The following is a 112,970-nucleotide window of genomic DNA, read 5'->3' as shown; positions in this document are numbered from 1 at the left end:
CCGGGCCGACGCCTTCAAGGCGTTCGCCGCGGGCGACGTCGGCATGCTCAACGGCCACCCCTCCCTGATGGCGATGGCCGAGAAGAACGGCGTCGAGTACGGCATGGTGCCCACCCCGGGCAAGGACGGCCGCAGCTCCGCCACCCTCGGCGTCGCCGACTGGATGATGGCCTTCAAGAAGCACGGCCACCGCGAGGAGATCGGTGACTTCCTCGACTTCGTCTACGGCGAGGAGCAGGTGCTCGCCTTCTCCCGCGACTACAACCTGCTGCCGGTGACCTCCTCCGCGTCCCGGACGATGGCCGAGGCCGAGCAGGACAAGCACCTCAAGCCGTTCCTGGAGCAGCTGGTGACCTCCGAGCTGTACCCGGTCGGCGACCGCGCCTGGGCGGCGGTCAACGCGGCCGTGAAGAAGCAGATCGGCAAGGCGGTCGCCCCGGACGGCGACCCGCAGTCCGTGCTGAGCAGCCTCCAGGTGACGGCGAGCCGGGCCGGCAGCGGGCAGTAGCCGGCAGGGAGGCCGCCGCCCGTACCTTCGTCCGGTCGCCGCCCGGCCCGGGGCCGTGCGATGTCGGTGGCAGGGGCTACGGTGCGGGCATGGACGAGGAACCGACGGCCGGCGGCCTGGGCAGCCGCGAGCGCAGCATCCTCGCGCTGGAACGCCGCGGCTTCTCCGGCCCCGGCGCCAAGGAACGCGCGATACGCGAGGAGCTGGGTCTGTCCCCCGTGCGCTACTACCAGCTCCTCAACGCCCTCCTCGACGACCCGCGCGCCCTGGCCCACGACCCGGTGACGGTGAACCGCCTGCGCCGGGTGCGGGAACGGCGGCGCGCCGAGCGCTGACCTGGCCCCGAACCGGCGCTGGCAGCGGGGTCGGCCGGAACTCAGGCGACCGGAGTTCAGCCGATCCGCTCAGCCGATCCGCTCAGCCGATCCGCTGTGCGAGCGCCCGCAGCAGCCCCACGACCCCCTCGGGGCCGTCGACCACCAGGTCCGCGCGCTCCCGCAGCTCGGTCACCTCGTCGCTGCCGCTGCACACCAGCAGGCCGGGCACACCGTCCGAGCGCAGCTCGTCCACCGCGGAGAAGGCCGGCAGATCGCCCAGGTCGTCACCGGCGTAGAGGACGCAGCCGGCGCCGATCTCGCGGGCGTACTCCAGCAGGGCGACGCCCTTGTCCATGCCCGGCGGGCGGAGCTCCAGCACCATCCGGCCGGGCTCGACGATCAGCCCGTGCCGCGCGGCCAGCTCGCTCAGCGGCTCCCGCAGCGCCTCGAACGCGGCCTGGGGGTCGGCGGCCCGCCGCGTGTGCACCGCCACCGCGCGCCCCTTCTCCTCGATCCAGGCCCCCTGCGCGGCGCCCGTCCCGTCCAGCAGCCCCGCCAGCTCGGCACGGGCCCCCGCCACCCCGGGGTGCGGCGGGGGAGCGGTGAGCTCGCCGGTGCGGGCGTCCCAGCGTTCGGCACCGTAGTGCCCGAGGACGACCAGGTGCTCCAGGCCGCTCACGCCCGCGAAGCCCCCGAGGCGCACCGCCACCTCGGGCGGCCGCCCGGTGATCACGGCCACGGAGGCCACCTTCGGCGCCAGCGCGGCCAGCGCCGGCACGGCCTCGGAGTGGGCCCGCGCCTGCTCCGGGTCGGCCACGATCGGCGCGAGCGTCCCGTCGAAGTCCAGCCCGATCAGTGCCTTCCCCGGCCGCGCCAGCAGCGCCTGAAGGCCCTCGCGCCCGGCCCGGGTGACGGGCTCCGGGACGGAGCCGTCCGGGGAGCCGGAGCGGCGGCCGGCCGCGTCGTGGTTCACGAGCCCTCCCGCAGCGCGTTCAGCTGGTCCAGGAACCACTTGGCCGGGGGCAGGGCGGTGGCGGCCGCGGCGAGACGCTTGCAGCGTTCCGCGCGGTCCGCCGGGGACAGCGTCAGCGCCTCGTGCAGGGCCTCGGCCGTGGCGGAGATGTCGTAGGGGTTGACCGTGATCGCGTCCTCGCCCATCTCCTCGTGGGCGCCCGCCTCACGGGACAGCACCAGGGCGGCACCCTGGTCGGAGAGGACCGGGATCTCCTTGGCGACCAGGTTCATCCCGTCGCGGATCGGGTTGATCAGCCCCACGTCCGCCAGCCGGTAGGCGGCCAGCGAGCGGGCGAAGTCGTCCTTGACGTGCAGCACGACCGGGCGCCAGCCCTCCGTTCCGAACTCCTCGTTGATCTCCTCGGCGACCCGCTGCACCTGGGCGGTGTAGTCGCGGTAGACGGCGAGATCCTGCCGGGAGGGGTAGGCGAAGGCGACGTGCACCACCCGCTCGTGCCACTCCGGGTGGTCCGCGAGCAGCTGCCGGTAGGCGAGCAGACCGCGCACGATGTTCTTCGACAGCTCGGTGCGGTCCACCCGCACGATGGCGCGGCGGCCCTCGCCGATCTCGCGCCGCAGCTCGGCCATGCGCTCCTCGACGTCCTCCCGGTGGGCGCGCTCCCGCAGGAAGTCGGGGTCGGCGCCCAGGCCGTGCACGCCGATCCGGGTGTCGCCGAGGCCGCCCGTGAAGTGCTCGCAGCAGGCGGTGAAGGCGTCCGCCCAGCGGCGGGTGAGGAAGCCGAGCCGCTCCGCGCCCAGCATGCCGCGCAGCACCTGCTGGGCGACGTCGTCGGGCAGCATCCGGAAGTACTCCGGCGGCGCCCACGGGGTGTGCGAGAAGTGCCCGATCCGCAGGTCGGGGCGGAGCTCGCGCAGCATGCCCGGCACCAGCGTCAGGTGGTAGTCCTGCACCAGCACGGCCGCGCCCTGCGCCGCCTCCTCGGCCAGCGCCTCGGCGAACGCCCGGTTGTAGGTCTCGTAGGAGGCCCACTGCCGGCGGAACTCCGCGTCGAACACCGGCTCAAGCGGCGTCTGGTACAGCATGTGGTGCACGAACCACAGCACCGAGTTGGCGATCCCGTTGTAGGCGTCCGCGTGCACCTCGGCCGGGATGTCCAGCATCCGCACGCCGTCCTCGCCGATCCCGCGGCGCACGGCCTCGCGGTCGCCGTCGGACAGCGCCGAGCACACCCACAGCGCACCCGCGTCCGGTCCGATCGCCGACAGCCCGGAGACCAGCCCGCCGCCGCCCCGTTTGGCGCGCATGGAGCCGTCGTCGTCCTTCACGTAGGAAACCGGCCCCCGATTCGAGGCCACCAGCACCTGAGCTGCACCGAACGTCGAAGCCATAAAGCTCAACCTAGCCCGGCCCTCGGACAATCAAACGTAGAGCCCGGCCGTATACGAATGTCACGCTGATTCTCAGGCGACCCGGCGCTCCTGGTACTCCGCGATCTCCGCCATGGGCGGCCGCTCCTCGGTGTCCACCGAGTAGGTGCGCGGCTCGAAGGTGTTCCCGGACCGCTCGAACTGGGTCAGCGCGGGGCGGATCAGATGCCCGCGGGCCAGCCTCAGCTGGGCGGTGCGGTAGACCGCGGCGGACATCCGGCCGAGCGCCTGCCCGTCCTGGTGGCGGTGCCTGCGCACTCCCACGTCCACCTGCGCCAGGGCGTTGAGGCCCACCAGGTGCAGGGCGTCGATGAGCAGGCCCAGCTCCACGCCGTAGCCGACCGGGAAGGGCAGCCGCTCCAGCAGTGAGCGGCGGGCCGCGTACTCGCCGCCCAGCGGCTGCACGAAGCCGGCCAGCCGCGGCCAGTGCATGTTGAGCAGCGGCCGGGCCATCAGCTCCGTCACCCGCCCGCCCTGCCCGGCGGCGGCGCCCAGCGGCCGGTCGTACATCGCCTTCACGAAGTGCACGTCCGGCTCGGTGAGCAGCGGGCCGACGATGCCGGTGACGAAGTCGGCGGAGAAGTCGCGCAGGTCGGCGTCGACGAAGCAGACGATGTCGCCGCGGGTGACCAGCAGCGAGCGCCACAGCACCTCGCCCTTGCCGGGGACGGCGGGCAGCCGGGGCAGGATCTCGTCCCGGTGCACCACCCGCGCCCCCGCAGCCGCGGCCACCTCCGAGGTGCGGTCGGTGGAACCGGAGTCCACCACCACGATCTCGTCCACCAGGGGTGCCTTCAGCAGCAGCTCGTCCCGGATGACGGACACGATGTCGCCGACCGTCTCCTCCTCGTTCAGCGCGGGCAGCACCACGCTCACCGTCTGCCCGGTGGCCCGCTTGGCGGCCAGGATCCGGTGCAGCGGGCGGTCGGTCACGGACCAGGAGCGGTCGATCAGCCAGCGCTCGACTTCTTCCAGCACGGTCGGCGGCTCCTCACTGGTCGTGATCCATCTCGCGGTTCGGACAGCTGTCTCAAGTGTCCTGGCTGTCGGTTACAGTCTTGAACAACGCGCGTGACCATCGCATGCCGGGGTCGCCGCGCGGACAACTGAACACCGCTCATCCAGAGGGGCAGAGGGACACGGCCCGATGAAGCCCCGGCAACCCTCCAGTCGGTTCTTGTCACACGGACGTGGCGAGGCTCCCGGCTAGGGAAGGTGCCAAATCCGTCTCACGGCGAGATGCGTCGTGAGGAAGATGAGGAGAAAGGGCCTCGCCTCATATGGCTGTGCAGACTGTTGCAAGCTCCACGGACTCCACGGACTCCACGGGTACCACGTCCGCCCGGACTGTGGACCTCGGCCCCGCAGCGGCCCTGAGCTGTCGCGAGTGCGGCCACCGCGTCCCGCTCGGCCCGGTCTTCGCCTGCGAGGAGTGTTTCGGCCCGCTCGAGGTCGCCTACGACTTCTCCTCCTACGACACCGAGCAGCTCCGCAAGCGCATCGAGGCGGGCCCCGCGAACATCTGGCGCTACGCGCCCCTGCTGCCCGTTCCGGCCGACGTGGCGGACAAGCCCAACCTCAACCCCGGCTGGACCAAGCTGGTCAAGGCCGACAACCTGGCGGGCGAGCTGGGCATCACCGGCGGGCTGTACGTCAAGGACGACTCCGGCAACCCGACGCACTCCTTCAAGGACCGGGTGGTCGCCCAGGCCCTGGAGGCGGCCCGCGTCTTCGGCTTCACCACCCTGTCCTGCTCCTCCACCGGCAACCTGGCCGGCGCGGTGGGTGCCGCAGCCGCCCGGGCCGGCTTCCGCTCCTGCGTGTTCATCCCGCACGACCTGGAGCAGGGCAAGGTCGTCATGGCGGCGGTCTACGGCGGCGAGCTGGTCGGCATCGAGGGCAACTACGACGATGTGAACCGCTTCTGCTCCGAGCTGATAGGCGACCCGGCCGGCGAGGGCTGGGGCTTCGTCAACGTCAACCTGCGGCCGTACTACGCCGAGGGCTCCAAGACGCTCGCCTACGAGATCTGCGAGCAGCTGGGCTGGCAGCTGCCGGACCAGATCGTGGTGCCGATCGCCTCCGGCTCCCAGCTCACCAAGATCGACAAGGGTCTGCAGGAACTGATCAAGCTGGGCCTCGTCGAGGACAAGCCCTACAAGATCTTCGGTGCCCAGGCCGAGGGCTGCTCGCCGGTGTCGGCCGCCTTCAAGGCCGGGCACGACGTGGTGCGCCCGCAGAAGCCGGACACCATCGCCAAGTCGCTGGCGATCGGCAACCCGGCGGACGGGCCGTACGTCCTGGACATCGCGCGCCGCACCGGCGGTGCGGTGGAGGACGTGACGGACGAGCAGATCGTCGACGCGATCAAGGTGCTGGCGCGCACCGAGGGCATCTTCGCGGAGACCGCCGGCGGGGTGACCGTGGGCGTCACCCGCAAGCTCGTCGAGAACGGGGTGCTGGACCCGTCGAAGACCACCGTGGTGCTCAACACCGGTGACGGTCTGAAGACGCTGGACGCGGTGGCCGGTACCGGGCTCACCGCGACGATCCGGCCCAGCCTGGAGTCGTTCCGCGAGGCCGGCCTCGCCTGAGCGCCGCCTGCCGTACGTCTGCGGGCCGGTGCGGGCCGGCCACGCAGTTCCCCGCGCCCCTGGGGCGTCAGTCGACCGGAGGTCCACACCATGAGCGTCACCGTCCGCATCCCGACCATCCTGCGCACCTACACGGGTGGCAAGGCCGAGGTCACGGCCGAGGGGTCCACCCTCGCCGAGGTCATCGAGGACCTGGAGAAGAACCACACCGGGATCGCCGCCCGGGTCCTGGACGACCAGGGCAAGCTGCGCCGGTTCGTCAACGTCTACGTCAACGACGACGACGTCCGCTTCGAGCAGGGCCTTGAGACCGCCACCCCGGACGGTGCGGGCGTGTCCATCATCCCGGCCGTCGCCGGCGGCTGATCCCCGCCGGACATTACCCTCGGTAACGTCGATTACCGAGCGTTCACCGTGTTGCCCCCTCCGTGAGAGATGCGGAGGGGGCAATTCCATGGGGTTGAGCGCGGTAGAGTTGGGGAACGCGCTCCCGATCCAGCGATCGAGCACCCTGAATTCCTGCCGTACGCCCGACTGGAAATGGCCAAAGTGCGGGCGCTTTTCGCGGCTTTTGCGGCATTTGTACGGCCCGACTTGCCCTGAATTCGGGTGAATTCTCGCCACATTCCGGACCGGTGTCGTCCAGATTTCTCGTCCGATTGACCTGTTGCAGACGGCAGTTGGACAGATACATTCAGCCGCGGTCGACGCGTTCCGGCGCACGCCCCCAACCGTTGGGGGGTGAGGTCTGACCCGGATCCGCGAAGTGTGGATCTGTGCAAGGGCCAGTAATAGGGGAGTTAGGCATGGCTCAGGGCACCGTCAAGTGGTTCAACGCGGAGAAGGGGTACGGCTTCATCGCGGTCGACGGTGGTGCGGATGTTTTCGTCCACTACAGCGCGATCCAGATGGACGGCTACCGCACCCTGGAAGAGGGCCAGCGGGTCGAGTTCGAGATCTCGCAGGGCCAGAAGGGCCCGCAGGCCGACATGGTTCGCGTCACCGCCTGAACGCTTACCAGCCGCAGGCATCGTTCACTGACGAAGGGCTCGCACCCCGCCGGGTGCGGGCCCTTCGCCGTGCCGGGACCACGTCCTCCGGACATGCCGGGACCAGGGGATACGGGGCGCGCGACACCCCTGCGAGCGCCGCCGGGAGCCTGTCCGAACCCTGGAGGGCGCTTGCACTCGCATGGGTCGAGTGCTAATCATTGGGCGTTAGCACTCTGAAGGTGAGAGTGACAGCGGAAGGACCGGGTCGGTGAGGCCCGCAGGCCGGGTGGGGCAAGGAACCACAAGGCGTGCGAGCCGTCCGTCGCGGGCGCGGGCGCGGTCCGAAGGAATCACCCCCAGTCCTGGAGGGACCACTTCACATGGCCAAGATCATCGCGTTCGACGAGGAGGCGCGGCGCGGCCTCGAGCGCGGCATGAACCAGCTCGCGGACGCCGTCAAGGTGACCCTCGGCCCCAAGGGCCGCAACGTCGTCCTCGAGAAGAAGTGGGGCGCCCCCACGATCACCAACGACGGTGTCTCCATCGCCAAGGAGATCGAGCTCGAGGACCCGTACGAGAAGATCGGCGCCGAGCTGGTCAAGGAAGTCGCCAAGAAGACGGACGACGTCGCCGGTGACGGTACGACCACCGCGACCGTGCTCGCCCAGGCCCTGGTCAAGGAAGGCCTGCGCAACGTTGCCGCCGGTGCCAACCCGATGGCCCTGAAGCGCGGCATCGAGAAGGCCGTCGAGGCCGTCTCCGCCGCCCTGCTGGAGCAGGCGAAGGACGTCGAGACCAAGGAGCAGATCGCCTCCACCGCGTCCATCTCCGCCGCCGACACCCAGATCGGTGAGCTGATCGCCGAGGCGATGGACAAGGTCGGCAAGGAAGGCGTCATCACCGTCGAGGAGTCGCAGACCTTCGGTCTGGAGCTGGAGCTCACCGAGGGCATGCGCTTCGACAAGGGCTACATCTCGGCGTACTTCGCCACCGACATGGAGCGTATGGAGGCCGTCCTCGACGACCCCTACATCCTGATCGCCAACTCCAAGATCTCCAATGTCAAGGACCTGCTCCCGCTCCTGGAGAAGGTCATGCAGTCGGGCAAGCCGCTGCTGATCATCGCCGAGGACGTCGAGGGCGAGGCCCTGTCGACCCTGGTCGTCAACAAGATCCGCGGCACCTTCAAGTCCGTCGCCGTCAAGGCCCCGGGCTTCGGCGACCGCCGCAAGGCCATGCTCGGCGACATCGCCATCCTCACGGGCGGCGAGGTCATCTCCGAGGAGGTCGGCCTCAAGCTGGAGAACGCCACCCTCGACCTGCTGGGCAAGGCCCGCAAGGTGGTCATCACCAAGGACGAGACCACCATCGTCGACGGTGCCGGCTCCGCCGAGCAGGTCCAGGGCCGCGTCAACCAGATCCGCGCCGAGATCGAGAACAGCGACTCCGACTACGACCGCGAGAAGCTGCAGGAGCGCCTGGCCAAGCTGGCCGGCGGTGTGGCCGTCATCAAGGCCGGTGCCGCCACCGAGGTGGAGCTCAAGGAGCGCAAGCACCGCATCGAGGACGCCGTCCGCAACGCCAAGGCGGCCGTCGAGGAGGGCATCGTCGCCGGTGGTGGCGTGGCCCTGCTGCAGGCCTCCCAGGTCTTCGAGAAGCTGGAGCTCGAGGGCGACGAGGCGACCGGTGCCAACGCCGTGCGCGTGGCCCTGGAGGCCCCGCTGAAGCAGATCGCCGTCAACGCCGGCCTCGAGGGCGGCGTCGTGGTGGAGAAGGTCCGCAACCTCACCCCGGGCCACGGCCTGAACGCCGCGACCGGCGAGTACGTCGACCTGATCGCCGAGGGCATCATCGACCCGGCGAAGGTGACGCGCTCCGCGCTGCAGAACGCCGCGTCCATCGCCGCGCTGTTCCTCACCACCGAGGCCGTCATCGCCGACAAGCCGGAGAAGGCCGCTGCGCCGGCCGGCGGCGGCATGCCGGGCGGTGACATGGACTTCTGATCGGCCTCAGCGTCGATCGAACGTCCCGCGTTCACAGCCGAGGGCGGCACTCCCCGCGAGGGGGGTGCCGCCCTCGGGCGTTTCACGGCCGCTGAGCGGAGGGCTGGGACGGGAGCGTCGCGGGGACGAGGCTGTGGTTCGGATCACAAGCAGGGACCGGAATGGCCGCATCCCCGCGGTGGTTCTCCTTGACGTGCGTTGAATGCATACGCACATACCAAGCGGTACCTTCCCCGTCAAGGAGCCCTCGTGACCGTCACCATCGCCGACTCCGCCTCCCGGGCCGCCGACGTCCTGTCCCGTCCGGTGACCATCAACGGTCTCACCGTGCCGAACCGCATCGCCATGGCGCCGATGACCCGCATGTTCTCCCCGAACGGCATTCCCGGGGAGGACGTCGCCTCGTACTACGCCCGCCGCGCCGCCGCCGGTGTCGGGCTGATCATCACCGAGGGCACGTACGTCGGACACCCCTCCGCCGGGGGCAGCAGCCGGGTGCCCCGCTTCCACGGCGAGGAGCAGCTGGCGGGCTGGGCCAAGGTGGCCGAGGCCGTGCACGAGGCCGGCGGCCGGATCGTGCCGCAGCTGTGGCACATCGGCATGGTGCGCCAGGAGGGCCAGGGCCCGTTCCCCGAGGCGCCGGCCGTCGGACCCTCCGGGCTGCGGATCGACGGCACCGAGGGCGGCCGCACCATGACCAAGACGGACATCGACGACGTCATCGCCGCCTTCGCCGAGGCCGCCGCCGCTGCCGAGCGCATCGGCTTCGACGGAGTCGAGCTGCACGGCGCCCACGGCTATCTGATCGACCAGTTCCTGTGGTCCGGCACCAACCGCCGCACCGACGCCTACGGCGGCGACCCGGTCGCCCGCGCCACCTTCGCCGCCGAGATCGTCGCGGCCGTCCGGGAGGCGGTCTCGCCCGGGTTCCCGGTCATCTTCCGCTACTCGCAGTGGAAGCAGGAGGCCTACGACGCCCGGCTCGCCGAGACGCCGGAGGAGCTGGAGGCGATCCTCGCCCCGATCTCCGCGGCCGGTGTCGACGCCTTCCACGCCTCGCAGCGCCGCTACTGGGTGCCCGAGTTCGAGGGCGCCGACCTCAACCTCGCCGGCTGGACCAAGAAGCTGACCGGCAAGCCGGCCATCACCGTCGGATCGGTGGGCCTGGACGGGGAGTTCATCGAGGCGTTCCAGGGCGCGGGCGCGGCACTCGGCAGCATCGACAACCTGCTCGACCGCCTGGAGCGCGACGAGTTCGACGTGGTGGCCGTCGGCCGCGCACTGCTCCAGGACCCCAACTGGGCGGCCAAGGTGCTGTCCGGCCGGTTCGACGAGCTGACGCCGTACGACGCGGCCTCCCTGAAGACGCTGAGCTGACGCGTTCCGCCCGCGCGGACGGAGCGGGGCGGGCGTAGGGTCGTGCATGCAAGACCGACCGGTACGTATGAACGCCCCTGCCGCGAGGGGCACTTGCTCCCTCGCGCCGCCCCCGCACGCGTGAGGAGAGCCGATGACGACGTCCCAGTCCCGTCCGCCGTCCGGTGACGCCGCCCGCCCCGAGCCCGTCGTACGGACCGCCGCCGGTGCCGTGCGCGGGCGGTACGAGGGCGATCTGGCGGTGTTCCGCGGCATACCGTTCGCCGAACCGCCCGTCGGCGAGGCCCGGTTCGCCGCGCCCCGGCCGGTGCGCGGCTGGGACGGCGTGCGGGAGGCGTACGCCTTCGGGCCGCCGCCCCCGCAGGACGCGGCTCTGCAGGGGCGGGCCGTCGTGGACAGCCTGCCCACCGGCGACGACTGGCTGACCGTCAACGTCTGGACGCCCGAGCCCGGTCCGGCCGCCCGCCGGCCGGTCATGGTGTGGATCTACGGCGGCTCCTTCCGGCTGGGCCACTCCGGCAGCCCCGGCTACGACGCCCGGCGGATCGCACGGGACGGCGACGTCGTCGTGGTCACCCTCAACTACCGCCTGGGGATGGAGGGTTTCGCGCACATCGAGGGGGCGCCCGCCAACCGGGGACTGCTGGACCAGGTGGCCGCGCTGGAGTGGGTGCGGGACAACATCGCGGCGTTCGGCGGCGACCCCGGGCAGGTCACCGTGTTCGGGGAGTCGGCGGGCGCCGGGTCGATCGCGGCGCTGCTGGCGATGCCCCGCGCGGCGGGGCTGTTCCGGCGGGCGATCGCGCAGAGCGTGCCCGGCACGTACTTCTCCGACGCCCTCGCCCGTGACCTCGGGGCCGCGCTCGCCGCCGAGGTCGGTCTGCGGCCGACGGTGGCGGACCTGTCGACGGTGGACCCGCGCAAGCTGACGGCCGCCGGGGAGACGCTGGGCCCGAAGATGCCCCGCTCCGTGGACCGCTGGGGGCAGGCCGCGCCCACCCTGACCCCGTACGCGCCCGTCGTCGACGGCGAGGTGCTGCCGCGCACGCCCTGGCAGGCGCTCGCCGAGGGCTCCGCCCGGGATGTGGAGCTGGTCACCGGGCACAACCGCGAGGAGTTCCGCCTCTTCATCGCCCTGGGCGGCCGGCTCGGGCAGATCACCGCCGAGCAGGCGGACCGCGCCCTGCGCATGTACGCCCCCGGCCCCGGCGGAGCCCACGCCTACCGCGCCGCCTTCCCGGACGCCTCGCCGGGCGAGCTGTACGAGCGGGTGCAGACCGACTGGGTGTTCGCCATGCCCACCCTGAAGCTGGCCGAGGCGCATCTGGCCGGCGGCGGACGGGCGCACCTCTACGAACTCACCTGGCCGGCACCCGGCCTGGACGGCGCGCTCGGCGCCTGCCACGGCCTGGACATCCCGCTGCTCTTCGGCACCTTCGAGGCCGACCTGGGGATGCTGATGTTCGCCGGGGCGCAGCCCGGCGAGGACGTCAAGGCGCTGTCGTCCCGGTTCCGGGCCGCCTGGACGGCGTTCGCCCGCACCGGCGACCCGGGCTGGCCCGCCTACGACACCGAGCGGCGGCTGGTCCAGGTACTGGACACCGAGCCGCGCGTCGAGCCCTACCCGGAGGAGGCCTCCCGCCGCCTGTGGGCGGACTACGAGTTCAAGCCCCTGCCGCTGCTCTGACCCCGGCCCCCGTGCCCTCCTTGGGGCCTACAGCCCGCCCATCGGCTCGATGTCGGTCCGCACGGGGGTCCCCCACACGCGCAGCACCTCGTAGTCGGTGAACTCGTGGACCAGCCGGTAGGCCGTGGCGGGCCGGGGGCCGCGGCGCTGGGCCGCGAGGTACAGCTCAGCCTCGCGGCGGTCCCGGCGCGGCGTGCCGCACAGCTGCCAGGCCTGGCCGTTCCACGCCTCCGGCAGCCACCGCTGCTGCGGCTGCGGGCGGTCGCCGCGCACGCCGTAGCGGGACGGGGCCGGGTCGGGCGACCGGTACTGCGGGGCGGGGCCGGCGTACTCGGCGCGGCGGGCGGCGCGGCGCCGGGTCTCGCACAGCAGGCACAGGTCCGGGGCGCTCTCGTCGACCGGACCGGTGGGGTGCTCGGGGCAGCGGGTGCGGGGCACCTCGGTGGTGACGGTCTCGTCCAGCAGCTCCAGGGCGCGCCTGAGGTCGGCCCTCACCTCGTGCAGCCGGGCGTCCGGGGTGTCGGCGGAGAGCGCCTCACCGTGCTCGCCGAGCACCCGCAGGGCCCGGCCCAGTGCGGTGAGCTGCGCGTGATTCATGGCGGTGTCTCCGTGGTCGGGTTCGCTTCAGTATCCGGGCCGGCCGGAGGGCCGCGTACGATGCCTCGTTCGGAAAAGGGGCCGTAGGAAAGGGTAGGGGCCGATGAGCGGGGCGGGGACGGCGCCGGCAACGGTAGCCGAGGAGGGCGGGGTGCCGGGGCCGCGCGGGGCCGCCGGGTCGGTGCTAGGTCAGCTCCCCGCGGCCTCCAGGGCCGCCCGCAGGTGGCCCTGCGCGTCCTTCAGGAGATGGGCGGCGGTCGCGGCGTCGACGCCGGTGAGGAGGGTGAGGATCGCGGGCTTGACCTCGCCGTCGGTGGCGGCCAGGGCGCTCTCGATCGCGGCGTCCTCCGCCCCGGTGGCGAGGGCGACGATGCGATGGGAGCGGGCGCGCAGCTTGGCGTTGGAGGCGCGGACGTCGACCATCAGGTTCCCGTAGGTCTTGCCCAGGCGGATCATGGTGATCGTCGACAGCATGTTGAGCACCAGCTTCTGGGCGGTGCCGGCCTTCAGACGGGTGGAGCCGGTGAGGAGCTCCGGGCCCACCACGACCTCGATGCCGTGCTCGGCCGCCGCCGCCAGCGCGCTGCCCGCGTTGCAGGACAGGCCCACCGTGAGCGCGCCCCGGGCGCGGGCCCAGGTGACGGCGCCGACGGCGTACGGGGTGCGGCCGGAGGCGGAGATGCCGACCACCGTGTCGTCGGCGGTGAGATCCAGCGCGGCCAGGTCCGCCTCGGCCAGCTCCCGCGAGTCCTCGGCGCCCTCGACGGAGGTGACCATGGCGTCGGGGCCGCCGGCGATGAGCCCGACGACCTGACCGGGGGCGGTGCTGAAGGTGGGCGGGCACTCGGAGGCGTCCAGCACGCCCAGCCGGCCGGCCGTGCCGGCGCCCGCGTAGATCAGGCGTCCGCCGCGCGCCATCCGGTCGGCGACGGCGTCGATCGCGGCGGCGATCTCGGGCAGCCGCTCGGCCACGGCGGCCGGCACGGTGGCGTCCTCGCCGTTCATCAGGCGGGCGATCTCGAGGGTGGGCAGCCGGTCGATGCCGGCCAGCTCCGGCCGGTAGGCCTCGGTGGTGAGGGATGCCAGCTCCGTGCGGACATCACGCGGGTCGGATGCAGAGGTCATGGGCGGGGCGGCTCTTTCGGGTCTCTTCTCGGCGGGGGCGGTGCGACATCCCAGGGGGCGCGGGGACCTGCGCGGCCGGCCCGCACCCGTACGCGGCTCACCACGGCGTCCCGGACACCCCCTAGGGACCCTTGCGGCCGGCCCGGTGCCGGTGCGCCAGTGCCTCGTACGAGGCGGACAGCGCCGGCGCAGCCGACTCGTACGTCCGCTGCGCCACCCCGACGAACAGGCAGTCCACCACCAGCAGCTGGCCCGTGCGCGAGGACATCGCCGCCGGGCGCAGTTCGCTCTCCCGCGCCGTGGAGGTGGTCAGCACATGATCGGCGTACTGGGTGACCGGGCTGTCCGGCCGCCCGGTGATCGCCACCGTGGTCGCCCCGCGCTCGAAGGCGACCCGGAGCGGTTCGATGACGTCGCCGGTGGAACCGGAGTGGGTGATCGCGATGGCCACGTCGCCCGAGCGCAGCTGCACCGCGTTGGTCACGGCGAGGTGCGGGTCGCTGTGGGCGTGGGCTATGAGCCCTATGCGCAGCAGCTTCTGGGTGAGGTCCTGGGCGACCAGCCCGGAGGCGCCGACGCCGTAGACGTCGGTCCGGCCCGCCGAGGCGAGCGCGGTGACGGCGGCGCCCAGCTGCACGGTGTCCAGCCCGGCCGCGGTGTCGGCCAGGGTCTGCTGCTCGTCGTAGGCGAGCTTGGCGACCACGTCGGCGATCGGGTCGTCCACCGCGATGTCGGTGGTGATGGCGGGCGCCCGGCCCGACTGCTGCTGGGCGGCGAGCCCGGCCAGGGCCAGGCGCAGATCGCGGTAGCCGGGGTAGCCCAGCAGGCGGGCGGTGCGCACGACGGTGGCCTCGCTGGTGCCGGTGAGCTCGGCGAGGCCGGTGACCGTGAGCGCCGCGCAGCCCGCCGGGTCGTTCGCGACGGCCTCCGCGACCCGCTGCATGGAGCGGGTCATCGACGGGGCCAGCGTGCGTACCTTGGCCGCGAGGGCGGCGGGCGCGGGCGGTGCGGAGGCGGAACCGCCGGGGCCGCGCTCCCTCGCGAAAATTTCCTTCACTTCACTGGTCACAGATGAAAGATATTTTCGGCTCCGTGGTGCGGTCAAGAGTGCGCACAATAGGGACATGACCCCCTCCGACCCGCACGGTACTTCGGGCGACGCCTCTCCCGCTGCCCGCGTCAGCCCCTTGGAACAGGCGCTGCACGCGGCGCGCGCCCTGGTGCTCGCCGATCTGATGGCGCGCGAGGTGGCCGAGGCGGACGTGGTCTCCCTGGTCGAGGAGTCCGTGGCCCGGCGCCGCTGGTGGGTCGAGCAGTGGCCGGAGGGCTCCGCCTACCTCGCCGGGCTGGTCGCCCAGGACGTGCAGGACGCCCTGCTGGAGCGGTACGGCCGCTGGCCGCTGTGCCCGGTGTGCGGCTCCGGTGACCCGCACGCGCTGGAGGTGGAACCGGAGCTCGGACCCGACCCGCACTGGGTGTGCGCCAAGGCCGGCGTGAAGGTCGCGGCGGTCGGCGCGCTGGGCGCGGCGACGGGCGGCGGGGCGGCCGAGTCGTGACGCTCTACATCGACCCGCCCACCTGGCCGGGCCATGGCCGCCTCTGGTCCCACCTGGTCAGCGACCACTCCTACGAGGAACTCCACGCCTTCGCCGAGCGGCTCGGCGTCCCGCGCCGCGCCTTCGAGCGCGACCACTACGACATCCCCCGCCAGCGGTACGCGGACGCGGTGCGCGCCGGGGCGCGGGAGGTGAGCAGCCGCGAGGTGGTGCGGCTGCTGCACGCGGCGGGGCTGCGCAGGCGCAAGGGGGCCGTCTGGCCGGGCGGTTCACGTGACGTCCAGCCGGGCAGCTTGGGGAACTCGCAGCCGGGCGATGCGCTGAACCTTCAGCCGGGCGGCTCGCGGAACTCGCAGCCGGCGGGTTCGCTGCGCTGAACCTCAGCTGACCTGTTCGCGGAACTCGTAGGTGAGGCGGGCGGAGTCGACCGACCGGACGAAGGCTACGAGGACGGCGGCACCGGCTGCGACAGCATTTCCAGCTCCCCGCGCATGTTGTGGCGGGCGGTGGCCTCCCAGTGCTCCCGGCCGTAGGGCGTGCGGAACAGGCGCGGCAGATCGAGGAGTTGACGCAGAACCGCGGCCCGGCCCTCGCGGAAGGCGTCCGCGGGCACGAAGTGGTACTCCTCGCGGACGGCCGCCGTGTAGTGGGCGTACGCCGAAGGCGGCGAGCCCAGGATCGCCAGGTCGGCGTCGCAGAGCACCTGCCCGTCGCGGTCGCCGTCGGCGGGATCGTGCGTGACGGTGAGCCGGACCAGCCGGGCCACCTCGGCGACCTTGTCCCCCGGCACCCCGGCCTCGGGCAGCGCCCGCTCGGCCAGCCGCGCCGACCGCTCCTCGTTCTCCGACCGCTCCGGCAGATACACCGCGTCGTGGAACCAGGCCGCCAGCCGCACCACGTCGGGGTCGTCGGCGTACGCCTGCAGCTCGTCGACGTGGTCCAGCACCGCGGTGAGATGCGCGACCGTGTGATAGTGCCGCCGCGGCTCCTGCCAGCGCCTGAGCAGATGGTCGGCGTAGGGCCCGGGGTCGGGACCCCCGGCGCCGCCGCGGGCACTTTCGAGGGCGCGGGCGAATCGGGCACGCAGGGCGTCGAGATCGGCCATGCCGCCCATTGTTCCTGCTGCGCCGGTCTCCGTCGTTCCCGCAGTGCCGATCGCCGTCGGCATCCGGGCGGCGGCCGGTGCACCGACCGGATGGGCCGGTCCTCGTACGCGACGCCGCACCTGCTCCGGCATCGGTACGGTGTGGCGAAGATCTGTCCCCTGCCGAATCCGTGCGTCACATCGAGAAGTTGCTGCAAGGAGACCTATGAACACCGAGCAGTCCCAGGCACAGCAGCTCCACTGGTTCAAGTCCAGCTACAGCGGTGGCGAGGGCGGCGAGTGCATCGAGGTCGCCGCTCTCCCCCACTCCGTCCGCGTCCGCGACTCCAAGGACACCGGACGGGGCTCCTTCGCCGTGTCTCCTGCTTCCTGGTCCGCCTTCGTCGACCACACCGGTCGCCGTCACTGACCGGAAACAGGCGGCGATCTTGGCGTGACGGCCGCCCGTCGGCTGCACCAGGTCCTCGGGCCGCTCCTTCGGGGCGGCCCGAGTGCCGTGTCGCGAGGTGTCCCTGCCAGGGGAATCGAGCCGCACTAGCGTGGGGGCATGACGACTCCTGCGGATGTGCAGAACGTACGTGACCCCGAGCTGCCCGGGCGGCTGCTGGCCGTGGAACGGGACGCGCTGATCCCCCTGCTGCGCAGCAGGGCGGAGGAGGACTTCGCGCTGCCGGTGGCGGCGTGCCCCGCGTGGACGGTGCGGGATGTGCTGGCGCACTGTTCGGCCGCGCTGACCCGGGTGGTGGAGAACCGCTTCGAGAAGGGGGCCTTCTCGCCCGAGTCCAACGACCGGGACATCGCCGAGCGGGCCGGGTGGAGCAACGCCCAGGTCGTGGACGAGCTGGAGCGCGGGATGACCGAGGCGGGCCCGGCGATCGCCAAGGCGGGCGGTGCGCTGGATCTGATCGCGCTGGGCGAGTGGGTGCACGCCGGTGATGTGCGCGTGGCCTTCGGCGAGCCCGGCGCGTACGCGGGCGCGGGACTGCCGTACGCGCTGGCGCTGCTGGCGCAGGCGACCACGGAGCGGGGCCATGTGCCGCTCCACGCCGACCTCGACGATCTCGACGAGCCGCTGCGGCTCGGGGACGCGACGGGGCAGCGGCCGCCGGCCCGGTTCATCGGGGACGGCTCGACGCTGGTGCGCCTGTACGCGGGGCGGCCGGTGGACCGGCCCTACGAGCTGGCCGGGGTGGAGGCGGCGGAGCTGAACATCCTCGGTGACTGATCGGGTGAGCGGCGTAGTCTAGATTGGACTAGACCTCTCGGGCCCTGTGGCCCGGAGCCGCCCGTAGCCGCCCGACGCCGAGGAATGGGGTCCCATGAGCAAGCGTGCAGTCCTGGAGGTGATCGCCCTCGACGTCGAGGACGCGGTCGCCGCCCAGGCCGGAGGTGCGGACCGCCTCGAGCTGGTCACCGACATGTCGGCGGACGGGCTCACGCCCTCGCCCCGGACGGTGGCCGCGATCCGCGGGGCGGTCGACCTCTCCCTGCGGGTGATGCTGCGGCTGTCCGACGGCTTCGCCGCGGGGGACGTGGGCCGGCTGGTCGGGGTCGCGGGGGAGATGCGGGCGGCCGGTGCCGAGGAGTTCGTGCTGGGCTTTCTGCATGCCGACGGGGCCGTGGACCTGGACGCGGTGGAGCGGGTCGTCGGGGCGCTGGACGGGTGCAGGTGGACGTTCCACCGGGCCATCGACCGCGCCGCGGACCGGGACGCACTCCGCAAGCAGCTGGACGGGCTGCCGGGGCTCGACACGTACCTGACCGCCGGGGCGGCGGACGGGGTGGACGCGGGCCTGCCGACGTTGGTGCGGGAAGCGGGGCTGCGGGGAGAGCCCGGGTACGAGCAGCAGCTCCTGGTGGGCGGCGGCCTGCGCCTCGATCACGTGCCGGCGCTGCGGGAGGCCGGGATCGATGCGTTCCATATCGGCGGAGCCGCCCGGCCGGAGGGGTGGGGCGGTCCGGTTTCCGCGGAGGCGGTCGCGCGGTGGAGGCAGGTTCTGGACGGCTGAGAGGGGGGCGGTTTCTGCGCGGTGCCGGGTGCGGGTCGGTGGTGGCTGGTCGCGCCCGCGCGGCGGAGCCGCATATTGATACGGCCCCGCGCCCCTCAGGGAGTTGCTGTTCCGCTCGTACGGCTTCGCGCCCCTGGGGGAGTCGCTGTTCCGCTCGTAAGGCCCGTGGTCCTGGGGGAGTTGATCAGTCCGTCAGCTGTTCCGGCAGGGGTGCGGTGTGAGTGATGATCAGGCCGGAGACCGCACGGGTGAGGGCCACGTAGAGGCGGCGCAGGCCGGTGGGTTCGTCGGGCTCGGCGTCGATCACGGCCGCCGGTTCGTCGAGGACGACGTAGTCGTACTCCAGGCCCTTCGCCAGGGAGGCGGGGACCAGGGTCAGGCGGGTGCCCTCCGTGGTCTCCTCGCCCGGTGCCAGGTGCGGCAGGCCCGCCGCCGCGAGGGCCTCGGCCCGCTGCCGGACCCCGCGACCGGCGGCAAGATCCGAAAGACAGGCCCTACTAGGGGGCGTGTCCGTCCGGCGGCGGGAGGCGGTCGCTTCCCGTCGGCCGGGAGACGTACGCGCGGGGCCCGGGAATGGGGCCTTTGGACCGATGCCCGAAGGGTGGGGGCGGAGTCACCATGGAGACATGAGTGCAGCAGCCATCCACCCAGTCACACCACCGGGTCGGCCACCGGCCGGCGCGACCCCGCTACGAGGCGAACACCACCACCCGCTCGGCGACGCCCTGCGTGCCGTCAAGGTCTTCCTGCGCGCCGCCTTCGACGTCATCGTCCTCGGCGAGTACGCCGAGGAGGCCGGCGTCCGCCGCAAGGACCACACCCGCTCCTGAGCACACCGTCACGTGAGTACTCCCGCCCCTCCGATTGAGTACGCCGACTGGTGCGTGGGCACCGACTGTGCGCCTTCACTGGCGGTATGAGCCAGTCGAGCCCTCACCCGATCACTCCGAAGCCCGCATTCCAGCTCCCGGCGGCCGACCACGATCGCCGAGCCTGGGTGGCGCCGGCCGTCGCGACCGCGCTGTTGTTCTTCCTCGGCCCAGCCGCGCTGTTCTTCGGAGGGCTCTCTCCCATGGCGACCGACGCCTGCGGCCCCGACAACTGCTCGCAGGCGCTCATGACCCGGCTGACCCTGATCGAAGGCACGATGTTCTACGGCGGTCTGCTGACCTCCGGGGCCTGGGTCACCTCGTGGGTGCTGCCCTGGACGCATCGCTGGTCGATGTGGCGGGCGCTGGCAGCGGCCCTGTCGCTGATGCCGTCTCTGTTCGTGCTGATGCTGGTGATGAGCCTGCCGCAGGGGTAGGGCGCCGGAGCGCTGACGCTCAGCTCTCCGCGAGGAGTTCGTCCGCGTCCATGATCCGGTAGGCGTAGCCCTGTTCGGCGAGGAAGCGCTGGCGGTGGGCGGCGAAATCCTGGTCGATGGTGTCGCGGGCGACCACCGAGTAGAAGTGCGCCTGATGGCCGTCCGCCTTGGGGCGCAGCACGCGGCCGAGCCGCTGGGCCTCCTCCTGGCGGGAGCCGAAGGTGCCCGACACCTGGATGGCGACCGTCGCCTCGGGCAGGTCGATGGAGAAGTTCGCCACCTTCGACACGACCAGGACGTTGATCTCGCCCTCCCGGAACGCGTCGAACAGCTTCTCCCGCTGCGCGTTGGACGTCTCACCCTTGATCACCGGCGCGCCCAGGTGCTCCCCGAGCTCGTCGAGCTGGTCGATGTACTGGCCGATCACGAGGATCTGCTGGCCCTCGAACCGCCGGACGATCGCCTCGGCGACCTTCCGCTTGGTGTCCGTGGTGGCGCAGAAGCGGTACTTCTCCTCCGTCTCGGCGGTGGCGTAGGCGAGCCGCTCGGAGTCGGTGAGGTTGACGCGGACCTCCACGCAGTCGGCGGGCGCGATGTAGCCCTGCGCCTCGATCTCCTTCCACGGCGCGTCGAACCGCTTGGGGCCGATGAGCGAGAACACGTCCGACTCGCGGCCGTCCTCACGCACCAGCGTGGCGGTCAGGCCCAGCCGGCGCCGGGCCTGGAGGTCGGCGGTGAACTTGAAGACGGGCGCGGGCAGCAGATGCACCTCGTCGTAGACGATCAGACCCCAGTCCCGGGAGTCGAACAGCTCCAGGTGCGGGTAGACACCCTTCCGCTTGGTGGTCAGCACCTGGTACGTGGCGATGGTGACGGGACGGATCTCCTTCTTCGTCCCGCTGTACTCGCCGATCTCGTCCTCGGTGAGCGAGGTGCGCCGCACCAGCTCGTGCTTCCACTGGCGGGCCGAGACGGTGTTGGTGACCAGGATCAGCGTGGTCGACTTCGCCTGCGCCATCGCACCGGCCCCGACCAGGGTCTTGCCCGCGCCGCAGGGCAGCACGACGACACCGCTGCCGCCGTGCCAGAAGTTCTCCACCGCCTGCTTCTGGTAGGGCCGGAGCTTCCAGCCCTCCTCGCGCAGCTCGATCGGGTGCGCCTCGCCGTCGACGTACCCGGCGAGGTCCTCGGCGGGCCAGCCCAGCTTCAGCAGCACCTGCTTGATCTGCCCGCGCTCCGAGGGGTGCACGGCGACCGTGTCGGGGTCGATCCGGGCGCCGACCAGCGGGGCGATCCGCTTGGAGCGCAGCACCTCCTCCAGGACCGGCCGGTCGGTGGTGGTGAGGACCAGCCCGTGCGCCGGGTGCTTGACCAGGCTGAGCCGGCCGTAGCGGTCCATGGTCTCGGCGATGTCGACCAGCAGCGCGTGCGGCACCGGGTAGCGGCTGTACTGCACCAGCGCGTCGACGACCTGCTCGGCGTCGTGGCCCGCCGCCCGCGCGTTCCACAGGCCCAGCGGGGTCACCCGGTAGGTGTGGATGTGCTCCGGGGCCCGCTCGAGTTCGGCGAACGGCGCGATGGCGCGACGGCAGTCGTCGGCCTGCTCGTGGTCGACCTCGAGGAGCAGGGTCTTGTCGGACTGGACGATCAGCGGACCATTCACGCGCGGCTGCCTTTCTGAGACGGGCTCGGCACGGGCACACACGGCCAAACGTCCAGTTTGCCTGATCGTCCGCCCGCCGGGGCCGGAGCGGGCGAGCTACTTCAGCGCGGGCAGCGTGAGGTTGTTCACCAGCGGTCCCTCGACCTGGACGCCCTCGGTGACCAGCGGTTCCCCGCCGGTGACGGGCAGGGGCAGCGGCAGCGCGGCGGCGGCCGGGGCGAGCCCGGCGAGCAGGACACAGGCGGTGGCGGTGCAGAGGGCGAGAGCGAGAGCGAGCGGGAGACGCACGGGCGGCCTTTCACTTGTTGCGGATTGCGGATTGCGGATTGCGGATTGCGGGTTGCGGGTTGCGGATCGCGGCTTGCGGATGGCTGCGGATCACTTCTTGCGGGTCTCCTGGTGCGGATCACCTCTTGGGAATCACTGCTTGCACGGGGACGGGCCGGTCCCGGGGACAGGGACCGGCCCGCGAGAACGAGAACGGAGTAGGTGTCGGAGCGCGTCAGAGAGTCACGCCACCGCCGAGGTCGATGCCGACCGCCGCCGCGTCCGCGGCGAAGGCGCCGAGCAGCGCCACGGTGGAGGTCAGGACGGCAGCGACCCGACGAACGGCACGTCGCATGGGGACTTCCTTTCTGTTGCACACGAACGGGCCCGGCTGATCCCCGGTCGGCTGATCCCGGCCCGTTCAGGGACACCCGGTGGCTGCCCCGCGCCCGGCGCCGGAATGCGGACACGCCCCCAAGCTCGCCCGGTCGTTGGAAGTCTCCGGCGTGGCGTGCATGAATTCCGCCGTACACCCGTAGGTGTGAGGCCCGCCTGGGTGTCAGGCGGGCTCCCGGCGGCCCGGTCAGTCGTCCTCGGCGAGCTCCGCCACGCCCGTGATCCGGTGCAGCGGGTAGGTGCGCACCTCGTCGGCGGTGTGGTCGTACGCCGTGACGAAGCCGCCCTCGACGCGGATCGGGGCGATGACGCGCTGGCTGGCCGCGCCTTCGGCGTTGACGTAGCCGATCCACAGCGCCTCGCCGGTGAGGACGGCCGCCTGCATGGCGGCGAGGGTCTCGGCGGCGGTGGTACGCGGCAGCCCGCCGCTGCCGCCGCTCCCGGAGCCGTCCGGGGCGATCTGCTTGCGCGGCGTCGTGGAGGCGCGGTCACCGGCGCGGATGGCGCGGATCGCGGCCGTCAGCAGCGTGTCGTCGGGGACGGGAGGCCCCTCCGGCACCGGCTCGGGGGCCGAGCGCGGCGGGGTGCGGTAGGCGTGGGCGCGGCTGATCAGCACATCGCCCTCCGCCGACTCGGCGGCCGGCGCGAACCCCATCGCGCGCAGCCCCTCCAGCAGCGCGGCCGGGTCCGTCTGCGCGGCGAGCACGGTCGGCGCCAGCCGGCGCAGGCCCAGGCCGGCGGCGCGCCGGTCGGCGAGGATCTCGTTCAGCATCGCGTCGTCGTCGCACCGGACGTACGCCGAGGCGGCGCCGACCCGCAGCTGCCCGTGCCGCCGGGCCACGTCGTCGATCAGGTACGTCAGCGGCTGCGGCACCGGGGTGCGGGAGTGCGCGGCGAGGAAGGCGTGCAGATCGGCGGCGGTCTGCCCGGCGTCCAGCGCGCGCCGCACCGAGCCCGGCGTGAACCGGTAGACGGTCGCACCGCCCTTGGACTCCACGTCCGCCAGCACGCCCAGCATGTCGGCCAGCGGCCGCTGCAGCGGCCCCGGCGCGACCGCCGTCAGGTCGGCCTGGAGCAGCACATGGTCCAGCGGCTCGGGCAGCTGGGGCGCCAGCAGCCGGGCGGCGGCAGCGGAGGCGGCGGCCTGCTCGGCCGGCGGCAGGGGCGTGAGCGGCGGGGCAGGCCGGTGATGCACCGGCAGCTTGTCGCCGGGGCCCTCCGGCTCGGCCTCCGGCTCCGGTGGCGCGGGCGCGCCGATCAGCGCCCGTCCGTGCGCGGAGAGCGCGCCGCGCCCGGTGATCCCCAGCAGTTCCGTCTCGGAGAGGGTCCAGCGGGCGATGCGGGTGCGCAGGTCGTCGCCCGTGTCGCCCCCGGTGTTCTGCCCGCCGCGGCCGTTCTGCCCGCCGCGGCTGTTCTGCCCGCCGCGCAGCGGGCGCTCCCAGTGCAGGCGCGCCAGGACCGACTCCGGGACCGGCGCGGCACCCGCCGGGAGCCCGGCCAGCAGGGCCAGCACCCGGTGGCGCACCTCCGGGGCGGCCGAGCGGTCGAGGCCCGGGCCGAGCGCGGACAGCGCGCGGTCCTTCGCGTCCCGGCCGCCGACCAGCCCGGAGACGCGGGTCGCCGTCAGCCAGGCGGTCGCCAGGCGGGCCCAGCGCTCGGCGGCGGGCCGCTCGCGCCACTCGTCGTAGGCCGGGGTCGCCGCGTACCGCTCGTCCGCCTCGCCGTCGGAGGCGATCAGTCCCGCCGCGTACGCCAGCTCCACCCAGAACGCGGCGACCGGCTCCGGCACGTCCAGGGCGACGGCGGTGCGCTTGAGGTCCCGCACGCTCAGGCCCCCGGCCCGCAGCACCGAGGGGCCGCCCTCGTCCCAGTCCTTCAGCAGCTCCTCGACGGTGGCCAGCGCGGTGTACGCCTGGGCGGCCGCCGCCGCGTCCACAACTTGTGGACGGTGCGCCGCCGCGGTCTCCACCGGCGGCGGCACCGGCTCCGGCGTCCGGTGCGCCCGGCCGCCGCGCAGGTGCAGCGCCACCTCACGGGGCAGGACGACCGTGCCGGGCGCGGTCGGCAGCAGCAGGCCCCGGTCCAGCAGCCAGCGCAGCCTGGGCGCCGGGTCGGCGGTGACCTGCCCGTACGGCGGGCCCCACACCAGCCGTTCCAGCACCTGGAGCGACTCGGCCGGCGCCCCGGCGAGCAGCGCCGCCATCCGCCGGCGGTCGGTGAACAGCTCGGTCAGCGCGGCCACCGCGGACACCGAGTCGTGGGTGGACGGCAGCCCCGCGGCCGCGAGGATCTCCTGGATGCGCCCCGGCGACATCCCGGTGGTGGCCTCCTGCACGGTCGGCCCCAGACCGGTCGGGGACGGATGCTGCGGCGACGGGGACAGCAGCTCACGGGCGGTGCGCACCAGCCGCAGCCGGTCGTCGCCGCCCCACACCAGCGCCTGCTCGCGCAGCGTGCCCAGCGCGTGCGGCAGCGCGGCGGCGACCGCCGGGTCGCCCTCGTCGCCCGCCATCAGGCCGAGCAGTTCCTCGTACGTCGCCGGGTCCGAGGCCACGGCGAGCGCCTCCGCGGTCTGCAGCGCGAACCGGTCCAGCCGCTCCAGCGCGCGCACCACCGAGGCGCGGGTCCCGGCGCGGGTGGCCAGCTGGGTCAGGTCGGTCGGCACGGGCGTGATGAGGTCCGGCCTGCTGCGCAGCAGCGCGGCCAGGGAGGCGTCGTCCCGCCCCCTGAGCGCCTCCGCCAGGGAACGGGGGGCCGCGGCCGACGAGGCCGGCACGGGCTTGTCCTCGGTGCTCATCCGACTCACGGTAGCGGGTGGCCACGCCGCGGGGGGCCCGGGAGTTGGGTCGGCCGGTGCGACTCGCGATACGGTCGTGCGACCGGGTGTCCCAACACTTCAGCCCCGGAGGGGACTTCGTGGGTATCGAGAGTGACCAGGTCGTCTACGAGTATCTGAGCCGGGTCGGCGACGTGGCGCAGCAGCGGCAGTTGCCGTCGGCGGACCGCATGCGGCTGGTCGCCCGGCTGCGGGACGAGATCGACCGGCGGCGCGCCAGGGCGGTCGTCGACTCGCCGGCCGCCGTCCGCCGGATCATCTCCCGCCTGGGGACGCCGGACGAGGTGGTGACGGCGGCGTCCGAGGGGGCGCAGGGTTCTCCGGAGCCGGCCGCTCCGGCGCCGCGTGCGGCGGTGCCGCTGCAGCGGGACGGTGAGCGAGGTGAGCGGGGCGATCGGGGCAGGGCCGGCAAGGGCGTACTCCGGAAGGTCATCCCACGCACCCGCCCCGCGGACCAGCCGGACGGCGGTACGGAGGCGGCCTCTTCCACCGCGGCCGCGGCCCCGGCCGCTCGGGAGCGAACGGACGGACCGTCCCCGCCCCACCGGGCCGGCATGGACGAGATGGGGGACACCTCGCGGCCCGACTGGTGGCAGGTGGACCGCGGTCCGCTCGGGGTGGGCGACGAGGTGCCCGGATTCACCGGCGGAATCGAGATCCCCGAACTCCTCAGGCCGCCGCAGCCGAGGGAGACGGAGGAGAAGCAGGCGGAGCCGGAGACCGAGGCCGAGCTCGAGGCCGAGGCCGAGGTCGAGACTGAGCCGACCCGGCGCCGTAGCGTGCGCCTACTCTCCCGTAAACGCAACTGGCAGAACCCCATGCTCCTGCTCGCCGCCGGGCTGCTGGTCGCAGGAACGGTGCTGGGGAATCTCTTCGTCCTGCTCTTCGGCTGGCTGATCGCGTACGCCTCGCGGCGGCTGACCCCGGCGGAGGTCAAGTGGGCGGTCGTCATCCTGCCGGGCCTGGCGCTCACGTCGGGCGTGGTGTGGCTGTGGGGCCGGACCAACCGCGGCTGGGGCGATCCGATCGCCGAGGGCGCGATGAACGAGGCGATCGCCGAGACCTGGCCCTGGGTCGTCCGAGGCGCAGCTCTCGCCTCCGCGGCCTTCCTCGTCTGGCGCTCCCAGCGCCGCAGGTGACCCGGGGTTTTTCCGGCCGGGGGTAGATCGCGCACCCCAGCGCTGACGGGATGCGCGATCTACCCCCGGCCCGCACGCACGCCGGGTGTCACTGAGCCGGCCTCCGCTGGAGGCGCAGCCGGCGCTGCCCTGGACAATGGCACCCATGGCTTCCACCGACGTGAACGTCCCCCCGCCCGGTCCCACCGTGGGATTCGATCTCGACATGACCCTGATCGACTCCCGCCCAGGGATCCACGCCTGCTACGTCGCGCTGGCGGAACGCACCGGCACCCGTATCGACGCCGACCTCGCCGTCACCCGCCTGGGCCCGCCCCTGACGGAGGAGATGGCGAACTGGTTCCCCGCCGAGCAGGTGGAGGAGATGGCGGCGATGTACCGGGCCATGTACCCGGCGCACGCGATCGAGCCCACGCTCGCCCTGACCGGCGCCCGTGAGGCGATCACCGCCGTGCAGGAGGCAGGCGGCCGCGCCCTCGTCGTCACGGCCAAGCACGAGCCGAACGCCAAGCTGCACCTGGAGCACCTCGGCCTCGAGCCGGACGCCGTGATAGGCGACCTGTGGGCCGAGCAGAAGGCCGTCGCCCTGCGCGAGCACGGCGCGAGCGTCTATGTGGGCGATCACGTGGGAGACGTGCGCGGCGCCCGGGCCGCCGGCGCGGTCTCCGTGGCCGTCGCCACCGGGCCCTGCGACCCCGACGAGCTCCGCGCGGCCGGCGCGGACGTCGTACTGCCGGATCTGAAGGAATTTCCCCGGTGGTTTTCGGACTACTGCTCCGACTACCGTCCCGCCCGAGCCTGACGCCGCCCCGCCGCGACCGAGCGCAGAACGCCCGCGCCCGCCATCAGGAATCCGACCGCCATGAGCATGCTCAATCCGAACATGTACGTCGGAAAGGGCTCCGTTCCGAGGAACAGCGGGGCCACCGTGACCAGTGTGGCCACAGCACCGATGAAGAAGACGATGGCACCGGCACGGACCAGACCGTCACCGGGCGCGGCGGAATTCGCTTGGGTTTTGTCACGCACCCGACCAGGGTAGTTCCCAGCGCGTAGGGAACAACCGGGTGACGTCTTGTCACCGGCCTGAAGACCATTAGCCTTGGTACCGGCGGGTCACCAGGCCCGCCCGAGTGCTATCAAGAGCAGTTTCAGAAGCAGTTTTCCGACGAGTACGAGGACGAGGACAGACGTGCCTACCGGCAAGGTCAAGTGGTTCAACAGCGAGAAGGGCTTCGGCTTTCTCTCCCGTGACGACGGCGGCGACGTCTTCGTGCATTCCTCGGTCCTCCCCGCCGGAGTCGAGACACTCAAGCCGGGGCAGCGCGTGGAGTTCGGCGTGGTCGCCGGGCAGCGCGGCGACCAGGCCCTGTCCCTGACGCTCCTGGAGACCCCGTCGGTCGCGGCGGCCCAGCGCAAGAAGCCCGACGAGCTGGCCTCCATCGTCCAGGACCTGACGACGCTCCTGGAGAACATCACCCCGATGCTGGAGCGGGGCCGCTACCCCGACAAGGCGGCCGGCAAGAAGATCGCCGGCCTGCTGCGCGCGGTCGCCGACCAGCTGGACGTCTGAGGTTCGGGTCGGTCTACGGGAAGCGCAGGGCGTCCGGGCCGAGGGGCGGGACCAGTCCCTCGGCCGCCGCACGGGTGAGCAGCCCCCGCACGGCCGCGTAGCCGTCCTCGCCGAGCGCCGCGGTGAACTCGTTCACATACAGCCCGATGTGCTGGTCGGCGACGGCCGGGTCCATCTCCTGGGCGTGCTCCATCACGTACGGGCGGGAGGCGGCCGGGTCGTCCCAGGCCATCCGGACCGAGGTGCGGATGGCGTCGGCGAGCCGCGTCAGCACCTCCGCGCCCAGCGACCGCCTGGCGATGATCGCGCCGAGCGGGATCGGCAGCCCGGTGGTGTGCTCCCAGTGCTCGCCCATGTCGGCGAGCTTGTGCAGGCCGTAGTTCTGGTAGGTGAAGCGCGCCTCGTGGATGACGAGCCCCGCGTCGACCTTGCCGTCCCGGACGGCCGGCATGATCTCGTGGAACGGCATCACCACGATCCGGCCCACCCCGTCCGGCAGCACGTCCGCCGCCCACAGCCGGAACAGCAGATACGCCGTGGACTTCTCGCTAGGCACGGCGACGGTGCCGCTCGCGAGGTCCGCCCCCGGCTCCCGGGTCAGCACCAGCGGCCCGCAGCCGCGGCCCAGCGCGCCCCCGCAGGGCAGCAGCGCGTAGTCGTCCAGGACGTACGGCAGCACCGCGTACGACACCTTCAGCACGTCGGACTCGCCGCGCTCGGCCATGCCGTTGGTGATGTCGATGTCGGCGAAGGTGACGTCCAGCTCGGGCGCGCCGGGGACGCGGCCGTGGGCGAGGGCGTCGAAGACGAAGGTGTCGTTGGGGCAGGGCGAGTACGCGATCCGCAGCCGCTGCCGCTCGTGCTGCTCACCGCTCATGCGGGGCCGCTCGTGCTGCTCACCGCTCATGCGCTGCCGCTGGTGCTGTTCACTGCTCATGCGGGTTCCAACTCTGCAGGACGGGCGCAAGCTTCCCGAAGCCCTCGGTGAGGGCGCTCAGGGCGTCGCCGATGCGCCAGGCGGCGCGGTCGCGCGGGCCGACGGGGTTCGACACCGCCCGCAGCTCCAGCACCGGCACGCCGTGCGCGGCGGCGGCCTCCGCGACCCCGAAGCCCTCCATCGCCTCGGCCAGCGCCCGCGGGTGGCGGGAGCGCAGCTCGTCGGCGCGGGCGGCGGTGCCGGTCACCGTGGAGACGGTCAGGACGGTGCCGGTGAGCGCGCCAATCGCGGCGGCGGCGACCCGCACCAGGGCGGCCGGCGGGCGGTGGGTGACGGTGCCGAAGCCGAGGCCGGTCACCGGCACGAAGCCCTCGGCGGTCTCGGCGCCCAGGTCGGCGGCGGTGATCTCGTCGGCGAGGACGAGGGAGCCGAGCGGTGCCCGCGGGGCGAAGCCGCCGGCGATCCCGGCGGAGATCACCAGGGCGTAGGGGCGGCCGTCCAGCGCTGCGGCGGTGAGCGCCGCGGCGGTGGAGGCGGCGGCGAGCGCGGGGCCGACCCCGGCGGCGAGGAGGTCGGGGCCGCCGCCGACCCGGTGCAGGGCCGCACCGGGCAGCGCGCTCTCGCGCACCTGCCCCGGGAACGCCCGGGCCACCGCGTCCCGTTCGGCGGGGACCGCGGTGGCCACGAGGATGCGTGCGGACGACGTGATCAGGCGTCCTTCTTCAGGCGGAAGGACCACAGGCCGGTGGCGTCGGTCTCGCCCTCCTTGACCGACACGAGGGTCGAGTCGCCCTGGGCGCCGTACTGCTCGTTGAAGAACACGCTGCCGGGGATGGTCCGGTACGTCTTCGTGCTGGAGTCGGTCAGCGGGCGGCCGTTCATCAGGATCGTCCAGCCCTCGTCGGCGATGTCCGGGTCCACACCGAAGCGCACGGTGGCGTCCGGGTCGACCTTGATCTCCTCGACGCCCTTGTCCTTCAGGCACTTGTTGATGTCGTCGGGCCTGAGCGTCGCACCCTCGCCGCCGCAGGTGGCCTCGGAGCTCACCGAGGAGTCGCCCACGGTGATCGTGGCCAGCGGCGTGGGCTTGTCACAGGCCGACAGGACGAGCAGTCCGGCGGATACGGCGCCGGCGGCGGCGACAGCGCGGCGGCGTCGCACAGCGGATTGCAACCTGGTCATGGCACGAAGGCTATAGGGCGCATCCGGTCCGCTTCCCACGCGGGGGTGCGGCGTGGCCGGAGCGTTACGCCACTCGCGCCCGCCGGGCACCCCCGTGCCGGGCCGAACCGATCAGCGCCCGGACGGTGAGCAGCCAGCCGGTGCCGACGATCCCCGCGCCGACCGCCAGGCCCAGCGGCCCGATCAGCGGCATGACGATGCCGATGGCGCCGCCCAGCACCCACGACATCTGCAGCAGCGTCTCGGAGCGGGCGAACGCCGAGGTGCGCACCAGCTCCGGCACGTCCCGCTGGATCAGCGCGTCCAGCGACAGCTTGGCCAGCGCCTGCGCGAACCCGGCGATCGCGGCGAGACAGGCGACCAGGAACGCGCCGAAGAACGCCGCGGCGATGACGGCGGCGCCCGCCACACAGGCCACCACCGTCACGATGATGATCTCCGGGGCGCGGGATCTCAGCCAGGCGCCGACCGCCGTGCCCAGCGCGTTGCCGGTGCCGGCCGCCACGCCCACTATCCCCAGCGACACGGCGGCGCTCTGACCGGTCATCGGATGCTCGCGCAGCAGGAACGCCAGGAAGAAGATCAGGAAGCCGGTGAGGCAGCGGATGGAGGCGTTGGCGCCGAGCGCGTTGATGACGGCCGGGCCGACCGTGCGCAGCCCCGGCCGCTTGACCGGCTTCAGGTGCGGCCCGTGCAGATGCTGGGCGTCCGCGGCGAGCAGGGCGGTGTCCTCGCCCTTCGCGGAGTCCACCTTCGGCGGCAGGGTGAAGGACAGCACCGTCCCCACGACGAAGATCACAAACGCGCCGTACAGCGGCCAGCGGGGCCCGATCTGCTGCAGCCCGGCGCCGATCGGCGCGGCGATCCCGGTGGCCAGCAGCCCGCCGAGGGTGACCCGCGAGTTCGCCTTGACCAGGGAGAACGTGGGCGGCAGCAGCCTCGGCACCACCGCGCTCCTGACCACCCCGTACGCCTTGGAGGCGACCAGCACGCCGAGCGCCGCCGGATACAGCTGCAGACTGCCGCTGACGACCGCACCGGACAGCACCAGCGCGAGCAGCGCCCGGGCGAGCATCGCGCCGGCCATCGCCGCGCGGCGGCCGTGCGGCAGCCGGTCCAGCAGCGGGCCGACGACGGGGGCGAGCAGGGTGAAGGGCAGCATGGTGATGGCGAGGTAGAGGGCGACCCGCCCGCGGGCCTCGTCCGTCGGCACGGAGAAGAAGACGGTCGACGCGAGCGCCACGGTGATCATCACGTCGCCGGCGCCGTTCACGCCGTGCAGCTCGATCAGCTTGCCGAGGCCGGACTCCCCGGCGCCGTGCGCATGGGTGGCCTTGCGGATCCCGCGTGCGGCTCCGGTGAACGGGAGATGCAGCGCGCGGCCGACCGCACGGAGACGGCCCGCCCGCCTTCCCTTGACCCCTTTCGGCCCACCGCTCCCGGTGGCGCCCCGGGGTGTCCTCGCGGTAGCCACGACGCCATAGTGCCCCGAGAAGCGGCTCCCTGGTGCCCCATCGGCCAGGACGCGGCGGCGGTGCGGCTGTCCGGCGCAACGGCGACGGCGGCTTACGGCGGCCGGCGGCGTGCCGGGCGGCGCGCGGACGCCGAGATCAACCGTCGGTGTAGGCCCAGCGGACGCGAGAAGGTAGCGTGCGTATCTCAGCCATCCCGCAGAATGGATGGAGGCGCGCCCGAGCACGATTCGGCGCGGACGTCGACGCGGTCCACCGGTCCGCTCCGTCCGCCCCCCCGCGCTTGAGCGGCGCACTCGTGAGACGGCGTAGGAGAGAAGCGATACCTGTGAGCGCAGCAACGCGAAGCCGGACCCCCGACCGTCTGTGCGCCGAGGCGGTCGACCTCGCGCGCGCCGCAGCCGAGGAAGCCGCCGCGCCCGGGGTCGTGGGCGAGCACGAGGGTTTCGTCTCCGAGGGCGACCGGGTCGTCACGCACTTCTTCGAGTGCAAGGAACTCGGCTATCGCGGCTGGCGCTGGGCCGTCACCGTCGCCCGCGCCTCCCGCGCCAGGATCGTCACGGTGGACGAGGCGGTGCTGCTGCCCGGCCCCGACGCGCTGCTCGCACCCGAGTGGGTGCCGTGGAGCGAGCGGCTGCGCCCCGGGGACCTCGGCCCCGGCGACCTGCTCCCCACCGACGCGGAGGACCTGCGGCTCGAGCCCGGCTACACGGGCGCGGACGAGGTCCCGCCGAACTCGGTGCTCTCCGAGGAGATCGCCGACCTGGCCGAGGCGGAGGACGCGGAGGTCACCCCGGGCACGCCCGCGCACCAGCCCGCCCCGGCGCGCGGCTCGATCGCCGCGGTCGCCGAGGAACTGGGCCTGGGCCGCGCCCGCGTCCTGTCCCGCTACGGCCTGCACAGCGCGGCGGACCGCTGGGAGGAGGCGTTCGGCCCCAAGACCCCGATGGCCCAGGCGGCCCCCGCCTCCTGCGTCAGCTGCGGCTTCCTCGTCCCCATCGGCGGCTCCCTCGGCCAGGCCTTCGGCATCTGCGCCAACGAGTACTCCCCGGCCGACGGCCGCGTGGTCTCCCTCGCCTACGGCTGCGGCGGCCACTCCGAGGCGGCGGTCATGCCGAAGCCCCCGCGCCCGGCCCCGCCGGTCATCGACGAGACGCGAGTCGACCCCTTCCCCCTCCGCCCGTCCCCCGACTCCGGCTCCGTCCCCCCCACGGAGGACGAGGACTCGGCGGAACTGGGGCACTCGTAGAGCGGGCGGTCACTCAGGGGCGGGGGGTCACTCGTCTCCGAAGATCTGCTCTGCCTCGGTCGCGATCACTGCTCGGGCGAGCCATTGGCGCAGGATCTCGGGGTCGTGGCATTCCAGGACACGGCTGCGTACGGCGTCGGGGATGTCGAGGCCGCGCTGCTCGAGGACAAGCAGAACGTCTTGGGCGCCTCTGTGGATCTCGCCCTCAGTGCGGATCTCCTCGGCGATGTACGACTTGTAGAAGGAGAGGTCCACGGCCACCAGGTTCCTCCAGAGATCCTTGGCCGGGCTTCTTGCCAGGCCTTGAGCGGTGAATTCGATGATGGGATCCGCGACGGCTTCCGGCGCGTCCTGCAACGCGGCGGACAGGGCCTTCAGTATCCCATTGACGGCCGGTTCGGCGGCGTGAGTGATGGCCGCCAGGCTGGCCAGGACGAGATCGGCGCGGGCTTCCTCCGGGTCGGTGATGACCGGCATGTTGTGCGGGCCGGCGACCAGGGGCCGCAGCGTGAGCGTGGGCACCTGGGCGGGCCCGCTGCTGACCTGCTGCCCGGCCCACTTGGCGGTGGAGTGGTCCTGGCAGACCACCAGGAGAGCGGTGGGCAGCCGGTACTTCGTCCACAGGTATGAGAAGTAGTAGGCCCAGCTCGCCTGCTTCTCCGGGTGTTTCTTCCCCTGGGCCTCGACGGCCAGGAGGAAGGCTCCTTGCTCGGCGGTCTCCAGGCGCAGCAGCGTGTCCACCCGCCGTTCGACGGGGCCGGCCTCGGTGAGGTCGGTCGGGAGGATCGCGGCGCCCACCGGGGGTGGCATGTCGACACCCAGGAAGCGCGAGACACGGCTGGAGAGGCCGGGGTCGTGCTGGAAGATGCGGTGCATCGCCTCGTGCGGCGGACTGACCATGCGCTTCCTTGCTCCTTGCATATGCCAGGGGGAACTCGCGGCGAGCGTAGGGGAGTTGTCAGGCCCGGCGTGCGGGTGATCGCCGGAGGTTCACCCGTGCGAGTGAGCGGTGATCACCGGGCCCGGCGGCGACCAGGGCCGACCCGGCACGGGTGCTCGCCCGCCGGCCTGCGCTGCGGATCTTGGTGGGTGTGGTCGTCGGGGCGGTACCTTCGACCACACGCGCCGATGTGGGCCCCGGAGGAGAGATCAACGTGAGCATGTTCGTGCGGCCCGCCGCAGAGGGGACCGATCCGTTCGGGACGGCCCGGTTGCGGCGAGGGGTGCTGGACGCCTGGGCCACCAGCCCCGCGCGGTTCCGGGAGGACGCCAACGCCGAGGAGGACCTGGTCCTCGGCGGCTACCGGGACCGGCTCGTCGTCGAGCTCGCGCAGAACGCCGCCGACGCCGCCGCCCGCGCCGGGGTGCCGGGCCGGCTCCGGCTGACCCTGCGGGACGGGGTGCTGGTCGCCGCCAACACCGGCGCCCCGCTGGACGCCGCCGGAGTCGAGTCGCTGTCCACCCTGCGCGCCTCCGCCAAGCGGGACGAGCCGGAGCGGGCCGTGGGACGGTTCGGCGTCGGCTTCGCCGCCGTACTCGCCGTCTCCGACGAGCCCGCCGTCGTCGGCCGGCACGGCGGTGTGCGCTGGTCCCTCGCCGAGGCGCGGGAACTGGCCCAGGAGACCGCCCGGCACAGCCCCGGCCTCGGCGACGAGATCCGGCGCCGCGACGGACATGTGCCCCTGCTGCGGCTGCCCTTCGCCGCCGAGGGCACCCCGCCCGCCCCGTACGACACCGCCGTCATCCTGCCGCTGCGCGACGCCGCGGCCGCCGACCTCGCCGAGCGGCTGCTGCACGCCGTCGACGACGCGCTGCTGCTCACCCTGCCCGGCCTCGAGGAGGTCGTCGTCGAGACCGGCGACGACCAGCCCCGCACGCTGCGGCGGCGCGCCGAGGCCGGCCTCACCGTCGTGGAGGACTCGCGGGACGGGACCACCCGGTGGCGCACCGCCACCGCGCACGGCCCGATCGCCCCCGAACTGCTCGCCGACCGGCCCGTCGAGGAGCGGCTGCGCCCTCACTGGTCGGTGACCTGGGCCGTCCCCGCCGACCGCGACGGCAGCCCCGGCCGCCCCCGCACCAGCCCCGTCCTGCACGCCCCCACGCCCAGCGACGAGCCGCTCGGCGTCCCGGCCCTGCTCATCGCCTCCTTCCCGCTCGACTCCACCCGGCGGCACGCCGCCCCCGGCCCGCTCACCGACTTCCTCGTCGAGCGCGCCGCCGACGCCTACGCCGAACTCCTCGCCGAGTGGCGGCCCGTGACCACCGGGATCATCGACCTGGTGCCCGGCCCGCTCGGCAAGGGAGAGCTGGACGGGGCGCTGCGCCGGGCGATCCTGGAGCGGCTGCCGCGCACCGCGTTCCTGCCGCCGGCCGTCCCGCCCGGCGAGGGGGGCGACGACGGCGAGCTGCCGGAGGCGCTGCGGCCGCGGGACGCCGAGATCGTCGAGGGCGCGGGCTCCGAGACCGTACGGGTGCTGGCTCAGGTGCTGCCGACGCTGCTGCCCGCCGGTCTGGAGCGGCGGGTCGAGCTGCGCACGCTCGGCGTCGCCCGCATCCCGCTCACCGACGCGATCGACCGGCTCGCCGGCCTGGAGAAGGCCCCCGACTGGTGGCGGCGTCTCTACGAGAGCCTCGCCGGCCTCGACCCCGACCGGCTGTCCGGGCTGCCGGTGCCACTGGCCGACGGACGCACCACCATCGGGCCGCGGCAGGTGTTGCTGCCGGGCCCGGACGCCGCGCGGATCGACCCGGAGGTGCTGGGCCGGCTCGGCCTCAAGGTCGCCCACCCGGACGCCGCGCACCCCCTGCTGGAGAAGCTCGGCGCGCTCCCGGCGACCCCGCGCGCCGTGCTCACCACCCCGCAGGTGCGGGCCGCCGTCGCCGCCTCGCTGGACGACGAGGGGCCGCTGAACTGGGAGGAGGACGGCCTCGACGCCGAGGAACTCGCCGACACCGTGCTCGGCCTGGTGCGCGACGCCGGCCTGGAACCCGGCGACGAGCCCTGGCTGGGCGCCCTGGCGCTGCCCGACGAGGACGGCGAGCTGTCCCCCGCCTGCGAACTGGTCTTCCCCGGCGGCCCCTTCGCCTCCGTGATGCGCGAGGGCGAACTCGCCGCCGTCGACGCCGAGCTGGCCGAACGGTGGGGCGAGCAGCCGCTGGCCGCCTGCGGCGTCCTGGTCAACTTCACCCTGATCCGCGCCACCGACGTCGTCCTCGACCCCGACGAACTCGAACCGCGCGAGGGCGACTACCCCGAACCGGACGACGCGGGACTGCTGGACGCGGTGGACGTGTGGTGCGAGGACATCCTCGACCGCTTCCCCGACACACCCGTGCCGCCGGTCGCCACCGAGATCGTCGCCGTCCGCGACCTGGACCTGGTCGACGACGACCAGTGGCCCCGCGCCCTCGCCCTGCTGTCCCGCCCGCCGCTGCGGGACGCGATCACCCAGCCGGTGCGGATCCTGCTGCCGGACGGCACCCACGAGGTCGTACGGCCCTACACCGCCTGGTGGCTGCGCGGCCACCCCGTGCTCGACGGACGCCGCCCGGCCGGCCTGCGCGCCGCCGGCGGCGACCCGCTGCTGCGCGGGCTCTACGACGAGGCCGACGCGACCGGCTTCGACGACGCGCAGGTGCTGCGCGCGCTGGGCGTGCGCACCTCCGTGTCGGCCCTGCTCGACGAGCCGGGCGGCGCGGCCGAACTGCTGGACCGCCTCGCCGACCCCGACCGCCAGGTCACCGCACCCCAACTGCACGCCCTGTACACCGCGCTGGCCGAACTGGACCCCGAGCAGGTGACCCTGCCGGACGAGCTGCGCGCGGTCGTCGACGGGGACGTGCGGGTCGTGGACGCGGCCGACGCGGTGGTCGTCGACTCGCCCGACCTGCTCCCCTTCACCGAGGGCGTCCCCCTCCTCCCGGTCCGCCCCACCCGCGCCGCCGGACTCGCCGAACTCTTCCAGGTGCGCCGCCTGAGCGAGTCCGTCACCGGCGAGGTGCACAGCAAGGGCACGGAACACGAGGTCCCGGATTCCGTACGCGTCCTGCTCGGCCCGCGCACCCCCTCCTCCTACGTCGAGCACGAGGAACTCGTCGTCGACGGCATCGAGATCGACTGGCGCCTCACCGACGACGGCGTCGTCCACGCCGCCACCCTCGAGGGCGTCGCCGCAGGCCTCGCCTGGGCAGCCGGCCAGTGGCCCCGCCGCTTCGAGGTGGCAGCCCTCCTGGAGGACCCGTCCCGCACGGAGGAACTGGCCCGGGACCGCTGGTTCGACTGAGCCCACGATGATCGTGCCGAGCGGCGTCGCAGGGGGCTGCCCGAGCCCGGAACACGTCAGGCAGGGAAGCGGCGGTCCACCCACTTCCACACGAACTCCAGGGTGACCGCCGCCACGACCGCCACGCCCACCGCGATCCACGGCAGCGTCATGCCGACCAGCTTCAGGGCGAAGAACTCCTGCAGCCACGGCACCGCCAGCACCAGCAGGAAGGCTCCCGCCATCGCCGCGACCAGGGCGATGCGCCACCAGGTGTAGGGGCGGGCGATGACCGCCAGGACCCAGATGGAGATCAGGAAGAGGGTCAGGGTCGCCGCGCTGGTCTCCGCCTCCAGGGCGCCATCGGCGGAGTAGTGGGCGCGGGCCAGCAGGTACGTCGCGAAGGTGGCGAGCGCGGCCAGCGCTCCGCCGGGGATGGCATACCGCATGACCCGGCGGACGAAGTGGGGGCGGGCCCGCTCACGGTTGGGGGCGAGGGCCAGGAAGAACGCCGGGACGCCGATGGTCAGCGTGGACAGCAGGGTCAGATGGCGGGGCAGGAACGGGTACTCCACCTGCGAGCAGACCACCAGGATGGCCAGCAGCACCGAGTACACCGTCTTCACCAGGAACAGCGTCGCCACCCGCGTGATGTTGCCGATGACCCGGCGGCCCTCCGCCACCACCGACGGCAGCGTGGCGAAGCTGTTGTTCAGCAGCACGATCTGCGCGACGGCCCGGGTCGCCTCCGAGCCCGAGCCCATCGCCACGCCGATGTCCGCGTCCTTCAGCGCCAGCACGTCGTTCACGCCGTCGCCGGTCATCGCCACGGTGTGCCCGTGCGACTGGAGCGCGCCCACCATGTTCCGCTTCTGCTGCGGGGTGACCCGGCCGAAGACGGTCGCCTCGTCCAGCGCCTCGGCCATCTCGTCCCGGTCGGCGGGCAGCCGGCGCGCGTCGACCGTCGTGCCCTCCAGGCCGAGCTTCGAGGCGACCGCCCCGACCGACACCGCGTTGTCGCCGGAGACGACCTTGGCGCGGACGTTCTGCTCCTCGAAGTAGCGCAGGGTGTCGGCGGCGTCCGGGCGCAGCCGCTGCTCCAGCACCACCAGCGCGGCCGGCCGGGCGCCCTCGGCGACGTCCTCGGCGGACAGGGCCCGGTCGGTGCGGGCCAGCAGCAGCACCCGCAGCCCCTGCCGGTTGAGGCGGTCGGTGTCCTTCAGCGCGGGGTGGCCGGCGGCCAGCAGGACGTCGGGCGCCCCGAGCAGCCAGGTCACGGTCCCGCCGCGGCCGCCGTCCTCCTCGAGCACGGCCCCGCTGTACTTGCGGGCGGAGGAGAAGGGCAGCGCCTCGGTGCAGCGCCGGCCGCCGGCCGCCGGGTACCGGTCGATAATCGCCTGGAGGGAGGCGTTGGGGCGGGGGTCGGCGGCGCCGAGCGCCCCGAGCACCCGGTGGACGTACGGCTCCTCGTACCCGTCGAAGACCCGCAGCTCGGTGACGTCCATGCCGCCCTCGGTCAGGGTGCCGGTCTTGTCCAGGCACACCATGTCGACCCGGGCCAGCCCCTCGATGGCGGGCAGCTCCTGCACCAGGCACTGCTTGCGGCCGAGCCGGATCACACCGATCGCGAAGGCGATGGAGGTGAGCAGCACCAGCCCTTCCGGGACCATCGGCACGATGCCGCCGACGGTGCGGGCGATGGAGTCCTTCAGCTCGTTGTCCTTCACCACCAGCTGGCTGATGATCAGGCCGATCGCGGTCGGGATCATCATCCACGTCACGTACTTGAGGATCGTGGAGATGCCCGAGCGCAGCTCGGAGTGGACCAGGGTGAAGCGGGAGGCCTCCTCGGCGAGCTGCGCCGCGTACGCCGCGCGGCCCACCTCGGTCGCCTGGAAGGCGCCGCCGCCCGCGACCACGAAGCTTCCGGACAGCACCTGGTCGCCGGGCCGCTTGACCACCGGGTCGGCCTCGCCGGTGAGCAGCGACTCGTCGATCTCCAGCACGTCCGTCTCGACGCACACCCCGTCGACGACGATCTTGTCGCCCGGCCCGATCTCTATGAGGTCGTCGAGCACGATCTCGGACGTGCTGACCTCGGTGGCCGTCCCGTCCCTGCGCACCGTGGGCCGCACCTCGCCGATCAGCGCGAGCGAGTCGAGGGTCTTCTTCGCCCGCCACTCCTGCACGATGCCGATGCCGGTGTTGGCGAGGATCACGAAGCCGAACAGGCTGTCCTGGATGGGCGCGACCGCCAGCATGATCACCCAGAGCACGCCGATGATCGCGTTGAAGCGGGTGAAGACGTTGGCGCGGACGATGTCGGTCAGCGACCGGCTGCTGCGCACCGGTACGTCGTTGACCTGGCCGCGGGCCACCCGCTCGGCGACCTCGGCGGAGGTCAGTCCGGTCGCCGGGGTGGTGCGGACGCCGGGTCGCGCGACGTCGGCCTGGGTGCCCGCGTCGAGATGCGTCATGCATTCGACGGTACGTGCGGATGGGGGCATTCACCCGCCGGAGGCGCGGAGTTCAGACCACGGTAGGACGGGCCTCGGGGCCTTGTCGTGCCGTGGTCGTACGACGGGGGCGGGCGGTGGTCCGACGGGCAGTCACGAGGAGGCGGACTGCTGCTCCTCCTGCGCGCGCTTGATCGCGGCATCCCGCTTGCGCACGTACCAGATGCCGATCAGCCCGAGTCCGCCGCCGGCCAGGCAGGTCCACAGCCACCAGGTGTGGCCGTGCTCTTCGAACCACCCGTAGAAGGGCAGCTGCACCAGGAAGAGGACGAACCAGACGATCGTGCCGCCGACGACGGTGCCGACGACCGGCCCCTCCAGGGGCTCCGGCGCCTCGTGCCTGATCGGGGGTCCCGAGAAAAGCCCTGCCATGAGCGACAGCTTACGGGGCCTGGTCCTCTACGCGAGTAGATGGATTTGCGGCCGCCATATGTTCATACTGAATCCGTTTGTCTCTGACCGCTTCTGTTCGTAGGAAACACCAAAGGGTCTTGGGGGAGGCCCGCTGGTGATGAGGTCCCGCATGTCCACCTCGGCCCCCGCCAAGGCCCCCAGCCCCGACCAGCCGGGGTCCGGCCCGGCGTCCGGAGCGCTCGACCGCTTCTTCAAGATCTCCGAACGCGGCAGCACCCTCGCCCGCGAGGTCCGCGGCGGTTTCGCCACCTTCTTCGCGATGGCCTACATCATCGTGCTGAACCCGATCATCCTGGGCAGCGCGAAGGACATGTACGGCCACCAGCTGGACAACGGCCAGCTGGTCACCGCGACCGCGCTGACCGCGGCGTTCACCACGCTGCTGATGGGCGTCATCGGCAACGTCCCGATCGCGCTGGCCGCGGGGCTCGGCGTGAACTCGGTCGTCGCGCTCCAGCTCGCCCCGCGGATGTCCTGGCCGGACGCCATGGGCATGGTGGTGCTGGCCGGTTTCGTGGTGATGCTGCTGGTCGCCACCGGTCTGCGCGAGCGCGTGATGAACGCCGTGCCCTACGGGCTGCGCAAGGCCATCGCGATCGGTATCGGCCTGTTCATCATGCTGATCGGCCTGGTGGACGCCGGCTTCGTCTCCCGCATCCCCGACGCCGCCCAGACCACCGTCCCGCTGCAGCTCGGCGCGGACGGTCACCTCAACGGCTGGCCGGTGCTGGTCTTCGTGCTCGGCGCGCTGCTCACGCTGGCGCTGATCGTGCGCCGGGTGCCGGGCGCGATCCTGCTGTCGATCGTGGCGATGACGGTCGTCGCCATGATCATCAACGCCGTCGCCGACATCCCCTCCTGGGGTCTGACCAGCCCGGTCTGGCCCGGCAACCCGGTGGCCACCCCCGACTTCGGCCTGATCGGCGAGGTCAGCCTGTTCGGCGGGTTCGGCAAGGTCGGGGTGCTGACCGGCGTGCTGTTCGTCTTCACCGTGCTGCTGTCGTGCTTCTTCGACGCGATGGGCACGATCATGGGCGTCTCCGACGAGGCCAGGCTGACCGACGGCGAGGGCCAGATGCCCGGCATCAACAAGGTGCTCTTCGTCGACGGCATCGCGGTCGCCGCGGGCGGCGCCAGCTCGGCCTCGGCCACCACCTGCTTCGTGGAGTCCACCGCCGGTGTCGGCGAGGGCGCGCGCACCGGCTTCGCCAATGTGATCACCGGTGCGCTGTTCGCCGTGGCGCTGTTCCTCACGCCGGTCGCCACCATGGTCCCGTCGCAGGCGGCCACGCCCGCGCTGGTCGCGGTGGGCTTCCTGATCCTGGCGGGGTCGGTCAAGGAGATCGACTGGGCGGACTACACGATCGCCGTCCCGGCCTTCGTGACGATGCTGATGATGCCGTTCACCTACTCGATCACCAACGGCATCGGGATGGGCTTCATCACCTTCGTGGTGCTGCGCCTGGCGGTCGGGCGCGGCCGGGAGGTCCCGCCGGCGATGTACGTGGTGGCGGCGGTGTTCGCCTTCTACTACCTGATGCCGGCACTGGGCCTGACCTGACCGGCGGGGTCCCCGCCCGCGCCCTCGGAGGGGCTCAGGTGACCCCGTAGAACTTCTCCGTCTCCTCGACGGCGGCCTGGAACCGCTGGTCGAAGTCATCGCGCATGAGCGTCCGGACGACATAGTCCTGGACGCTCATGCCGCGTTTGGCGGCATGCTCCTTGAGTCGTTCGAGCAGTTCGTGGTCTATGCGGAGGCTGAGCACTTCGGTCCCCATGGCTCATGAGCGTTGCCGCACCCTTCGGTGCGATGTGTCAGGTTCCGTTGAAGGATCACCCGTATGAGTGATCCGGTGTATGAGTGGCGGTCGTCACGGGCATCCATGGACTTCTCCGGTGGTCCTTAGCCAGGGTAATGACATAACCTAAACAACATGCCGGACCTCAGCCATGGCGACGACGCGGCCGCCGTGAACGCACTCCGATCCGCCGTGATGCGGCTGTCCCGTCGGCTCAAGCACCAGCGGGTCGACGAGTCGCTCAGCCCCACCGAGATGTCGGTGCTCGGCACCCTGGCCCGCTGCGGCAGCGCCACCCCGGGCGAGCTCGCCCGCAAGGAACACGTCCAGCCGCCGTCGATGACCCGCATCGTGGCGCTGCTGGAGTCCAAGGGGCTGGTCCGGCTGGAGCCACATCCGGACGACCGGCGCCAGAAGGTCGTGACGCAGACCGAGCGGGCAGAGGCGATGCTCGAGGAGAGCCGCCGCAAGCGCAACGCCTTCCTGGCCTCCCTGGTGGAGGAGCTCGACGAGGAGGAGTGGGCCAAGCTGCGCGTCGCGGCCCCGGTGCTGGAGAAGCTGGCGCACCTGTAGGACGTCGATTCGCGAGGAGGCGAACCTTTTGAGTACGGGACCCGGAGCACCTTCCGCCCCCGCACCGGACACCCACGAACCCGCCCGCGAGACCACCCCCCGCAAGACGTCGATGTTCTCCTCGCTGAGGATCAGGAACTACCGCCTGTTCTTCCTGGGCCAGGTCGTCTCCAACATCGGCACCTGGATGCAGCGCATCGCCCAGGACTGGCTGGTGCTCAGCCTCACCGGCTCCTCCGCCGCCGTCGGCATCACCACCGCCCTGCAGTTCCTGCCGATGCTGCTGTTCGGCCTGTACGGCGGCGTGCTCGTCGACCGCCTGCGCAAGCGCCCCACGCTTCTCGTCACCCAGTCCGCGATGGCGCTCACCGCGATCGCGCTCGCCGTCCTCACCCTGACCGGGCAGGTGCAGGTCTGGCACGTCTACGTCGCCGCCTGCGCCGTCGGCCTGGCCACCGTGGTCGACAACCCGGCCCGCCAGTCCTTCGTCTCCGAGCTGGTCGGCCCCCGCCGGCTGCAGAACGCGGTCAGCCTGAACTCCGCGAACTTCCAGTCCGCCCGTCTGGTCGGCCCCGCCGTCGCCGGCCTGCTGATCACCGGGGTCGGCACGGGCTGGGCGTTCCTCCTCAACGGCCTGTCCTTCGTGGCGCCGCTCACCGGTCTGCTGCTGATGCGCTCCCGCGAGCTGCACGCCGTGGAGCGCGCGCCGCGCGGCAAGGGCCAGCTGCGCGAGGGCCTGCGCTATGTGGCCGGCCGGCCCGAGCTGATCTGGCCCATCGTGCTGATCGGCTTCATCGGCACCTTCGCCTTCAACTTCCCCGTCTACCTCTCCGCCTTCGCCGACGACGTCTTCCACGGGGACGCGGGCGTCTACAGCATGTTCAACACGCTGATGGCGGTCGGCTCGCTGGCCGGCGCCCTGCTCGCCGCCCGCCGCGGCACGGCCCGGCTGCGCCTGCTGATCCTGGCCGCGCTGGCCTTCGGCACGCTGGAGATCCTCGCCGCGGCCGCCCCCGAGCTGTGGATGTTCGCCCTGCTGATGATCCCGATCGGCCTGTTCGCGATGACGGTCAACGTCACCACGAACACCTCCATCCAGACGTCCACCGACCCGGCCGTCCGGGGCCGCGTCATGGCCCTCTACATGATGGTCTTCCTCGGCGGCTCCCCGGTCGGCGCGCCCGTCGTCGGCTGGCTCACCGACACCTACGGCGCCCGCATCGGCTTCGCCGCGGGCGGCGCCGTCGCCATCACCGCCGCCGCCGTCATCGGCCTGATCCTGGCCCGCGTAGGCAACCTCCGCCTCACCATCGGCTGGCACGACGGCCACCCCCACATCCGCTTCGTCCCGAGGGAGCAGCGCGAGGAGGAGCTGGCCCGGGCGGTGTAGCGGACGGGTGGCCGACCGGGCGCGCCGGTCAGTCGCGGGGGAAGTCGTCGGTCTTGAGGACGAGGCCGACGGGGGTGTCGGTGAGGTCGATGCCGACGCCGAAGCCGAAGCTGACGCTGCTGTGGTACTTGCCGTCCTGCGGCAGGGTGTGCAGGTGCCATTCACCGGCGTACGGGTCGACGATCAGATACACGGGGACGCCGGCCGCCGCGTAGGTGTCCTTCTTGGGCCCGTAGTCGTTGGACGCGGTGTCCTTGGAGATGACTTCGGCGACGAACTCGACGTCCTCATGGCGCCAGAGGCCCTTGGCGTCCTTCTGAGCGCCTTCCGCCAGCGCCACGATGTCGGAGGCGAAACCGTTGAGGCGGCCCGGGTAGTCCATGCGGACATCGGACTTGACGCGTTTGCGCGGATACTTGGTCCGCAGCTGGTCGTAGATGTCCGCGATGATGTCCCAGTGGGTGTCCCGCTGCGGCGTCATGAAAATGTGCCCCCCGACGATCTCGGCCTTGTAACCCTCGGGGACGGGCATCCTCTCCAGCCACTCGAACATCATGTCGAGCGTGAGTTCGTCGCCGCTCTCGGCCATCTCGATCCTGTCATCAAGGACGGTCATCGTGGCGCTCCTCCCCGGCTGGCCGCTCGATGCGTACAGCCGCGCAGTACAACGATACGCACGGTGACCGGGTCATCCGGGGCAGACTGGCCCCCATGAGACTGTTCGCTGCCGTGTTGCCGCCCGAGGACGTCGTCGCGGAGCTTGCGGCGGAGGTGGCGGCGCTGAAGACGCTGCCGGGAGCCGACGGGCTGCGGTGGACCGGGCAGCCGGGGTGGCACTTCACGCTGGCCTTCTACGGGGAGGTCGACGACGAGCTGGTGCCCGCGCTGACCGAGCGGCTCGGGCGGGCCGCGTCCCGTACGGAGCCGTTCGCGCTGGCGCTCGGCGGCGGGGGTCAGTTCGGGCGCGGGAGGGCCCTGTGGGCCGGGGCGGACGGCGATGTGCGGGCCCTCGGGGTGCTCGCCGGGCGGGCCGAGGCGGCGGCGCGCAAGGCGGGCATCGACATGGGGGAGCACCGCCGGTACAAGCCGCATCTGACGGTGGCCCGCAGCCGGGACGGCATCGACGCCCGGCCCTTCGTCGCGCGGCTGCGCGCGTTCCGCAGCCGTACCTGGACCGTGGCGGAGCTGGCGCTGGTGCGCAGCAACCTGCCGGTGAGCGGGGTGCCGGGCGAGCAGCCCCGCTACGAGGCGGTCGCGCGCCGGGCGCTCGGGGCCGCCGGATAGGCTCGAAGGCGTGGACCCGAAGACCCGTAACCGGATCATGGCCGGTGCGCTCGTGCTGATGTTCGTCGTGGTGGCGCTGGCGGCGGTGCTCGGAAAGTAGCACCGCCGCCGGCTGCCGTGTGCGGGAAACTCCCGGTCCCGGCCGCTACCAGGCGAAGGCCTCCGGGGACGGGCCCGGGCCGGGGAAGATCTCGTCCAGGCCGGCCAGCAGTTCCTCGCTCAGCTCCAGCTCCGCCGCCCGCAGCGCGGATGTCAGCTGCTCCGCGGTGCGCGGGCCGACGATCGGGCCGGTGACGCCGGGGCGGGTGAGCAGCCAGGCCAGGGCCAGCTCGCCGGGCTCCAGGCCGTGCTTGTCGGCCAGGTCCTCGTACGCCTGGATCTTCGCGCGGGCGGCCGGGTCCTGCAGCGTCTCCGCGGCGCGCCCGGAGGCCCGCCGGCCGCCCTCGGCCTGCTTCTTCAGCACCCCGCCCAGCAGTCCGCCGTGCAGCGGCGACCAGGGGATCACCCCGAGCCCGTAGTCCTGCGCGGCCGGGATGACCTCCATCTCGGCGCGCCGCTCGTAGAGGTTGTACAGGCACTGCTCGCTGACCAGGCCGATGGTGCCGCCGCGGCGGGCGGCGAGCTCGTTGGCCTGGGCGATCTTGTAGCCGGGGAAGTTGGAGGAGCCGACGTAGATGATCTTGCCCTGCTGGATCAGGACGTCGATGGCCTGCCAGATCTCCTCGAACGGGGTGGCCCGGTCGATGTGGTGGAACTGGTAGAGGTCGATGTGATCCGTCTGGAGCCGCTTGAGGCTGGCGTCCACGGCCCGGCGGATGTTGACCGCGGAGAGCTTGTCGTGGTTGGGCCAGACCTCGCCGTCGGTGCCCATGTTCCCGTACACCTTGGTGGCGATGACGACCTTGTCGCGCCGGCCGCCGCCCTTGGCGAACCAGTTGCCGATGATGCTCTCGGTGCGGCCCTTGTTCTCGCCCCAGCCGTAGACGTTGGCGGTGTCGAAGAAGTTGATCCCGGCGTCCAGCGCCGCGTCCATGATGGCGTGACTTTCGGCCTCGTCGGTCTGCGGACCGAAGTTCATCGTGCCGAGGACGAGTCGGCTGACCTTGAGTCCGGTGCGTCCGAGCTGCGTGTACTTCATGACCGTCCAGCCAACGTCGTGGAGTGCGCTCTAGGCAAGAGGACGCCCCGCGGCCCTCCGCCCGCCCGACTGCTCGACCCCCGTTCCGCACACCGGCGTGCTGCGCGCCATGACGGGATGCCGGTCAGCGGCCCCGGCCGCCGATGCGGTCCCGCACCTCGTAGGGGCCGCCCAGGTCCCAGCTCTGCCACATCGCGTCCGCGAAGGACGCCGCCAGCTTGTGCTCGCCGCTGGCGTTGGGATGCGTGCCGTCGTAGGTGTCGGTGTGGATGTCGTACGACGGGGCCGGGGTGGCCAGCAGGACGGGGGAGGCGGGGGTGTCCAGGTCGGCCGCGGTCTTGGCCAGGCGTTCGTTGAACTCGGTGACCTGGGCGGCGAAGGGGGCGTCCTGCTGGGCGCGGATGTTGGGGATCACCGGCAGCAGGACCATCCGGATGCCCGGGCGGGCGGCCCGCGCCTCGTCGACGAAGGTGCGGACGTTGGCCGCCGTCTGCTCGGCGTTGGTGTAGAAGCCCAGGTCGATCAGGCCGAGGGAGACCAGCAGCACGTCGGCGCGGCAGGTGCGGACCGCCTCGCCGATCAGCGGGGCCATGTGGCACCAGCCCTCGCCCCAGCCGGCCAGATGTGCCCGCGGGAAGTCGGGGTCGGCGTAGGCGTACGAGGTGGGCTCGTCCGTAGCCGGGTCGCGCAGCGTCTCGCGCGGTCCGACGAAGGTGAAGGGTCTGCCGTACGCTCCGCACAGGTGCTGCCACAGCCGGTAACGCCAGGTGTGTTCACCCGCGCTCCCGATGGTCATCGAGTCGCCTACGGGCATCAACCTGAGCACACGATCATCATGGACGAAACCGCCGGTCGCCGCGATGTGAGTCCGGCCACCAGCCCTCGCCTGGCCGCGCGGGGTGGCACTCTTGGGACATGCGCCGATCTTTCGCCCTGCTCGCCGCGGGACTTCTGGCAGGTGCCCTCTCCGTCACCGCCGTCCCCACCGCCTCCGCCGCCGGCAGCGACGACGGTGACGGCGGGTTCCAGATCAAGGATCCGCGCATCACCGAGTCCAGCGGGCTGGCCGCCTCCCGCCGCCACAAGGGCATCTACTGGACGCACAACGACCAGGACCGGGGCGCCTTCCTCTACGCCGTGGACAGCCGCACCGGCGAGACCGTCGCGACGATCACCCTGACCGGGGTGGGCACCCCGCGTGACGTCGAGGCGATCTCGATGGGCCCGGACAACCAGCTCTACGTCGGCGACATCGGCGACAACGACGGTGTGCAGTGGCCGTATGTGTGGATCTACCGGCTGCCCGAGCCGGAGGTGCTCAAGGACCAGTCGGTCCGGGCCACCCAGTACGTGGTGAAGTACTCGGACGGCAGCCGCGACGCCGAGTCGATGGTCGTGCACCCGAGGACCGGGCGCGTCTACATCATCGACAAGCAGGAGGAGGGCGGGCATCTCTACGAAGGGCCCGCCGAGTTGAGCCCCTCGGGCACCAATGTCTTCCGGCCGGTCGCCGACGTCGAGATGTGGGCGACCGACGCCGCGCTCTCGCCGGACGGTCAACAGCTCGCCGTGCGCGGGTACTTCGGCGGCGTCCTCTACGACTGGAACGGCGGGAAGCTGCGGCGCAAGGGGCGGCTGAGCGTGCCGATCCAGGGGCAGGGGGAGTCCGTCACCTACTCCGCCGACGGGTCGCGGCTGCTGTTCGGCAGCGAGGGAGAGGGCAGCGGGGTCGTGGCGCGGGAGGCCCCGGGCGGCGGTGGTGACGGCGAGGGGTCGTCCTCCGGGAAGGGGGACGCCGATGCCTCCGGTGACGGCAAGTCCGGTGGCCCGACGCTGACTTCGGGGGCGATCGCGGTGATCGCCGCGATCGCTGTACTGCTCGGGCTACGACGGCTGTTCCGCCGCCGGGGCTGAGGAGGAGTCACCGGGCGTCTGGGCTGAGGAGGAGTCGCCGGGCCCCGGCGCCGGGGAGCCGTCGGCCGCGGCCGAGCGGCGGGCGGTCACGCACATCTCCAGGCGGGGACGTAGCGGTAGAGGGACATCGTGCCGGTGCCTGCCGGACTGGCTCGGCTGGGTGGCCGCCTGGAACCCGCTCTCCTCCACGGCCGCGGCGACGCGCGAGCTGTTCGGGACGCCGGTCGGCGGCGGGAACTCCTGGGTCGAGCGGCATGCGCTGCTGATGGCGGGGGTGTGGCCGGTCGTGCTGACGGTCCGCTTCCTGCCGCTGGCGGTGCGGCGCTTCCAGCGGCTGAGCCGGTAGCCGGCAATTCGCAGCCAGGGGGCTGGTCGAGGCACGGACAGGCGAAGGGGCGCCCGGCGATGGCCGGGCGCCCCTTCACTTGCGCGTTCCGTCAGCGCACGGCGCTGGTGGACACGTCCGTCAGAGCCGCTCGATCACGTAGTCGACGCACTTCGTCAGCGCCTCGATGTCCGCCGGGTCGATCGCCGGGAACATCGCGATACGGAGCTGGTTGCGGCCGAGCTTGCGGTACGGCTCGGTGTCGACGATGCCGTTGGCCCGCAGGGTCTTGGCGACGGCGGCGGCGTCGACCTCGTCCGTGAAGTCGATCGTGCCGATGACCGCCGAGCGCTTGGCCGGGTCGGTGACGAACGGGTTGGCGTACTTGATGTCCTCGGCCCAGCCGTACAGCGTGCGGGCGGAGGTGGCCGTGCGGCGGACCGCCCAGTCCAGGCCGCCCTGCCCGTTGAGCCACTCCAGCTGCTGGTTCAGCAGGAACAGGGTGGCGAGGGCCGGGGTGTTGTACGTCTGGTTCTTGCGGGAGTTGTCGATCGCCGTCGGGAGGCTGAAGAACTCCGGGACGTGGCGGCCGGAGGCGTGGATGCGCTCGGCGCGCTCGATGGCCGCCGGGGAGAAGATGCCGATCCACAGGCCGCCGTCGGAGGCGAAGGACTTCTGCGGGGCGAAGTAGTAGACGTCCGTCTCCGCGATGTCGACGGGCAGGCCGCCGGCGCCGGAGGTGGCGTCCACCAGGACCAGCGCGCCCTCGTCGGCGCCGGCCACGCGCTTGATCGGCATGGCCACACCGGTGGAGGTCTCGTTGTGGGTGAAGGCGTAGACGTCCACGCCGGCCGCGGCGACCGGCTCCGGGTGGGTGCCCGGGTCGGTGGAGATGATGTCCGGCTCGGCGAGCCAGGGGGCGAGCTTGGCCGCCTTGGCGAACTTGGAGCTGAACTCGCCGAAGCTGAGGTGCTGCGACTTGTTCTCGATCAGGCCGTGGGTCGCGATGTCCCAGAACGCGGTGGAGCCGCCGTTGCCGAGGATCACCTCGTAGCCGTCCGGGAGCTGGAACAGCTCGCGGATGCCCTCGCGTACCTGGCCGACCAGGTTCTTGACGGGGGCCTGGCGGTGGGAGGTGCCCATGAGGGACGCACCGGTCGCGGCCAGCGCGTCCAGCGCTTCCGTCCGCACCTTGGAGGGACCCGCGCCGAAACGTCCGTCGGCGGGCTTGATGTCAGCGGGAATCTGGATCTCAGCCACGGTCGGAGCCTAGCGGCTCCGGGAAAGCCGGGCGAAACGTCGTCCGTCCGGTGAGACGGGCGCGGGGCGTGCGGGACACGCGAACGGGAGGTGTGGACGGTCCTGCGGGCATGCTGGGGGAATGACCACCGGAATGACGGAGCACCGACAGCTGCGGGACGAGCTGGCCAGGGCCGTGCGCGGGTCCGTGGACTTCGGCGTCACCGCGCGGGCGCTGAACACCATGGACGCCTCCAACTACCGGCGGGTCCCGCTCGGTGTCGTCGCGCCGCGGGACGCCGACGACGTGGCGGCCGCGCTCGCGGTGTGCCGGACGCACGGCGTGCCGGTGGTGGCGCGCGGCGGGGGGACGTCGATCGCGGGGCAGGCCACCGGCACCGGGGTGGTGCTGGACTTCACCCGGCACATGAACCGCATCCTCCGCCTCGACCCCGAGGCGCGCACCGCCGTGGTCCAGCCGGGACTCGTGCTCGACCGCCTCCAGGAGGCCGCCGCCCCGCACGGACTGCGCTTCGGCCCCGATCCGTCCACCCACTCCCGCTGCACCATCGGCGGAATGATCGGCAACAACTCCTGCGGCTCCCATTCCGTCGCCTGGGGGACCACGGCGGACAGCGTGCGCTCGCTGTCGGTCGTCACCTCAGGAGGAGAGCGGCTGGAGCTCGGGCAGCGGTGGGCGGGGGCGCCGACCGGGCTGCGGGAGCTGGTGGAGGGGGAGCTGGCCCGGCTGCGCACCGGCTTCCCGGAGCTGCCCCGGCGCATCTCCGGGTACGCGCTGGACGCGCTGCTGCCGGAGCGGGGCGCCGATGTGGCCCGCTTCTTCTGCGGGTCCGAGGGCACCCTGGGCGTGCTGACGGAAGCGGTGGTGGAGCTGGTGCCGGTGCCGCGGGCGCGGGCGCTCGCGGTGCTCGCGTACGGGGACGAGAGCGGGGCCGCGGAGGCGGCGGCGGGGCTGCTGCCGTACGGGCCGCTGACCGTGGAGGGCATGGCGGCCGACCTGGTGCCGTCGCCGGCCGGCCTGCCGCGCGGCGGGGCCTGGCTGTTCGTGGAGACCGGCGGCGACACCGAGGACGAGGCGCGGGCACGGGCGGAGACGATCGTCCGCGCGGCCGACGTCGTGGACCACCTGGTGGTGACCGACCCCGCGCGGCAGCGGGCGCTGTGGCGGATCCGGGAGGACGCGAGCGGCACGGCCACCCGCATGCCGGACGGCACCGAGGCCTGGCCCGGCTGGGAGGACTGCGCGGTGCCGCCCGCCCGCCTCGGCGCGTATCTGCGGGACTTCCGGGGACTGCTGGCCGCCCACGGCCTGCGCGGCACCCCCTACGGGCACTTCGGGGACGGCTGCATCCACGTCCGTATCGACTTCGACCTCCTCACCGAGCCGGGCATCGCCCGCTTCCGCCGCTTCTCCGAGGAGCTGGCCGGCCTGGTCGTGGCGCACGGCGGCTCGCTGTCCGGGGAGCACGGGGACGGGCAGGCCCGGGCCGAGCTGCTGCCGCGGATGTACGGCGAGGAGATGGTGGCCCTCTTCGAGCGGACCAAGGCCGTCTGGGACCCCGGCGACCTGCTGAACCCGGGCATGCTGGTCCGCCCCGCCCCGCTGGACACCCACCTCCGCTTCTCCGTGCTGCCCCGCGAGCCGGTCGGCGTCGCCTTCGGCTACCCGGCCGACGACGGGGACTTCTCGGCCGCGGTGCGCCGCTGCGTGGGCGTCGCCAAGTGCCGTACCACCTCGGTGTCCGGCCCGGCGGTGATGTGCCCCTCCTTCCGGGCGACCGGCGCCGAGGAGCACTCCACGCGCGGGCGCGCCCGGCTGCTGCACGAGATGCTCGCCGGTGAACTGGTGACGGACGGCTGGCGCTCCACCGAGGTGCGGGACGCGCTGGACCTGTGCCTGTCCTGCAAGGGCTGCCGCTCGGACTGCCCCGTCGGGGTCGACATGGCCACCTACAAGGCGGAGTTCCTGCACCACCACTACGCCGGCCGCCGCCGCCCGGCCGCCCACTACACCATGGGCCGGCTGCCGGTCTGGCTGCGCTGGGTGGCCCGGACCCGGATGGCGGCCCTGGTCAACGCGCTGGCGTCGGTGAGGCCGCTGGCCCGGCTCGGGAAACGCCTGGGCGGCATCGCACAGCAGCGGGAGCTCCCACGCATCGCGGGCCGGACATTCACGCACTGGTGGCGAAGCCGCGGCGCCGCTGCCCTTCCGGACGCCCCCCTGGTCGTTCTCTGGCCCGACACCTTCACCGAGCATCTGTCGCCCTCGGTGGGGCGGGCGGCCGTGCGGGTGCTGGAGGCGGCGGGCCTGCGGGTGGCCCTGCCCCCGTCGCTGCGGCTGCGCGGCCGGCCGGTGGGGGACGCGCGCTCACGGTCGGCGGCACGGCTGCTGACCGCCCGGCGCGGCCGGGTCTGCTGTGGGCTGACCTACATCTCCACCGGCCAGCTCGACCGGGCACGGTCGGTGCTGCGCCGCACCCTCGACCTGATGGAACCGGTGCTGGAGACGGACGCCCCGGTGGTCGTCCTGGAACCGAGCTGCGCCGCGGCCCTGCGCTCGGACGCACCGGAGCTGCTGCACGACGATCCGAGGGCCGCGCACCTCGCCTCCCGCATCCGCACCTTCGCCGAGACCCTGGAGGAGTACGCCCCGCACTGGAGCCCGCCGAGGCTGGACCGCCCCGTCACCGGCCAGACCCACTGCCACCAGCACGCGGTGCTCGGCGACGCCGCCGACCGCCGGCTGCGCACCGCCGCCGGCCTCACCGGCGACCTGACCGGCGGCTGCTGCGGCCTCGCAGGCAACTTCGGCTTCGAGAACGGCCACTACGACATCTCGGCCGCCTGCGCCGAGGAACAGCTCCTCCCCGCGGTCCGCGAGGCCGGAGAAACGGCCGTGGTCCTGGCGGACGGCTTCTCCTGCCGCACCCAACTGGAACAACTGGCCGGCGTCCGGGGACGCCACCTGGCGGAGGTACTGGCGGAGGCGCTGGAGTCGTGAGCACCCCGTCAGCCGCGGCCAGGTGGGTACGGCTGCGGTCGGCTCCAGATGAGCTGATGCCGACCACAGCCGTGCCAGATGTCTATGCGCCGAGCTCGTCGATCCGCCAACCGGCGATGCCGGACGAACCGGGGAGGCCGTCGACATCGATCTTCATCTCGGCCGGGGCATCGGTGATGCGCTGACGAACCGGGACGCCGTCACACGTCACGGTCCGTTCCACGGAGCGTTCTGCCGTCACCGTGACCTGGACTGTTCCCCTCCCCGAGCAGACGACCGACAGAGAGTACGACTCGCCCTTCGACAGGGCTGATCGAGTGTGGATCCCGTCGTTGACCCGCTCGAATCCGGATTCCACGAACAGATCGCTGTCCGCGCCGTCCTCTTCGATTCCCAGGGCACGTTCCGCCTTCTTCTGCAGAGTCTTCATCTGGTCACTCGGAGCAGAATCCGGTGTGCGTGACTTGTTCTCCGGCGGTTTCCCCTTGTCCTGGGAACCGCTGCAACCCACGACAAGTGCGGCAGAGAGGAGCGAGGCGAGCAGGACGCCGCCACGGCGTGTGAGCCGTGGGCCGTGGGTCATGAGCGCGTCTCCCAGTAACGCCAACCCACCTCTTTGGTGGGCATCTTCGCCGTGCCGAATCCGAGCTTCTTCTTGCCGCAGCGGTCGGCACTTGTTTCCCACTTGGTCCAATTGACCTTGTAACCCCACGAACCGTACTGCATGTGTCCGTAGCGTCCGTTCTTGATGACGCGGGAGTACCTGTGTCCGACCGTGACACCGACCTCGGCGACCACCTTGATGCCGAACTCGGCCTTGGCCTTGGAGAGGATGACGCCGGCCTCGGCCGAAGCGTTCCCGCTCAACTCGACACTGATCTTGCCCGCCTTGAGAACCTCGACGGTCATCGTCCCGCCCGGTCCGTCCTTGTACGACGTGCCGTTCCACCAGGACGGGACGTGATAATTGGTCTTGCCTGAGACCGTGTACCACTTCTTGTAGGGATTGTCGCAGCGCTTGATGCCGATGTCGTCGGCGCCGGCCACTTCCGGCAAAGCGTCGAGCTTCTTGTCGGAGGCCAGATCCTGCGCCGATATTGTTGGCCCTTCGGTGACGTTGCTGCTCGCGTCCTGGGTGCCGACCTGGTCCTGCGAGAGCGTCTCGGGTGGTGTGTCGGCGGGGTCCTCGACTGCGTGAGAAGGAGCGGTGGTAGCTGCTCCGAGCGTCAGGATCGTGGCCGTTAATAGCAGACGGCGCATTGGTCTGATGCGCAACTTGTTCTCCCCTCGTTTGCCGCCTTGATCGGCGGGACGAGTGCAACATACGGCGGCATCGCTGCGCAGGTCGGTCAGCGAGTGATCTGCTGAGCGAAACTTGAGGTCGGATCCGTCCGGGGCTCACGTGTGGAAGGCGGGCGTCCGTATGCCGGACCGGCTTGACCGGGGGTGGGCGCGGGTCGCATGGTCAGGTATGTAAGCGGTTCACGGTCCTGACCTGATTTAATTTGGTGGACTGGACAGTGCATTGTATTGCACTATCGACAGAGTGAATCCCTTGTCTCGCGGTACCGACGCTCAGGAAGGCCCCGTGACCACGCCCAGCACCAGCACCCCGTCCACCGTCACCCCGGCGGGCCAGGGCCCGGCCTCCGTGCCGGGTGGTGCGCCCCGCGGCTGGGGGTCCCTCGGGCCGGTCGGGCTGGTGCTCGCCGGCGGGATATCCGTGCAGTTCGGCGGCGCGCTCGCGGTGATGCTGATGCCCCGGGCCGGTGCGCTCGGGGTGGTCACCCTGCGGCTGCTGGTGGCCGCCGTGGTGCTGATGACGGTCTGCCGGCCGCGGCTGCGCGGGCACTCGCGGACCGACTGGGGGACGGTCGTCGTCTTCGGCCTCACCATGGCGGGGATGAACGGGCTGTTCTATCAGTCCGTCGACCGCATTCCGCTCGGCCCAGCGGTCACGCTGGAGGTCCTCGGGCCCCTCATCCTCTCCGTCGTCGCCTCCCGCCGCGCGATCAATCTGGTGTGGGCCGCGCTGGCCCTCGTCGGTGTGTTCCTGCTCGGCGGGGGAGGGTTCAGCAGCCTCGATCCGCTGGGTGTCCTGTTCGCGCTGGGCGCGGGTGGCATGTGGGCCGCGTACATCGTCTTCAGCGCCCGCACCGGCCGCCGCTTCCCGCAGGCCGACGGGCTCGCGCTCGCCATGGCCGTGGCTGCGGTGCTCTTCCTGCCGCTGGGCGTCGCCGAGGCGGGCACCAAGCTGCTCGACCCGACGACCGTGGCCCTCGGCGGAGCGGTCGCCCTGCTCTCCTCCGTGCTCCCCTACACCCTGGAGCTGCTCGCCCTGCGCCGCCTGCCCGCCTCCACCTTCGCCATCCTGATGAGCCTGGAGCCTGCCATCGCCGCGACCGCGGGCTTCCTGCTCCTGAACCAGACCCTCACCGCCCCCGAGGCCGCCGCCATCGCCCTGGTCATCGTGGCGAGCATGGGCGCGGTGCGGACCCAGGCGGGGCCGCGGCCGGGCAAGCGCAAGGTGTCGTCCGGGATGTAGGAGGCGACTTCGGCGGCGGGCGGACGCCGCCGACCTGTTTCGCGTTGTCTTGCCCTCCGGGGTCGGCGGGTGCCTCCGGAGGGCGGCGAGAAATTCATGCAAGCGTGCTTGATTGTTTAGCGGGTCACTGCCATGCTCCCCCTCATGGCCGACCCGACGCCCGTCATCGACGACCTGTGTGCCGAGAGCGACGAACTCGACCGGCTGGTGGCCGGGTTGAGGGAGGACGGATGGAGGCTGCCGACTCCCGCGCCCGGCTGGACCGTCGCTCATCAGATCGCGCACCTCGCCTGGACCGACCGGTCCGCCCTGCTCGCCGTCACCGATGCCGACGGCTTCCAGAAGCTCGTCGAGGCGGCCCTCGCCGCTCCCTACTCATTCGTGGACGAGGGGGCCGAGGAGGGGGCCCGGGCCGAGCCCGCCGAGCTGCTGGCGCGGTGGCGCGAGGACCGTGCCGCGCTCGCCGACGCCCTGCGGGCCGCCCCCGCCGGGGCCCGCTTCCCCTGGTACGGCCCGCCCATGTCCGCCGCCTCCATGGCCACCGCCCGGCTCATGGAGACCTGGGCGCACGGCCTGGACATCGCCGACGCGCTCGGTGTGGTGCGGCCGCCTACGGACCGGCTCCGGCATGTGGCCTGGCTGGGGGTCCGCACCCGGGACTTCGCCTACGCGGTGCACCAGCTCACCCCGCCCGCCGAACCCTTCAGGGTCGAGCTCACCGCACCGGGCGGTGAGGACCGGTGGGTGTACGGGCCCGAGGACGCGGCCCAGTCCGTCACCGGCCCAGCGCTCGACTTCTGTCTGCTGGTCACCCAGCGCGCCCACCGCAGCGACCTCGCCCTCACCGCCCACGGTCCCGACGCCGACCGCTGGCTGGACATCGCCCAGGCCTTCGCCGGGCCTCCGGGCGGCGGACGTGAGCCCGAGAGCGGACGTGAGCCCGAGAGCGGACGTGAGTCCAAGGCCGGTCGTGAGTCCAAGGCCGGTCGTGAGCCCGGGACCGGTCGTGAGCCCGAGGCCGGTAGTGAGCTCCAGGGGGAGGCGGCCCCGTGACGGGCACGGCATCCGGGACGGCGAAGGCCGGGTCGCCCCTGCGCATAGGCAACGCCTCCGGCTTCTACGGCGACCGCTTCGACGCGATGCGCGAGATGCTCACCGGCGGCGACCTGGACGTCCTCACCGGCGACTATCTCGCCGAACTGACCATGCTCATCCTGGCCCGCGACCGGCTGAGGAACCCGGACGCCGGATACGCCCGCACCTTCCTGCGGCAGCTCGAGGAATGCCTGGGCCTGGCCCACGAGCGGGGCGTCAAAATCGTCAGCAATGCCGGCGGGCTCAACCCGGCCGGTCTCGCGGACGCCGTGCGCAAGCTGGCCGCCGGGCTCGGTCTGCCGGTGCGCGTCGCCCATGTCGAGGGCGACGACCTCACCGCCGCCCACCCGGGCGCCCTGGCCGCCCACGCCTACCTCGGCGGCTTCGGGATCGCCGCCTGTCTGCGCGAGGGCGCCGACGTCGTGGTCACCGGACGGGTCACCGACGCGGCCCTGGTCACCGGTCCCGCCGCCGCCCGCTTCGGCTGGACCCCGGACAACATTGATGAACTCGCGGGGGCCGTGGTCGCCGGGCATGTGCTGGAGTGCGGCACCCAGGCGACCGGCGGCAACTACTCCTTCTTCCGGGACGGCGACGTCCGGCACCCCGGCTTCCCGCTCGCCGAGATCCACGCCGACGGCAGCAGCGTCATCACCAAGCACCCCGGCACCGGCGGCTTCGTCGACACCGGCACCGTCACCGCGCAGCTGCTCTACGAGACCGGGGGAGCCCGGTACGCGGGGCCCGATGTCACCGCCCGCCTCGACACCGTGCGGCTCACCCGGGACGGGACCGACCGGGTGCGCATCGACGGGGTGCGGGGCGAGGCACCGCCGCCCGTCCTCAAGGTGGGGCTCAACCGGCTCGGCGGATTCCGCAACGAGGTCGTCTTCGTGCTCACCGGGCTCGACATCGAGGCCAAGGCCGAGCTGGTCAGGGCCCAGATGGGCGAGGCGCTCGCCAAGTCGCCGCCCGCCGAGGTGCGCTGGGACCTGGTGCGCACCGACCGCCCCGACGCCGGCACCGAGGAGACCGCCAGCGCGCTGCTGCGGCTCGTCGTACGGGACGCCGACGAGGCGAAGGTGGGGCGGGCGCTGAGCGGGGCCGCCATCGAGCTCGCACTGGCCAGCTACCCCGGGTTCCATGTGCTCGCGCCGCCCGGAAAGGGCTCGCCCTACGGGGTGTTCGAGGCGGCGTACGTCCCTCAGGATGCCGTCGGCCACACAGCCGTCCTCCACGACGGGCGCCGCGTCCCGGTGCCGCCGCCGTCGGACACAGCCCCCCTCACCGACGTACCCGAACCCCCGCTGCCCGAGCCGCTGCCCGCCGGGCCCACCCGGAGGGCGCCGCTCGGTGTCGTCGCCGGGGCCCGCAGCGGGGACAAGGGCGGGAACGCCAACGTCGGTGTATGGGCGGTCGGTGACCCCGCCTGGCGGTGGCTCGCGCATCACCTGACCGTGGAGCGGTTCCGGGAGCTGATCCCGGAGGCCGCCGACCTTCCCGTGACCCGCCACATCCTGCCCAACCTGCGCGCTCTGAACTTCGTCGTCGAGGGCATCCTCGGCGCGGGCGTCGCCGCCCAGCACCGCTTCGACCCGCAGGCCAAGGCGCTCGGCGAATGGCTGCGCTCCCGCCACCTGGACATACCGGAGGTCCTGCTGTGACGGTTCTCGACACCGCCGTGGACACCGACAGCCCCGAGTACCGGGCGCACCGCGAGGCGATGCTGGCCAAGCTCGCCGAGCTCGACGCCGAGCACGCCAAGGCCCTCGCGGGCGGCGGCGAGAAGTACATCGAACGGCACCGTGAACGCGGCAAGTTGCTGGCCCGGGAGCGGATCGAGCTGCTGCTGGACCCGGACACCCCGTTCCTGGAGCTGTCCCCGCTGGCCGGCTGGGGGAGCGACTACACCGTCGGCGCCTCCCTGGTCACCGGCATCGGGGTCGTGGAGGGCGTGGAGTGCCTGATCACCGCCAACGACCCGACCGTGCGCGGCGGTGCCAGCAATCCGTGGAGCCTGAAGAAGGCGCTGCGCGCCCATGAGATCGCGTTCGCCAACCGGCTGCCCTGCATCAGCCTGGTCGAGTCCGGCGGTGCGGATCTGCCGTCCCAGAAGGAGATCTTCATCCCGGGCGGGGCCATCTTCCGCGACCTCACCCGGCTGTCCGCCGCCGGGATCCCCACCGTCGCCGTCGTCTTCGGCAACTCCACCGCCGGCGGCGCCTACGTCCCCGGCATGTCCGACCACGTGATCATGGTCAAGGAGCGGGCGAAGGTGTTCCTCGGCGGGCCGCCGCTGGTGAAGATGGCGACCGGCGAGGAGAGCGACGACGAGTCCCTGGGCGGCGCCGAGATGCACGCGCGGGTGTCGGGCCTCGCCGACTACTTCGCCCTCGACGAGGTGGACGCGCTGCGCCAGGCCCGCCGGGTCGTCGCCCGCCTCGACCACCGCAAGGCGTACCCCGATCCGGGACCGGCCGAGCCCCCCAAGTACGACCCGGAGGAGCTGCTCGGCATCGTCCCGGACGACCTCAAGATCCCCTTCGATCCGCGCGAGGTCATCGCCCGTATCGTCGACGCCTCCGACTTCGACGAGTTCAAGCCGCTGTACGGCAGGAGCCTGACCACCGGCTGGGCCACCCTGCACGGCTATCCGGTGGGCATCCTCGCCAACGCCCAGGGGGTGCTGTTCTCCGAGGAGTCGCAGAAGGCCGCCCAGTTCATCCAGCTCGCCAACCAGCGCGACATCCCGCTGCTGTTCCTGCACAACACCACCGGCTACATGGTCGGCAAGGAGTACGAGCAGGGCGGCATCATCAAGCACGGCGCCATGATGATCAACGCGGTCAGCAACTCGAAGGTGCCCCATCTGTCGGTGCTCATGGGCGCGTCGTACGGCGCCGGCCACTACGGCATGTGCGGGCGGGCCTACGATCCCCGCTTCCTGTTCGCCTGGCCCAGCGCCAAGTCCGCGGTGATGGGCCCGCAGCAGCTCGCCGGGGTGCTGTCCATCGTCGCCCGCCAGTCCGCCGCGGCGAAGGGCAAGCCGTACGACGAGGAGGCGGACGCGGCGCTGCGCGCCATGGTGGAGCAGCAGATCGAGTCCGAGTCGCTGCCGGTGTTCCTCTCCGGCCGGCTCTACGACGACGGAGTCATCGACCCGCGCGACACCCGCACCGTCCTCGGCCTGTGCCTGTCCGCCATCCACACCGCGCCCTACGAGGGCGCACGCGGTGGCTTCGGCGTCTTCCGGATGTGAGGCGACAGTGATTGATTCCGTGCTTGTCGCGAACCGGGGCGAGATCGCCTGCCGGATCGTCCGTACCTGCCGCGAGCTGGGCATCCGCACCGTCGCCGTGCACTCGGACGCCGACGCGGGCGCCCTGCACGTCCGCATGGCCGACAGCGCCGCACGGCTGCCGGGGTCGGCGCCCGCCGGCACCTATCTGCGCGGCGACCTGATCGTGAAGGCGGCGCTCACCGCCGGGGCGGACGCGGTGCACCCCGGATACGGCTTCCTCTCCGAGAACGCGGGCTTCGCCCGTGCCGTGCGGGACGCGGGGCTGGTGTGGATCGGGCCGCCGCCGGAGGCGATCGAGGCGATGGCCTCCAAGACCCGCGCCAAGCAGCTCATGGGCATCGAGCCGCTGCGCGAGGTCACCGAGGCCGATCTGCCGGTGCTGGTGAAGGCCGCGGCGGGCGGCGGCGGACGCGGCATGCGCGTGGTGCGCGAACTCGCCGACCTGGACGTGGAGTTGGCCGCCGCCCGCGCGGAGGCGGCGAGCGCCTTCGGTGACGGCGAGGTGTTCGTCGAGCCCTATGTGGAGGGCGGACGCCATGTCGAGGTGCAGATCCTCGCCGACACCCACGGCACCGTCTGGGCGCTGGGCACCCGCGACTGCTCCCTGCAGCGCCGCCACCAGAAGGTCGTCGAGGAGGCCCCGGCACCCGGGCTGTCCGAGTCCCTCAGCGCGGAACTCCACCGTCTCGCCGTGCGCGCCGCCCGCGCGGTGGACTACGTGGGCGCCGGGACCGTGGAGTTCCTCGTCGCGGGCGACCGGGCGCACTTCCTGGAGATGAACACCCGACTGCAGGTGGAACACCCGGTCACCGAGGCGGTGTTCGGCGTCGATCTGGTCGCCGAGCAGATCCGCGTCGCCGAGGGGCATGCACTGGCGACCGCGCCGCCGGCCGCGCAGGGCCACGCCGTGGAGGCCCGGCTGTACGCCGAGGACCCGGCCCACGAGTGGGCCCCGCAGACCGGCCGGCTCCATCGCCTCTCCGTCCCCGGCGGCGTACGCCTGGACACCGGCTACACCGATGGCGACGACATCGGCGTCCACTACGACCCGATGCTCGCCAAGGTCGTCGCCCACGCGCCCACCCGCGCCGAGGCGATCCGCAAGCTCGCCAGTGCCCTGGAACGCGCGGCGATCCACGGCCCGGTGACCAACCGGGACCTCCTGGTCCGTTCCCTGCGGCACCCGGAGTTCACCGAGGGCCGGATGGACACCGGCTTCTACGACCGCCACCTGCCCGACCTCACCCGGAGCGCCCCCGACCCGCTCGCCCCGCTGGCCGCCGCCCTCGCCGACGCCCACGGCCGCTCCCGCTTCGGCGGCTGGCGCAATCTGCCGTCCGCCCCGCAGATCAAGCGGTACGCGGTCGACGGCGAGGAGTACGAGGTCCGCTACCGGCACACCCGGGACGGACTGGAGGCCGACGGGGTGCGGGTCGTGCACGCGGACGCCGCGCTCGTCGTCCTCGAAGCCGACGGAGTGCAGCGCCGGTTCGAGGTGGCCCGGTACGGCGACACCGTCTTCGTGGGCGCCACCCGCCTCACCGCACTGCCCCGCTTCCCCGACCCGGCCGACCAGCACGCACCGGGGTCCTTGCTGGCCCCCATGCCCGGCGTGGTCGTCCGCGTCGCCGAAGGGCTCACCGAGGGCGCCCCGGTCGAGGCGGGGCAGCCCCTGCTGTGGCTGGAGGCCATGAAGATGCAGCACCAGATCACCGCCCCCGCCACCGGCACCCTCACCACCCTCAACGCCAAGCCGGGCCAGCAGGTCGAGCCCGGCACGGTGCTGGCCGTGGTGCAACCCGCCTAGGAAAGCCGGCCCAGGGAAGCCCGCCCAGGGAAGCCCGCCCAGGGAAGCCCGCCCAGGGATCAAGGGCCCAGGCGCCCCATGCGCCTGCGGCCCGGTCACAGACAACCCACACCCCGGAGGACCGCGTGACCACCCACATCGAATCCGACGAGCACAAGGCACTCCGAGAAGCCGTCGCCGCCTTCGGCAAGCGTTACGGCCGCGACTACTTCACCCGCACCGTCGCCGAGGGCCGCCACCCCGCCGAGCTGTGGCAGGACGCGGCCAAGCTCGGCTACCTGGGCGTCAACCTCCCCGAGGAGTACGGCGGCGGAGGCGGCGGCATCGCCGAACTCTCCCTCATCCTCGAGGAACTCGGCGCCGCAGGCTCACCGCTGCTGATGCTGATCGTCTCGCCCGCCATCTGCGGCACGGTCATCGCCCGCTTCGGCACCGAGCGGCAGAAGCGCGACTGGCTGCCCGGCCTGGCCGACGGCACCCGCATCATGGCCTTCGGCATCACCGAACCCGACGCCGGCTCCAACAGCCACCGCATCACCACCACCGCCCGCCGCGACCCCGGCTCCGGCGACTGGATCCTCACCGGCCGCAAGGTCTTCGTCTCCGGCGTCGACTTCGCCGACGCCACCCTCATCGTCGGCCGCACCGAGGACGCCCGCACCGGACGCCTCAAGCCCTGCCTGTTCATCGTCCCGCGCGAGACGCCCGGCTTCCAGCGGCGCCCCATCGACATGGAACTCAACGCCGCCGAGAAGCAGTTCGAGCTGGTCCTGGACGACGTCCGGCTGCCCGCCGACGCGCTCGTCGGCGACGAGGACGCGGGCCTGCTCCAGCTGTTCGCCGGCCTCAACCCCGAACGCATCATGACCGCCGCCTTCGCCATCGGCATGGGCCGCTACGCGCTCGGCCGCGCCGTCGAGTACGCCCGCGAACGCACCGTCTGGAAGACCCCCATCGGCGCCCACCAGGCCATCGCCCACCCCCTCGCCCAGGCGCGCATCGAGCTCGAACTGGCCCGCCTGATGATGCAGAAGGCCGCCCACCTCTACGACGCAGGCGACGACGTGGGCGCCGGGGAGGCCGCCAACATGGCCAAGTACGCGGCCGCGGAGGCCTGCGTCCACGCCGTCGACCAGGCCGTGCACACCCTCGGCGGCAACGGCCTCACCCGGGAGTTCGGGCTCGCCTCCATGGTGACGGCGGCGCGCGTGTCTCGTATCGCACCGGTCAGCCGGGAGATGATTCTCAACTACGTGTCCCACCAGACCCTGGGCCTGCCCAAGTCGTACTAGGCCGCCGTCGCCGCCTTGGAGGAACGATGTTCCGCAGCGAGTACGCAGACGTCCCGCCCGTCGAACTCCCCATCCACGAAGCCGTCCTGGGCCGCGCCGCCGAGTTCGGCGACGCCCCCGCCCTGATCGACGGCACCGACGGCACCACCCTCTCGTACGAGCAGGTGGACCGGTTCCACCGGCGGATCGCCGCCGCGCTCGCCGAGGCCGGAGTGCGCAAGGGCGATGTGCTCGCCCTGCACAGCCCCAACACGATCGCCTTCCCCACCGCCTTCTACGCCGCCACCCGGGCGGGCGCCTCGGTGACCACCGTGCACCCGCTCGCCACCGCCGAGGAGTTCGGCAAACAGCTCAAGGACTGCGCGGCCCGCTGGATCGTCACCGTCTCCCCGCTGCTGGACACCGCCCGCCGCGCCGCCGGCATCGCCGGCGGAGTGAAGGAGATATTCGTCTGCGACAGCGCGCCCGGACACCGCTCGCTGATCGACATGCTCGGCAGCACCGCGCCCGAGCCCGAGGTGGCCATCGACCCGGCCGAGGACGTCGCCGCCCTGCCGTACTCCTCCGGCACCACCGGCACCCCCAAAGGCGTGATGCTCACCCACCGGCAGATCGCCACCAACCTCGCCCAGCTCAACGCGGCGATCAGCGCCGGCCCCGGCGACCGCATCCTCGCCGTGCTGCCGTTCTTCCACATCTACGGGCTGACCGCCCTGATGAACGCCCCCCTGCGGCACGGCGCCACCGTGGTCGTGCTGCCCCGCTTCGAGCTGGAGACCTTCCTCGCCGCCATCCAGAACCACCGCATCACCGGCCTGTACGTGGCCCCGCCCATAGTGCTGGCCCTCGCCAAACATCCGCTGGTCACCCAGTACGACCTCAGCTCGCTGAAGTACATCATCAGCGCCGCCGCACCCCTCGACGCCCGGCTCGCCGTCGCCTGCGCCGAACGGCTCGGCCTGCCGCCCGTCGGCCAGGCCTACGGCATGACCGAACTCTCGCCCGGCACCCACGTCGTGCCCCTGGACGCCATGCGCGACGCCCCGCCCGGCACCGTCGGCAAGCTCATCGCCGGCACCGAGATGCGCATCGTCTCCCTCGACGACCCCGGCAAGGACCTCGGCCCCGGCGAGTCCGGGGAGATCCTCATCCGCGGCCCCCAGGTGATGAAGGGCTACCTCGGCCGCCCCGACGCCACCGCCGCCATGATCGACGGTGGGGGAGGCTGGCTGCACACCGGCGACGTCGGACACGTCGACGAGAACGGCTGGCTCTTCGTCGTCGACCGCGTCAAGGAACTGATCAAGTACAAGGGCTTCCAGGTCGCCCCCGCCGAACTCGAGGCCCTGCTGCTCACCCACCCCGGCATCGCCGACGCCGCCGTCATCGGCGCCTACGACGACGACGGCAACGAGGTCCCGCACGCCCACGTCGTCCGCCAGCCCTCCGCACCCGAACTCTCCGAGGGCGAGGTGATGATGTACGTCGCCGAACGCGTCGCCCCCTACAAGCGCGTCCGGCGCGTCACCTTCATCGACGCCGTGCCCCGCGCCGCCAGCGGCAAGATCCTCCGCCGCGAACTGAGGGAACGCACATGACCCTGATCGCCCGCACGCGGACGCGGGGAGTCGAGACCCTCACCCTCGACTCCCCGCACAACCGCAACGCCCTCTCCGCCGCCCTGGTCGGCGACCTCGCCGCCGCGCTCACCGACGCCGGCAAGGACACCGGCGTCCGCGCGGTGCTGCTCACCCACACCGGCAACACCTTCAGCGCCGGCGCCGACCTGCGCGACCCGCCCGACCCGGACGCCCTGGTCGGCCTGCTGCGGCAGATCGTCGAACTGCCCAGACCGGTCATCGCCCGGGTCACCGGCCACGTCCGCGCCGGCGGCCTCGGCCTGCTCGCCGCCTGCGACATCGCCGCCGCCTCGGCGCAGGCGACCTTCGCCTTCACCGAGGTCCGCATCGGCGTCGCCCCCGCCGTCATCTCCCTCACCCTGCTGCCCCGCACCGACCCCCGCGCCCTCGCCCGCTACTACCTCACCGGCGAGCGGTTCGACGCCGCCGAGGCCGCCCGCATCGGCCTGGTCACGGCCGCGGGCGACGACGCGGACGCCGTGCTCGAACCCGTCCTGGACGGGGTGCGCCGAGCCTCACCCCAGGCCCTGGCCGAGACGAAACGGCTGCTCACAGCTAGGGTGCTGGAGACATTCGAACGGGACGCGGCCGACCTCACCGCGCTCTCGGCCCGCCTCTTCGCCTCCGCCGAGGCGCGCGAGGGGATGACGGCCTTCCTCGAACGACGGGATGCGGAATGGGTGGTGTGAGCACGGCAGACCGTGCCGAACGAGTCCCCAAGCAGGACCGCAGCCGGGCCACCCGGCAGCGGCTCCTGGAGGCCGCCGTGGCCTGCCTGGCCGAACACGGCTGGGCGGGCTCCACGGTCTCCGTCGTCGCCGAACGCGCCGGCGTCTCCCGGGGCGCCGCCCAGCACCACTTCCCGACCCGTGAGGACCTCTTCACCGCGGCCGTCGAGTACGTCGCCGAGGAACGCTCCACCGCCCTGCGCGCCCTCTTCCCCGAGGGCGCCGGGGCCGCCGACCGCCACGCGGTGGTCGCCGCCCTCGTCGACCTCTACACCGGCCCCCTGTTCCGTGCCGCTCTGCACCTGTGGGTCGCCGCCACCAACGAGGAGCAGCTGCGCGCCCGCGTCACCGAGCTGGAGACCCGCGTCGGCCGCGAGAGCCACCGCATCGCCGTGGACCTCCTCGGCGCCGACGAGACCCGCCCCGGCGTCCGCGAGACCGTCCAGGGCCTGCTCGACATGGCCCGCGGCCTCGGCCTCGCCAACCTCCTCACCGACGACTCCGCCCGCCGTGAACGCGTGGTCGAGCAGTGGGCCCGCCTCCTGGACGACGTCCTCGACGACTAGGGCCTGTCGTTTGGATCAGCCCGCGGACGCGGGGTCTTGCACGCACATCTGCGGCGTTGTCGTCGGTTGCCGATGCGCCGCATCGGCGCCCTCCTCCGCCTTGCAGCTGCACGCACCAGACCCCGCTCACCGGTGCTGACAAGGCGCCGGCGATTCCCGCAGGCTGATCCAAACGAAAGGCCATAGGCATCCAGGTCCGGGCCGGGGGCTCAGGGAGCCGGCCGCTCACGCTCAGGGAGCCAGCCGCTCCACCCGCCAGCCGCCGCCCGGCTCCGCCACGTACCGCAGCCGGTCGTGCAGCCGGTTCTCCCGGCCCTGCCAGAACTCCACCGTCTCCGGCCTGACCCGGAAACCGCCCCAGTGCGGCGGCACCGGCACCTGCTCGCCCTCCGGATAGCGGGACGCCAGCTCGGCATAGGCGGCGTCCAGCTCGTCGCGGGAGGCCACCACCCGCGACTGGGCGCTCGCCCACGCACCCAGCTGGGAGCCGTGCGGGCGGGTGCGGAAGTACGCGGCCGTCTCGTCCCGGCCGGTCCGCCGCGCCACACCGTTCACGATCACCTGCCGGGCCACCCCGTGCCAGGGGAACAGCAGCGAGACATACGGGTTCTCCGCCAGGTCACGGCCCTTGCGGGAGTCGTAGTTCGTGTAGAACACGAACCCCTCGTCGTCGAAGTGCTTCAGCAGCACCGTCCGCGAGCTGGGCCGGCCCCGGGCGTCCGCCGTCGACACGATCATCGCGTTCGGCTCGAACAGCCCGCCCTCCGTCGCGGCCTGCTTGAACCAGCGCGCGAACTGCTCGACGGGCGTGGCGGCCAGGTCCGCCTCCAGAAGACCCTCGCTCCGGTACTGCTTGCGCATCGCGGCGAGATCGAAGGGTGCGGCATCTCGATCGGTCACGCCGTCATCCTGCCGCATCCACGCAAACCGGTGGGTGCCGCGGTGGCCTTCGTCACTGAGTGGCACTGAGTGCCGCGAACTCTCCCCAAGCGTGGCACTCGGGGATATCGTGCTGCCACTGATCCGGTTGGGTGACCAGCAACCGGGCATCACAGGGGTACGTCCGAACCGTGCGTCACCTCGACGAGTCCGCGGATCCACCGGACGCACAACCGCCTGCCGCAGCGCATCGCATTCTGTCCACATCACGAGGAGCCGCCTGATGTCCGACTTCGTACCCGGGCTCGAGGGAGTCATCGCGTTCGAGACGGAGATCGCCGAACCGGACAAGGAGGGCGGCGCGCTCCGCTACCGCGGCGTCGACATCGAGGACCTCGTCGGCCACGTGTCCTTCGGCAACGTATGGGGCTTGCTCGTCGACGGTGCCTTCAACCCCGGCCTGCCGCCGGCCGAGCCCTTCCCCATCCCCGTCCACTCCGGCGACATCCGCGTCGACGTGCAGTCCGCCCTCGCCATGCTCGCCCCCGTCTGGGGCCTCAAACCGCTCCTCGACATCGACGAGAAGCAGGCCCGCGACGACCTCGCCCGCGCCGCCGTCATGGCCCTGTCCTACGTCGCCCAGTCCGCCCGCGGCCAGGGCCTGCCCATGGTGCCGCAGCGCGAGATAGACAAGGCCCAGTCCGTCGTCGAGCGCTTCATGATCCGCTGGCGCGGCGAGCCCGACCCCAAGCACGTCGCCGCCGTCGACGCCTACTGGACCTCCGCCGCCGAGCACGGCATGAACGCCTCCACCTTCACCGCCCGCGTCATCGCCTCCACCGGCGCCGACGTGGCGGCCGCCCTGTCCGGAGCCGTCGGCGCCATGTCCGGCCCGCTGCACGGCGGCGCCCCCTCCCGCGTGCTCGGCATGATCGAGGAGATCGAGCGCACCGGCGACGCCGAGGGCTACGTCAAGAAGGCCCTCGACAGGGGCGAGCGCATCATGGGCTTCGGCCACCGCGTCTACCGCGCCGAGGACCCCCGCGCCCGCGTGCTGCGCCGCACCGCCCGCGAACTGGGCGCCCCCCGCTACGAGGTCGCCGAGGCGCTGGAGAAGGCCGCCCTGGCCGAGCTGCAGGCCCGCCGCCCCGACCGGGTGCTGGCCACCAACGTGGAGTTCTGGGCGGCGATCGTCCTCGACTTCGCCGAGGTCCCGGCCCACATGTTCACGTCCATGTTCACCTGCGCCCGCACGGCCGGCTGGTCCGCCCACATCCTGGAGCAGAAGCGCACCGGCCGCCTGGTCCGCCCCTCCGCCCGCTACGTGGGCCCGGGTCCGCGCGACCCCCGCGAGATCGAGGGCTACGCCGAGATCGCCCACTGACCGGCCCCCAGAACGCAGACGACCCGCGAGCCAGGGTCCTCCGCAGCGGGAGGAGCCGGCCGGACGTACCGGCGACTCGCGGGTCGGGTGACTGCTTGGGATTGGGCCGGCTGCCCGCTTCGTTCACGAGCTGGTCCGGCACCGCACTGAGTGTGGTGGCGGACCGCTAGCCCGCAGCCACCTCACGCGTCCGGTAGTCATACATCTGCCGAACCACCTCCCTTCCGTGTACCTGGAACCCTAAGAAGCGCCGCGCCCGCGCAGCAACCGCTTTTTGCGATCCCTTTTTCGAGATTTCTCCCAGACAGCCGGTGGAGATCACCTAGCGTGCCGCCATGGGTGATGCACGGGCCGAGCAGACGGAGCAGGCAGGGCAGGTGTCGGAGCGGTGGGCCGTGTTGAGCGGGTCCGTGTTCGAGGAGCGGATCGGGTATGCGCGGGCCGTGGTGGACGGGGACCGGGTGTATGTGTCCGGGACGACCGGGTTCGACTACGCGACGATGACGATCTCCGAGGACGTGGTCGAGCAGGCCGGGCAGTGCCTGCGGAACATCGGGGCGGCGCTCGAGGAGGCGGGGTGCGGCTTCGCCGATGTGGTGCGGGTGCGGTATCTGCTGCCCCGGCGGGAGGACTTCGAGCCGTGCTGGCCGGTGCTCAGGCGGTACTTCGGCGAGGTGCGGCCGGCCGCGACGATGATGGTGTGCGAGCTGGCCGATCCCCGGATGCGGATCGAGATCGAGGTGGACGCGCGGCGGGGAAGCGGCCGTGTACAACGATTGACCCAAGCTTCCGGGAATTCGATGTGCGCTGGATCACGTTCAAGTTGAATGATGGCGAGTGAGCGAACCGTCGCGCCGTAGTGCGAACGCAGCCTGCAGGGGGTCCAGGTGAGTGCTTCCCGGCGTACTGGAACCAAGGACGAGCTGGGGCCCGACGAGCCCGAGCGGGAGAGCAGGGACGGCTCGGACGGGTCCGATCTGCTTGCCGCTCTGCTGGACGGCATGGATGCCGCCCTGTGCGCCTTCGACGCGGACGGGGTGGTGACCCACTGGAACCGCGAGGCGGAGCGGATTCTGGGGTGGAGTGCCGAGGAGGCGGTGGGACGGCAGGGGTTCGCGGGGTGGGCGGTGCGGCCCGCGGACGCCGAGGAGGTCCAGGCGCGGCTGATGTCGGCGATGGACGCGCCCGGCCGTCAGGTGCACGAGTTCGCGCTGCTGACCAAGGACGGCCGCCGGGTGCTGGTGCGCACCCAGTCGGCGGCGGTGCGCGGTCCGGACGGCAAGCCGGCCGGGGTGTACTGCGCGTTCAGCGAGGTGCATGCGCAGATCGATCTGGAGCGGTCGATCGCGCTGAGCGAGGCGCTGCTGGAGGACGCCTCCTGGGGTGTCGTGCTGGTGGACGCCGATCTGCGTCCGGCGGTGGTGAACGCGGCGGCGGCCAAGGCGCTGGGCACGGGGCGTACGTCGGTGCTGGGCCGGCCGCTGGGGGAGCTGCTGGCGCAGGGTGTGGAGGAGCTGGAGAGCGCGCTGACGCATGTGCTGGCGGAGGGCGCGCCGCCGGCGCCCGCCGAGATCTGGGTGAGCGTGCGCACGCCGGAGGGCGAGCGGCGGCGCTGCTGGCGCAGCGGCTTCCTGCGGTTGTCCTCGCCGCTGGCGGAGGAGCCGGTTCCGCTGGGGGTGGGCTGGCTGTTCCAGGACGTGACCGAGTCCAAGCAGGCGGAGCAGGAGGCCTCGCTGCTGAGGTTCCGCACCCAGCAGCTGCACCGGGCGGCGCGGGCGGCGGCAGAGTGCGAGGACCCGGCGGAGGCGGCGACGGTCCATCTGGACTTCGCGCTGGCCGGGTTCGCCGATCATGCGCTGATCGACCGGGTCGTGGAGCGTGCGGCGCGGGACGGCGAGGAGGAGGGTCCGGTCCGGCTGGTGCGGATCGCGGCCACGCCCTCGGGGGCGCCGGGGCCGAGCAGTCTCGCGGGCGGTGCGGGGCTGCCGGTGCGCTACGAGCGGGGGCACCCGGCGCTGCAGTGCGTGGAGCGGGCCGGTTCGGTGCGGGCGAACGCCGGGAAGGTGGGCCCGGAGGAGCGGCGGGCGTGGGCGGAGTCGCGCCAGTGGCCGCCGGACACGGTGCACGCCCTGTGCACGGCGTTGCGCAGCCGCGGGCGCACCCTGGGTGCCGTGACGTTTCTGCGGGGCGCCGGGCGTACGCCCTTCGAGCGCTCCGACACCCTGTACGCGGAGGACGTGGCGGTGCGGATCGCCTCGGCGCTGGATCTGGCGGGGCTGGCGGGGCTGCTGGGGAAGGAGGACCGGTAGTCCCGGTCCCGGCTCGGTGCGTGTAGGACCTGGTGGTCCCGGCTCGGTTCCGGTGGAGCCCGGTGGTCCCGGCTCAGTGCCCGTAGAAGATCAGTGCCGGTAGAAGATGCGGTCCCCGTACTGCTCGAAGATGCGGGTGTTCCACTCGTGGCCGCCGTCCACGTTGCCGGAGCGCAGCAGCGGGGGCTCGATGCCGCGTTCGGCGAGGGTGGCGGCGGCGGTGGCCACGACGGCCTGGAGGAGGGCCGAGGTCACGACCGTGGACGCGGGGGCGAAGGGCGCGGGGACGTTGTCGAGGGTGAGCTCCGCGTCGCCGACCGCGATCTTGGAGTCGAGCACGACGTCGCAGTGGTCCTTCAGGAAGGTCCCCGAGGAGTGCCGTGGGGTGGTCTCCGACGCGTAGGCGACCGAGGTCACGCCGATCACCCGGACGCCCAGGGCGCGGGCGCGCATGGCCATCTCCACGGGCAGCGCGTTGCGTCCGGACAGGGAGATGATCACCAGCGCGTCGCCCGCGCGCAGCGGTGAGGAGCCGAGCACGGCGGTGGCGAGGCCGTCGACGCGCTCCAGGGCGGAGCCGAGCGTCGCGGGCGTGACGTCGACGCCGACGGCGCCGGGCACGGCGAGCAGGTTCATCAGGGCGAGGCCGCCCGCGCGGTAGACGACGTCCTGCGCGGCGAGCGAGGAGTGGCCGGCGCCGAAGGCGAAGAGACGTCCGCCGTCCGCGACCGTGTCGGCGAGCAGCGTGCCGGCGGCCGCGATGGAGCCGGCCTCCTCGTCGCGGACCCGGTGCAGCAGGTCGATCGCGGCGTCGAGGAACCGGTCGGCCGGCGTGCGGTCGCTCATGCGGCATCCCTTCGGGTGGCTGTGTTGCGGATCACGGTGCGGTCTGGACCACTGCCGTGTCAATACGGTGGTGCCGTGCTCGGCCACGACGGCGCGGGCGTGCTCGGCGGCGGACGCGGGCTTGGCCAGAACCTGACGCATCGGTCGTGCAAAGCCGTCCGAAGCACCCCGTTTCCACGGTGCCGCACGCTTGTCAGTGACATGCGTCAGAATTGAGTCCTGGGCCAGCACACGTGCCGGTGAGCCGTCCAGCCTCCGGCAGAGCCAAACGCAGATCACATCAAGGGGCACGTATGTCCGGACTGATCGACACCACGGAGATGTATCTCCGCACCATCCTCGAGCTGGAGGAGGAAGGTGTGGTCCCCATGCGCGCCCGGATCGCCGAACGGCTCGATCAGAGCGGTCCGACCGTCAGCCAGACGGTGGCGCGGATGGAGCGGGACGGTCTGGTCTCCGTGGCGAGCGACCGCCATCTGGAGCTGACCGACGAGGGCCGCCGCCTCGCCACCCGGGTGATGCGCAAGCACCGCCTGGCCGAGTGTCTGCTGGTCGATGTGATCGGCCTGGAGTGGGAGCAGGTGCACGCGGAGGCCTGCCGCTGGGAGCACGTGATGAGCGAGGCGGTCGAGCGCCGCGTGCTGGAGCTGCTGCGGCACCCGACGGAGTCCCCGTACGGCAACCCGATCCCGGGCCTGGAGGAGCTGGGCGAGACGGACGGCGCCGACCCGTTCCTGGACGAGGGCATGGTGTCGCTGGCCGATCTCGACCCCGGCAGCGAGGGCAAGACGGTCGTGGTGCGCCGGATCGGCGAGCCGATCCAGACGGACGCGCAGCTGATGTACACGCTGCGCCGTGCGGGGGTGCAGCCGGGCTCGGTGGTGAGCGTGACCGAGTCGGCGGGCGGCGGTGTGCTGGTCGGCAGCGGCGGCGAGGCGGCCGAGCTGCAGCCGGACGTCGCCTCCCATGTGTTCGTCGCCAAGCCCTGAGACCGCCTGGGCTCGCCGGTATCGCCTGGGCCCGTCGCCGGGCCCTGACACCGCCCTGACATCGCGCGCGTACCGTCCACGCAGGGATCTGGACCGGCCCCGCACGGATCCGTACCGGCCACCGATGTGATCGCGTCGTTTCGAAGATCCAGTGCGGAGAATCGCAGCGCACGCCCGGATCGCGTGCGAGGCTGTCGCGTGAGGCATGACCCGGGGGTTCGCGGTCGGGTGCGGCGTCGGTCCTGACAGCGATGTCACCCGGCCGGGGAGGGGCGGGAGGATGGGCCGTGATCATGTGAGGAGCCCCGGCGCCGCAGGGCGCCGGGGCCTGTCCTCCCCTGTACTGACCCGGAGCCCCGAGCTCTCAGGGTCATTCCCCTCGGACCGGTTTCCCCGAGCGGTCCGCCTCCCGCTGAAGATCTCCCCTGGGGCGCGGCGATCAATCCTGGCGGGGTGTCACTCGATTGAGGGGTGTTGCCCGCCGGAACACCGCTTTCGAAAGCGTATTCGATAATCTGGCGCGGTGCGGCAGACAGGTTCGGCACGGCAGACAGCGAGCTTGGGGGGTGCCAGGAGAATGGCGCGACGCATCGGCGTGACCGGGGCGGACGGCGTGCAGCTCGCCGCCTGGGAGTTCGGCGACCCGCCCAAGACGGGCACCGAGGCCAAGGCCGCCCCCGGCGTGCTCTTACTGCACGGACTGATGGGGCGCGCCTCGCACTGGGCGTCCACCGCCCGCTGGCTCTCCGAGCGGTACCGCGCGGTCGCCCTCGACCAGCGCGGCCACGGCCGCAGCGACAAGCCCCCGCACGCCTCCTACAGCCGTGAGGCCTACGTCGACGACGCCGAGGCCGCCCTGGAGCAGCTGGATCTCGCCCCCGCCGTCCTCATCGGCCACGCCATGGGCGCCCTGACCGCCTGGCAGCTGGCCGCCAAGCGCCCCGACCTGGTCCGCGGCGTGGTCATCTGCGACATGCGGGCCTCCGCGCTCGGCGCAGCCTCGCAGCGCGTGTGGGAGGAGTGGTTCCGGGCGTGGCCGGTTCCGTTCGCCACGCTCGCCGACGTCCGCAAGTGGTTCGGCGAGGACGACCCCTGGGTGGAGCGGCCCAACCCGGCCCGCGGCGAGTTCTACGCCGAGGTGATGGCCGAGTCCCCGGACGGCTGGCGCCCGGTCTTCGACCAGGAGGTGATGCTCCGCTCCCGCGAGACCTGGGTGTACGACGCGCACTGGGAGGAGCTGGCCCAGGTCCGGTGCCCCGCCCTGGTGGTGCGGGGCCTCGACGGGGAGCTGGGCCGCGCGGAGGCCCAGGAGATGGTCCGCGTCCTGCCGCTCGGGCAGTACGCGGAGGTCGCCGACGCCGGCCATCTGGTCCACTACGACCAGCCCGAGGGATGGCGCGCGGCGATCGAACCGTTCCTGGACTCCCTGCGCGAGGGCTGATCCGGCGGGGCGTACCGGACGCCCGGCGGGCGCGTCCCGGGCGCGCGTAAAGACGTCTGCGGGCGCGCCCTGCTCAGCCCTTGCTGACCGCCGTGAGGATCTCCGGCAGCCGCCGTGCCGTCTGCGGTGCGGCGAGCCGCAGCCCGAGCAGGGTCAGCAGCGCCCCGTAGGCCGTGCCGACCGGCAGCAGCAGCCACAGCAGGTCGTCGCCGTCGGCGCTGATGTTCCACCAGATGGTCAGGGCGATGACCGGGGCGCACAGCACCGCCGCCGCGATCATGCCGCCGAAGATGGAGATCCAGGCCAGCCCCACCTGCCCCGGCGCGACGTTCTTGTGGCCCTCCTGCGGGATGGAGTACGGGAAACGCGCCGAGGTCCAGGCGCCGGTCGCGAGCATCGCGCCCAGCAGGGCGAACGACAGCCCCAGCGCCTCCGGCAGCCGCCGCCAGTCGCCCAGCATCGCCGTGGTCAGCACGGTGACCAGCGTGGCGTACGGCAGCGTGATCAGCAGCAGGGCCAGGGCGCGGGCGCGCAGCTCGGCGTAGGCGTCACGGGTGGTGGAGATGGTCATGGCGACCATCCAGAACGCCGAGGTGTCCTGTCCGAACTGGTTGTACATCTGGATGCCGAGCATGCCCGCCGCGAAGCAGGCGAAGTACACCGAGCCGGTGCCCTGCCAGGCGTTGAACACCGGCACGATCAGCCCGATGGCCAGCGAGGTCACCCAGGCCGCCTTGGTCTTCGGGTCACGCCACACATAGCGCAGGCTGCGCTCCACCACCGTGCCGGTGCGGCCGGCGGGCAGCAGCCGGGCCAGTCCGCTCGCGGAGCGTTCCCGCACGGCCTTATCCCCGGTCTGCAGGGTGGAGCCGTCCGGAGCCGTCATCAGCCGGGTCAGCGACCGCGACCACAGCGCCAGCAGCACCACCAGGGCCGCCGCGCTCAGCGCCAGCTGCGCCAGTGCCGTCCCGTAGGCGCCCTCGCCCACCGAGTGCACGGCGCCGAGCGCGGAGGCGGGCGGGATCCACTGCAGCACCCCGGCCACCGGGTCGAGCTCCCCGAGCCCGGCGGAGCCGAGCCGCTGCGCGCCGAAGTTGACCACCTGGGCGCCGATGGCGATCACCAGGCCGCTGAGCACGGCGAGGTCCCGCCCCTTGCGGCTGGTCAGCAGCCGTACGTTGGCGGCGGCGACCGCACGCGCCAGCGCCACGCACACCAGCAGCGCCAGCGGGACGGCGAGCACCCCGACGGCGAAGGCGGCCCCGCCGCGGGCGACCGCGATCACCGAACCGGTGAACATGCACAGCGTGAACAGCGGCCCGATGCCCACCAGCGAGGCCACCAGCAGAGCCCGCACCAGCGGGCGGGGCCGCAGCGGCAGCATCACCAGGCGGGTCGGGTCCAGGGTCTCGTCACCGCCCGGGAAGAACAGCGGCATCACCGCCCAGCCAAGACCCAGCACCGCGACGAGCAGCACCACCAGCGACTCGGCGTGCCCGACCCCGCGCAGCGCGATCAGCCCGAGCAGCTGCAGCGCGGCGAACAGCAGCACCACGACGGCGGAGGCGATGTAGGCGGCCCGGCGGCCACCGGACTGGCGCAGCCCGTTGCGCAGCAGCGACAGCTTCAGCCGGACGACGACGGGGGTGATCGCGGGCGCGCTCACCGGGAACCGCCGCCCAGCCAGTCGAGGTCAAAGGAGGCGTCCCGTCCGTCGGCGCCGATGAGTTCCAGGAACGCCCGCTGCAGGGAGGGCGCGTCACCGCGCACCTCGGCGAGCGGGCCGTGCGCCCGGATCCGCCCGGCGGCCATCACCGCCACCCAGTCGCACAGCGACTCCACCAGCTCCATCACATGCGAGGAGAACACCACCGTGGCGCCGGAGGCGGTGTAGCGCTCCAGCACGCCCCGGATGGTCTGCGCGGACACCGGGTCGACGCCCTCGAACGGCTCGTCCAGGAAGAGGACTTCGGGATTGTGCAGCAGCGCGGCGGCCAGCCCGATCTTCTTGCGCATGCCGGTGGAGTAGTCGACGACCAGCTTGTGCTGGGCGCCGGCCAGGTCGAGGACGTCGAGCAGCTGGGTGGCCCGCTTGTCGACCTCGGCGCCGGGCAGCCCGCGCAACCGGCCGCTGTAGGCGAGGAGTTCACGCCCCGACAGCCGCTCGAACAGCCGCAGCCCCTCGGGCAGCACCCCGATCCGGGCCTTCACCGCCACCGGTTCCCGCCACACGTCGTGCCCGGCGATCTCCACGGTCCCCTGATCCGGCCGCAGCAGCCCGGTCACCATGGACAGGGTCGTCGTCTTGCCGGCCCCGTTCGGTCCGACGAGCCCGATGAACTTCCCCGCCGGCAGGTCGAGATCGATCCCCCCGACGGCCACCTGCTCGCCGAACCGCTTCCACAGCCCCCGTACGCGGACCGCTGCCCCGTCCGCCCCAGTTCCCTCCGTCATGGCAGCAGCCTACGGGCACCGGTGCGCCCCCGAGCAGGCGCCGCCGGACCGGCCGGTGGCCTCGGCGCACCCGCAGCCGGACGGCCTGACCAGGCGGAACGGCAAGCCGACCAGGCCCCGTCCTTCACAGGGCCCGTCTTTCAGATCTGGCCGCGGGTCAAGCCCTAGCGGTCGCGCCCGCAGGCGTAGGCCAGTGCCGGGATCAGCTCCTCCGCGTCCGGCAGCCAGCGGTTGGCGGGCGTCGGACGGCAGGCCCACTGCACGGCACCCCGGGACCCCACCCGCGTGGGCGGCGCGGCCACGTACATCCCCTCGCCGAGCACGGCCAGATCCAGCGAGGCGAGCGACCAGCCGAGACCGCGCACCAGCTCCGGGACCTTCACCGCCGCCCCCGGCAGCACGAAGAACTCCATCCGCCGTGACGGCGTCAGCGTCACCGGACCCAGCGTCAGTTCCATCCGCTCGAGCCGCGCGAGGGCGAGGAACCCCGCCGTCTCCGGGACGGAGATCGCGTCGAAGGTGCGGCCCGTCGGCAGCAGGATCGAGGCGGTCGGCTGCTTCTGCCACATCCGGCGGGCGACGGTGGCGCTGCCCGTCGCCTGCGTCGCCCAGTCCGGCCGGGACGGGTGCGCGCCGGGCGCGGGGCAGGCCGCGTCGCCGCACGAGCAGCGCTGCACCCCGTCGGCGGCCTCCAGCCAGGTGCCCGGGAACACGTCCCAGTGACGCTCCTCGGCATAGCGGACTGCGGTGTCCAGCAGCGATTGCCCGCGCTGCTTCGGGATCTGTGCGGCTTCGGTGCCCGGGATCGTCTCTTCCACGATGAACACAACTTCACCCGCCACCAGTGGTTACGCCCGCGCGCGTGCGCGGGGCCGGAGCACCGGCCCCGCGTCCGGGGCGCATGGGTGCACGGGTGGGGGCGCGCGGGAGGAACGGCGCCCGCGGGTGGGTAGCCAGGAGGGGGGCCGGCGGACGACCTCGTATGCCGTCACTCCGGCAATTCTCACAAGTCCCGCATTTTCGGTACATCCGCGGGGCATTGATCTTCACGGCCGGAACTTCTCGCCGGGACGCGAAAAGTACGGCCACGGACAAGCACGTCAACTCGGTGTGTGGGCAGGCACCGTAGCCACAGGGGGTTACGCCATGGCCGCAAGGCCTCTCGTCGCGCGGCAGCCGAACGAGCGGTTGCAGGCGCTCATCCAGGAAGCCGGATGCTCCAACGCCGGGCTGGCCCGCAGGGTCAACATGTGCGGCGCCGAGCACGGCCTCGACCTGCGCTACGACAAGACGTCGGTGGCCCGCTGGCTGCGCGGACAGCAGCCACGGGGCCGCGCCCCGGCGATCATCGCGGAGGCGCTGGGCCGCAAACTGGGCCGTACGGTCACGATCGACGAGATCGGCATGGCCAACGGCAAGAACCTCGCCTCCGGGGTCGGTCTCCAGTTCTCGCCGACGGTACTGGGGGCCATCGAGCAGGTCTGCGAGCTGTGGCGCAGCGACGTGGGGCGGCGGGACTTCCTGTCCGGCTCGGCCGTCGCCGCCTCGGCGCTGGTGGAGCCCAGCCGGGACTGGCTGATCTCCGCGCCGGACGCCCAGGTGGCCCGCTCGGCCGGACCGCGCGTGGGCAGGTCCGACGTGGCCGCGGTACGGGACATGACCCGGGCGCTGGTGGATCTCGACCACCAGTACGGCAGCGGGCATGTGCGGCCCGTCGTCGTGCACTACCTCAACAGCGTGGTGTCGGGGCTGCTGGCCGGCTCCTACCGGGAGTCGGTAGGCCGTGAACTGTTCGCGGCGGTCGCCCGGTTGACCGAGCTCGCCGGGTACATGGCCGTGGACACCGGGCAGCCGGGGCTCGCCCAGCGCTACTACATCCAGGCGCTGAGGCTGTCGCAGGCGGCGGGCGACCGCGGATACGGCGGCTATGTGCTCGCCGCCTCCATGAGCCACCTGGCCGCGCAGCTCGGGAACCCCCGGGAGATCGCCCAGCTGGCGCGGGCGGCGCAGGAGGGCGCGCGGGGGCGCGTCACGCCCCGCGCGGAGGCCATGTTCCACGCGGCGGAGGCGCGCGGGCACGCCCTGATGGGCGACGTGCGCGCCGCGCAGGCGGCGGCCGGACGGGCGATGAGCGCCATGGAGGCGGCCGACGCGGCGTCCGGGGACGACCCGGCGTGGATCGCCCACTTCGACGAGGCGTATCTGGCGGACGAGCTGGCGCACTGCCATCGCGATCTCGGGCAGGCGGAGGCCGCCGCACGCTGTGCGCGCGAGTCGCTCGCCGGGCACCCCGAGTCGCGGGCGCGGCGTCGGGCCATCGGCTATGTGCTGTTGGCCACGGCCCAGGTCCAGCAGCGGGAGATCGAACAGGCCTGCGCCACGGGCCTGAAGGCGGTGGAGATCCTCGACGGGCTCCGCTCCAACCGGGGCGCCGAGTATCTGGAGGACTTCCAGCAGCGCCTCGAACCGTACGGAGAGGAGCCGGTGGTACGGGAGTTCGGGGCGCGGACCAGGCTGCAGACGGCGGCGTGAGCGGGCGTGCCCGCGGCGCGGGACGTGAACGGGCCGGCACCGGGGGTGAACGTTCGCGTCCCGAGCGGCCGATGTGAAGGAGGTGACATAAACAGCGTGCGGTGACGCGGTTTTGTTACCGCGCTCACAGGCAGGAGATCACGTCCTGCACTGCGTGGAAACGGGCTCCGGGGACCCGGTAGCGTGACCCGACGATTCACAAGGTACCCCATTGGTAGGAGTCCCGGTGACGCAGAGTGGACAGGGCGAGGAGCCCTCGTCGCGCCCCGCGCGCGAAGGCATCGTGCTGCCCTCCGACGGCGGTGAGCCCCTGCTGCCGGGCGCGACGCCCTCGACCGGCCCCGCGCCCTCCCGGCCGTCCGCACAGCCCCCCGCCTCGGCACCCCCCGGCGGCCAGGGCTGGGGCCAGCCGTGGGGCCCCGGCGAGGGGCCGCACCAGCAGGCCCCGGCCGGCGGCCAGGGCTGGCAGCAGCCGCAGCCGCAGGCTCAGCCCCAGGCCCCGTCCGCCGCGGCCGGCTCCGGCCAGTGGGACTCCGGGACGCCGTCCCCCTGGGGCACGCCGGGCGCGCACCAGCCGTCGGCCGGACAGCAGCCCCCGGCCGGGCAGCTGCCTCCTGCCGGGCCGCAGAGCGGGCCCGGCCCGCTGCCTCCCGAGGGCGCGCCGGCACCCTCCGCCTCGTACCAGCACGGCGGCACCCCGACCGCGCAGCAGCACCAGCAACCGGGCTCGCTGCCGCCCGCCTCCGGCCGGCACGCCGGACCTGGCCCGCTGCCGCCCGCCGACGCCGGCCAGGGCTCCTCCGCCGCGCAGGCCGGCCACGGCCCTTCCGCCCAGCACTCCGGCTACGGCACGCACGGCGGCGGTCAGGCCTACGGCGCCGCCCCGCAGCAGCAGCCCGCCGCCGCTCCCGAGGGCGCGACGCAGTACATACCCCCCGTTGCGCACGGGGCCTCTCCCGAGGGCGCCACGCAGTACATACCGCCCGTGACCGGCAACGGGGCCGACGAGGGCGCGACGCAGTACATACCCCCGGTCGCTCCGGGCGGGCTGCCGCCGGAGCGGCCCGCCGGGGAGGACTCCGAGGAGACCCGCTCGCTGCGCCGGCCGCAGCCGCCCGCCGGCCACCCCGACGCCGAGGCGACCCAGTACATCCCGCCCGTCCCCGGCCAGGGCTTCGGCGCACAGCCCGGTGACGGCAACCGGCAGCCGCCGGCCGAGGTCGACAACCTCTTCCGCAGCGACAGCGGCGGCGGCCCCGCCGGGGCGACCCAGCAGCTCCCGCGCATCGACGAAACCCTGCCGCCCCGGTCCGCCGGCGCGGGCGGGCGCGGCGGACGCGGGGGCGGCCCCCGCTCGCGGGTGCCGGTGCTCGCCGCGGTCGGCGTGGTGATCGCCGCCGTCGGCATCGGCGCGGGCGCCCTGCTCGCCGAGGACGGCGGGGACGACGACGGCGACGACAAGAGACAGACGGTGTCCGCCACCGCCCCCGCGAGCGAGTCGGCCTCCCCCTCGCCGTCCGCCGATCCGGCCCGTGAGCAGGCCGTGGCGCTGGACAAGCTGCTCGCCTCCAGCGGGGACAGCCGCTCCACCGTGATCAAGTCGGTGGCCGATGTGAAGGCGTGCCGCAATCTGCCGGAGGCGTCCAAGAATCTGCGGGACGCGGCCAGGCAGCGCAGCCAGCTGGTCACGGATCTCCGTGAGCTGTCCGTGGACAAGCTGCCCCGGCACACCGAGCTGACCGCCGCGCTCACCAAGGCGTGGCAGGCCTCGGCGTCCGCCGACAACCACTACGCCGCGTGGGCCGACCAGGTCGCCAAGAACCAGCGCAAGATGTGCAAGAAGGGCCAGGCGCGCTCCACTCCCCAGACCCAGGCCGGGAACCGGGCCAGCGGGGTGGCGACCGCGCAGAAGGGCAAGGCCTCCCAGCTGTGGAACGCGGTGGCGCGCGAGTACGGCCTGACCGAGCGCCAGCCGACCCAGCTGTGACGTTTCCCTCCCTCCCTTCCCTCCCAGGATCCGTCTGAGCGGCCGGCCTCGCCCTCACACCAGGTCGGCCGCCTGAAGGGTCCCGGTGGTGTCGGTGAAGCCCTTGCCGGCCGCGACCAGCCGCCCGTCCCTGACCACCTGCTGGGTCACCTCGGCGTTGACCATGCGCGGGAAGCCCACGGCGGCCAGTTCCTGCCGCGCCTTCCACCGCAGGGTGGGGGTGAGCCCGCCGGTGCTCACCTTCAGCCCGCCGTCCAGCGCGTCGGTGACGGCGTCGGCGCTGACCTCCCCGCCGCCGAGCGTCTCGACGACCCGGTGCATGACGGTATAGGCGATCCAGGTGGTCTGCACCCCGGCGTCCGCCGGGTCGATGCGGGTGTCGCCGAACGCCTCCTGCTCGATCACCTCCTTCATCGCGTCCCAGCGCTCGTCGCTCGCCTGCGGGTACCAGCCGGTGACGTACGCGCCCTCGTAGGGGCCCGACGCCCCGCCGGAGGCGTTGATCGTGGTCTGGTCGACGCTGCCCAGCACGGTCGCGGTGCGCACCTCGGGGAAGTCCGCGCGGGCCCGGCGGAAGGAGTCCATGAAGGTGGGCGTGCGATCGCCCAGCGCCGGGACCACACAGCCGGGCCGGTCCGGGTCGGCGGTGGCCCGCCGAAGGGCCTGCCGGACGTGGTCGTCGTAGGCGGTGGCGTCCTCCGCGGCCCGCTGGTCGCCGGCCCGCCCGTGACCGCCTGCGGCCAGGCCCGAGTCGAGCAGCGGCGGCAGCTGGTCGCCCGCGATGGTGTCCGGCCGGACCAGGGCGACCGGCCCGCAGCGGTCCGCCAGCGCCCGCCCGAGGCCGGCCAGCAGCGCCGGCTGCCCGCCGTTGACCGGGTAGGACAGAGGGCTGGTGAACTCGTCGTTGGTGATGCCGTAGCCGCCGATGTAGGGGATGCCGGCGCTCTCCAGGGTGTTCAGGAAGGAGTCGGTGTGCTGGCTGTAGGAGCCGACGACGGCGACGGCGCCCTCCTCGACCGCGCGCCGGGCGCAGCGGGCGACGGTCACGCTGTCGTTCCGCTCGTTGCAGGTGAGCACCCGCAGTTCGCGGCCGCCGATGCCGCCCCGGGCGTTGACCCAGCGGCCGTAGGCGCGGGCCAGGGCGGGCATCCCGGGCTTGTCGTTCGCGCCGGTGTTCTCCGGCGCCCAGGTCATCACCGTGATCGGGCCGTCCCCGGCGCCCTGTGTGGCACCGGGGACGATCCCGCAGCCGGTGATCAGCGGCACGCACGCCGCCAGGGCGCCCGCGGCCAGGGCGCGGCCACGGCCGGGCCGGGGGAGGAGACGGGAGAGGAACCTGCTGCCGTTGCGTCGCCTGCCGGTCATGGGCACGCACGATTCCGTCACACGGCCAACCCGGAGGTGACCCACGGTCGACGGACGGTTACCGAAAGGTGAATTGCGGGGTCCCCGCGAGGTGCTTGTGGGGCGAAACGTACGATCGACGACCGTGCAAGGTACGGAGAACTCTTCCCGTCGCGGCCGTCGCTCCTCCACCATGGGCGGCATGCCACTCAACGACATGCCGTGGTGGCGCTGGCGCAGCCATGTGCGCTCCGCGCTGCACATGCTCTCCGACCCGGTGTTCCATCGGGACGTCTGGCTGGCCGGCGTGGACGGCTACGGTGACGTCACCGACGCCGTGTACCGGCTGGTCGAGGACACCTGGCTGGACAACTGGTCCGCCGAGAAGTACGTCGGCACGATCTTCCGCGACTCCCAGGAGGCGGCGCTGGTCGACACCGCCGTGCTGCGGGTGCTGCGGATCATGCACCAGGTCGGCCCGGACGCACCGGTCACCGCCTACCTGGAGCACCCCGGCTGGCCCGAGGCGGTGCGGGCCGCGCGGGACGCCCATGTGCGGATGGCCACCAGCGACGGGGAGGACCCGGACGCGCCGCCGCGCACCCTCGAGGTGCTGCGGATCATGACCCGTTCCGCGTGACGGGACGGTTCGCCGGGCGCCTGTGCGGGTGTGGGAACCTTTTCCCATGAGCGAGCAGCCCACCCGAGCAGCGGCCCAGACCGGTCAGGCCGACCAGTACGTCCTCACCCTGTCCTGCCCCGACAAGCAGGGCATCGTGCACGCCGTGTCGAGCTACCTGTTCATGACCGGCTGCAACATCGAGGACAGCCAGCAGTTCGGCGACCACGACACCGGGCTGTTCTTCATGCGGGTCCACTTCTCGGCGGAGTCGCCGGTGACGGTGGACAAGCTGCGGGCGAGCTTCGCGGCGATCGGTGACTCCTTCCAGATGGACTGGCAGATCAACCGTGCCGACGAGAAGATGCGCATTCTGATCATGGTCAGCAAGTTCGGGCACTGCCTGAACGACCTGCTGTTCCGGGCGCGGATCGGTGCGCTGCCGGTGGAGATCGCCGGAGTGGTGTCCAATCACCCGGACTTCGCGGAGCTGGTGGCCTCGTACAACATCCCGTTCCACCACATTCCGGTGACGAAGGAGACCAAGCCGGAGGCGGAGGCGCGGCTGCTGGAGATCGTGCGGGAGGAGCGGGTCGAGCTGGTCGTCCTCGCTCGCTACATGCAGGTGCTCTCCGACGATCTGTGCAAGCAGCTGTCGGGGCGCATCATCAACATCCACCACTCGTTCCTGCCGAGCTTCAAGGGCGCGAAGCCGTATCACCAGGCGCATGCGCGGGGTGTGAAGCTGATCGGGGCGACGGCGCACTATGTGACCGCGGATCTCGACGAGGGGCCGATCATCGAGCAGGAGGTCGAGCGGGTCGGGCACGAGCTCACGCCGGAGCAGTTGGTGGCGGTGGGGCGTGATGTGGAGTGCCAGGCGCTGGCGCGGGCCGTGAAGTGGCATGCGGAGCGGAGGATTCTGCTCAACGGTCGGCGGACGGTCGTTTTCGCGTAGCGCCTACACCTAGCAGCTCGGGGCTTGTTGTGACCGGGCGGCCGCGGGTCGTTTGTGGCTGGTCGCGCAGTTCCCCGCGCCCCTGAAGGGAACGGCTACATCCGGCTCAAACTCGCCGCAGCCAGCAACACGTCCTTGATGGCCTCACGGTCACCCACCTGACCCGCCGCCGCTTCCAGCGGAGGGACGTGGCCGGCGGCCAGGCGGCAGAACTCCGCCCCGTCCAGCGCGACATGCGCCACCTCGTGCTCGGCGGAGCCCTTCGCCGCGGGGGAGTCCAGCGGGATCAGCCACTCGCCGCCGCCCGAGCCCTCGATCTCCAGCCGCAGGCTGCGCCCGGGTTCCCCGGCGGCCACCAGCCGGCGCTCCGCGGGCGCCGCGAGACCGGACCGCCGCCGCGCCTGCAGCACCGACGGCAGCAGCCGTGCCGCCAGATCGACCATGTGGTGCAGATGCCGGCCGGAGGGCGGGTCGTACGGGTAGTCCACCGCGTCGGCGATGTCCTCCGCGTGCACCCAGCACTCGAAGGCGCGGTCCAGCATCGCGTCGTGCAGCGGCAGCTCGAAGTCGCCGTACTGCACGGGCATGCCGCCGCGTGCGTCCTGGCCGCCGGTGAAGGACACCGTGCGCACCAGGTTGTGGGTCTGCGCACGCCAGGGCGCCCGTACGGAGCGGGTGGGCGGGAAGTGGGCGGCCCGCCAGTACGCCTCGGTGCGCGCCGACGGGGTGGGCCGCTCGGCGGTGACCTCGCCGAGCGGGTCGTCCAGGCCGAGGGCGACGGCGACCAGGCCGTCCACCGTCATCAGATGGGCGATGACCCCGGCGACGGTGGTCCGGCGGCTGGCCGCCTCGTCGGCCTCGTACCAGCGCAGCCGCACCGGGGCGTGCCACTCCGCGTCGCCGAAGTCCTGCAGCAGCGCGTCCAGGCGCGCGGTCTCGGCGTCGTAGGCGGCGGCCCAGTCGGGGACGGGGATGCGCGGCGGGCGGCGTTCCAGGCAGGACTCCAGGACGCGGGTGCGCAGCGCGGGGTCGAGGTCGAGGCTCTCGGGGCGCTGCAGCAGGCCGACCGCCTCCCGCAGCCGCAGCGCCTCGTCGGCGCAGGCGCCGCACTCGCCGAGATGCTCCTCGACGGCGGCGGCCTCCTCCGGGGCGCAGGCGGCCAGCGCCCAGGCGCCCAGCAGCGACTTCAGCACCGGATGCTCGAGGGCCAGGGGCTGCACGGCGCCCTGGCCCGCGGTGGCCGGTGCGGGCAGCGGGGCGCCGGTGTCCTCCACGGAGTCGCGGGGGAGCGGCACCCGGGCCGAGTGGCCGGGGTCGCTGTACGCCTCGAAGGGGTCCTCCGTCACGCCGCACCTCCGATCTCGGGCGGGGCTCCCCGGGAGCCGGGTGCGGCGGCGTCCTGGGCGGTGGCCAGCAGCTGGAGGCCGAGCCGGAGGCGGCGGCGCGCCTCGTCCTCGGTGACGCCCAGGTCGGCGGCGGTCTGGCGGTAGTCGCGGCGCTTGAAGTAGGCCGATTCCAGTGCGGCGCGCAGCGGGGCCGGCATGGACTGGACGATGTAGTCGGCGCGGGCGGCCACCGAGGCGCGGCGTACCTTGCGCTCCAGGTCCTCGGTGCTGCCGGGGCCGCCGCGGGCGAGTGCCGCGGTCTCGGTGGCGCGCAGGCGCTGGACGGCCAGCCGGCGGGTGAGCGCCGCCACCCAGCTGCGCAGCGGGCCCTGCCTGGGGTCGTAGGTGTCGGGGTGTTCCCAGACGTGGGCGAAGACGTCGCGGGTGAGGGTGTCGGCGGCCCGTTCGTCGCCGAGGACGCGGTGGGCGAGGCCGTGCACCAGGGAGGCGTACCGGTCGTAGAGCTCGCCCAGGGCGGCCGCCTCCCCGCGGGCCAGCCGCTGCTGCATCTTGCGGTCCCAGCGAGGCGGTACGGGTGATACGTCCCTGGTCGCCATGTGGCTCCTCACCCCCAGTTCCTCCCGCGGCACCGTGCCTTCCGGTGCCGCGCCGCCCGGATTCAGCCTGTGCCCGCAGTCTGAACGAATGTAGTCGGCATGTGCGACAGTTCACGCCCCTTTGTGGCAATGTGCGCCCCCTGGCGGACCGGGGATGGTAAGGGGCTCCGTCGCGCAGGCCGGCGGTCGTCCGTGCGGCGCCTACCCGGGCAAGCGCCGATCGGAACCGATCGAATCGGTTCGAAGTCGACTGAAACAAGCCTTTTCTATTCGGTTACCGTTTCCTCGCCCGGGTTTCAGGGAACGGCCGGTGGGCAGCCGCGCAGCAAGGAAGCGTAGGTACTGCTTCCGGTTTCGACAGTGAGGGGCGTGGTGGTGAGTTTCAAAGTGACCGACATGGAGCAGGGCGAGTGGGCCGTGCTCCGGGTGTCGGGCGAGCTGGACCTGGTGACGTCCCCTGTGCTGCGCCAGCGGGTGCACGACGCCGTGGCCGACGGCAGACACCGCCTCGTCCTCGATCTGTCCGAGGTGTGGTTCTGCGACTCCAGCGGGGTCGGCGTGCTGATCGCCGCCCGCCGGCTGCTGCGCTCCTGCCAGGGCAGCCTGCGGCTGATCCTGCCCGCCCGGGGCGCGGCCGACGGCAGCCATGTCAACAAGGTGCTCGGCGCGCTCGGGGTCCGCCGCCTGTTCGACATACATCCCGATGTGCCGTCCGCGGTGTCGGACGACTCCCGCCCGCTGTCGGCCTGACCCGGCCCGGCACCGTTGCGGAGCGCGGCCCGGCACCGTTCACCTCGGGTACCCAGAAGTCTCACGAGACCGCAGGAGTCTCCCGGGACCCGACCGGAAACCGACCTCAGGACACGAACCGCACCGCCTCCGTGCCCGTCCGTGCACGGATGTCGCGGAATGCTCCCGTTCCTGGCACAACCCTGATGCCGGCGCCCCCGGCCCCCCGCCGCTCACGTACGCTCCGAGCGAGACGTTCCCCGACCTAAGGCGGCCTGAAGAAGACATGGTCACCAGCGAGTACGAGCGCAGGATCGCAGCCCGGTTCGCCACCTTCGACCAGGACGGCAACGGCTATATCGACCGCGAGGACTTCAGCCAAGCGGCCAAGGCATTGCTCGCGGAGTTCGGCACCGCCGCCCGGTCCGACAAGGGCCAGGCCCTGTACATCGGGGCCGAGGCGTTCTGGCAGGGCATGGCGGGCATCGCGGACCGCGACGGTGACCAGCGCATCACCCGCGAGGAGTTCGTCAACGGCGCGGTCAAGCGGCTGCGTGACAACCCGGACCGGTTCGCCGAGATCGCCCGCCCCTTCCTGAGCGCGGCCCTCGCCGTCGCCGACACCGACGGTGACGGGGCGGCCACCGTCGAGGAGGCGGCCCGGGTCCTGAAGGTCCTCGGTGTCGCCGAGGAGACCGCCCGCACGGCCGCCGCCACCCTGGACGCCGAGGGCGACGGCAAGGTCTCCGAGTACGAGGTCGTCCCGGCCTTCGCCCGCTACTTCACCGTCCCCGAGTAGCCGTACCGCGCTCCCGAGTAGCCGTACCGCCCCGAGCAGCAGCAGCCGTACCGCCGTAACGCTCGCGCAGCTCGTACTTGAGCACCTTGCGCAGCGTCCGGCCGCGCGGAAGGGCGTCCACCACCTCCAGCCGCTCCGGCAGCTTGTGCACGGACAGCCCTTCCGCGCGCAGGAAGGACACCAGCCCTTCCAGCGACGGCGGCTCGATGCCCGGCGCGCGCTCCACCACCGCGCACACCAGCTCGCCCCGCTCGGCGTCGGGCAGCCCGATCACCGCCACGTCCCCGACCGCCGGATGCCGGTGCAGCAGGTCCTCGATCTCCCGGGCCGAGATGTTCTCGCCCTTGCGGATGATCACGTCCTTCAGCCGCCCGGTCAGGACGAGATGCCCGCTGCCGGTGAGGTGTCCGAGGTCGCCGGTGCGCAGGAAGCCCTCCTCGTCGAAGGCCTCCGCCGTCTGCGCGGGGTCCAGACAGCCCCGGCACACCGCCTCGCCGCGCAGCCGTATCTCCCCGCCGACGACCCGTATCTCCATGCCCGCGGGCGGCCTGCCCTCCGTCGTCGCCAGCTGCTCGTCGGTATCGTCCGGCGAGCCCATGGTGATCATCGGGACCTCGGTCATGCCGTAGCCGTGCAGCAGCCGCACCCCCATCTCCCGGGTCACCGCGTGATACAGCTCCGGCGGCTTGGGCGCCCCGCCGCCCGCGAGCAGCCGCAGCGTCGGCACCACCGGGGTGCCGGGCCGCTTGCGCTGCTCGGCCAGGAACATCGAGTAGAACGCGGTCGATCCGCCCGCGACGGTGACCCCGTGCGCCCGGTGGTGAGGCGGGCGCGCCGGTCGAGCAGCTCCCACAGCGTGCGCGCGGAACTCAAGGACTCCGGGGTGTCGTTCATGGCTGCCCCCTGCTTGGCTGACGGCCCGTCAGGTGGGATGCTATCTGACGATCCATCAGATACACACCGTCCGGCGGAGGGGACCCATGACCACGGAACTGCCCCGCATCATCAGCGTCGACGACCATGTGATCGAGCCCGCCCACCTCTTCGAGCGGTGGCTGCCCGCCAAGTACCGCGACCGCGGGCCCAGGCCGCTGACCGCCGGCATCGGGGAACTCGCCTACGTCGGCGGCAAGTACCGGATCACCATGGACCCGGACGGCCCGCCCACCGACTGGTGGATCTACGAGGACCTGCAGTTCCCGTACAAGCGCAACATCGCCGCCGTCGGCTTCGACCGCGACGAGATGACCCTGGAGGGCATCACCCGCGACCAGATGCGCCCCGGCTGCTGGGACCCGGCCGAACGCCTGAAGGACATGGACCTCAACCATGTCGAGGCGTCCCTGTGCTTCCCCACCTTCCCCCGCTTCTGCGGGCAGACCTTCGCCGAGGCGCACGACAAGGAGGTCGCCCTGGCCTGCGTGCGCGCCTACAACGACTGGATGGTCGAGGAGTGGTGCGGGGACAGCGGCGGCCGGCTCATCCCGCTGTGCCTGATACCGCTGTGGGACGTCGGGTTGGCGGTCGCCGAGATCGAGCGCAACGCCGCCCGCGGGGTGCGGGCGGTGACCTTCTCCGAGATCCCCACCCACCTCGGCCTGCCCTCGATCCACTCCGGCTACTGGGACCCGTTCTTCGCCGCCTGCCAGGACACCGGCACGGTCGTCAACATGCACATCGGGTCCAGCTCCCAGATGCCCGCCGCCTCCCCGGACGCCCCGCCCGCCGTGCAGGCCTCGCTGTCCTTCAACAACGCGATGGCCTCGATGACGGACTTCCTCTTCAGCGGCGTCCTGGTGCGCTTCCCCCGGCTCACCCTCGCCTACAGCGAGGGCCAGATGGGCTGGATCCCCTACGCCCTGGAGCGCGCCGACGACGTCTGGGAGGAGCACCGCGCCTGGGGCGGCGACGGCGACCACTACGTGGTGCACGGCTCCAAGATCTGGACCTCGCACGCCGAGGTCGCCGACTGGTGCGAACTGCTGGTCCGCACGGACCCCGAGGCGCCCCGGCACCGGGGCATCACCTGGCTGGCGATGCCCATGGACACTCCCGGCGTGACCGTGCGGCCCCTGACGACCCTCGCCGGGTCGGCCGAGTTCGCCGAGGTGTTCCTCGACGAGGTGCGCGTACCGGTGTCCTGCCGGGTCGGCGCCGAGAACGACGGCTGGCGCGTCACCCAGGTCACCCTGTCCTTCGAGCGCGGCACCGCATTCGCCGGCGAGGTGGTGGCCTGCCGCCGGGCGCTGACCGAACTGGCCGCCCGGGCACGGAAGAACGGCCGCTGGGACGATCCCGCGCTGCGGCGCCGGCTGGGCGGGCTGGAGGCGGAGTTCCGGGCGCTGTGGCGGCTGGTCCAGTGGAACGTGAGCGCGGCCGAGGGGCCGGACGCGGTGCCCGGGGCCGGCGGCTCGGTGTTCAAGCTGGCCTACTCGCACGCCCGCCAGGAGCTGTTCGACACCGCGGCGGACGTCCTCGGCCCGGACGCGCTGGACGCCGCACAGCCGTGGACCCGGGAGCGGCTGAACTCCCTGTCGTACACCATCGCGGCCGGCACCTCGCAGATCCAGCGGAGCATCGTCGCCGAGCGGATCCTCGGCCTGCCGAAGGGACGGTGAACCGGTGCGCTTCCGCCTCACCGACGACCAGAAGGCGCTCAAGAACGGCGTACGGACCCTGCTGGAGCGGCGGTTCGACCGCGCGGCACTGCGGGCGGCCGTGGACCGGCCGGGGCGGCTCGACCGGGACCTGTGGCGGACGCTGGGCGAGGCCGGGTTCTTCGCGCTGCGGCTGCCGGAGCAGGACGGCGGCGTCGGACTGGGGCTGCCCGAGGCGGTGCTGGCCTTCGAGGAGGCGGGCCGCGCCCTGCTGCCCGGACCGCTGGTGGCCACCCACCTGGCGGCCGGCTCCGTGCCCGGCGCGGCCACCGGCGAGAGGGTCGTCACCGCCGTCGACGGACCGCTGGTGGAGTGGCTGGCGGAGGCGGACGTGGTCCTCGGTGACCCCGCCGGGGCCGTGCCGCTCGACTCCGTGGACCCCCTCACCCCCCTGCACCGGGCCGGTGTCACCCGGCCGGGGCCCGCCGATCCCGTGGCGGTGCTGCTCACCGCCGCCGAACAGCTCGGCACCGCCACGCGGGTGTGCGAACTGGCCGCGCAACACGCCCGGACCCGTCAGCAGTTCGGACGGCCCATCGGCGCCTTCCAGGCGGTCGCCCATCTGTGCGCGGACATCCATGTGCGGGCCGGGACGGCGCGCGCCGCCGTCTACGCCGCCGCCGTCACCGCCGACCCCGCCGACATCGCCGCCGCCCGGCTGCTCGCCGACGAGGCCGCCGTGCGCGGCGCCCGCGACTGCCTCCAGGTGCACGGCGGCATGGGCTTCACCTGGGAGTCGGACGTGCATCTGCACCTCAAGCGGGCCTGGGTGCGCACCCGTCGTGCGGGCGGAGTGACGGAGAGTGAGGAACGGCTGGCCGCTGATCTGCTCGCCCGGAACGGCTGAAACGGGCGCCGCCTGCGGTGCTTGCCCGGGAGCGCCCGGCGGATGTCACGGATCGTGGCATTGCTTGATCACGGAGAGTTGAGACCGGGTTGTGTCCTCGGGGCGTCTCGTCACGGCCCGGAGTCGGCCCTCCGCTCCGGTACCTTGTGTGAGATGCGAGTGGATGTGAGCGCCGATCGTGCGTTCCGGCCGACGGTTGCCGCCTGTTCGACTCCTCGCGGCGAGCGTCGCACAGTATGCCGTACGGGTACTCCTTCGCGCTGGAATATGCCCGAAGCGCTTGTTGGGGTGACTGTACGTCAACCATGCTGTCCCAACAGGGATTCACGTTCCGTGACCCCTGACCCGGCCGTTGTTCTGGCCATGCAGAAAATGGCTACGATCGTGGCCCTCGTGAGGCGCGAGTCCAAGTGTCCGCCGGTTCGGATGGTGTGAGCGGTGCAGGTGCTTCAAGTGCAGCTGGAGATCCGGCCCGACCCCGCTGAGGTGGGACGGGCCCGGCGGTGGGCCCGCTCACGTCTGGCCGGGTCCGGGATAGGGGCCGACGAGTCCCTCGCCGAGACCCTGATCCTGCTGGTCTCGGAACTCGTCACCAACGCCGTGGTGCACACCGGCTGTCCGGCCGTGCTGCGCCTGTCCCTGCCGGGCACCGCGGCCGAAACCGCCACCGTCCGCCTGGAGGTGGCCGACCGCAGCGCCCAGGCGCCGGTCCCGCGCTGGGCGGACGGCGAGGCGACCGGCGGACGCGGACTCGCCCTCGTCGACGGCCTCGCCGACCGCTGGGGCTGGAGCTGCGAGGGCACCGGCAAGCGCATCTGGTGCGAACTCGACCGCTGCCCCGAAGCGGGACCCGCCACCCCGGCCTGCACCGGCCGGACACCGACCTACGACGGGCTGGCGTACGAGGCGGTCTGAGCCCTGCGGAAGCCGGCTTCCGTACGGGGCCGTTGAACAGCGGGCGCACGTGGGGGTGACCCGTGCGGCCGGGCGTGCCGGCCGGTGCACGGTGGCACGGGCAGCCGGGCGGCCCGGGATTCGTCATGAGGGGTGCGCCGGGCATGCTTCCGTGCGCGGTGCGGTCTGAGCTGGGCATATGCCCCTCCCCGGCGATCATCCGGTTCGCGTCATTGACGCGGCGTGTCCGACTGATCACGCTGGTCGACAGCGATTCGCCGCGAGGGGACGGCGAGGGCTTCGACGGGAGTCCTCGGCGAGTGTGGGTCGTTGTCCGGCGCGGGTCCCTCAGGGCCGACGGGGACCGGGGGCGGGAGCGCCGGCATCAGGGAGCGGGCGGCGCTGCCGTGCTCGGGGCGGACAGCGCCGCGCCGCACAAGGCCTTTCGCAACGAAAGGCACCAGGGGGGGGCAGAGGACGGCGACGGGCGGGACGGGGGCGCCCGTCCCGCCGGTGAAGGGTTCCGGCGTCGCCGACAGCAGGAACGCATAGCGGCCGGTTTCTCCACAGGTTGTGGACAACTTTTCGAGATCCCAGTTCTGCCCCTGCGGCATGCCCATCTCCACCAGGTGCAGGGCATGCACCGGCAGCCACAGTCCGGGTATCTCCGGCGGGAAGATCTCGAAGGTGACGGTGTCGCCGGCCACCGCCGCGACGTCCCGCGCATGGAACCACTCCGGGGTGCGGATCGACAGCCCCGGCGAGGGATGGGCGTAGCCCTGCCGGTCCCCGTCCAGGCACAGCCGGATCTGCCCGGTCCGCACCAGCACGATGTCACCGGCCCGCACCCGCGTCCCCGCCAGCTCCTCGGCCGCCTCCAGGTCCTCCGGCGTGACCGCGTGCCCGCCCTCCAGCCGGTGGTGCGCTGGATCTGGTCGGAGCCGCCGTAGATGGCCACGATGGCGGGCGGGCCGCGGGTCGTCGATACGGCACTCGCCCGGCCTGCACCGGTACGGGGTCACCGCCAACGCGGTGGCGCCCGTGGCGCGCACCCGCATGTCGGTGCGGGTCCCCGCCGAGCTCGGGTACGCAGATCTAACGGTCCGTCAGAAACCGTGCCTCGCGACGCATCTGAAGGGCACGTTCACGGTGTTCCGCGCCGCCTCGGCGGTGATGCGGCAGCAGCGGTCCGGCACCCTCATCGGCTTCACCTCCGGCGCCCACCGCGGCGGGCGGCCCGGTCGGCGGCGAGCAGGTGCGGGTACGGGGTGCCGCGGCGGCGGCCGGTCACCGGCGCGCGGCGGGGCATCGGCCGTGCCGTCACGGCCACGGACTCCGGCCGGAACAGCCGGTCCAGATCGGGGACCTCGGCGCACAGCGGGCGCCCGCTGACGTCCGTGTCGCCCGCCTCGGCCGGCCTGCCGTGCACGACGGGACCGGTCCGCTCGCCGCAGGCGATGGCCCGGGTCCGGCGGTAGTCGGTGGTGAGGGTGCCGTGGGTCGATCCAAGCATGGCTTCGCCCGCTCCTGTGAGACAGCCGCTACCAACTGACGTACTGTCAGATTACTGAACGGGCGGAATGTCAGGAACGGCCCGGACAAGGTCAGTTGAGGCGAGGGTGGTGCTCGGAGGAGCGTCGTCCGGCGGATGCGTGGAGGGCTGTTGGTCCTTGCGCTCACCCCGGAAGGCGGGACACCCCCGGTGCGCCGCCCCGGCTCACCGCCCTGGCGATCCGCTGGGCGTCGATGGCCAGCTCACGGAGGTTGCCGCTGATGGGGTTGGTGTAGCCGGTGAAGTACAGGCCCGGGGCGCCCTCGGGGCTGCGGGGCCCGTGGCTCACGGGTCTGCCCCGCTCGTCCAGGACGCCGAGGTGCCCGACGAGCGGCTCCAGGCCTCGCTCGTACCCCGTGGCCGCGATCACCGCGTCCGGGCCGATGCGGGTGCCGTCGGCGAGGAGGACCTTGTCGTCCTCGAAGCCCTCCACGGCGGCCACGACCTCCACCCGGCCGCTGCGCACGGCGTCGATCAGCCCGACGTCCTGCACCGGGATGGCGCCCTGCAGGACCCTGCTGTACAGGCCGGTCTCGGGGCGGGGCAGGCCGTGCTCGGAGAGGTCCGGCACCGCCACCTTCGCCTGCAGCCGGCTGATCCGGTCGACCAGCTTCACCGGCAGATGCCGCACCAGGATGCCCGAGTACTGGGCGGGCCAGCCCGCCGTGGAGCGGCGCACGATGTGCGGGGCGGTGCGCACCGCGAGCCGCACCCGGGAGGCGCCGCCCTCCACCAGGTCGACGGCGATCTCGGCGCCCGTGTTGCCGACGCCCACCACCAGCACGTCCCGGCCGGTGAAGGGAGCCGGGTTGCGGTAGGCGGAGGCGTGCAGGAACTCGCCGGTGAAGTTGTCGCGGCCGGGCCAGTCGGGCACCCGCGGGGTGTGGTTGTAGCCGGTGGCGACGACGACCGCGGCGCCGGTCAGCTCGCGGCCGCCGGTGGCGCGCAGCAGCCAGCCGGTGCCGTCCGGGGTGCGCTCCACGCGGGAGACCTCCACCCCGGTGACGATCTCGAGACGGTGGTGCTCGGCGTACTTCTCCAGGTACCGGACCACGTCGTCGCGGGCCACCCACCGCCCGAACCGGCGTGGCATCGGCAGACCCGGCAGGGCCGACTGGCGCCGGGTGGTGTGCAGCCGCAGCCGGTCGTAGTGGCGCCGCCAGGAGGCCCCCACCTGCTCGGACCGCTCCAGCACCACGGCCCTGAGCCCCCGCGAGCGGAGCGCGTGGGCGACGGCGAGCCCCCCGGGTCCGCCGCCGACGACATAGACGGGGCGGTCGGGCGGGGCAGGGTCCGTGGGCTGCGCGGATCTGCTGGTGGGGTCGGTGGTGTCGGCCATGAGCGCGAGCGTAATCACGCACCTGCTTGATGGGTATCGGTCAAGACCACAATCGGTTGCGGATCGATCACAACTGTGCGGACCCGTCCGTGGCCTGCGGGGCGGTCTTGCGGGCGGTGTGCGGAAACGGTGAAACTGGCACACCGTCAGGCGTGTGTTCGCCCCCGACCCCGGCAGGCGCAGATGGAGAACGCATCCCGATCCGGGAACGCCGCCGCTCCCGAGGCCGACGCCTTCACCAGGACCTACTGGGAAGCCGCCGCGCAGGGACGGCTGCTCGTCCGCCGGTGCGGCGACTGCGGCCGCGCCCACCACTACCCGCGCGAGTTCTGCCCCCACTGCTGGAGCGAGAACGTCACCTGGGAGACCGCGAGCGGCCGGGCCACGCTCTACACCTGGTCCGTCGTACACCGCAACGACCTGCCGCCCTTCGCCGCCCGCACCCCCTACACCGCCGCCGTCGTCGACCTCGCGGAGGGGCCGAGGATGATGACGGAGCTCGTGGACGCGGAGGCGGCGGGCGGCCCCCGCCCCGGGATGGAGCTGGAGGTGACCTTCCGCGCGGATATTCCCGTGTTCCGGCCGGTGCGGCGGGTTTGAATGGGGCCATGGCCCACCCACCCGAGCGCGCCTCGGCCCGCACCGTCGCGGAGCTCCACGGTCACGGACTGCACCTGGGTCCCTGGGACCCGGCGTCCCGCAGCGACGTGGAGGCCTGGCTGCGCGGCACCACCGACCCCGAGTTCCGGCGCTGGAACACCCCCTTCCGCCCGGTCACGGACCTCGCCGGCGCCCGTCAGGTGCTGCGCGGGCGGGTGGCGCAGGCCGAGGACGGGACCACGGCGTCGTTCCGCGTCTCCGACGCCGGCAGCGGCGCCCTCCTCGGCCACATCGCCGTCAGCGACATCCGGCCGCTGCTGCGGGTGGCCCGCGTCGGCTACTGGGTGCTCCCCGAGGCGCGCGGCCGGGGCGTCGCCACCCGGGCGCTGCTGCTCACCGCGCGCTGGGCGCTGACCGACCTCGGCCTGCACCGCCTGGAGCTGGACCACGCCGTGGGCCACGAGGTGTCCTGCCACATCGCCGAACGCTGCGGCTTCCGGTACGAGGGGACCATGCGGGACGCCATCTTCGCCGCCGGCCGCCACGACGCCTTCCGCGACGCCCATCTGCACGCCCGCCTCGCGACGGACCCGGAACCACCGGCGCCGGAGCCGGTGACGGAGCCCTGGCCGTAGACACCCTCGCCGCACCGGTGGCCGAGCCCCGGTTCGAGCCCCTCGGGGGCCCGTCGAGCCAAGGGTGCACCGGGCGCAAAGGGCAGGGGTGCACCGGCCGCGAAGCCATGGACGCACCGGCCGCAAAATTTCGGAGGCGTCCCGCCCGCTCCCCGCGCCACCATGAGGCATGGCTTCCCACGACTGGTATCTCACCCGGGACATCGACGACTTCCTCGCCCGCGCCGGTGACTTCCTGCGGGCCGACCCCGCCGTGCACACCGTGCAGTTGACGGTCACCGAGACCCTGCGCATGCAGGGAGCGCGGTCGTACGGCGACGGGGCCCCCGAGTTCGGGGTGCTGGAGCAGGACGGGAAGGTACGGGCCGCCTTCTTCCGCACTCCGCCGCACCGGCTGTGCCCCACCCCGCTGTCGCCGGCCGGGGCCGACGCCCTCGCCGGTCTGCTCCACGACCTCGGCCAGTCGCTCCCCGGCGTCCAGGGCGACCAGGACACCGCCGCCGCCTTCGCCGACGCCTGGCGGCGCCGCACGGGCGCCGAGGTCACGCTCTACGAGCGGCAACGGCTGTACCGGCTGGGTGAGTTGACCGTGCCGCAGCCCGTCCCGCCCGGCCGGGCGAGGACCGCGGGGCCCGAGGACCGGGCCCATCTGAGCCGCTGGTACCGCGACTTCTGCGCGGCGGTCGGCGACCCCGTGTACCAGGAACCCGAGGCGTGGGCGGACTCCCGGATCGAGCAGCGTGCCGTGACCTACTGGGAGGATCCCGAGGGCGAGCCCGTCGCCATGGCGTGCCTGGGCCCGCAGGTCGCCGGGCAGGTCAGGGTCTCCTGCGTGTACACCCCGCCCGCGCTGCGCCGCCGCGGATACGCCGGGGCGGCCACGGCCGAGGCCAGCCGGACCGCCCGCGAACGCGGGGCGGAGGAGGTGCTGCTCTTCACGGACCTGGCCGATCCCACGAGCAACGCGCTGTACCAGCGCATCGGTTACCGGCCGGTCTCCGACTTCACCGTGTACTCGTTCTCCCAGGGCTCCCAGGGCTCCCAGGGCTCCCAGGGCTCCCAGGGCTCCTAGGGCAGCGGTCTCGCGCACGGTCTACGGCCAGAGCAGCTCCCGGGACCAGCCCTCGCCGGTCCGCCGGTAGCGCAGCCGTACGTGCCGGCGCCGTTCGTCGCCCTGGAAGAACTCCACCTCGTCCGGCCGCAGCCGGTACAGCGTCCAGGACTCCACCGGCGCGTCCGGTTCCCGCTCGGCGCGCTCCCAGGCCGCCTCCGACGCCCGGACCAGCTCCTCGAGCGAGCCCAGCACCCCGCTCTGCCGGCCGGTCAGCGCCGCGGCCAGGGCGGCGGTGGAGCGGGCGTGCAGATCGGCCTGCGACTCCTCGGCGGGCGCCTGCTCCACGGGCCCGCGCAGCCGCACCTGACGGCCGAGCACCGGCCAGTAGAAGGCCAGGGCCGCATAAGGGCGGGCGTCGAGCTGGGTGCCCTTGCGGCTGTGCGCGTGGGTCGCGAAGGCCCAGCCGCCGGCGTCGGCGCCGTGCAGCGTCACGATGCGCACGTCCGGCAGACCGTCCGCGTCCGCCGTGGCCAGCGACATGGTGTGCGGCTCGGTCTGCCCGGCCGCCACCGCCTCGGCGAACCAGCGGGTGAACAGCTCCAGCGGTGCACCGGGAGCTTCGGACGGGTCGAAGGCCGGCAGCTCGGTCACCTCCGGGGCCCACACCCGCAGTGACCGCAGCAGCTCATGAAGATCGGTTCCCATGCCCCGATTCTCACTCCCGGGCCAGCACCACGGTCCCCGACGAGCAGAACCAGCCGCCCGTCCCGGAGGCCACCGCCAGCCGGGGCAGTGAACCGTCGGCCCGGCGCACCTGCCGTCCCCCGCACTCGCCCCGCAGCTGCCGCACCGCCTCCACCAGCAGGAACAGCCCCCGCATCCCGGGATGCTGGGCGGACAGACCGCCCCCGTCGGTGTTCACCGGCAGCCCGCCGCCCCCGACCCGCAGCCGTCCCTTCTCCACGAAGGCCCCGCCCTCGCCCTTGGCGCAGAAGCCCAGGTCCTCCAGCGTCACCAGCGTCATGTAGGTGAAGGCGTCGTACAGCTCGGCGAGGTCCATCTCCTCGGGCCGCACCCCCGCCCGCCGGAACGCCAGCGGCCCGCTGACGGCGGCCGGGGACACCGTGAAGTCCGGCCACTCGGACATCGCCGAGTGCGAGACGTACTCGCCCGTGCCGAGCACCCACACCGGCGCGGTACGGCAGTCCCGTACGACATCCTCGGCTGCCAGCAGCACCGCCGCGCCGCCGTCGGAGCGCAGACAGCAGTGCAGCTTGGTGAAGGGGTCGGCGATCAGCGGCCCGGACTGCACGTCGTCCACCGTGATCGGCGTGCGGTGCAGCGCCTCGGGGTTCAACGCCGCGTTGGCCCGCGCCTGGACGGCCACCTCGGCGAGCTGCTCGACGGTCGTGCCGTACTCGATCAGGTGACGGCGGGCGGCCATCGCGTACTTGGCGATGAGCGTGTGCCCGTACGGGGCCTCGAACTGGAGCGGGCCGCGGGTGCCGAAGGAGAGGGTGCCGGTGCGGCGGCCGGCGCGGATGTCGGCGCGGGCGGTGGAGCCGTACACGAGCAGCACCGCGCGGGCGTGCCCCGCGGTGATCGCGTCCGCCGCATGGGCGGCCATGACCTCCCAGGTGGCGCCGCCCACGGAGGTCGAGTCCACCCAGGTGGGGCGCAGGCCCAGATACTCCGCCACCTCGACGGGGGCCAGGGTGCCGAGCCCGGCGGAGGCGAAGCCGTCCACCTGCGACCGGTCGAGACCGGCGTCGGCGAGGGCACGGCGGGCGGCCTGGGCGTGCAGGGCGTAGGCGGTCGTGCCGTCGTCCAGCCGCCCGCAGTCGGAGAGGGCCACGCCCACCACGGCGGCCTTCCTCGAAGAAGCCATGAATCTGACGGTACGTCAGCTCAGCCGCCCGCGTAAGTCTGGGCATCCCTGCCCTCCCGGACCTAATATGACGGTTCGTCAGATCGGAGGCCTCAGCATGGACGCCCGTTTCACCGCCGAGCAGGACGAGATCCGCCGGACCCTGCGCGAACTGCTCACGAAGCGCTGCACACCGGCCGATGTGCGCGCCGCCGTCGACACCCCGGCCGGACACGACCCCGCCCTGTGGACCGCCCTCGCCGACGGGCTCGGCCTGCCCGCCCTCGCGCTCCCGCAGCGCTACGGCGGCGTCGGCTGCTCGGTCACCGACCTGGCCCTCGCCTGCGAAGAGACGGGGAGCGTGCCCTCGCGCCCTCGCCCCTGCTCGCGACCACCGTGCTGAGCGCGCCCCTGCTGCTCGCGCTCGGCACCGACGCACAGCGAGCGCGACTGCTGCCCCGGCTGGCCTCCGGTGCGCTCACCGCCGCCCTCGCCGCCCCGGGCCCGGCACTCGCCACCGCCCTCGCGCTCACCGGCGGCAACGGCGGCGGCTGGGCGGGCGGTGGACGGGCGGGCGGGGTGCAGGCCCGGCGGGCGGACGGCGGCTGGCGGCTGTACGGGCAGGCCGACCAGGTGCTCGACGGGCACAGCGCCGGGCTGCTGATCGTCCCCGCCCACACCGGCGGCTTCGCCCGCTCCCGCACCCTGCTCTTCCTGGTCCCGGGCGACGCCACCGGCCCCTGGGAGCACGACGCGCATCTGTATCTCAAGCGCGCCAAGGGCGACGAGCTGCTGTTCGGGCCGGTCCACCGGCTCCGGGCGCACGCCGCCGACCGGGCACGTCTCTTCGAGACCACCGAGATCTTCGAGGCCATCGGGAGCGAGGAGGCCGGCTGATGCGGCAGAACGGGCACCGGTCCCGCGCCGGCCGGCTGCTGCGCGGGGTGCAGCGGGTGTCGGCGACCCGCGCCTTCGCCCGCCTCGCGCCCCCGGTGCTGCCCGCCGCGGACTACCAGGCGCGGGTGGCCCGCGAGATCCGGCTGTTCCGGCTCCACCGCAGATGACACCTGCGCAGATGACACCCGCAGCGAGTGAGGCCCTGGTTCTAGAGCATGGCCAGCCGCTGCACCAGCAGGAACGCGCCGATCCCGAGCATCGCGGCGCCCGAGGTGCGCACCACCGCACGCGCCGCCGTGGGCCGCGCGCCGAGGACCGCGCGGGCGGCGAGGCCCACCGAGAGGTAGACGGCGGCACAGCACGCCATGTGCAGGGCGCCCAGCGCCAGCGTCTGCACCGGCACCGGCAGCCGGGCGCCGTCGCCGGTGTCCAGGAACTGGGGCAGCACGGAGAGGTAGAGCAGCAGTCCCTTGGGGTTCAGGCCGCTGATCACCGCACCGCGCCGGAAGGCCCGGGGGCCGCTCTCCTCGGCGGCGGTGCCGTCCGTGCCGGGGGTGCCGGGGCGGCGCAGCACACTCCAGCCGAGCCACACCAGATACGCCGACCCCGCCGCCGTCAGCGCCGTGAGCAGGGCCGGAGAGCCCGCGACCAGGACCGCCAGCCCCGCCGCGGCCGGGGAGCCCGACTATCTGCTGCGGGTGGTCGCCGCCGACCTCGCCGCCTATCAGCGGCTCTACGACGAGCGCCTGGCCACCCTGCCGGGGGTGCAGCGGCTGACGTCGACGCTGGTGATGAAGCACGTGGTGAAGGACCGGCCGCTGCCCGCGCGTCAGCACAAGGTCCCGCACAACGCGACAGGCGGTGGCCCACCGGGGTGAACCACCGCCTGCCAGACAGGACTTGTGAAAGAGAGTAGGGGAGCTGTGCCTGGCGTCGCCTACTTCGTCGGCTTCTTGCCGGTGATTCCCAGGTGGACCAACAGGGCGAGGTTGGGCCTGAGTTCGGCCTGCTTCACGCCCCAGGAGGTGAAGCCCTTCTGGTGCGAGGCCACCGCCGCGAGCATCGCGACCAGCGAACCGGCGATCGCGGCCGGGTTCACGTCCTTGTCGACCCGGCCCCTGGCCTGGAGGTCGGCGACGGCGTCGGCGAGCGAGTTGTTCACCGAGTTGAGAATCTTCATCCGGATCTTGTAGAAGCGCTTGTCGCCCTCGGCCGCCCCGAGATCCACCACGCGCAGAATGGCGTCGTTCTTCCGCCAGAAGTCCAGGAAGCCGTCGACGAGGTCCTGCGCGGTCTGCCAGCCGGCCTTGCCGACCCAGGAGCGGCCCTCGACGAGCTCGGTCAACCCGGAGCCCTCGGCCGCCGTTTGCTCCGCGATCTCCAGAACGGCGCCCTCGACGTCGGGGAAGTACTGATAGAACGTCGCGGGCGAAGTGCCCGCCCTGCGGGCGACGTCGATGACCTTGACGTCCCGGTAGGGGGAGGAGCTGAGCATCTCGCTGAGGCAGTCGAGCAGCTTCTGCCGGGTCGCCTGCCCACGCCGGCCGGCCACGCGGCCGTCGACGGTTCGCACTTGTCCTGTCATGTCGTCAGCTTACCGAGGGGTGATCGGAGCGCGATTCGGCCGACTGCAAATGGGGTGTGCCCCTTCGCGGAGCGTGGTGTGCCTGGTCTGCGGGGTGCGGGTGGCACGGTTAGTTTGGCGGCATGGCCGAAAACAGGGCATCGGAGTACAGGGAGGGCACCCCGTGCTGGGTGGACGCGCAGCTGCCCGACGTGGCGGCAGGCAAGCGCTTCTACGGGGAGCTCTTCGGGTGGACCTTCCAGGAGCAGCCGGAGCTGCCGAGGGAAGGGGTGCGGGCGCTGAAGGACGGTGAGCCCGTCGCCTCCCTGCGGCGCAAGGCCGACGGCCGGCTGCCCACCGTGTGGACGGTGTTCTTCGCGACCCCGGACGCCGAGGACCTGTGCCGGCGCATCCGTCTGACCGGCGGGCGGATCATCGCCGCGCCCCTGCCGCTCGGCGAGCTGGGCGTGCACGCGCTGGTCACCGATGGTCAGGGGGCCGTCTTCGCCCTGTGGCAGCCCGGCACCCACCCCGGCTTCGGCCGCCGCCACGAGCCGGGCACCTTCGCCTGGGTGCAGCTCTACACCAGCGACACCGAGGCGGCCAACACCTTCTACGGCGACCTCTTCCACGACGCCCTGTTCGGGCCCGGCGCCCGGCCCGACTTCGGCCGCGCCCCCGTCTCCGACGTCTTCCCCGCCGAGATGCCGCCCCACTTCCTCGTCCACTTCGCCGTCGAGGACGTGGCGGCCGCCGCGGAGCAGGTGGTGCGGCTCGGCGGCCGGGTGCAGGTGCCGCCCTTCGAGACGTCCTACGGCACGGCCGTGGTCGTCTCCGACAATCAAGGGGCGTCCTTCGCGCTGCTGCGCCGCTGAGCGGGGCACCGGGACCCCGCCCAGCCGGGCAGAATGTCTTGTTTACCACCTGACACCCCGATTGTCGGCGGGTTCGCAACAAGGGCTCCGGCCAGGAAGAATCGGGGTGCGTGCCGCCACGGCGGTGCGGTGGTGAGACGCTGCACTTCGGTCGCGGGCACATGTGGTGGCGCGACTCGTACGGGGAGGTGGCAGGCAAGTGGTGGATCAGCTGACGCAGCACGATCCGCGGCGTATCGGGCCGTTCGAGGTGCTGGGACGGCTGGGAGCCGGCGGTATGGGGCTGGTCTATCTCGCGCGCTCGGCGTCCGGCCGGCGTGTGGCGATCAAGACGGTCCGTACCGAACTGGCCGAGGACCAGCTGTTCCGGGTGCGCTTCACGCGCGAGGTCGAGGCGGCCCGCGCCGTGTCCGGCTTCTACACCGCGGCCGTGGTGGACGCCGATCCGCGCGCCGCCGTGCCGTGGCTGGCCACCGCCTACGTCCCCGCTCCCTCGCTCGAGGAGATAGTGAACGAGTGCGGGCCGCTGCCGGCCAAGGCGGTGCGCTGGCTGGCAGCCGGGGTCGCGGAGGCGTTGCAGTCCATCCACGGCGCCGGACTGGTCCACCGCGACCTCAAGCCCTCCAACGTCCTGGTGGTCGAGGACGGCCCCCGGGTGATCGACTTCGGCATCGCCTCGGGTGTGTCGAACACGCGTTTGACGATGACGAACGTCGCCGTCGGCACGCCCGCCTACATGTCCCCGGAGCAGGCCAAGGACTCCCGCAGCGTCACCGGCGCCAGTGACGTCTTCTCCCTCGGCTCCACCCTCGTCTTCGCCGCCACCGGCCACGCCCCCTTCCACGGCGCCAACCCGGTCGAGACGGTGTTCATGCTGCTGCGCGAGGGCCCGGACCTGGAGGGGCTGCCGGAGGAGCTGCGCCCGCTGATCGAGTCCTGCATGCAGATGGAGCCCTCGGCCCGGCCCACCCCGGCCGACCTCCAGGCGCAGCTCGCCCCGCACCTGTTCGGCTCCGGCTCCGACGACAGCGGAACCGCCTCGGCCTGGCTGCCCGAAGCCGCGGTCAGCCTCATCGAGGCCCGGCGCAACGGCCGCCCCGCCACCAGGCCCCGCCCCGACCAGGGGCAGGGCTCCGGCCAGGGCCGCGGCGCCCGCCCGCAGGTGCCGCCCCCACCGCCGCACGACCCGGTGATCCCGCCGTCCCCGCCGGCACCCGCCCCGGTGGGCGCCCAGGCCGGTGCCCCCGACAACGGCCCGGTCCGGCTGGCCGGCGCCGCGGTCCCCATCGGGCCCGGCCCGCGCGTCGCCGACGTACGTGCCGCCGCCGTCAAACCGCCCCCGCCCGAGGCCGCCCTCGCCGCCTCCTGGACCAAGCCGCGCCCCGGCGTCAACGGCGCCGACCCGGCGGTCGCCGGCGGTGCCGCGCCCGCGGCGGCCACCGCGCCGCCCGATCAGCCCAGCGGCTGGCGGCCGTGGCGGTTCCGCATGTCCAACGACCTGTGGGGCACCCCCGCCGTCGACGGCGACCTGGTCTACGTCACCTCCTTCGAGGTGCACGCGCTCGACGTGGCCACCGGCCGGCGCCGCTTCAAGACCCGCGACGTCGCCTGGTCCATGACCGTCGCCGACGGCCGCATCCACGCCTCCGACGGGCCCACCCTGTTCGCCCTCGACGCCCGCGAGGGCAGCGACCTGTGGCGGCTGTCCACCGACGCCTGGGTGTACTCGCTCAGGGCCGAGCGCGGCACCGTCGTCACCGGCACCCGCGGCGGCGGCGCCCAGGGCTGGGAGGCGTCCAACGGGCAGAAGCTGTGGGAGATCACCGGCTGCCAGACCGACTTCGAGTCCCCCGAGGCCGGACCGGCCCTGCACGACGGCACCGTCTACCTCTGGCAGGACGCCCGGCTGCGCGCCATCGACGCCCGCACCGGCGACGAGCGCTGGTCCTACCCCATCGGGGACGCGGCCTCCTGCGGCGGCGTGCCCGTGCGCCTGACCCAGGCACCGGACGGCTACGTCTACGTCTCCGCCGGCACCCGGGTCATCGCGCTGGACGTCGCCGGGGGCCATGTCCGCTGGCACTTCGAGGCGCCCGCGGTCTTCCTGTGCCCGCCGACGTTCGTCCCCGGCCCCGCGGTGACCGGCGGCGGCGTCTACCTCGCCGACTACCTCGGCACGGTCTACGCCCTCGACGCCACCGACGGCCGCGACCGCTGGCGCATCGCCACCGAGGCGCGCTCCTCCATCGAGCCCGTCCTGGTCGCCGCGGGCCATGTGCACGTCGGCAGCGGCAAGGCCGTGTACACCCTGGACGCGGTCACCGGCACGCCCAAGTGGCGCTTCCAGGCGGGCGGCGAGATCGTCGGCGCCCCCGCGGTCGCCGAGGGCCGCATCCACTTCGGCTCGACGGACCACCTGCTCTACACCCTCAAGGCGGACGACGGCCGCCTGCGCTGGAAGCTCGCCACCGGCGGCGAGATCACCGGCTCCCCGGTCGTCCGCGACGGCGTCGTCTACGCCTGCAGCAAGGACCGGTGCGTCTACGCGCTGGACGCGGAGAAGGGCACGGGGACGGCGCGGACCACCTGAGTCCGCGTCCCGCCGCGGCAATTCGCGACGGCCGCCGCGCCGGTGCCCCGAAGGGCGCCGGACGGCGGCCGCCGGCCATGCGGCCCTGGCCCCGGGGGGAGCGGCCTCAGCCTCTGCCCCTGGCCGCCGTTGCTCCGCGTACCCGACGGTGGCGGGACGGTGACATGCTCGTGACACGTCCCTCGCTAGGCTCATGGTCATGAAGCCTCGGGGGAACACACTCAAGCTCACCGCCGTGTCCGCACTCGTCGTCCTCACCCTCACCGGGTTCTCCACCGGCCGCACCGGCGGCACCACCGGTGGCAGCCACGGCGACGGCGGCGGGGGCGGCGGCTGCAGCAGCTCCTCGCAGAACCACGACTCCTCCACTTCGGGAGGCGGTTCGCACCGGGACGACGACTACGACGACGACTACGACGACGACTACGACTACGACGGCGGCACCGGCTACGACGACAGCGACACCTCCGGCGGCTCCGGAGCGGACTCGGGCAGCTCGTCCGGGCTCGAGGAGGGCACGGTCAAGCTGGTGCGCTGCGCCACCAGGACCTCCCCGCACGCCACCGTCGTGGTCACCAACCCCAACGCCGCCAACGCCACCTTCTCGGTCACCATCGACTTCCGGGACGGCAAGGGCGGTCTGGTCTCGTCCAGTACCCGGACCGTGGAGGTGCCCGGCGCCGACTCCGCCACCGTGAACGTGGCCGTGAGCGGGAGCACCGCCAAGATCGCCCGCTGCGACGTCACGCCGACGGCACCGGCCCTGCGCTGACCCGCACCGCATCCCGGCGCCCCCGCTGGGGGGTGTCCGCAAAGTCCCGCCTGCTCTAGCTGTGCTGTTCGGAGAGGTTGGTGACGCGGCTGGCTGGTGGGCGGCCGCCCCCTGCGCACCATTCCGGAGACCGTCCGCGCGGCCGCGTCGCGCTACCCGGACACGGAGGCGGTCGTGGACGGCCGCACCCGGGTCACCTTCGCGGAGCTGGCCGCCCGGGTGGACCGCTCGGCCGCGGCCTGCCTGGCGAACGGCGTCCGGGCCGGCGACCGGGTGGCCATCTGGGCGCCCAACACCCTGGGCTGGATCCTCGCGGCCCTCGGCGCGGTCTCGGCGGGCGCGGTCCTCGTCCCGCTGAACACCCGCTTCAAGGGCGCGGAGGCGGCGGACGTGCTGCGCCGGAGCGGAGCACGGCTGCTGTTCGTGACGGGCACGTTCCTCGGCACGTCCTACGTGGCCGCCCTGCGGCGGGCGCTCGCGGAGCCGGACGGCGGCGGCCTGCCGTCCCTGACCCGGGTGGTGGTCCTGGCGGACGACGCCCCCGCCGACTTCCTCACCTGGAAGGACTTCCTGGCGAGCGGCGAGGCCGTGGCAGAACCCGAACTCAGAGCACGGGCCGCTCTGCTGGACCGCCGCTCACCCTCCGACCTGATGTACACCTCCGGCACCACCGGCCGCCCCAAGGGCGCCGTGAGCACCCACGGCCAGAGCCTGCGGGCCTTCGCCGTCTGGGCCGGCCTGGCCGGCCTGCGGCACGGCGACCGCTACCTGATCGTGAACCCCTTCTTCCACACCTTCGGCTACAAGGCGGGCGTGCTGGCCTGCCTGATGCGGGGCGCCACGATGATCCCCCAGCCGGTCTTCGACCCGACCGCCACCCTGGCGCACCTGGCGGCGGAACGGGTGACCGTCCTCCCCGGCCCGCCCGCCCTCCTGGAGTCCCTCCTCGACCACCCCGAGCGGACGTCCTACGACCTGACCGCCCTCCGCCTGACCGTGACCGGCGCGGCGGTGATCCCGGACGGCCTGGTGCAGCGCCTGCGCCGGGACCTGGGCGTGGAGACGGTCCTGACCGCCTACGGCCTCTCCGAGGCGACCGGCATCGTCACCATGTGCCGCCGCGACGACCCCGACGAGGTGATCGCCGGCACCTCCGGCCGCGCGATCCCCGGCACCCACGTCCGCATCGTCTCCCCCGACGGCGACCCCGTCGGCCCCGGAGTGAAGGGCGAGATCCAGGTTCGCGGCTTCAACGTCATGCGCGGCTACTACGCCGACGAACAGGCCACGCAGGAGGCCTTCACCCCCGACGGCTGGCTCCGCACCGGCGACGTGGGCGCCCTCGACCCGTCCGGCAACCTGCGCATCACCGACCGCCTGAAGGACATGTACATCGTCGGCGGCTTCAACGCGTACCCAGCCGAGATAGAGCGCCTGCTGTGTCACCACCCGGACGTCACCGAAGCAGCCGTCGTCGGCGTCCCCGCCCCCCGCCTCGGCGAGGTCGGCCACGCCTACGTGGTCCGCCGTCCGGGCGCAACCCTGACAGCCGACGCCCTCATCACCTGGTCCCGCCGGGAAATGGCCAACTACAAGGTCCCGAGAAGGGTGGAGTTCGTCGCGGAACTACCGAGAAACGCCAGCGGCAAAGTACTGAAGGGCGAGTTGCGCAAGCGCTGACCCCGGACACACACCGACCGCGGCGGCTCCCCCTCCGTGCCGCCGCGGTCGGTCCCCCCGTTGCAGTAGGCCTACTTGCCGTCGCGGTCCAGGGCGGGCGGGACCGGGGCGTGGTTGTCGAGGGTGACGATGTCACCGTCCGCCGGCGGGGTGGGAGCGTGGTTGTCCTGCGTGGTCGCTTCGCCGTTCGCCGGCGGGACCGGGGCGTGGTTGTCCTGTGTCGTCAGCTCTTCGTCCCGGATCTTCTTGCTGTCGCTCATGGTGCGGCCTTCTCCCCGTGTCGTCGTGAGGTGCTGCATGCCCTTGCCCGGCAACTCCCCTGCGGTTGCCGGACAAGGGAGGTTCGGGCGCCCACACCCTATGCGGTGCGCCCTGCCGACCCGCCTGCCCCCCGACGCGGCGGATCGGTGGAGTAAGCCTCGCAGTGAGCCATAAACGTTCGATGAACGCCCTTCGGCCGGCGTTCAGGCGGCGGACGTCGGGCTCAGCCGTGCCCTGACCTGTTCGGCCTCTGCCGCCCCGGTCGCCTCGTACAAGGACAGGGCCTCTTTCCAGCACGCGCGTGCGCGGTCGACCTGGCCCAACGCATCGAGCGACTCGCCCAGTGTGGAGAGAACGTTCGCCCGCATTCGGTCGCCACCGATGAAGCCGACAGCGAGCGCTTGTTCTGCGTGCTGCGCGGCGTTGGCGAACCGGCTCACCGTCACATACGCCTGGGCGATGCGGAAGTGGGTGGTGCCTTCCCACAGCCGCTGCCGGTCCGCATGGAAGATATTGAGCGCCTCGGTCAGCTCCCCGAGCGCCTCGGAGGCGCGATCGGCCGCGATGTAGGCAAGACCCAGCGCGTATCGGGCATTCGCCAGGCGCAGCGTCAGGCCGAGGCGGTCGTAGATGCGGATGCCTTCCTCGGCGAGCTTGATGGCGTGGGCGGTGTGCCCCATCGCGAGGCGGACCCGGGACAGGTTGCACAGCGCGCTCGCCTCGAGGGGAGCGTTGCCGTCCTTCTTCGATCCCTCGATGGCGGTGAGGAGATGGTCCTCGGCGTCGCCGTTGCGTCCCTGTATCAGGGCGATGATCCCGCGGTCGTTGCTGGCCCAGTAGAGAGGGATGAAGTCCCCCACCGCCCGGGCGAGCTCCACGGCCCGGCTCGCCTCCTGCTCGGCTTCGTCGTAGCGCCCCGCGACCAGGTGTACGTTGATCAGCGCGGTGCGTGCCCTGGCTTCGGCGCGGGAGTCCTGAGCAGACTGCGCCGCCTCCTTGGCGGCGACTGCGGTCGACTCGTACTGCTTCGAGTTCGCCCCCGACTCGCCCAGGTCCTTGGCGGCCCACAACAAGTCGACGCCCCGGCGCAGTCCGTCGCCCTGCAACGCCTGCCTGGCGCAGGACAACAGGTTGTTGGCTTCGGAGTACAGCCAGTCGAGCGCGTCCTGTCGGTCACGGAAGCGCAATCCGTCGTACTGCGTCGGCTCCAAACCGTCCACCAGCCGGTCCCCCGGCCGTTCGATCGCATAGACCCGCGCCGCCGTCGCCAAGTAGAAGTCCAGCAGGCGGGACATGGCCGCGTCCCGTTCGCTCGGGGGGTGTTCGTCGCGTTCCGCGCATGCACGCGCGTAGAGGCGGACCAGGTCGTGGAAGCGGTAGCGGCCGGGGGCCGCCGACTCCAGCAGCGACGTGTCGACCAGGGACTCCAGCAGGTCCTCGGTCTCCTCCGGCGGCAGGTCGAGGACGGCGGCCGCGGCGGCCAGGGAGATGTCGGGACCGTCGGCCAGGCCCAGCAGGCGGAAGGCCCGCGCCTGGGCGGGCTCCAGCTGGCCGTAGCCCAGCTCGAAGGTGGCCTTCACCGCCAGGTCGCCCGCCTGGAGTTCGTCCAGGCGCCGGCGTTCGTCGGCCAGCTTCGCCGCCAGCACCGACACCGTCCAGGTGCGGCGGGCCGCCAGCCGGGACGCCGCGATGCGGATGGCCAGCGGCAGGAAGCCGCAGGCGGCGACCACGTCCAGCGCGGCCTTCCGCTCGGAGGCCACCCGCTCCTCGCCCACGATCTTGGTGAAGAGCGCGAGCGCCTCGTCGGGGGACATCACGTCCAGGTCGACCAGGTGCGCGCCGGCCAGGTCAACCATGCGCATGCGGGAGGTGACAAGCGCCGCGCAGCCCTCCGTGCCGGGCAGCAGCGGGCGCACCTGCGCCGCGTCCCGCGCGTTGTCCAGCAGGACCAGCACCCGGCGGCCGTCCAGCACCGAGCGGTACAGCGCCGCCCGCTCCTCCAGCGTGTCCGGGATCGCCGAGTCCGGCGTGCCGAGGGCCCGCAGGAAGGAACCCAGGACCGTCTCCGGCTCCGCGGCGCGCGGGCCCGCGCCCTGGAGGTCGACGTAGAGCTGGCCGTCGGGGAAGGCCGGGCGGGCCTGGTGGGCGACGTGCACCGCCAGGGTCGTCTTGCCGACGCCGCCGATGCCCGCCAGCGCCGATACGGCCATCACCCGGCCCTCCGCCGAGGAGAGCAGGTCGCCCAGCTCACGGACGAAGGAGGCCCGGCCGGTGAAGTCGGGGACGGAAGCAGGGAGTTGCGCGGGGCGGACACGAGCGGTGGACGGCTCGGCCTCGGGGGCGGAGGGCTCGGCCAGCGCGGGGTCCGCGCGCAGCACCCGCTGCTGCAGCTCGCGCAGCTCCGGGCGCGGATCCACGCCCAGCTCCTCCGCCAGCAGCCGCCGGGTGTCCGCGTACACCGCCAGCGCCTCCGCCTGCCGCCCGCTGCGGTACAGCGCCAGCATCAGCAGCTCGCGCAGCCGCTCCCGCAGCGGATGCGCCGCGGTCAGCGCGGTCAGCTCCGAGACCGCCTCCGCGTGGCAGCCCTGCTCCAGGTCCATGTCCAGCCGCGTCTCGAGCAGTTGCAGCCGCCACTCCTCGAGCCTGACCCGCTGCGCCTGCGCGTACGGGCCCGGCACCCCGGCCAGCGTCTCCCCGTCCCACAGGGCCAGCGCCTGGCGCAGCACCTCCCGCGCACGGCACAGGTCCCCGGTGTTGCGGGCCTTCTCCGCCTGAGCGGCCAGCTCCTGCGCCACCGCCAGGTCCAGCGCGCCCTCGCCGAGCCCGCGCACCGCGTAGCCGCCGGACTCGCTGACCAGCACGCCCGGATCCAGCACCTTGCGCAGCCGGGAGGCGTAGGTGCGCACCGCCGCCAGCGCCTGCGACGGCGGCTCCTCGCCCCACAGGGCGTCGATCAGCTCGGCCGCCGTGGCGGTACGGCCCTCACGCAGCAACAGGGCCGCGAGCAGGGCGCGTTGCTGGGGACTGCCGGTGGCGAGCGGCTCGCCGTCGCGCCAGGCGCGCACCGGACCGAGCACACCGAAGCGCAGCCCTTCGGTCCCGGAACCGGACCCGGACCCGGAACGGGACCCGGAACCGGACCCGGACCCGGAACCGGAACCGGACCCGGAGTCCGGACCGGATGCGGACCTCCGCTGCTCCGGCACTCGCGGTACACCGTCCATGCAGTGAGTCCCCCTATGCGTCCTGCTGCGCACTCCGAGCAACCAGGCCAGTTTGCCTTGTTCACGGCAGATGCGTCAGCCGTGCGAGACACCCGTCACATGCCGTGGGACCAGGTCCACACAGGGTTCTCACACCGTCCGCGTACTCGTTCGCACAGATCACGCCTTTGCCGGCCCCCGAACGCATAGCTGACGACCCGTCAGATCGGCGCTACGGTGACCGGCATGGAGACCACCGAGACCACCACCGGCACCACGTTCCCGCTGATCATCTCCGTCGATGACCACACCGTCGAACCGCCTGGCGTGTGGCAGAACCGGCTCCCGAAGAAGTACCTGGACACCGGCCCCCGGGTGGTCCGTGCCCCGCTGAAGGAGATGTCCTTCCTCGGCGGGCGCTTCAAGCCCGTGATGGGCGAACCGGGCAGCGACCCCGGCGCCCCGGTCGGCGACTGGTGGGTCTACGAGGACCTGCACCGCCCCCTCACCCGCCTCGACACCGCCGTCGGCTGCGACCGGGACGAGATCAGGCTCGAGGTGGCGGCAGCTGATGGAGCTGGGCGGCAAGGGCGCGGCGCTGGTCTTCGACGACGCGGACCTCGAGGCCGCGGTCGCCGGCATCGGCACCACCTTCTCCTTCTGCAGCGGCCAGATCTGCACCGCGCCGACCCGGGTGCTGGCCCAGCGCGGCGTCCACGAGCGGCTGGTGGACGGGCTCGCCGCGTACGCGGCCCGGCTGCCGGTGGGCGATCCGCGGGATCCGGGCACGGTGGTCGGGCCGGTGATCTCGGCGGAGCACCGGGAGCGGGTGGAGGCGTATGTGGCGCTGGGCCGCAAGGAGGGAGCCACGGTCGTCGCCGGCGGTGAACGGCCGCCGCTGGAGCGGGGCTTCTACGTCGCTCCGACCCTCCTCGCCGACTGCACCAACGACATGCGGGTGGCCCGGGAGGAGATCTTCGGGCCGGTGGTCGTGGTCGTCCCCTTCGACGACGAGGAGGAGGCCGTGGCGCTGGCCGACGACAGCGAGTACGGCCTGATCGACTACGTGTGGTCCCGGGACGTGGCCCGCGCCTTCCGGGTGGCCCGGCGGCTGCGCACCGGCGGCGTCGGCGTCAACACCGTGGGCCGGAACATGGAGGCGCCGTTCGGCGGGTTCCGCGGCAGCGGCGTCGGCCGGGACGTCGGCCCCTACGCCCTGCACGCCTACAGCGAGGTGCAGTCGATCGTCTGGCCGGGGTGAGCGGGCGCCCCGCCCCGGCCGGACGACCGGCCTCCTCAGACGTCCAGGTCGATCCGCACCGTGAGCAGCCCGGCCCCCATGGCCCGCACCACCGCGCTGTTGTAGCGGGGCAGGGTGCGCAGCCGCGCCACCGGGTCGTCGCCGGGCAGCGGATGGGCGGTGCCGGAGTACCAGCGCCCCCGGATGCGGACGCGCACCCGGGGGTTCGCCTTGATGTTGCGGACGTACTGGGAGCGCTCGCCGAACTCGGACACCAGCCAGAAGGAGTCACCGACCCGCCGGCCGCCCACGGGGGTGAGCCGGGGCAGTCCCGAGACGCGGCCGGTGGTCTCCAGCACGGTCTGGAACGGCAGCCGGCGCAGGAGGGGGTTGATACGGCGCTGGAAGGCGGTTGCTCTCCGGTACTTGCGTTCGGCGTTCGCAGTCATGTGGTACGAGCCTACCGATGCCGCCGGCCCAGGAAGATCGGATTGGTGAAGGCGGCCAGCGCACCCGGCAGCGGGCCGACGGCCGCCTCGTGCCGCAACTCGGCGCGCACATAGGCCGCGTACGAGGGTGTGGTGCGCCATTCGACGACCCCGGACCCGGACACCGGCAGCGGGGCGCTGGTGTGCAGCACGCCCTGGTCGGTGACCAGGCGGACCGTGCAGCGCGGGGCGCCGGTGACCTCCAGGCGCACGGTGACCGGGGTGTCCCGGTCGACGTCCAGCCGCTCGCCGATCCCGGCGTGCCGGCCGCGCCCACCGGACGCGCCGAACGTCAGGGAGACGTTGCTGGACTCGGCGACATAGCTGCGGCCCGTCCGGATGCCCTCCTGGATGGCCCGCCGGGACAGCTCGTCGGCGAGGACCACCGTCTGCGGCAGCCCGACGGCGTCCGGGTCGCGGTGGGCGTCGCTGCTTCCCATCGCGGGGATCCACTCCCGTCCGTCGCGCACCGAGGCCACCAGCATGCTGTCCCAGTCGGCGAGGGCCATCTCGTCGTCGGGTGTCCAGGGCCCGTTCCACACCTCGATCGCGTCCGCCTCGCCGAAGCCGAACTTCCAGTTGCAGCCGATGCAGGTGGCGTGCGGATGGGCCGGGACGACCAGGCCGCCCGCCCGCCGGATCTGCCGGGCGTACCGGCCGAAGCGGTTGTCGCGGGCCCGGTAGCGCCAGTCGACGAACGTCCCCGGGTCGGTGCCGAGCGCCACCACGTGCCCGTTGCGGGTGGTCACCTCCTCGCCCAGCATCACCAGCAGATCGTCACCGGCGGCCTCGGCCCAGTGGGCGTGCGCGGAGTGCGTGTTGTGCTCGGAGGAGTTGATGAAGTCCAGCCCGGCCGCGCGGGCCAGCGCGGCGATCTCCTCCGGGGTGCGGCGGCCGTCGGAGTGCCAGGAGTGCAGATGGCAGTCGCCCCGGTACCAGCCGCGGCCCCGCCCCTTGACCCGCTCCGGCGGATACACCGGCTTCGGCGTCTCGCCCGGCTCCCCGTAGGTCAGCGTCACGGTGATCTCGTACGACAGCCCCTGCGGGGCCACGGTGTACGGGCCGAGCGCGATGTGCCAGGTGCCCTCCCGCACCGGCCCCGGGATGTAGCCGGGGGTGGCCTCGTCCGCGCGCACGAAGAACTCGGTGCGCGCCCCGCCGGACCAGCCGCGGAAGCCCCGGCCGCCCAGCTCGGTGCCGCGCTCGTCGAACAGGCCGATGTCGAGGGCGTTGCCGGTGGTGCCGGGCGGCACGGACGGCCGGTCGTAGGTGTAGGAGACCCGGATCTCCCGCACGCCGGACGGCACCTCGACCGGCACGTACACGAAGTCGGGCGCGCCCGGCTCGAGGGTGCCGCGCACCGTTCTGGTCTCCCGGCCGCCGTCGCGGTCCGCCGCGGAAGCGAAGCTCATGCTTCCCAACGTAAGCGCGGCGGCGGCGCCCGTCACGAACACGGCACGCCGTCCGATGCCGGTGTGGTCCTCGCACATATCGCTGCTCCCCAGGTGTCGTCCGACCTGAGAAGCTGTTGTCTTTCCGGACGTGAGGACTGCGTTTTCGCTGGTGGGGCATAGGGTCGGCGGTCTGGTGGGAGTGA

97 protein-coding genes, 12 pseudogenes and 1 riboswitch (1 of these 110 running past the window's edge) are annotated in these 112,970 nt (G+C 72.8%); of the genes and pseudogenes, 63 read left to right on the top strand and 46 right to left on the bottom strand.

Annotated features, from left to right (window positions below; genetic code table 11):
• Together ABD198_RS08620 and ABD198_RS08615 are read left to right on the top strand one after the other, a co-directional pair.
• Positions 1-508 carry the end of an extracellular solute-binding protein gene (locus tag ABD198_RS08620; protein WP_486388887.1) on the top strand. Its footprint begins 761 nt before the window's first position, so the window shows 508 of its 1,269 coding nt (coding positions 762-1,269); its start codon lies off the left edge, out of view; its stop codon occupies positions 506-508.
• An 89-nt stretch (positions 509-597) separates the two neighbouring features.
• Positions 598-843, top strand: coding sequence for a DUF3263 domain-containing protein (locus tag ABD198_RS08615; RefSeq protein ID WP_343999084.1), 246 nt, complete (start codon positions 598-600; stop codon positions 841-843).
• 82 nt (positions 844-925) lie between these two features.
• Here the strand turns inward: ABD198_RS08615 and otsB are convergent, their stop codons facing one another.
• The 3 genes from otsB to ABD198_RS08600 all read right to left on the bottom strand — a co-directional run bounded on the left by otsB (position 926) and on the right by ABD198_RS08600 (position 4,206).
• Positions 926-1,798 carry a trehalose-phosphatase gene (gene otsB / locus ABD198_RS08610; protein WP_343999082.1) on the bottom strand — a complete coding sequence of 291 codons (873 nt, stop codon included), beginning with the start codon at positions 1,796-1,798 and terminating at the stop codon, positions 926-928.
• On the bottom strand, positions 1,795-3,189 hold the full coding sequence (locus tag ABD198_RS08605; RefSeq protein ID WP_343999081.1) for an alpha,alpha-trehalose-phosphate synthase (UDP-forming): 1,395 nt from the start codon (positions 3,187-3,189) through the stop codon (positions 1,795-1,797). Before ABD198_RS08605 ends, otsB begins: the two co-directional genes overlap by 4 nt.
• Positions 3,190-3,261: 72 nt before the next feature.
• Positions 3,262-4,206 carry a glucosyl-3-phosphoglycerate synthase gene (locus tag ABD198_RS08600; RefSeq protein ID WP_343999078.1) on the bottom strand — a complete coding sequence of 315 codons (945 nt, stop codon included), beginning with the start codon at positions 4,204-4,206 and terminating at the stop codon, positions 3,262-3,264.
• A gap of 136 nt (positions 4,207-4,342) precedes the next feature.
• Positions 4,343-4,490, top strand: a riboswitch (SAM riboswitch).
• Positions 4,491-4,508: 18 nt separating this feature from the next.
• On the opposite strand from ABD198_RS08600, the gene thrC reads away from it, so the two are divergent.
• From thrC to ABD198_RS08570, 6 genes are all read left to right on the top strand, one after another.
• Positions 4,509-5,822 (top strand): threonine synthase, encoded by a 1,314-nt coding sequence (thrC, locus tag ABD198_RS08595; protein ID WP_343999076.1) that lies wholly within the window; start codon positions 4,509-4,511, stop codon positions 5,820-5,822.
• Positions 5,823-5,912: 90 nt separating this feature from the next.
• The gene (locus ABD198_RS08590) at positions 5,913-6,188 is read left to right on the top strand and encodes a MoaD/ThiS family protein (protein ID WP_167996234.1); all 276 of its coding nucleotides are present in this window, start codon (positions 5,913-5,915) and stop codon (positions 6,186-6,188) included.
• 440 nt (positions 6,189-6,628) lie between these two features.
• Positions 6,629-6,832, top strand: a complete 204-nt coding sequence (locus tag ABD198_RS08585; protein ID WP_004986573.1) for a cold-shock protein — start codon at positions 6,629-6,631, stop codon at positions 6,830-6,832.
• Between the two features lie 362 nt (positions 6,833-7,194).
• Positions 7,195-8,817: a chaperonin GroEL gene (groL, locus tag ABD198_RS08580; protein WP_343999072.1), complete on the top strand. Its 1,623-nt coding sequence runs from the start codon at positions 7,195-7,197 to the stop codon at positions 8,815-8,817.
• Positions 8,818-9,066: 249 nt separating this feature from the next.
• Positions 9,067-10,194: an NADH:flavin oxidoreductase gene (locus tag ABD198_RS08575; protein ID WP_343999070.1), complete on the top strand. Its 1,128-nt coding sequence runs from the start codon at positions 9,067-9,069 to the stop codon at positions 10,192-10,194.
• A 133-nt stretch (positions 10,195-10,327) separates the two neighbouring features.
• Complete coding sequence (locus tag ABD198_RS08570) at positions 10,328-11,881, top strand: carboxylesterase/lipase family protein (RefSeq protein WP_343999068.1); 1,554 nt, start codon at positions 10,328-10,330, stop codon at positions 11,879-11,881.
• 27 nt (positions 11,882-11,908) lie between these two features.
• Here the strand turns inward: ABD198_RS08570 and ABD198_RS08565 are convergent, their stop codons facing one another.
• From ABD198_RS08565 to ABD198_RS08555, 3 genes are all read right to left on the bottom strand, one after another.
• Entirely contained in the window at positions 11,909-12,478 is a 570-nt protein-coding gene (locus ABD198_RS08565; RefSeq protein WP_343999067.1) for a hypothetical protein, read from the bottom strand.
• A 189-nt stretch (positions 12,479-12,667) separates the two neighbouring features.
• Positions 12,668-13,603 carry an N-acetylmuramic acid 6-phosphate etherase gene (gene murQ / locus ABD198_RS08560; RefSeq protein ID WP_343999066.1) on the bottom strand — a complete coding sequence of 312 codons (936 nt, stop codon included), beginning with the start codon at positions 13,601-13,603 and terminating at the stop codon, positions 12,668-12,670.
• A 121-nt stretch (positions 13,604-13,724) separates the two neighbouring features.
• Complete coding sequence (locus ABD198_RS08555; RefSeq protein WP_343999064.1) at positions 13,725-14,672, bottom strand: MurR/RpiR family transcriptional regulator; 948 nt, start codon at positions 14,670-14,672, stop codon at positions 13,725-13,727.
• Between the two features lie 55 nt (positions 14,673-14,727).
• On the opposite strand from ABD198_RS08555, the gene ABD198_RS08550 reads away from it, so the two are divergent.
• Positions 14,728-15,159 (top strand): hypothetical protein, encoded by a 432-nt coding sequence (locus tag ABD198_RS08550; protein ID WP_343999062.1) that lies wholly within the window; start codon positions 14,728-14,730, stop codon positions 15,157-15,159.
• Positions 15,156-15,416: pseudogene (locus ABD198_RS08545) on the top strand (DUF4031 domain-containing protein); the annotation flags it as partial. The gene ABD198_RS08550 and the pseudogene ABD198_RS08545, both read left to right, overlap by 4 nt.
• Positions 15,417-15,601: 185 nt before the next feature.
• Here the strand turns inward: ABD198_RS08545 and ABD198_RS08540 are convergent.
• Positions 15,602-16,264, bottom strand: coding sequence for an HD domain-containing protein (locus ABD198_RS08540; RefSeq protein WP_343999059.1), 663 nt, complete (start codon positions 16,262-16,264; stop codon positions 15,602-15,604).
• Positions 16,265-16,469: 205 nt separating this feature from the next.
• Here ABD198_RS08540 and ABD198_RS08535 point away from each other — a divergent pair, with 205 nt between their 5' ends.
• The 3 genes from ABD198_RS08535 to ABD198_RS08525 all read left to right on the top strand — a co-directional run bounded on the left by ABD198_RS08535 (position 16,470) and on the right by ABD198_RS08525 (position 18,273).
• A complete protein-coding gene (locus ABD198_RS08535) occupies positions 16,470-16,673 on the top strand; it encodes a DUF397 domain-containing protein (protein ID WP_343999057.1) in 204 nt (67 codons plus the stop codon).
• A 138-nt stretch (positions 16,674-16,811) separates the two neighbouring features.
• Entirely contained in the window at positions 16,812-17,489 is a 678-nt protein-coding gene (locus ABD198_RS08530; RefSeq protein WP_343999055.1) for a maleylpyruvate isomerase family mycothiol-dependent enzyme, read from the top strand.
• Between the two features lie 94 nt (positions 17,490-17,583).
• Positions 17,584-18,273, top strand: a complete 690-nt coding sequence (locus ABD198_RS08525; protein WP_343999053.1) for a copper homeostasis protein CutC — start codon at positions 17,584-17,586, stop codon at positions 18,271-18,273.
• A gap of 184 nt (positions 18,274-18,457) precedes the next feature.
• On the opposite strand, the pseudogene ABD198_RS08520 reads toward ABD198_RS08525, so the two are convergent.
• Positions 18,458-18,724 (bottom strand): annotated as a pseudogene (locus tag ABD198_RS08520) (ATP-binding domain-containing protein); the annotation flags it as partial.
• A 175-nt stretch (positions 18,725-18,899) separates the two neighbouring features.
• On the opposite strand from ABD198_RS08520, the gene ABD198_RS08515 reads away from it, so the two are divergent.
• Positions 18,900-19,103 carry a hypothetical protein gene (locus tag ABD198_RS08515; protein ID WP_343999051.1) on the top strand — a complete coding sequence of 68 codons (204 nt, stop codon included), beginning with the start codon at positions 18,900-18,902 and terminating at the stop codon, positions 19,101-19,103.
• Between the two features lie 86 nt (positions 19,104-19,189).
• Positions 19,190-19,579 (top strand): hypothetical protein, encoded by a 390-nt coding sequence (locus tag ABD198_RS08510; RefSeq protein WP_343999049.1) that lies wholly within the window; start codon positions 19,190-19,192, stop codon positions 19,577-19,579.
• 19 nt (positions 19,580-19,598) lie between these two features.
• Here ABD198_RS08510 and ABD198_RS08505 read toward each other — a convergent pair whose 3' ends face one another.
• From ABD198_RS08505 to ABD198_RS08495, 3 genes are all read right to left on the bottom strand, one after another.
• A complete protein-coding gene (locus ABD198_RS08505; RefSeq protein WP_343999048.1) occupies positions 19,599-21,242 on the bottom strand; it encodes a DNA repair helicase XPB in 1,644 nt (547 codons plus the stop codon).
• 96 nt (positions 21,243-21,338) lie between these two features.
• Positions 21,339-21,530, bottom strand: a complete 192-nt coding sequence (locus ABD198_RS08500) for a hypothetical protein (RefSeq protein WP_343999046.1) — start codon at positions 21,528-21,530, stop codon at positions 21,339-21,341.
• A gap of 562 nt (positions 21,531-22,092) precedes the next feature.
• Entirely contained in the window at positions 22,093-24,702 is a 2,610-nt protein-coding gene (locus ABD198_RS08495; RefSeq protein WP_343999045.1) for a helicase-associated domain-containing protein, read from the bottom strand.
• Between the two features lie 119 nt (positions 24,703-24,821).
• On the opposite strand from ABD198_RS08495, the gene ABD198_RS08490 reads away from it, so the two are divergent.
• Entirely contained in the window at positions 24,822-25,880 is a 1,059-nt protein-coding gene (locus ABD198_RS08490) for a hypothetical protein (protein WP_343999044.1), read from the top strand.
• Positions 25,881-26,025: 145 nt separating this feature from the next.
• Complete coding sequence (locus tag ABD198_RS08485) at positions 26,026-26,682, top strand: HAD family hydrolase (protein ID WP_343999042.1); 657 nt, start codon at positions 26,026-26,028, stop codon at positions 26,680-26,682.
• Here the strand turns inward: ABD198_RS08485 and ABD198_RS08480 are convergent.
• A complete protein-coding gene (locus tag ABD198_RS08480) occupies positions 26,661-26,909 on the bottom strand; it encodes a hypothetical protein (protein WP_343999040.1) in 249 nt (82 codons plus the stop codon). The two genes, ABD198_RS08485 and ABD198_RS08480, sit on opposite strands and share 22 nt — an antisense overlap.
• Positions 26,910-27,072: 163 nt before the next feature.
• On the opposite strand from ABD198_RS08480, the gene ABD198_RS08475 reads away from it, so the two are divergent.
• A complete protein-coding gene (locus tag ABD198_RS08475; RefSeq protein WP_167996215.1) occupies positions 27,073-27,453 on the top strand; it encodes a cold-shock protein in 381 nt (126 codons plus the stop codon).
• Positions 27,454-27,466: 13 nt separating this feature from the next.
• Here ABD198_RS08475 and ABD198_RS08470 read toward each other — a convergent pair whose 3' ends face one another.
• The 4 genes from ABD198_RS08470 to ABD198_RS08455 all read right to left on the bottom strand — a co-directional run bounded on the left by ABD198_RS08470 (position 27,467) and on the right by ABD198_RS08455 (position 31,046).
• Positions 27,467-28,330, bottom strand: a complete 864-nt coding sequence (locus tag ABD198_RS08470) for a 1,4-dihydroxy-6-naphtoate synthase (RefSeq protein WP_343999109.1) — start codon at positions 28,328-28,330, stop codon at positions 27,467-27,469.
• A gap of 49 nt (positions 28,331-28,379) precedes the next feature.
• A complete protein-coding gene (locus ABD198_RS08465) occupies positions 28,380-29,129 on the bottom strand; it encodes a futalosine hydrolase (protein WP_343999037.1) in 750 nt (249 codons plus the stop codon).
• Positions 29,099-29,551, bottom strand: coding sequence for a DUF2771 domain-containing protein (locus ABD198_RS08460; protein ID WP_343999107.1), 453 nt, complete (start codon positions 29,549-29,551; stop codon positions 29,099-29,101). Before ABD198_RS08460 ends, ABD198_RS08465 begins: the two co-directional genes overlap by 31 nt.
• A gap of 85 nt (positions 29,552-29,636) precedes the next feature.
• Positions 29,637-31,046: an MFS transporter gene (locus ABD198_RS08455; RefSeq protein ID WP_343999035.1), complete on the bottom strand. Its 1,410-nt coding sequence runs from the start codon at positions 31,044-31,046 to the stop codon at positions 29,637-29,639.
• A gap of 326 nt (positions 31,047-31,372) precedes the next feature.
• Here ABD198_RS08455 and ABD198_RS08450 point away from each other — a divergent pair, with 326 nt between their 5' ends.
• The gene (locus ABD198_RS08450; protein WP_343999034.1) at positions 31,373-32,293 is read left to right on the top strand and encodes a DUF3027 domain-containing protein; all 921 of its coding nucleotides are present in this window, start codon (positions 31,373-31,375) and stop codon (positions 32,291-32,293) included.
• 27 nt (positions 32,294-32,320) lie between these two features.
• On the opposite strand, the gene ABD198_RS08445 is transcribed toward ABD198_RS08450, so the two are convergent.
• A complete protein-coding gene (locus tag ABD198_RS08445) occupies positions 32,321-33,193 on the bottom strand; it encodes a hypothetical protein (protein ID WP_343999032.1) in 873 nt (290 codons plus the stop codon).
• Positions 33,194-33,447: 254 nt separating this feature from the next.
• On the opposite strand from ABD198_RS08445, the gene ABD198_RS08440 reads away from it, so the two are divergent.
• Positions 33,448-36,579, top strand: a complete 3,132-nt coding sequence (locus tag ABD198_RS08440; RefSeq protein ID WP_343999030.1) for a sacsin N-terminal ATP-binding-like domain-containing protein — start codon at positions 33,448-33,450, stop codon at positions 36,577-36,579.
• Between the two features lie 56 nt (positions 36,580-36,635).
• Here ABD198_RS08440 and ABD198_RS08435 read toward each other — a convergent pair whose 3' ends face one another.
• Together ABD198_RS08435 and ABD198_RS08430 are read right to left on the bottom strand one after the other, a co-directional pair.
• Positions 36,636-39,035: an HAD-IC family P-type ATPase gene (locus ABD198_RS08435; RefSeq protein ID WP_343999027.1), complete on the bottom strand. Its 2,400-nt coding sequence runs from the start codon at positions 39,033-39,035 to the stop codon at positions 36,636-36,638.
• Positions 39,036-39,167: 132 nt separating this feature from the next.
• Complete coding sequence (locus tag ABD198_RS08430; protein ID WP_343999025.1) at positions 39,168-39,446, bottom strand: DUF2530 domain-containing protein; 279 nt, start codon at positions 39,444-39,446, stop codon at positions 39,168-39,170.
• Positions 39,447-39,597: 151 nt separating this feature from the next.
• Between ABD198_RS08430 and ABD198_RS08425 the strand changes: the two genes are divergently transcribed.
• Positions 39,598-41,049 (top strand): NCS2 family permease, encoded by a 1,452-nt coding sequence (locus ABD198_RS08425; RefSeq protein ID WP_343999023.1) that lies wholly within the window; start codon positions 39,598-39,600, stop codon positions 41,047-41,049.
• 34 nt (positions 41,050-41,083) lie between these two features.
• On the opposite strand, the gene ABD198_RS08420 is transcribed toward ABD198_RS08425, so the two are convergent.
• Complete coding sequence (locus ABD198_RS08420; protein ID WP_343999021.1) at positions 41,084-41,266, bottom strand: ribbon-helix-helix protein, CopG family; 183 nt, start codon at positions 41,264-41,266, stop codon at positions 41,084-41,086.
• A 156-nt stretch (positions 41,267-41,422) separates the two neighbouring features.
• Between ABD198_RS08420 and ABD198_RS08415 the strand changes: the two genes are divergently transcribed.
• Together ABD198_RS08415 and ABD198_RS08410 are read left to right on the top strand one after the other, a co-directional pair.
• A complete protein-coding gene (locus ABD198_RS08415) occupies positions 41,423-41,860 on the top strand; it encodes a MarR family winged helix-turn-helix transcriptional regulator (protein ID WP_343999019.1) in 438 nt (145 codons plus the stop codon).
• 28 nt (positions 41,861-41,888) lie between these two features.
• On the top strand, positions 41,889-43,250 hold the full coding sequence (locus ABD198_RS08410) for an MFS transporter (protein ID WP_343999016.1): 1,362 nt from the start codon (positions 41,889-41,891) through the stop codon (positions 43,248-43,250).
• 28 nt (positions 43,251-43,278) lie between these two features.
• Here the strand turns inward: ABD198_RS08410 and ABD198_RS08405 are convergent, their stop codons facing one another.
• Entirely contained in the window at positions 43,279-43,866 is a 588-nt protein-coding gene (locus ABD198_RS08405; RefSeq protein WP_343999014.1) for a Uma2 family endonuclease, read from the bottom strand.
• A 95-nt stretch (positions 43,867-43,961) separates the two neighbouring features.
• Between ABD198_RS08405 and thpR the strand changes: the two genes are divergently transcribed.
• The gene (gene thpR, locus ABD198_RS08400; RefSeq protein ID WP_343999012.1) at positions 43,962-44,534 is read left to right on the top strand and encodes an RNA 2',3'-cyclic phosphodiesterase; all 573 of its coding nucleotides are present in this window, start codon (positions 43,962-43,964) and stop codon (positions 44,532-44,534) included.
• Positions 44,535-44,679: 145 nt separating this feature from the next.
• Here thpR and ABD198_RS08395 read toward each other — a convergent pair whose 3' ends face one another.
• Positions 44,680-45,672 carry an aldo/keto reductase gene (locus ABD198_RS08395; protein WP_343999010.1) on the bottom strand — a complete coding sequence of 331 codons (993 nt, stop codon included), beginning with the start codon at positions 45,670-45,672 and terminating at the stop codon, positions 44,680-44,682.
• 124 nt (positions 45,673-45,796) lie between these two features.
• Complete coding sequence (locus ABD198_RS08390) at positions 45,797-46,498, bottom strand: SGNH/GDSL hydrolase family protein (RefSeq protein ID WP_343999008.1); 702 nt, start codon at positions 46,496-46,498, stop codon at positions 45,797-45,799.
• A gap of 89 nt (positions 46,499-46,587) precedes the next feature.
• Here ABD198_RS08390 and ABD198_RS08385 point away from each other — a divergent pair, with 89 nt between their 5' ends.
• Positions 46,588-47,586, top strand: a complete 999-nt coding sequence (locus tag ABD198_RS08385) for a WD40 repeat domain-containing protein (protein WP_343999006.1) — start codon at positions 46,588-46,590, stop codon at positions 47,584-47,586.
• Between the two features lie 139 nt (positions 47,587-47,725).
• Positions 47,726-47,932, top strand: a pseudogene (locus ABD198_RS08380) (ABC transporter permease); the annotation flags it as partial.
• A gap of 120 nt (positions 47,933-48,052) precedes the next feature.
• On the opposite strand, the gene serC reads toward ABD198_RS08380, so the two are convergent.
• Positions 48,053-49,171, bottom strand: a complete 1,119-nt coding sequence (gene serC / locus ABD198_RS08375; protein WP_343999004.1) for a phosphoserine transaminase — start codon at positions 49,169-49,171, stop codon at positions 48,053-48,055.
• Positions 49,172-49,292: 121 nt separating this feature from the next.
• Between serC and ABD198_RS08370 the strand changes: the two genes are divergently transcribed.
• Entirely contained in the window at positions 49,293-52,172 is a 2,880-nt protein-coding gene (locus tag ABD198_RS08370) for an FAD-binding and (Fe-S)-binding domain-containing protein (protein ID WP_425580437.1), read from the top strand.
• An 82-nt stretch (positions 52,173-52,254) separates the two neighbouring features.
• Here ABD198_RS08370 and ABD198_RS08365 read toward each other — a convergent pair whose 3' ends face one another.
• Positions 52,255-52,755, bottom strand: coding sequence for a hypothetical protein (locus tag ABD198_RS08365; RefSeq protein ID WP_343999002.1), 501 nt, complete (start codon positions 52,753-52,755; stop codon positions 52,255-52,257).
• Positions 52,752-53,447, bottom strand: a complete 696-nt coding sequence (locus ABD198_RS08360; RefSeq protein WP_343999000.1) for a hypothetical protein — start codon at positions 53,445-53,447, stop codon at positions 52,752-52,754. The genes ABD198_RS08365 and ABD198_RS08360 overlap by 4 nt, the downstream gene beginning before the upstream one ends.
• 313 nt (positions 53,448-53,760) lie before the next feature.
• Here ABD198_RS08360 and ABD198_RS08355 point away from each other — a divergent pair, with 313 nt between their 5' ends.
• The 9 genes from ABD198_RS08355 to ABD198_RS08315 all read left to right on the top strand — a co-directional run bounded on the left by ABD198_RS08355 (position 53,761) and on the right by ABD198_RS08315 (position 65,146).
• Positions 53,761-54,717: an EamA family transporter gene (locus ABD198_RS08355; RefSeq protein WP_343998998.1), complete on the top strand. Its 957-nt coding sequence runs from the start codon at positions 53,761-53,763 to the stop codon at positions 54,715-54,717.
• A gap of 144 nt (positions 54,718-54,861) precedes the next feature.
• Positions 54,862-55,770 carry a TIGR03084 family metal-binding protein gene (locus ABD198_RS08350; RefSeq protein ID WP_343998996.1) on the top strand — a complete coding sequence of 303 codons (909 nt, stop codon included), beginning with the start codon at positions 54,862-54,864 and terminating at the stop codon, positions 55,768-55,770.
• Between the two features lie 86 nt (positions 55,771-55,856).
• Positions 55,857-57,476 carry an acyclic terpene utilization AtuA family protein gene (locus ABD198_RS08345; RefSeq protein ID WP_425580438.1) on the top strand — a complete coding sequence of 540 codons (1,620 nt, stop codon included), beginning with the start codon at positions 55,857-55,859 and terminating at the stop codon, positions 57,474-57,476.
• On the top strand, positions 57,473-59,071 hold the full coding sequence (locus tag ABD198_RS08340; protein WP_343998993.1) for an acyl-CoA carboxylase subunit beta: 1,599 nt from the start codon (positions 57,473-57,475) through the stop codon (positions 59,069-59,071). Before ABD198_RS08345 ends, ABD198_RS08340 begins: the two co-directional genes overlap by 4 nt.
• 7 nt (positions 59,072-59,078) lie before the next feature.
• On the top strand, positions 59,079-60,920 hold the full coding sequence (locus ABD198_RS08335; RefSeq protein ID WP_343998991.1) for an ATP-binding protein: 1,842 nt from the start codon (positions 59,079-59,081) through the stop codon (positions 60,918-60,920).
• 125 nt (positions 60,921-61,045) lie between these two features.
• Positions 61,046-62,212: an acyl-CoA dehydrogenase family protein gene (locus tag ABD198_RS08330; RefSeq protein ID WP_343998989.1), complete on the top strand. Its 1,167-nt coding sequence runs from the start codon at positions 61,046-61,048 to the stop codon at positions 62,210-62,212.
• Between the two features lie 26 nt (positions 62,213-62,238).
• On the top strand, positions 62,239-63,810 hold the full coding sequence (locus ABD198_RS08325) for a 4-coumarate--CoA ligase family protein (RefSeq protein WP_343998987.1): 1,572 nt from the start codon (positions 62,239-62,241) through the stop codon (positions 63,808-63,810).
• Positions 63,807-64,541, top strand: a complete 735-nt coding sequence (locus ABD198_RS08320) for an enoyl-CoA hydratase family protein (RefSeq protein ID WP_343998984.1) — start codon at positions 63,807-63,809, stop codon at positions 64,539-64,541. The genes ABD198_RS08325 and ABD198_RS08320 overlap by 4 nt, the downstream gene beginning before the upstream one ends.
• A complete protein-coding gene (locus ABD198_RS08315) occupies positions 64,529-65,146 on the top strand; it encodes a TetR/AcrR family transcriptional regulator (protein WP_343998981.1) in 618 nt (205 codons plus the stop codon). The genes ABD198_RS08320 and ABD198_RS08315 overlap by 13 nt, the downstream gene beginning before the upstream one ends.
• 231 nt (positions 65,147-65,377) lie before the next feature.
• Here ABD198_RS08315 and pdxH read toward each other — a convergent pair whose 3' ends face one another.
• On the bottom strand, positions 65,378-66,064 hold the full coding sequence (pdxH, locus tag ABD198_RS08310; protein ID WP_343998979.1) for a pyridoxamine 5'-phosphate oxidase: 687 nt from the start codon (positions 66,062-66,064) through the stop codon (positions 65,378-65,380).
• A 244-nt stretch (positions 66,065-66,308) separates the two neighbouring features.
• Here pdxH and ABD198_RS08305 point away from each other — a divergent pair, with 244 nt between their 5' ends.
• The 3 genes from ABD198_RS08305 to ABD198_RS08295 all read left to right on the top strand — a co-directional run bounded on the left by ABD198_RS08305 (position 66,309) and on the right by ABD198_RS08295 (position 69,718).
• A complete protein-coding gene (locus tag ABD198_RS08305) occupies positions 66,309-67,409 on the top strand; it encodes a citrate synthase 2 (RefSeq protein WP_343998977.1) in 1,101 nt (366 codons plus the stop codon).
• Between the two features lie 335 nt (positions 67,410-67,744).
• Positions 67,745-68,236, top strand: coding sequence for a RidA family protein (locus ABD198_RS08300; protein WP_343998975.1), 492 nt, complete (start codon positions 67,745-67,747; stop codon positions 68,234-68,236).
• A gap of 60 nt (positions 68,237-68,296) precedes the next feature.
• Positions 68,297-69,718 (top strand): PAS domain-containing protein, encoded by a 1,422-nt coding sequence (locus ABD198_RS08295; RefSeq protein ID WP_343998973.1) that lies wholly within the window; start codon positions 68,297-68,299, stop codon positions 69,716-69,718.
• A 90-nt stretch (positions 69,719-69,808) separates the two neighbouring features.
• Here the strand turns inward: ABD198_RS08295 and ABD198_RS08290 are convergent, their stop codons facing one another.
• Complete coding sequence (locus ABD198_RS08290; RefSeq protein ID WP_343998971.1) at positions 69,809-70,564, bottom strand: SIS domain-containing protein; 756 nt, start codon at positions 70,562-70,564, stop codon at positions 69,809-69,811.
• A gap of 293 nt (positions 70,565-70,857) precedes the next feature.
• On the opposite strand from ABD198_RS08290, the gene ABD198_RS08285 reads away from it, so the two are divergent.
• Positions 70,858-71,553 (top strand): iron-dependent transcriptional repressor DtxR, encoded by a 696-nt coding sequence (locus ABD198_RS08285; RefSeq protein ID WP_343998969.1) that lies wholly within the window; start codon positions 70,858-70,860, stop codon positions 71,551-71,553.
• Positions 71,554-72,130: 577 nt separating this feature from the next.
• Positions 72,131-72,994: an alpha/beta fold hydrolase gene (locus ABD198_RS08280; protein ID WP_343998967.1), complete on the top strand. Its 864-nt coding sequence runs from the start codon at positions 72,131-72,133 to the stop codon at positions 72,992-72,994.
• 73 nt (positions 72,995-73,067) lie between these two features.
• Here ABD198_RS08280 and ABD198_RS08275 read toward each other — a convergent pair whose 3' ends face one another.
• From ABD198_RS08275 to ABD198_RS08265, 3 genes are all read right to left on the bottom strand, one after another.
• On the bottom strand, positions 73,068-74,660 hold the full coding sequence (locus tag ABD198_RS08275; RefSeq protein WP_343998964.1) for a transporter: 1,593 nt from the start codon (positions 74,658-74,660) through the stop codon (positions 73,068-73,070).
• Complete coding sequence (locus ABD198_RS08270; protein WP_343998962.1) at positions 74,657-75,448, bottom strand: ABC transporter ATP-binding protein; 792 nt, start codon at positions 75,446-75,448, stop codon at positions 74,657-74,659. The genes ABD198_RS08275 and ABD198_RS08270 overlap by 4 nt, the downstream gene beginning before the upstream one ends.
• 164 nt (positions 75,449-75,612) lie before the next feature.
• On the bottom strand, positions 75,613-76,275 hold the full coding sequence (locus ABD198_RS08265; RefSeq protein WP_343998960.1) for a bifunctional DNA primase/polymerase: 663 nt from the start codon (positions 76,273-76,275) through the stop codon (positions 75,613-75,615).
• Positions 76,276-76,594: 319 nt separating this feature from the next.
• Between ABD198_RS08265 and ABD198_RS08260 the strand changes: the two genes are divergently transcribed.
• Positions 76,595-77,980, top strand: a complete 1,386-nt coding sequence (locus ABD198_RS08260) for an NsdA family TPR-like regulatory protein (protein ID WP_343998958.1) — start codon at positions 76,595-76,597, stop codon at positions 77,978-77,980.
• Between the two features lie 226 nt (positions 77,981-78,206).
• Positions 78,207-79,967 (top strand): hypothetical protein, encoded by a 1,761-nt coding sequence (locus ABD198_RS08255; RefSeq protein WP_343998956.1) that lies wholly within the window; start codon positions 78,207-78,209, stop codon positions 79,965-79,967.
• A gap of 54 nt (positions 79,968-80,021) precedes the next feature.
• On the opposite strand, the gene ABD198_RS08250 is transcribed toward ABD198_RS08255, so the two are convergent.
• Positions 80,022-81,332, bottom strand: a complete 1,311-nt coding sequence (locus ABD198_RS08250) for an ABC transporter substrate-binding protein (RefSeq protein ID WP_343998954.1) — start codon at positions 81,330-81,332, stop codon at positions 80,022-80,024.
• Positions 81,333-81,504: 172 nt separating this feature from the next.
• Here ABD198_RS08250 and ABD198_RS08245 point away from each other — a divergent pair, with 172 nt between their 5' ends.
• Together ABD198_RS08245 and purU are read left to right on the top strand one after the other, a co-directional pair.
• Positions 81,505-81,951 carry an SCO4402 family protein gene (locus ABD198_RS08245; RefSeq protein ID WP_343999103.1) on the top strand — a complete coding sequence of 149 codons (447 nt, stop codon included), beginning with the start codon at positions 81,505-81,507 and terminating at the stop codon, positions 81,949-81,951.
• A 46-nt stretch (positions 81,952-81,997) separates the two neighbouring features.
• Positions 81,998-82,888: a formyltetrahydrofolate deformylase gene (purU, locus tag ABD198_RS08240; protein ID WP_343998952.1), complete on the top strand. Its 891-nt coding sequence runs from the start codon at positions 81,998-82,000 to the stop codon at positions 82,886-82,888.
• A 95-nt stretch (positions 82,889-82,983) separates the two neighbouring features.
• Here the strand turns inward: purU and ABD198_RS08235 are convergent, their stop codons facing one another.
• Together ABD198_RS08235 and ABD198_RS08230 are read right to left on the bottom strand one after the other, a co-directional pair.
• On the bottom strand, positions 82,984-84,234 hold the full coding sequence (locus ABD198_RS08235) for a maleylpyruvate isomerase N-terminal domain-containing protein (RefSeq protein ID WP_343998950.1): 1,251 nt from the start codon (positions 84,232-84,234) through the stop codon (positions 82,984-82,986).
• The gene (locus ABD198_RS08230) at positions 84,231-84,830 is read right to left on the bottom strand and encodes a sigma-70 family RNA polymerase sigma factor (protein WP_343998948.1); all 600 of its coding nucleotides are present in this window, start codon (positions 84,828-84,830) and stop codon (positions 84,231-84,233) included. The genes ABD198_RS08235 and ABD198_RS08230 overlap by 4 nt, the downstream gene beginning before the upstream one ends.
• A gap of 369 nt (positions 84,831-85,199) precedes the next feature.
• Between ABD198_RS08230 and ABD198_RS08225 the strand changes: the two genes are divergently transcribed.
• Together ABD198_RS08225 and ABD198_RS08220 are read left to right on the top strand one after the other, a co-directional pair.
• Entirely contained in the window at positions 85,200-85,580 is a 381-nt protein-coding gene (locus ABD198_RS08225) for an STAS domain-containing protein (protein WP_167996171.1), read from the top strand.
• Positions 85,581-85,845: 265 nt separating this feature from the next.
• A complete protein-coding gene (locus ABD198_RS08220) occupies positions 85,846-86,358 on the top strand; it encodes an EF-hand domain-containing protein (RefSeq protein ID WP_343998945.1) in 513 nt (170 codons plus the stop codon).
• Here the strand turns inward: ABD198_RS08220 and ABD198_RS08215 are convergent.
• Positions 86,337-87,178 (bottom strand): annotated as a pseudogene (locus ABD198_RS08215) (class I adenylate-forming enzyme family protein); the annotation flags it as partial. The gene ABD198_RS08220 and the pseudogene ABD198_RS08215 sit on opposite strands and share 22 nt — an antisense overlap.
• Positions 87,179-87,338: 160 nt before the next feature.
• On the opposite strand from ABD198_RS08215, the pseudogene ABD198_RS08210 reads away from it, so the two are divergent.
• From ABD198_RS08210 to ABD198_RS08195, 4 genes and pseudogenes are all read left to right on the top strand, one after another.
• A pseudogene (locus tag ABD198_RS08210) lies at positions 87,339-88,469 on the top strand (amidohydrolase family protein); the annotation flags it as partial.
• Positions 88,467-88,976, top strand: a complete 510-nt coding sequence (locus tag ABD198_RS08205) for an acyl-CoA dehydrogenase family protein (protein WP_343999100.1) — start codon at positions 88,467-88,469, stop codon at positions 88,974-88,976. The pseudogene ABD198_RS08210 and the gene ABD198_RS08205, both read left to right, overlap by 3 nt.
• Before the next feature lie 4 nt (positions 88,977-88,980).
• Complete coding sequence (locus ABD198_RS08200; RefSeq protein WP_343998943.1) at positions 88,981-89,862, top strand: acyl-CoA dehydrogenase family protein; 882 nt, start codon at positions 88,981-88,983, stop codon at positions 89,860-89,862.
• Between the two features lie 453 nt (positions 89,863-90,315).
• The gene (locus ABD198_RS08195) at positions 90,316-90,777 is read left to right on the top strand and encodes an ATP-binding protein (RefSeq protein ID WP_343999098.1); all 462 of its coding nucleotides are present in this window, start codon (positions 90,316-90,318) and stop codon (positions 90,775-90,777) included.
• 452 nt (positions 90,778-91,229) lie between these two features.
• On the opposite strand, the pseudogene ABD198_RS08190 reads toward ABD198_RS08195, so the two are convergent.
• From ABD198_RS08190 to ABD198_RS08175, 3 genes and pseudogenes are all read right to left on the bottom strand, one after another.
• Positions 91,230-91,673: pseudogene (locus ABD198_RS08190) on the bottom strand (cyclase family protein); the annotation flags it as partial.
• A 356-nt stretch (positions 91,674-92,029) separates the two neighbouring features.
• Positions 92,030-92,269: pseudogene (locus tag ABD198_RS08180) on the bottom strand (acetate--CoA ligase family protein); the annotation flags it as partial.
• A gap of 163 nt (positions 92,270-92,432) precedes the next feature.
• Entirely contained in the window at positions 92,433-93,647 is a 1,215-nt protein-coding gene (locus ABD198_RS08175; protein WP_343998941.1) for a flavin-containing monooxygenase, read from the bottom strand.
• A 183-nt stretch (positions 93,648-93,830) separates the two neighbouring features.
• Between ABD198_RS08175 and ABD198_RS08170 the strand changes: the two genes are divergently transcribed.
• From ABD198_RS08170 to ABD198_RS08160, 3 genes are all read left to right on the top strand, one after another.
• The gene (locus ABD198_RS08170; protein WP_343998939.1) at positions 93,831-94,247 is read left to right on the top strand and encodes a Zn-ribbon domain-containing OB-fold protein; all 417 of its coding nucleotides are present in this window, start codon (positions 93,831-93,833) and stop codon (positions 94,245-94,247) included.
• 8 nt (positions 94,248-94,255) lie between these two features.
• On the top strand, positions 94,256-94,882 hold the full coding sequence (locus tag ABD198_RS08165; protein ID WP_343998937.1) for a GNAT family N-acetyltransferase: 627 nt from the start codon (positions 94,256-94,258) through the stop codon (positions 94,880-94,882).
• 169 nt (positions 94,883-95,051) lie between these two features.
• Positions 95,052-95,954: a GNAT family N-acetyltransferase gene (locus tag ABD198_RS08160; RefSeq protein ID WP_343998935.1), complete on the top strand. Its 903-nt coding sequence runs from the start codon at positions 95,052-95,054 to the stop codon at positions 95,952-95,954.
• A gap of 21 nt (positions 95,955-95,975) precedes the next feature.
• On the opposite strand, the gene ABD198_RS08155 is transcribed toward ABD198_RS08160, so the two are convergent.
• Positions 95,976-96,641, bottom strand: coding sequence for a pyridoxine/pyridoxamine 5'-phosphate oxidase (locus ABD198_RS08155; RefSeq protein WP_343998933.1), 666 nt, complete (start codon positions 96,639-96,641; stop codon positions 95,976-95,978).
• A gap of 10 nt (positions 96,642-96,651) precedes the next feature.
• Positions 96,652-97,824: a thiolase C-terminal domain-containing protein gene (locus ABD198_RS08150; protein WP_343998932.1), complete on the bottom strand. Its 1,173-nt coding sequence runs from the start codon at positions 97,822-97,824 to the stop codon at positions 96,652-96,654.
• Positions 97,825-97,921: 97 nt separating this feature from the next.
• Here ABD198_RS08150 and ABD198_RS08145 point away from each other — a divergent pair.
• Together ABD198_RS08145 and ABD198_RS08140 are read left to right on the top strand one after the other, a co-directional pair.
• A pseudogene (locus ABD198_RS08145) lies at positions 97,922-98,541 on the top strand (acyl-CoA dehydrogenase family protein); the annotation flags it as partial.
• Positions 98,542-98,699: 158 nt separating this feature from the next.
• Positions 98,700-98,867 carry a hypothetical protein gene (locus ABD198_RS08140; protein ID WP_343998930.1) on the top strand — a complete coding sequence of 56 codons (168 nt, stop codon included), beginning with the start codon at positions 98,700-98,702 and terminating at the stop codon, positions 98,865-98,867.
• A gap of 41 nt (positions 98,868-98,908) precedes the next feature.
• Here ABD198_RS08140 and ABD198_RS08135 read toward each other — a convergent pair.
• A pseudogene (locus tag ABD198_RS08135) lies at positions 98,909-99,373 on the bottom strand (LysE family translocator); the annotation flags it as partial.
• A gap of 1 nt (position 99,374) precedes the next feature.
• Between ABD198_RS08135 and ABD198_RS08130 the strand changes: the two are divergent.
• Positions 99,375-99,578 (top strand): annotated as a pseudogene (locus tag ABD198_RS08130) (Lrp/AsnC ligand binding domain-containing protein); the annotation flags it as partial.
• 59 nt (positions 99,579-99,637) lie between these two features.
• Here the strand turns inward: ABD198_RS08130 and ABD198_RS08125 are convergent.
• On the bottom strand, positions 99,638-100,273 hold the full coding sequence (locus ABD198_RS08125) for a TetR/AcrR family transcriptional regulator (RefSeq protein WP_343999094.1): 636 nt from the start codon (positions 100,271-100,273) through the stop codon (positions 99,638-99,640).
• A gap of 134 nt (positions 100,274-100,407) precedes the next feature.
• On the opposite strand from ABD198_RS08125, the gene kbpA reads away from it, so the two are divergent.
• The 4 genes from kbpA to ABD198_RS08105 all read left to right on the top strand — a co-directional run bounded on the left by kbpA (position 100,408) and on the right by ABD198_RS08105 (position 106,181).
• The gene (kbpA, locus tag ABD198_RS08120; RefSeq protein ID WP_343998928.1) at positions 100,408-101,139 is read left to right on the top strand and encodes an AfsK-binding protein KbpA; all 732 of its coding nucleotides are present in this window, start codon (positions 100,408-100,410) and stop codon (positions 101,137-101,139) included.
• 199 nt (positions 101,140-101,338) lie between these two features.
• Positions 101,339-103,729, top strand: a complete 2,391-nt coding sequence (afsK, locus tag ABD198_RS08115) for a protein serine/threonine kinase AfsK (protein ID WP_343998926.1) — start codon at positions 101,339-101,341, stop codon at positions 103,727-103,729.
• Between the two features lie 199 nt (positions 103,730-103,928).
• On the top strand, positions 103,929-104,501 hold the full coding sequence (locus ABD198_RS08110) for a hypothetical protein (protein WP_343998924.1): 573 nt from the start codon (positions 103,929-103,931) through the stop codon (positions 104,499-104,501).
• A gap of 96 nt (positions 104,502-104,597) precedes the next feature.
• A complete protein-coding gene (locus ABD198_RS08105; protein WP_343998922.1) occupies positions 104,598-106,181 on the top strand; it encodes a FadD3 family acyl-CoA ligase in 1,584 nt (527 codons plus the stop codon).
• A gap of 71 nt (positions 106,182-106,252) precedes the next feature.
• Here the strand turns inward: ABD198_RS08105 and afsS are convergent, their stop codons facing one another.
• The gene (afsS, locus tag ABD198_RS08100; RefSeq protein WP_343998920.1) at positions 106,253-106,441 is read right to left on the bottom strand and encodes a regulatory protein AfsS; all 189 of its coding nucleotides are present in this window, start codon (positions 106,439-106,441) and stop codon (positions 106,253-106,255) included.
• Positions 106,442-106,645: 204 nt separating this feature from the next.
• Positions 106,646-109,666 carry an SARP-family global regulator AfsR gene (afsR, locus tag ABD198_RS08095; RefSeq protein ID WP_343998918.1) on the bottom strand — a complete coding sequence of 1,007 codons (3,021 nt, stop codon included), beginning with the start codon at positions 109,664-109,666 and terminating at the stop codon, positions 106,646-106,648.
• 225 nt (positions 109,667-109,891) lie between these two features.
• On the opposite strand from afsR, the pseudogene ABD198_RS08090 reads away from it, so the two are divergent.
• Both ABD198_RS08090 and ABD198_RS08085 read left to right on the top strand, forming a co-directional pair.
• Positions 109,892-110,206: pseudogene (locus ABD198_RS08090) on the top strand (amidohydrolase family protein); the annotation flags it as partial.
• 1 nt (position 110,207) lies between these two features.
• A pseudogene (locus ABD198_RS08085) lies at positions 110,208-110,906 on the top strand (aldehyde dehydrogenase family protein); the annotation flags it as partial.
• A gap of 35 nt (positions 110,907-110,941) precedes the next feature.
• Here ABD198_RS08085 and ABD198_RS08080 read toward each other — a convergent pair.
• Together ABD198_RS08080 and ABD198_RS08075 are read right to left on the bottom strand one after the other, a co-directional pair.
• Positions 110,942-111,334 (bottom strand): nitroreductase/quinone reductase family protein, encoded by a 393-nt coding sequence (locus ABD198_RS08080; RefSeq protein ID WP_343998917.1) that lies wholly within the window; start codon positions 111,332-111,334, stop codon positions 110,942-110,944.
• An 11-nt stretch (positions 111,335-111,345) separates the two neighbouring features.
• Positions 111,346-112,863 carry a CehA/McbA family metallohydrolase gene (locus ABD198_RS08075; RefSeq protein WP_343998915.1) on the bottom strand — a complete coding sequence of 506 codons (1,518 nt, stop codon included), beginning with the start codon at positions 112,861-112,863 and terminating at the stop codon, positions 111,346-111,348.
• Positions 112,864-112,970: the final 107 nt, after the last annotated feature.

The organism is Streptomyces thermocarboxydovorans (assembly GCF_039524635.1).
Classification (GTDB): domain Bacteria; phylum Actinomycetota; class Actinomycetes; order Streptomycetales; family Streptomycetaceae; genus Streptomyces; species Streptomyces thermocarboxydovorans.
This window is presented reverse-complemented; position numbering and strand designations above follow the sequence as displayed.

What these genes read in the sequence shown, in the direction of transcription:
- ABD198_RS08535 (WP_343999057.1), top strand. Translation starts at nt 16,470, where the DNA reads ATGAACACCGAGCAGTCCCAGGCACAGCAGCTCCACTGGTTCAAGTCC.
- ABD198_RS08245 (WP_343999103.1), top strand. Translation starts at nt 81,505, where the DNA reads ATGGGCGGCATGCCACTCAACGACATGCCGTGGTGGCGCTGGCGCAGC.
- ABD198_RS08515 (WP_343999051.1), top strand. Translation starts at nt 18,900, where the DNA reads ATGAGTGCAGCAGCCATCCACCCAGTCACACCACCGGGTCGGCCACCG.
- ABD198_RS08345 (WP_425580438.1), top strand. Translation starts at nt 55,857, where the DNA reads ATGCGCGAGATGCTCACCGGCGGCGACCTGGACGTCCTCACCGGCGAC.
- ABD198_RS08140 (WP_343998930.1), top strand. Translation starts at nt 98,700, where the DNA reads ATGCGGCAGAACGGGCACCGGTCCCGCGCCGGCCGGCTGCTGCGCGGG.
- ABD198_RS08540 (WP_343999059.1), bottom strand. Translation starts at nt 16,264, where the DNA reads ATGGCCGATCTCGACGCCCTGCGTGCCCGATTCGCCCGCGCCCTCGAA.
- ABD198_RS08350 (WP_343998996.1), top strand. Translation starts at nt 54,862, where the DNA reads ATGGCCGACCCGACGCCCGTCATCGACGACCTGTGTGCCGAGAGCGAC.
- afsR (WP_343998918.1), bottom strand. Translation starts at nt 109,666, where the DNA reads ATGGACGGTGTACCGCGAGTGCCGGAGCAGCGGAGGTCCGCATCCGGT.
- ABD198_RS08430 (WP_343999025.1), bottom strand. Translation starts at nt 39,446, where the DNA reads ATGGCAGGGCTTTTCTCGGGACCCCCGATCAGGCACGAGGCGCCGGAG.
- ABD198_RS08110 (WP_343998924.1), top strand. Translation starts at nt 103,929, where the DNA reads ATGAAGCCTCGGGGGAACACACTCAAGCTCACCGCCGTGTCCGCACTC.
- ABD198_RS08165 (WP_343998937.1), top strand. Translation starts at nt 94,256, where the DNA reads ATGGCCCACCCACCCGAGCGCGCCTCGGCCCGCACCGTCGCGGAGCTC.
- ABD198_RS08530 (WP_343999055.1), top strand. Translation starts at nt 16,812, where the DNA reads ATGACGACTCCTGCGGATGTGCAGAACGTACGTGACCCCGAGCTGCCC.
- ABD198_RS08615 (WP_343999084.1), top strand. Translation starts at nt 598, where the DNA reads ATGGACGAGGAACCGACGGCCGGCGGCCTGGGCAGCCGCGAGCGCAGC.
- ABD198_RS08080 (WP_343998917.1), bottom strand. Translation starts at nt 111,334, where the DNA reads ATGACTGCGAACGCCGAACGCAAGTACCGGAGAGCAACCGCCTTCCAG.
- murQ (WP_343999066.1), bottom strand. Translation starts at nt 13,603, where the DNA reads ATGACCTCTGCATCCGACCCGCGTGATGTCCGCACGGAGCTGGCATCC.
- ABD198_RS08365 (WP_343999002.1), bottom strand. Translation starts at nt 52,755, where the DNA reads ATGACCCACGGCCCACGGCTCACACGCCGTGGCGGCGTCCTGCTCGCC.
- ABD198_RS08565 (WP_343999067.1), bottom strand. Translation starts at nt 12,478, where the DNA reads ATGAATCACGCGCAGCTCACCGCACTGGGCCGGGCCCTGCGGGTGCTC.
- ABD198_RS08315 (WP_343998981.1), top strand. Translation starts at nt 64,529, where the DNA reads ATGGGTGGTGTGAGCACGGCAGACCGTGCCGAACGAGTCCCCAAGCAG.
- ABD198_RS08415 (WP_343999019.1), top strand. Translation starts at nt 41,423, where the DNA reads ATGCCGGACCTCAGCCATGGCGACGACGCGGCCGCCGTGAACGCACTC.
- purU (WP_343998952.1), top strand. Translation starts at nt 81,998, where the DNA reads ATGAGCGAGCAGCCCACCCGAGCAGCGGCCCAGACCGGTCAGGCCGAC.
- ABD198_RS08525 (WP_343999053.1), top strand. Translation starts at nt 17,584, where the DNA reads ATGAGCAAGCGTGCAGTCCTGGAGGTGATCGCCCTCGACGTCGAGGAC.
- ABD198_RS08495 (WP_343999045.1), bottom strand. Translation starts at nt 24,702, where the DNA reads ATGAGCACCGAGGACAAGCCCGTGCCGGCCTCGTCGGCCGCGGCCCCC.
- ABD198_RS08385 (WP_343999006.1), top strand. Translation starts at nt 46,588, where the DNA reads ATGCGCCGATCTTTCGCCCTGCTCGCCGCGGGACTTCTGGCAGGTGCC.
- ABD198_RS08175 (WP_343998941.1), bottom strand. Translation starts at nt 93,647, where the DNA reads ATGGCCGACACCACCGACCCCACCAGCAGATCCGCGCAGCCCACGGAC.
- ABD198_RS08300 (WP_343998975.1), top strand. Translation starts at nt 67,745, where the DNA reads ATGGGTGATGCACGGGCCGAGCAGACGGAGCAGGCAGGGCAGGTGTCG.
- ABD198_RS08395 (WP_343999010.1), bottom strand. Translation starts at nt 45,672, where the DNA reads ATGAAGTACACGCAGCTCGGACGCACCGGACTCAAGGTCAGCCGACTC.
- ABD198_RS08405 (WP_343999014.1), bottom strand. Translation starts at nt 43,866, where the DNA reads ATGACCGTCCTTGATGACAGGATCGAGATGGCCGAGAGCGGCGACGAA.
- ABD198_RS08220 (WP_343998945.1), top strand. Translation starts at nt 85,846, where the DNA reads ATGGTCACCAGCGAGTACGAGCGCAGGATCGCAGCCCGGTTCGCCACC.
- ABD198_RS08470 (WP_343999109.1), bottom strand. Translation starts at nt 28,330, where the DNA reads ATGAGCGGTGAGCAGCACGAGCGGCAGCGGCTGCGGATCGCGTACTCG.
- thpR (WP_343999012.1), top strand. Translation starts at nt 43,962, where the DNA reads ATGAGACTGTTCGCTGCCGTGTTGCCGCCCGAGGACGTCGTCGCGGAG.
- ABD198_RS08570 (WP_343999068.1), top strand. Translation starts at nt 10,328, where the DNA reads ATGACGACGTCCCAGTCCCGTCCGCCGTCCGGTGACGCCGCCCGCCCC.
- ABD198_RS08280 (WP_343998967.1), top strand. Translation starts at nt 72,131, where the DNA reads ATGGCGCGACGCATCGGCGTGACCGGGGCGGACGGCGTGCAGCTCGCC.
- ABD198_RS08170 (WP_343998939.1), top strand. Translation starts at nt 93,831, where the DNA reads ATGGAGAACGCATCCCGATCCGGGAACGCCGCCGCTCCCGAGGCCGAC.
- ABD198_RS08250 (WP_343998954.1), bottom strand. Translation starts at nt 81,332, where the DNA reads ATGACCGGCAGGCGACGCAACGGCAGCAGGTTCCTCTCCCGTCTCCTC.
- ABD198_RS08285 (WP_343998969.1), top strand. Translation starts at nt 70,858, where the DNA reads ATGTCCGGACTGATCGACACCACGGAGATGTATCTCCGCACCATCCTC.
- ABD198_RS08510 (WP_343999049.1), top strand. Translation starts at nt 19,190, where the DNA reads ATGAGCCAGTCGAGCCCTCACCCGATCACTCCGAAGCCCGCATTCCAG.
- ABD198_RS08370 (WP_425580437.1), top strand. Translation starts at nt 49,293, where the DNA reads ATGACCACCGGAATGACGGAGCACCGACAGCTGCGGGACGAGCTGGCC.
- ABD198_RS08550 (WP_343999062.1), top strand. Translation starts at nt 14,728, where the DNA reads ATGACCCCCTCCGACCCGCACGGTACTTCGGGCGACGCCTCTCCCGCT.
- ABD198_RS08290 (WP_343998971.1), bottom strand. Translation starts at nt 70,564, where the DNA reads ATGAGCGACCGCACGCCGGCCGACCGGTTCCTCGACGCCGCGATCGAC.
- ABD198_RS08485 (WP_343999042.1), top strand. Translation starts at nt 26,026, where the DNA reads ATGGCTTCCACCGACGTGAACGTCCCCCCGCCCGGTCCCACCGTGGGA.
- ABD198_RS08585 (WP_004986573.1), top strand. Translation starts at nt 6,629, where the DNA reads ATGGCTCAGGGCACCGTCAAGTGGTTCAACGCGGAGAAGGGGTACGGC.
- ABD198_RS08270 (WP_343998962.1), bottom strand. Translation starts at nt 75,448, where the DNA reads ATGACGGAGGGAACTGGGGCGGACGGGGCAGCGGTCCGCGTACGGGGG.
- ABD198_RS08150 (WP_343998932.1), bottom strand. Translation starts at nt 97,824, where the DNA reads ATGGCTTCTTCGAGGAAGGCCGCCGTGGTGGGCGTGGCCCTCTCCGAC.
- pdxH (WP_343998979.1), bottom strand. Translation starts at nt 66,064, where the DNA reads ATGCGGCAGGATGACGGCGTGACCGATCGAGATGCCGCACCCTTCGAT.
- ABD198_RS08605 (WP_343999081.1), bottom strand. Translation starts at nt 3,189, where the DNA reads ATGGCTTCGACGTTCGGTGCAGCTCAGGTGCTGGTGGCCTCGAATCGG.
- ABD198_RS08435 (WP_343999027.1), bottom strand. Translation starts at nt 39,035, where the DNA reads ATGACGCATCTCGACGCGGGCACCCAGGCCGACGTCGCGCGACCCGGC.
- kbpA (WP_343998928.1), top strand. Translation starts at nt 100,408, where the DNA reads ATGGCCGAAAACAGGGCATCGGAGTACAGGGAGGGCACCCCGTGCTGG.
- ABD198_RS08305 (WP_343998977.1), top strand. Translation starts at nt 66,309, where the DNA reads ATGTCCGACTTCGTACCCGGGCTCGAGGGAGTCATCGCGTTCGAGACG.
- ABD198_RS08445 (WP_343999032.1), bottom strand. Translation starts at nt 33,193, where the DNA reads ATGGTCAGTCCGCCGCACGAGGCGATGCACCGCATCTTCCAGCACGAC.
- ABD198_RS08420 (WP_343999021.1), bottom strand. Translation starts at nt 41,266, where the DNA reads ATGGGGACCGAAGTGCTCAGCCTCCGCATAGACCACGAACTGCTCGAA.
- afsS (WP_343998920.1), bottom strand. Translation starts at nt 106,441, where the DNA reads ATGAGCGACAGCAAGAAGATCCGGGACGAAGAGCTGACGACACAGGAC.
- ABD198_RS08425 (WP_343999023.1), top strand. Translation starts at nt 39,598, where the DNA reads ATGTCCACCTCGGCCCCCGCCAAGGCCCCCAGCCCCGACCAGCCGGGG.
- ABD198_RS08320 (WP_343998984.1), top strand. Translation starts at nt 63,807, where the DNA reads ATGACCCTGATCGCCCGCACGCGGACGCGGGGAGTCGAGACCCTCACC.
- ABD198_RS08590 (WP_167996234.1), top strand. Translation starts at nt 5,913, where the DNA reads ATGAGCGTCACCGTCCGCATCCCGACCATCCTGCGCACCTACACGGGT.
- groL (WP_343999072.1), top strand. Translation starts at nt 7,195, where the DNA reads ATGGCCAAGATCATCGCGTTCGACGAGGAGGCGCGGCGCGGCCTCGAG.
- ABD198_RS08260 (WP_343998958.1), top strand. Translation starts at nt 76,595, where the DNA reads ATGGCCGCAAGGCCTCTCGTCGCGCGGCAGCCGAACGAGCGGTTGCAG.
- thrC (WP_343999076.1), top strand. Translation starts at nt 4,509, where the DNA reads ATGGCTGTGCAGACTGTTGCAAGCTCCACGGACTCCACGGACTCCACG.
- ABD198_RS08155 (WP_343998933.1), bottom strand. Translation starts at nt 96,641, where the DNA reads ATGGGAACCGATCTTCATGAGCTGCTGCGGTCACTGCGGGTGTGGGCC.
- ABD198_RS08230 (WP_343998948.1), bottom strand. Translation starts at nt 84,830, where the DNA reads ATGGCGACCAGGGACGTATCACCCGTACCGCCTCGCTGGGACCGCAAG.
- ABD198_RS08160 (WP_343998935.1), top strand. Translation starts at nt 95,052, where the DNA reads ATGGCTTCCCACGACTGGTATCTCACCCGGGACATCGACGACTTCCTC.
- ABD198_RS08075 (WP_343998915.1), bottom strand. Translation starts at nt 112,863, where the DNA reads ATGTGCGAGGACCACACCGGCATCGGACGGCGTGCCGTGTTCGTGACG.
- ABD198_RS08325 (WP_343998987.1), top strand. Translation starts at nt 62,239, where the DNA reads ATGTTCCGCAGCGAGTACGCAGACGTCCCGCCCGTCGAACTCCCCATC.